Source organism: Nonomuraea soli (assembly GCF_013761175.1).
Classification (GTDB): Bacteria; Actinomycetota; Actinomycetes; order Streptosporangiales; family Streptosporangiaceae; genus Nonomuraea; species Nonomuraea soli.
The window spans coordinates 1-114479 of record NZ_JACDUR010000009.1; the positions used below are offsets into that span (position 1 = coordinate 1).

95 protein-coding genes (1 of these 95 running past the window's edge) are annotated in these 114479 nt (G+C 71.9%); 44 read left to right on the top strand and 51 right to left on the bottom strand.

Going from position 1 to position 114479, the window contains the following annotated elements:
• Window positions 1-116 precede the first annotated feature (116 nt).
• A complete protein-coding gene (locus tag HNR30_RS39145; protein WP_312894970.1) occupies window positions 117-605 on the top strand; it encodes a hypothetical protein in 489 nt (162 codons plus the stop codon).
• A gap of 2 nt (window positions 606-607) precedes the next feature.
• On the opposite strand, the gene HNR30_RS39150 is transcribed toward HNR30_RS39145, so the two are convergent.
• Window positions 608-1537 carry a terpene synthase family protein gene (locus HNR30_RS39150; RefSeq protein WP_181615245.1) on the bottom strand — a complete coding sequence of 310 codons (930 nt, stop codon included), beginning with the start codon at window positions 1535-1537 and terminating at the stop codon, window positions 608-610.
• 247 nt (window positions 1538-1784) lie between these two features.
• Here HNR30_RS39150 and HNR30_RS39155 point away from each other — a divergent pair, with 247 nt between their 5' ends.
• Entirely contained in the window at window positions 1785-2675 is an 891-nt protein-coding gene (locus tag HNR30_RS39155; RefSeq protein ID WP_181615246.1) for a proteasome assembly chaperone family protein, read from the top strand.
• Complete coding sequence (locus tag HNR30_RS39160; RefSeq protein ID WP_181615247.1) at window positions 2668-3687, top strand: Gfo/Idh/MocA family oxidoreductase; 1020 nt, start codon at window positions 2668-2670, stop codon at window positions 3685-3687. Before HNR30_RS39155 ends, HNR30_RS39160 begins: the two co-directional genes overlap by 8 nt.
• Here HNR30_RS39160 and HNR30_RS39165 read toward each other — a convergent pair.
• Together HNR30_RS39165 and HNR30_RS39170 are read right to left on the bottom strand one after the other, a co-directional pair.
• Window positions 3680-5089: an AMP-binding protein gene (locus tag HNR30_RS39165; RefSeq protein ID WP_181615248.1), complete on the bottom strand. Its 1410-nt coding sequence runs from the start codon at window positions 5087-5089 to the stop codon at window positions 3680-3682. The two genes, HNR30_RS39160 and HNR30_RS39165, sit on opposite strands and share 8 nt — an antisense overlap.
• A 70-nt stretch (window positions 5090-5159) precedes the next feature.
• The gene (locus tag HNR30_RS39170) at window positions 5160-6245 is read right to left on the bottom strand and encodes a GTP-binding protein (protein WP_246380119.1); all 1086 of its coding nucleotides are present in this window, start codon (window positions 6243-6245) and stop codon (window positions 5160-5162) included.
• 151 nt (window positions 6246-6396) lie between these two features.
• Here HNR30_RS39170 and rpmG point away from each other — a divergent pair, with 151 nt between their 5' ends.
• The 4 genes from rpmG to HNR30_RS39190 are packed head-to-tail and all read left to right on the top strand — an operon-like array spanning window position 6397 to window position 8028.
• Window positions 6397-6561, top strand: coding sequence for a 50S ribosomal protein L33 (gene rpmG, locus HNR30_RS39175; protein WP_181615250.1), 165 nt, complete (start codon window positions 6397-6399; stop codon window positions 6559-6561).
• On the top strand, window positions 6558-6806 hold the full coding sequence (locus HNR30_RS39180; protein ID WP_181615251.1) for a type B 50S ribosomal protein L31: 249 nt from the start codon (window positions 6558-6560) through the stop codon (window positions 6804-6806). The genes rpmG and HNR30_RS39180 overlap by 4 nt, the downstream gene beginning before the upstream one ends.
• Before the next feature lie 24 nt (window positions 6807-6830).
• Complete coding sequence (locus HNR30_RS39185; protein WP_181615252.1) at window positions 6831-7367, top strand: hypothetical protein; 537 nt, start codon at window positions 6831-6833, stop codon at window positions 7365-7367.
• A 10-nt stretch (window positions 7368-7377) separates the two neighbouring features.
• The gene (locus HNR30_RS39190; RefSeq protein ID WP_181615253.1) at window positions 7378-8028 is read left to right on the top strand and encodes a 4a-hydroxytetrahydrobiopterin dehydratase; all 651 of its coding nucleotides are present in this window, start codon (window positions 7378-7380) and stop codon (window positions 8026-8028) included.
• A gap of 20 nt (window positions 8029-8048) precedes the next feature.
• On the opposite strand, the gene HNR30_RS39195 is transcribed toward HNR30_RS39190, so the two are convergent.
• Window positions 8049-8834, bottom strand: coding sequence for a tyrosine-protein phosphatase (locus tag HNR30_RS39195; RefSeq protein WP_181615254.1), 786 nt, complete (start codon window positions 8832-8834; stop codon window positions 8049-8051).
• Window positions 8835-8898: 64 nt separating this feature from the next.
• Between HNR30_RS39195 and HNR30_RS39200 the strand changes: the two genes are divergently transcribed.
• Complete coding sequence (locus HNR30_RS39200) at window positions 8899-9771, top strand: hypothetical protein (protein WP_181615255.1); 873 nt, start codon at window positions 8899-8901, stop codon at window positions 9769-9771.
• Here HNR30_RS39200 and HNR30_RS39205 read toward each other — a convergent pair.
• The 3 genes from HNR30_RS39205 to HNR30_RS39215 form a co-directional block, all read right to left on the bottom strand.
• On the bottom strand, window positions 9749-12283 hold the full coding sequence (locus tag HNR30_RS39205; protein WP_181615256.1) for an ATP-binding protein: 2535 nt from the start codon (window positions 12281-12283) through the stop codon (window positions 9749-9751). The two genes, HNR30_RS39200 and HNR30_RS39205, sit on opposite strands and share 23 nt — an antisense overlap.
• Before the next feature lie 5 nt (window positions 12284-12288).
• Window positions 12289-14292: an ATP-binding protein gene (locus tag HNR30_RS39210; protein ID WP_181615257.1), complete on the bottom strand. Its 2004-nt coding sequence runs from the start codon at window positions 14290-14292 to the stop codon at window positions 12289-12291.
• Between the two features lie 61 nt (window positions 14293-14353).
• On the bottom strand, window positions 14354-16441 hold the full coding sequence (locus HNR30_RS39215; RefSeq protein WP_181615258.1) for a M6 family metalloprotease domain-containing protein: 2088 nt from the start codon (window positions 16439-16441) through the stop codon (window positions 14354-14356).
• A gap of 161 nt (window positions 16442-16602) precedes the next feature.
• Between HNR30_RS39215 and HNR30_RS39220 the strand changes: the two genes are divergently transcribed.
• The 6 genes from HNR30_RS39220 to HNR30_RS39245 all read left to right on the top strand — a co-directional run bounded on the left by HNR30_RS39220 (window position 16603) and on the right by HNR30_RS39245 (window position 22062).
• Window positions 16603-17406 carry a hypothetical protein gene (locus HNR30_RS39220; RefSeq protein ID WP_181615259.1) on the top strand — a complete coding sequence of 268 codons (804 nt, stop codon included), beginning with the start codon at window positions 16603-16605 and terminating at the stop codon, window positions 17404-17406.
• On the top strand, window positions 17403-17798 hold the full coding sequence (locus HNR30_RS39225; RefSeq protein ID WP_181615260.1) for a phage holin family protein: 396 nt from the start codon (window positions 17403-17405) through the stop codon (window positions 17796-17798). Before HNR30_RS39220 ends, HNR30_RS39225 begins: the two co-directional genes overlap by 4 nt.
• Window positions 17774-18361: a DUF3618 domain-containing protein gene (locus HNR30_RS39230; protein WP_181615261.1), complete on the top strand. Its 588-nt coding sequence runs from the start codon at window positions 17774-17776 to the stop codon at window positions 18359-18361. Before HNR30_RS39225 ends, HNR30_RS39230 begins: the two co-directional genes overlap by 25 nt.
• Before the next feature lie 261 nt (window positions 18362-18622).
• Entirely contained in the window at window positions 18623-19675 is a 1053-nt protein-coding gene (locus HNR30_RS39235; RefSeq protein ID WP_181615262.1) for an imidazolonepropionase-like domain-containing protein, read from the top strand.
• Window positions 19676-20210: 535 nt separating this feature from the next.
• Window positions 20211-21722 carry a gamma-glutamyltransferase gene (locus HNR30_RS39240; protein ID WP_246380144.1) on the top strand — a complete coding sequence of 504 codons (1512 nt, stop codon included), beginning with the start codon at window positions 20211-20213 and terminating at the stop codon, window positions 21720-21722.
• Between the two features lie 25 nt (window positions 21723-21747).
• Entirely contained in the window at window positions 21748-22062 is a 315-nt protein-coding gene (locus tag HNR30_RS39245) for a hypothetical protein (RefSeq protein ID WP_181615264.1), read from the top strand.
• Window positions 22063-22072: 10 nt separating this feature from the next.
• On the opposite strand, the gene HNR30_RS39250 is transcribed toward HNR30_RS39245, so the two are convergent.
• Together HNR30_RS39250 and hrpA are read right to left on the bottom strand one after the other, a co-directional pair.
• The gene (locus tag HNR30_RS39250) at window positions 22073-22720 is read right to left on the bottom strand and encodes an HAD family hydrolase (protein WP_312894972.1); all 648 of its coding nucleotides are present in this window, start codon (window positions 22718-22720) and stop codon (window positions 22073-22075) included.
• Window positions 22721-22725: 5 nt separating this feature from the next.
• Window positions 22726-26592 (bottom strand): ATP-dependent RNA helicase HrpA, encoded by a 3867-nt coding sequence (gene hrpA, locus HNR30_RS39255; protein ID WP_181615265.1) that lies wholly within the window; start codon window positions 26590-26592, stop codon window positions 22726-22728.
• A gap of 165 nt (window positions 26593-26757) precedes the next feature.
• Here hrpA and HNR30_RS39260 point away from each other — a divergent pair, with 165 nt between their 5' ends.
• The gene (locus HNR30_RS39260; protein ID WP_220134541.1) at window positions 26758-27318 is read left to right on the top strand and encodes a carboxymuconolactone decarboxylase family protein; all 561 of its coding nucleotides are present in this window, start codon (window positions 26758-26760) and stop codon (window positions 27316-27318) included.
• On the opposite strand, the gene HNR30_RS39265 is transcribed toward HNR30_RS39260, so the two are convergent.
• Both HNR30_RS39265 and ppgK read right to left on the bottom strand, forming a co-directional pair.
• Entirely contained in the window at window positions 27306-27776 is a 471-nt protein-coding gene (locus HNR30_RS39265) for a VOC family protein (RefSeq protein ID WP_181615266.1), read from the bottom strand. The two genes, HNR30_RS39260 and HNR30_RS39265, sit on opposite strands and share 13 nt — an antisense overlap.
• Before the next feature lie 62 nt (window positions 27777-27838).
• Window positions 27839-28561 (bottom strand): polyphosphate--glucose phosphotransferase, encoded by a 723-nt coding sequence (ppgK, locus tag HNR30_RS39270; protein ID WP_181615267.1) that lies wholly within the window; start codon window positions 28559-28561, stop codon window positions 27839-27841.
• Window positions 28562-28641: 80 nt separating this feature from the next.
• Here ppgK and HNR30_RS39275 point away from each other — a divergent pair, with 80 nt between their 5' ends.
• Together HNR30_RS39275 and HNR30_RS39280 are read left to right on the top strand one after the other, a co-directional pair.
• Window positions 28642-29748, top strand: coding sequence for a TIGR03118 family protein (locus HNR30_RS39275; protein WP_181615268.1), 1107 nt, complete (start codon window positions 28642-28644; stop codon window positions 29746-29748).
• 9 nt (window positions 29749-29757) lie between these two features.
• Window positions 29758-30366 (top strand): TenA family protein, encoded by a 609-nt coding sequence (locus tag HNR30_RS39280; protein WP_181615269.1) that lies wholly within the window; start codon window positions 29758-29760, stop codon window positions 30364-30366.
• Here the strand turns inward: HNR30_RS39280 and HNR30_RS39285 are convergent.
• Window positions 30307-30921 carry an HAD family hydrolase gene (locus HNR30_RS39285; RefSeq protein ID WP_220134542.1) on the bottom strand — a complete coding sequence of 205 codons (615 nt, stop codon included), beginning with the start codon at window positions 30919-30921 and terminating at the stop codon, window positions 30307-30309. The genes HNR30_RS39280 and HNR30_RS39285 overlap by 60 nt on opposite strands.
• 43 nt (window positions 30922-30964) lie before the next feature.
• On the opposite strand from HNR30_RS39285, the gene HNR30_RS39290 reads away from it, so the two are divergent.
• Together HNR30_RS39290 and HNR30_RS39295 are read left to right on the top strand one after the other, a co-directional pair.
• On the top strand, window positions 30965-31759 hold the full coding sequence (locus HNR30_RS39290) for a DUF4253 domain-containing protein (RefSeq protein ID WP_181615271.1): 795 nt from the start codon (window positions 30965-30967) through the stop codon (window positions 31757-31759).
• A 57-nt stretch (window positions 31760-31816) separates the two neighbouring features.
• The gene (locus HNR30_RS39295; RefSeq protein ID WP_246380120.1) at window positions 31817-32392 is read left to right on the top strand and encodes a dihydrofolate reductase family protein; all 576 of its coding nucleotides are present in this window, start codon (window positions 31817-31819) and stop codon (window positions 32390-32392) included.
• Here the strand turns inward: HNR30_RS39295 and HNR30_RS39300 are convergent.
• The 5 genes from HNR30_RS39300 to HNR30_RS39320 form a co-directional block, all read right to left on the bottom strand.
• Window positions 32389-32829 (bottom strand): PaaI family thioesterase, encoded by a 441-nt coding sequence (locus tag HNR30_RS39300; RefSeq protein ID WP_181615272.1) that lies wholly within the window; start codon window positions 32827-32829, stop codon window positions 32389-32391. The genes HNR30_RS39295 and HNR30_RS39300 overlap by 4 nt on opposite strands.
• A gap of 95 nt (window positions 32830-32924) precedes the next feature.
• Window positions 32925-34829 (bottom strand): CocE/NonD family hydrolase, encoded by a 1905-nt coding sequence (locus tag HNR30_RS39305; protein WP_312894973.1) that lies wholly within the window; start codon window positions 34827-34829, stop codon window positions 32925-32927.
• A gap of 63 nt (window positions 34830-34892) precedes the next feature.
• Complete coding sequence (locus HNR30_RS39310) at window positions 34893-35708, bottom strand: carbohydrate ABC transporter permease (protein WP_312894975.1); 816 nt, start codon at window positions 35706-35708, stop codon at window positions 34893-34895.
• Window positions 35705-36538 (bottom strand): carbohydrate ABC transporter permease, encoded by an 834-nt coding sequence (locus tag HNR30_RS39315; protein WP_181615273.1) that lies wholly within the window; start codon window positions 36536-36538, stop codon window positions 35705-35707. Before HNR30_RS39315 ends, HNR30_RS39310 begins: the two co-directional genes overlap by 4 nt.
• Window positions 36535-37728 carry an ABC transporter substrate-binding protein gene (locus HNR30_RS39320; RefSeq protein WP_181615274.1) on the bottom strand — a complete coding sequence of 398 codons (1194 nt, stop codon included), beginning with the start codon at window positions 37726-37728 and terminating at the stop codon, window positions 36535-36537. Before HNR30_RS39320 ends, HNR30_RS39315 begins: the two co-directional genes overlap by 4 nt.
• Window positions 37729-37770: 42 nt before the next feature.
• Here HNR30_RS39320 and HNR30_RS39325 point away from each other — a divergent pair, with 42 nt between their 5' ends.
• The gene (locus HNR30_RS39325; RefSeq protein WP_181615275.1) at window positions 37771-38790 is read left to right on the top strand and encodes an ADP-ribosylglycohydrolase family protein; all 1020 of its coding nucleotides are present in this window, start codon (window positions 37771-37773) and stop codon (window positions 38788-38790) included.
• Here HNR30_RS39325 and HNR30_RS39330 read toward each other — a convergent pair.
• Complete coding sequence (locus HNR30_RS39330; RefSeq protein ID WP_181615276.1) at window positions 38777-39451, bottom strand: class F sortase; 675 nt, start codon at window positions 39449-39451, stop codon at window positions 38777-38779. The genes HNR30_RS39325 and HNR30_RS39330 overlap by 14 nt on opposite strands.
• Complete coding sequence (locus HNR30_RS39335; RefSeq protein WP_181615277.1) at window positions 39444-40079, bottom strand: hypothetical protein; 636 nt, start codon at window positions 40077-40079, stop codon at window positions 39444-39446. The genes HNR30_RS39330 and HNR30_RS39335 overlap by 8 nt, the downstream gene beginning before the upstream one ends.
• Before the next feature lie 132 nt (window positions 40080-40211).
• Between HNR30_RS39335 and HNR30_RS39340 the strand changes: the two genes are divergently transcribed.
• Window positions 40212-40562, top strand: a complete 351-nt coding sequence (locus tag HNR30_RS39340; RefSeq protein WP_181615625.1) for a cupin domain-containing protein — start codon at window positions 40212-40214, stop codon at window positions 40560-40562.
• Here the strand turns inward: HNR30_RS39340 and HNR30_RS39345 are convergent.
• The 10 genes from HNR30_RS39345 to HNR30_RS39390 all read right to left on the bottom strand — a co-directional run bounded on the left by HNR30_RS39345 (window position 40559) and on the right by HNR30_RS39390 (window position 52009).
• A complete protein-coding gene (locus HNR30_RS39345) occupies window positions 40559-42004 on the bottom strand; it encodes an MFS transporter (protein ID WP_181615278.1) in 1446 nt (481 codons plus the stop codon). The genes HNR30_RS39340 and HNR30_RS39345 overlap by 4 nt on opposite strands.
• A 93-nt stretch (window positions 42005-42097) precedes the next feature.
• Window positions 42098-42553: a MarR family winged helix-turn-helix transcriptional regulator gene (locus HNR30_RS39350; protein WP_181615279.1), complete on the bottom strand. Its 456-nt coding sequence runs from the start codon at window positions 42551-42553 to the stop codon at window positions 42098-42100.
• A gap of 37 nt (window positions 42554-42590) precedes the next feature.
• Window positions 42591-44048: an L-arabinose isomerase gene (gene araA, locus HNR30_RS39355; protein WP_181615280.1), complete on the bottom strand. Its 1458-nt coding sequence runs from the start codon at window positions 44046-44048 to the stop codon at window positions 42591-42593.
• The gene (locus tag HNR30_RS39360; protein ID WP_181615281.1) at window positions 44045-44692 is read right to left on the bottom strand and encodes an L-ribulose-5-phosphate 4-epimerase; all 648 of its coding nucleotides are present in this window, start codon (window positions 44690-44692) and stop codon (window positions 44045-44047) included. Before HNR30_RS39360 ends, araA begins: the two co-directional genes overlap by 4 nt.
• Complete coding sequence (gene araB, locus HNR30_RS39365) at window positions 44689-46257, bottom strand: ribulokinase (protein WP_181615282.1); 1569 nt, start codon at window positions 46255-46257, stop codon at window positions 44689-44691. Before araB ends, HNR30_RS39360 begins: the two co-directional genes overlap by 4 nt.
• Window positions 46258-46262: 5 nt before the next feature.
• On the bottom strand, window positions 46263-47489 hold the full coding sequence (gene mmsB / locus HNR30_RS39370; RefSeq protein ID WP_181615283.1) for a multiple monosaccharide ABC transporter permease: 1227 nt from the start codon (window positions 47487-47489) through the stop codon (window positions 46263-46265).
• On the bottom strand, window positions 47486-49000 hold the full coding sequence (gene mmsA / locus HNR30_RS39375; RefSeq protein WP_181615284.1) for a multiple monosaccharide ABC transporter ATP-binding protein: 1515 nt from the start codon (window positions 48998-49000) through the stop codon (window positions 47486-47488). Before mmsA ends, mmsB begins: the two co-directional genes overlap by 4 nt.
• A 58-nt stretch (window positions 49001-49058) precedes the next feature.
• Window positions 49059-50180 (bottom strand): multiple monosaccharide ABC transporter substrate-binding protein, encoded by a 1122-nt coding sequence (chvE, locus tag HNR30_RS39380; protein WP_181615285.1) that lies wholly within the window; start codon window positions 50178-50180, stop codon window positions 49059-49061.
• 124 nt (window positions 50181-50304) lie between these two features.
• Window positions 50305-51297, bottom strand: a complete 993-nt coding sequence (locus HNR30_RS39385; protein ID WP_246380121.1) for a LacI family DNA-binding transcriptional regulator — start codon at window positions 51295-51297, stop codon at window positions 50305-50307.
• An 85-nt stretch (window positions 51298-51382) separates the two neighbouring features.
• Window positions 51383-52009: a TetR/AcrR family transcriptional regulator gene (locus HNR30_RS39390; RefSeq protein ID WP_312894977.1), complete on the bottom strand. Its 627-nt coding sequence runs from the start codon at window positions 52007-52009 to the stop codon at window positions 51383-51385.
• Window positions 52010-52113: 104 nt separating this feature from the next.
• Between HNR30_RS39390 and HNR30_RS39395 the strand changes: the two genes are divergently transcribed.
• From HNR30_RS39395 to pcaDC, 6 genes are all read left to right on the top strand, one after another.
• On the top strand, window positions 52114-52758 hold the full coding sequence (locus HNR30_RS39395; protein WP_181615286.1) for an FMN-dependent NADH-azoreductase: 645 nt from the start codon (window positions 52114-52116) through the stop codon (window positions 52756-52758).
• Between the two features lie 167 nt (window positions 52759-52925).
• A complete protein-coding gene (locus HNR30_RS39400) occupies window positions 52926-54074 on the top strand; it encodes a thiolase family protein (protein ID WP_181615287.1) in 1149 nt (382 codons plus the stop codon).
• Between the two features lie 11 nt (window positions 54075-54085).
• A complete protein-coding gene (gene pcaH, locus HNR30_RS39405; RefSeq protein ID WP_181615288.1) occupies window positions 54086-54838 on the top strand; it encodes a protocatechuate 3,4-dioxygenase subunit beta in 753 nt (250 codons plus the stop codon).
• Entirely contained in the window at window positions 54835-55347 is a 513-nt protein-coding gene (locus tag HNR30_RS39410) for a peptidase associated/transthyretin-like domain-containing protein (RefSeq protein WP_181615289.1), read from the top strand. Before pcaH ends, HNR30_RS39410 begins: the two co-directional genes overlap by 4 nt.
• On the top strand, window positions 55334-56581 hold the full coding sequence (locus HNR30_RS39415) for a lyase family protein (RefSeq protein WP_246380122.1): 1248 nt from the start codon (window positions 55334-55336) through the stop codon (window positions 56579-56581). The genes HNR30_RS39410 and HNR30_RS39415 overlap by 14 nt, the downstream gene beginning before the upstream one ends.
• Before the next feature lie 2 nt (window positions 56582-56583).
• The gene (gene pcaDC / locus HNR30_RS39420) at window positions 56584-57672 is read left to right on the top strand and encodes a bifunctional 3-oxoadipate enol-lactonase/4-carboxymuconolactone decarboxylase PcaDC (RefSeq protein ID WP_246380147.1); all 1089 of its coding nucleotides are present in this window, start codon (window positions 56584-56586) and stop codon (window positions 57670-57672) included.
• Here pcaDC and HNR30_RS39425 read toward each other — a convergent pair.
• Together HNR30_RS39425 and HNR30_RS39430 are read right to left on the bottom strand one after the other, a co-directional pair.
• Window positions 57669-57938, bottom strand: coding sequence for a metal-sensitive transcriptional regulator (locus HNR30_RS39425; RefSeq protein ID WP_181615290.1), 270 nt, complete (start codon window positions 57936-57938; stop codon window positions 57669-57671). The two genes, pcaDC and HNR30_RS39425, sit on opposite strands and share 4 nt — an antisense overlap.
• A gap of 23 nt (window positions 57939-57961) precedes the next feature.
• Entirely contained in the window at window positions 57962-59290 is a 1329-nt protein-coding gene (locus HNR30_RS39430; RefSeq protein WP_181615291.1) for an MFS transporter, read from the bottom strand.
• Between the two features lie 86 nt (window positions 59291-59376).
• On the opposite strand from HNR30_RS39430, the gene HNR30_RS39435 reads away from it, so the two are divergent.
• On the top strand, window positions 59377-60096 hold the full coding sequence (locus tag HNR30_RS39435) for an SDR family NAD(P)-dependent oxidoreductase (protein ID WP_181615292.1): 720 nt from the start codon (window positions 59377-59379) through the stop codon (window positions 60094-60096).
• A gap of 135 nt (window positions 60097-60231) precedes the next feature.
• On the opposite strand, the gene HNR30_RS39440 is transcribed toward HNR30_RS39435, so the two are convergent.
• Complete coding sequence (locus HNR30_RS39440; protein WP_181615293.1) at window positions 60232-60768, bottom strand: DUF1697 domain-containing protein; 537 nt, start codon at window positions 60766-60768, stop codon at window positions 60232-60234.
• Window positions 60769-61044: 276 nt separating this feature from the next.
• Between HNR30_RS39440 and HNR30_RS39445 the strand changes: the two genes are divergently transcribed.
• The 4 genes from HNR30_RS39445 to HNR30_RS39460 all read left to right on the top strand — a co-directional run bounded on the left by HNR30_RS39445 (window position 61045) and on the right by HNR30_RS39460 (window position 69684).
• Window positions 61045-61866, top strand: coding sequence for a hypothetical protein (locus tag HNR30_RS39445; protein ID WP_220134543.1), 822 nt, complete (start codon window positions 61045-61047; stop codon window positions 61864-61866).
• A 174-nt stretch (window positions 61867-62040) separates the two neighbouring features.
• Window positions 62041-65331: a S8 family peptidase gene (locus HNR30_RS39450; RefSeq protein ID WP_181615294.1), complete on the top strand. Its 3291-nt coding sequence runs from the start codon at window positions 62041-62043 to the stop codon at window positions 65329-65331.
• Between the two features lie 79 nt (window positions 65332-65410).
• Window positions 65411-66400, top strand: coding sequence for a helix-turn-helix transcriptional regulator (locus HNR30_RS39455; protein WP_220134544.1), 990 nt, complete (start codon window positions 65411-65413; stop codon window positions 66398-66400).
• A gap of 272 nt (window positions 66401-66672) precedes the next feature.
• Window positions 66673-69684 carry an AfsR/SARP family transcriptional regulator gene (locus HNR30_RS39460; protein ID WP_181615295.1) on the top strand — a complete coding sequence of 1004 codons (3012 nt, stop codon included), beginning with the start codon at window positions 66673-66675 and terminating at the stop codon, window positions 69682-69684.
• Here HNR30_RS39460 and HNR30_RS39465 read toward each other — a convergent pair.
• The 8 genes from HNR30_RS39465 to HNR30_RS39500 form a co-directional block, all read right to left on the bottom strand.
• On the bottom strand, window positions 69656-69802 hold the full coding sequence (locus HNR30_RS39465; protein WP_181615296.1) for a hypothetical protein: 147 nt from the start codon (window positions 69800-69802) through the stop codon (window positions 69656-69658). The genes HNR30_RS39460 and HNR30_RS39465 overlap by 29 nt on opposite strands.
• A 68-nt stretch (window positions 69803-69870) precedes the next feature.
• Window positions 69871-71142, bottom strand: a complete 1272-nt coding sequence (locus HNR30_RS39470) for a Zn-dependent hydrolase (protein ID WP_181615297.1) — start codon at window positions 71140-71142, stop codon at window positions 69871-69873.
• The gene (locus HNR30_RS39475) at window positions 71139-71315 is read right to left on the bottom strand and encodes an MbtH family protein (protein WP_181615298.1); all 177 of its coding nucleotides are present in this window, start codon (window positions 71313-71315) and stop codon (window positions 71139-71141) included. The genes HNR30_RS39470 and HNR30_RS39475 overlap by 4 nt, the downstream gene beginning before the upstream one ends.
• A gap of 1 nt (window position 71316) precedes the next feature.
• Window positions 71317-72066: a thioesterase II family protein gene (locus tag HNR30_RS39480; protein ID WP_181615299.1), complete on the bottom strand. Its 750-nt coding sequence runs from the start codon at window positions 72064-72066 to the stop codon at window positions 71317-71319.
• A 5-nt stretch (window positions 72067-72071) separates the two neighbouring features.
• Window positions 72072-75098: a condensation domain-containing protein gene (locus HNR30_RS39485; protein WP_181615300.1), complete on the bottom strand. Its 3027-nt coding sequence runs from the start codon at window positions 75096-75098 to the stop codon at window positions 72072-72074.
• On the bottom strand, window positions 75095-75706 hold the full coding sequence (locus HNR30_RS39490) for an LOG family protein (protein WP_181615301.1): 612 nt from the start codon (window positions 75704-75706) through the stop codon (window positions 75095-75097). Before HNR30_RS39490 ends, HNR30_RS39485 begins: the two co-directional genes overlap by 4 nt.
• The gene (gene ccrA / locus HNR30_RS39495) at window positions 75703-77040 is read right to left on the bottom strand and encodes a crotonyl-CoA carboxylase/reductase (protein WP_181615302.1); all 1338 of its coding nucleotides are present in this window, start codon (window positions 77038-77040) and stop codon (window positions 75703-75705) included. The genes HNR30_RS39490 and ccrA overlap by 4 nt, the downstream gene beginning before the upstream one ends.
• A complete protein-coding gene (locus HNR30_RS39500; protein WP_181615303.1) occupies window positions 77037-78524 on the bottom strand; it encodes an amino acid adenylation domain-containing protein in 1488 nt (495 codons plus the stop codon). The genes ccrA and HNR30_RS39500 overlap by 4 nt, the downstream gene beginning before the upstream one ends.
• A 143-nt stretch (window positions 78525-78667) precedes the next feature.
• Here HNR30_RS39500 and HNR30_RS39505 point away from each other — a divergent pair, with 143 nt between their 5' ends.
• The 8 genes from HNR30_RS39505 to HNR30_RS39540 are packed head-to-tail and all read left to right on the top strand — an operon-like array spanning window position 78668 to window position 96522.
• Entirely contained in the window at window positions 78668-83029 is a 4362-nt protein-coding gene (locus HNR30_RS39505) for an SDR family NAD(P)-dependent oxidoreductase (protein ID WP_181615304.1), read from the top strand.
• Window positions 83030-83052: 23 nt separating this feature from the next.
• Entirely contained in the window at window positions 83053-84747 is a 1695-nt protein-coding gene (locus HNR30_RS39510) for a fatty acyl-AMP ligase (protein WP_181615305.1), read from the top strand.
• A complete protein-coding gene (locus HNR30_RS39515) occupies window positions 84744-87485 on the top strand; it encodes a type I polyketide synthase (RefSeq protein WP_181615306.1) in 2742 nt (913 codons plus the stop codon). The genes HNR30_RS39510 and HNR30_RS39515 overlap by 4 nt, the downstream gene beginning before the upstream one ends.
• Window positions 87482-88891, top strand: coding sequence for an amino acid adenylation domain-containing protein (locus HNR30_RS39520; protein ID WP_181615307.1), 1410 nt, complete (start codon window positions 87482-87484; stop codon window positions 88889-88891). Before HNR30_RS39515 ends, HNR30_RS39520 begins: the two co-directional genes overlap by 4 nt.
• A complete protein-coding gene (locus HNR30_RS39525) occupies window positions 88888-92025 on the top strand; it encodes a non-ribosomal peptide synthetase (RefSeq protein ID WP_181615308.1) in 3138 nt (1045 codons plus the stop codon). The genes HNR30_RS39520 and HNR30_RS39525 overlap by 4 nt, the downstream gene beginning before the upstream one ends.
• A gap of 15 nt (window positions 92026-92040) precedes the next feature.
• Window positions 92041-92469 carry an aspartate 1-decarboxylase gene (gene panD / locus HNR30_RS39530; RefSeq protein ID WP_181615309.1) on the top strand — a complete coding sequence of 143 codons (429 nt, stop codon included), beginning with the start codon at window positions 92041-92043 and terminating at the stop codon, window positions 92467-92469.
• Window positions 92469-92723: a phosphopantetheine-binding protein gene (locus tag HNR30_RS39535; RefSeq protein ID WP_181615632.1), complete on the top strand. Its 255-nt coding sequence runs from the start codon at window positions 92469-92471 to the stop codon at window positions 92721-92723. The genes panD and HNR30_RS39535 overlap by 1 nt, the downstream gene beginning before the upstream one ends.
• The gene (locus tag HNR30_RS39540; RefSeq protein WP_181615310.1) at window positions 92704-96522 is read left to right on the top strand and encodes a non-ribosomal peptide synthetase; all 3819 of its coding nucleotides are present in this window, start codon (window positions 92704-92706) and stop codon (window positions 96520-96522) included. The genes HNR30_RS39535 and HNR30_RS39540 overlap by 20 nt, the downstream gene beginning before the upstream one ends.
• Window positions 96523-96580: 58 nt before the next feature.
• On the opposite strand, the gene HNR30_RS39545 is transcribed toward HNR30_RS39540, so the two are convergent.
• The 6 genes from HNR30_RS39545 to HNR30_RS39570 are packed head-to-tail and all read right to left on the bottom strand — an operon-like array spanning window position 96581 to window position 103583.
• On the bottom strand, window positions 96581-97792 hold the full coding sequence (locus HNR30_RS39545) for an MFS transporter (RefSeq protein WP_181615311.1): 1212 nt from the start codon (window positions 97790-97792) through the stop codon (window positions 96581-96583).
• Window positions 97793-97806: 14 nt separating this feature from the next.
• Window positions 97807-98910 carry a GntG family PLP-dependent aldolase gene (locus tag HNR30_RS39550; protein ID WP_181615312.1) on the bottom strand — a complete coding sequence of 368 codons (1104 nt, stop codon included), beginning with the start codon at window positions 98908-98910 and terminating at the stop codon, window positions 97807-97809.
• Window positions 98907-100157 carry an ATP-grasp domain-containing protein gene (locus HNR30_RS39555; protein WP_181615313.1) on the bottom strand — a complete coding sequence of 417 codons (1251 nt, stop codon included), beginning with the start codon at window positions 100155-100157 and terminating at the stop codon, window positions 98907-98909. The genes HNR30_RS39550 and HNR30_RS39555 overlap by 4 nt, the downstream gene beginning before the upstream one ends.
• Window positions 100154-101179 carry a PLP-dependent cysteine synthase family protein gene (locus HNR30_RS39560; RefSeq protein WP_181615314.1) on the bottom strand — a complete coding sequence of 342 codons (1026 nt, stop codon included), beginning with the start codon at window positions 101177-101179 and terminating at the stop codon, window positions 100154-100156. The genes HNR30_RS39555 and HNR30_RS39560 overlap by 4 nt, the downstream gene beginning before the upstream one ends.
• Complete coding sequence (locus HNR30_RS39565; RefSeq protein ID WP_181615315.1) at window positions 101176-102087, bottom strand: GHMP family kinase ATP-binding protein; 912 nt, start codon at window positions 102085-102087, stop codon at window positions 101176-101178. The genes HNR30_RS39560 and HNR30_RS39565 overlap by 4 nt, the downstream gene beginning before the upstream one ends.
• On the bottom strand, window positions 102084-103583 hold the full coding sequence (locus HNR30_RS39570; RefSeq protein WP_181615316.1) for an argininosuccinate lyase: 1500 nt from the start codon (window positions 103581-103583) through the stop codon (window positions 102084-102086). Before HNR30_RS39570 ends, HNR30_RS39565 begins: the two co-directional genes overlap by 4 nt.
• Before the next feature lie 133 nt (window positions 103584-103716).
• Between HNR30_RS39570 and HNR30_RS39575 the strand changes: the two genes are divergently transcribed.
• Window positions 103717-104442: a helix-turn-helix domain-containing protein gene (locus HNR30_RS39575; protein WP_181615317.1), complete on the top strand. Its 726-nt coding sequence runs from the start codon at window positions 103717-103719 to the stop codon at window positions 104440-104442.
• Complete coding sequence (locus HNR30_RS39580; RefSeq protein WP_181615318.1) at window positions 104439-105080, top strand: LuxR C-terminal-related transcriptional regulator; 642 nt, start codon at window positions 104439-104441, stop codon at window positions 105078-105080. Before HNR30_RS39575 ends, HNR30_RS39580 begins: the two co-directional genes overlap by 4 nt.
• A 29-nt stretch (window positions 105081-105109) precedes the next feature.
• Here HNR30_RS39580 and HNR30_RS39585 read toward each other — a convergent pair whose 3' ends face one another.
• The gene (locus HNR30_RS39585) at window positions 105110-107731 is read right to left on the bottom strand and encodes a TIM barrel protein (RefSeq protein ID WP_181615319.1); all 2622 of its coding nucleotides are present in this window, start codon (window positions 107729-107731) and stop codon (window positions 105110-105112) included.
• 45 nt (window positions 107732-107776) lie between these two features.
• The gene (locus HNR30_RS39590) at window positions 107777-108679 is read right to left on the bottom strand and encodes a ThuA domain-containing protein (RefSeq protein WP_181615320.1); all 903 of its coding nucleotides are present in this window, start codon (window positions 108677-108679) and stop codon (window positions 107777-107779) included.
• A 127-nt stretch (window positions 108680-108806) separates the two neighbouring features.
• Here HNR30_RS39590 and HNR30_RS39595 point away from each other — a divergent pair, with 127 nt between their 5' ends.
• Window positions 108807-110816, top strand: a complete 2010-nt coding sequence (locus tag HNR30_RS39595; RefSeq protein WP_181615321.1) for an outer membrane protein assembly factor BamB family protein — start codon at window positions 108807-108809, stop codon at window positions 110814-110816.
• On the opposite strand, the gene HNR30_RS39600 is transcribed toward HNR30_RS39595, so the two are convergent.
• From HNR30_RS39600 to HNR30_RS39610, 3 genes are read right to left on the bottom strand one after another with little or no spacing between them, the layout of a single operon-like run.
• On the bottom strand, window positions 110804-111541 hold the full coding sequence (locus tag HNR30_RS39600; RefSeq protein ID WP_181615322.1) for a citryl-CoA lyase: 738 nt from the start codon (window positions 111539-111541) through the stop codon (window positions 110804-110806). The two genes, HNR30_RS39595 and HNR30_RS39600, sit on opposite strands and share 13 nt — an antisense overlap.
• Window positions 111531-112661 carry a CaiB/BaiF CoA transferase family protein gene (locus tag HNR30_RS39605; protein ID WP_181615323.1) on the bottom strand — a complete coding sequence of 377 codons (1131 nt, stop codon included), beginning with the start codon at window positions 112659-112661 and terminating at the stop codon, window positions 111531-111533. Before HNR30_RS39605 ends, HNR30_RS39600 begins: the two co-directional genes overlap by 11 nt.
• A gap of 15 nt (window positions 112662-112676) precedes the next feature.
• Entirely contained in the window at window positions 112677-113426 is a 750-nt protein-coding gene (locus HNR30_RS39610) for an IclR family transcriptional regulator (protein ID WP_181615324.1), read from the bottom strand.
• A 123-nt stretch (window positions 113427-113549) separates the two neighbouring features.
• Here HNR30_RS39610 and HNR30_RS39615 point away from each other — a divergent pair, with 123 nt between their 5' ends.
• On the top strand, window positions 113550-114479 hold the 5' portion of the coding sequence (locus HNR30_RS39615; RefSeq protein ID WP_181615325.1) for an aldehyde dehydrogenase family protein. 510 nt of this gene lie beyond the right edge of the window; only the first 930 of its 1440 coding nucleotides appear in the window; it begins with the start codon at window positions 113550-113552; its stop codon lies beyond the right edge, outside the window.

A 114479-nucleotide genomic window follows, 5' to 3' on the forward strand; every position in this document is an offset into this window, starting at 1 on the left:
CGAGCACCGACACGCGCTCAAGAACATCCCAGAAGGCGACTATGCTGCCGCGTAGCCGCAAGCCCTGACGTGTCCATCAAACCGGGGCAACTCCAGCCATCGTCGAGCTGTCGATCGTGCTGACCGCTCAGGGGGAGTTCTACGAGGCCGAGTCCCTGCTCAGCGACTGCCTTCAGGTCTGCCAGGAACGCGGCGAGCTGTTCGTCAGCAGTTATGCGCATTGGGCGCTCTCCGTCCCCCGCCTGGTCAGCGGTCGCGCCCAGGAGGCGCTGTCGAACGCTCAGGAGAGCCTGCGGATCAAGCGCCACTTCCACGACACCCTCGGCACGCTGATCGCCCTGGAGACGATGGCGCGCATCTACACCGCGCTCGACGAGCCCGGGATCGCCGCCACCTTGCTGGGCGCGCTCCAGCAGAACTGGATGTCAGCGGGTCTGCCGCAGCTGGGAGCCCCGTTCCTGTCGGTGGATCACGAGAAGTGCGTCAAGGAGTGCCAGCGCGCGCTGGGCGACGACGGCTACCGGCGGGCCTTCGACTCGGGCAAGCGCTTCGACCTCGACGAGGCGTCCGCGCTCGCGCTGGGCGAGTTGGACGCCTCGTCCTGAGGTCAGTTCACCCTGGCCCATTCGGTTCCGGCCGGCCAGGCGCGGACGTATCTGGCGCTGCCGAGCGAGTATTCGATATGGCCTCGCACCCAGTGTTCGAGACCTTGGACGTAGGTGTGGACGGCGCGTGAGCCCCATTCCTGCACCGACTGGCGCAGGCGCACCATTTCGAGGACCGCCACGTCGTGCATCTGGGCCACCTCGTCGAGCGCCTCCTGTAAGGAGTAGCCGCGGTGGGTGGCCAGGACGTTGACGAGGTTGTGGCGGGCTTGGTCGTGCTTGCGCTCCTTGGCGTAGGAGAAAAGGTCGTTGTCCCAGACGACCAGGTCGTTGGCGTGTTCGGTGAGAGCTCTGATGTCGGGGTGGTGCCATTCGTCGGGGGTGAGGCGCTGGCGCGCCGCGATGTCGATGAGGGCGTAGACCGGATACATGGCGCCGGTGCGGCGGCGCATGAAGATGTAGTCCTCGGGGGTGGGCACGACGTCGGACTCCCGGTTGGCCGCCTCCCACACCTGGGCGAAGATGTACTCCTTGGTGGCCGTCGCCCACCGGTCGAGCTGGTCGCGCTCGGCGTGCTCGGCGATGCGGTGCCTGAGTCCCTGCAGCGAGCGGGCGAAGACGTTGTCGACCGGCTCTCCCGAGTCGATGTCGTGCAGCACCCTGAACATCTCGGGCAGGGCGCGGGCGATGAGCGCGGTGTGCCGGCTGAGGTTCTCCGACTCGCAGAAGCCGTCGTCGAAGGCGAACAGCCAGATGCACCAGTCCATGAGCAGCTTGAGCATGTCGCGGTCGACGAGCGGGTAGGCGCGTGCCGTCAGCCAGCCGAATCTGGCGCTCTTGTATCGTTCCAAGATGCCGGGGTCCGCGAGCATGCCCGACTCGAGCAACCAGGCGAAGCTGTCCTCGCTGGCCTCGACGACATGGGGATTCACCTCACTCTCGAAGGGGCACCGAAGCGCCGGGATTCGGAGGGGCGTGGCTTGCGCAGGAATGATAGCCATGACCAGATGATCGCAACCATGTCTCAGTGAGACCAGATAGCGGCGATAGCGAATTTTGTCCCCTCTAGGGCTACATGAACCAGTCTCCGATCCGAGGCGCGCTCCGGGGAAGGACCCGATGTGCGGAATGCCTGCTCCTCGTCATAGGTTCGACTAGGGAGGACGAGGAAAGGCTGAAATGGATCTCTACACGCTCGCCGAGGACGCACCCGAACTTGACGGCCCCGTGCTGCTCTACCACTTCGAGGGTTTCGTCGACGCGGGTGGAGCGGGCCGGCTGGCCATCGGCCACCTGCTTGCCGAGCTCGAGCACCGCACGGTGGCGACGTTCGACGTGGACCGGTTGCTCGACTACCGCTCCCGGCGGCCGATCATGACGTTCGACACCGACCGCTGGGTCGAGGTCGACACGCCCGAGCTTTCCGTGCACGTCGCCCACGACGCCACGGGCACCCCTTTCCTGGTGCTCAGCGGGCCCGAGCCCGACCGCGAGTGGGAGCGTTTCGTCACGGCCGTGGGCGACCTCGTCGACAAGCTGGGCGTGAGCAAGCTGATCACCGTGCACGGCATCCCGATGGCGGTGCCGCACACCCGCCCGCTCGGCATCACCGCGCATGCCAGCAGGCCCGAGTTGATCAACGCGCAGACCAGCAACTTCGGCCGGGTCCAGGTGCCGGGCAGCGCGGCCGCGCTGATCGAGCTGCGCCTCGGCGCCTCGGGCAAGGACGCGGTCGGCTACGCCGTCCACGTGCCCCACTACCTGTCGCAGGCCGAGTACCCCCAGGCGGCGGTGGCCGCGCTGGAGGCGGTCACCAAGTCCACCGGGCTCGTCTTCCCGATGGATTCGCTGCGCGAGGCGGCCGAGCGCACCACCGAGGAGATCGAGGAGCAGATCCGCGCCTCCAGCGAGCTGTCGAGCGCCATCAGCGGCCTGGAGCAGCAGTACGACGCGTTCGCCGAGGGCGCGGAGCGCGAGAGCCTGCTGGCCGAGTCCACGCCGATGCCCACGGGCGACGAGCTGGCCGCGCAGTTCGAGCGTTTCCTGGCCGAGCGGGACGACCGTGAGTGACGTGCGTGTCGGGCTGGTCGGCTACGGCACCGCCGGGCAGGTCTTCCACGCCCCGCTCATCGCCGCCACGCCGGGGCTGCGGCTGGCGTCCGTCGTCACCCGCTCTCCCGAGCGCGCCGCCGAGGTCGCCGAGCGGTACGGCGCCGCGACCGTGCCGTCGCTCGACGACGTCCTCGGCGCGTGCGATCTCGTCGTGATCGCCTCGCCCAACCGCACCCATGTGCCGTTCGCCACGGCGGCCCTGGAGGCCGGACTGCCGGTCGTGGTCGACAAGCCCCTGGCCGCCGACGCCGCCCAGGCGGAAGAGCTCGTACGGCTGGCACGCGAGCGCGGGCTGATGCTCACCGTCTTCCAGAACAGGCGCTGGGACGGCGACTTCCTCACCCTCCGGCGGATCGCGCCCGACCTGGGCGAGGTCCACCGCTTCGAGTCGCGCTTCGAGCGCTGGCGCCCGCGCCCGAAGGGCGGCTGGCGCGAGACCGGCGGCGCCGAGGATCTCGCCGGCCTGCTCTACGACCTCGGCAGCCACCTCGTCGACCAGGCGCTGCAGCTGTTCGGCCCGGTCGAGTCCGTCTACGCCGAGGTGCTCACGCGCCGCGCGGGCGTGAACGCCGACGACGACACCTTCGTCGCCCTCACCCACGCGAGCGGCACCCGCTCGCACCTGTGGGTCAGCTCGGTGGCCGCCGACCTCGGCCCGCGCTTCCGCGTGCTCGGTTCACGCGGCGCCTACGTCAAGCACGGCATGGACGTGCAGGAGGAGCAGCTCAGGGCGGGTCTCACGCCTGGCTCGCCGGGATTCGGCGACGACCCGGAGGAGCGCTGGGGCGTCGCCGGCGCGGGCGACGAGCTCAAGCCGGTGCCGACCGAGCGCGGCGACTACGCGGCCTTCTACCGCGCCGTCGCGGACGGCCGCACGCCGGTCGACCCGTCGGGCGTGGTCGAGGCGCTGGCCGTCCTGGAGGCGGCCCGCCGCTCGGCCGAAACGACGCAGACCGTACGGCTCAGCTGACACGTTCCTTGCGCAGCGCCGAGCGCCGTACCTTGCCCGCCTCGTCGCGCAGCGGCTCGGTGACGTACTCGAAGGTGCGCGGCAGCTTGTAGCCCGCCAGCCGTACGGACAGGTGGGCCCGCAGCTCGTCGTCGGTGACCGGCCCCGCGGCCTGGACGATGGCGTGCGGCACCGCGCCGAGGTCGTCGTCGGGCAGGCCGATCACGGCGACCGAGCGGACCATGGGGTGCTCCTCCAGCGCGCCCTCGATCTCGGCCGGGTAGACGTTCGAGCCGCCCACGAGGATCATGTCGGTCTGCCTGTCGCCCAGGTAGAGGTAGCCGTCGGCGTCGAGGTGGCCGAGGTCGCCGAGCGACTCCCACTCTCCCTCGCGCCGGGCGCTGGCGCCGATGTAGTGATAGGTGGGCGCGTCGGAGCGCACCCGCATCCACACCTCGCCGCTCTCCCCCGGCCCCACAACCGTGCCCGCCGGGTCGCGGATCTCGATGGCGCCCTCGGGGACCCGTCCGACCGAGCCGCGGTGGGCCAGCCACTCGTGGCCGCTGATGACGGTGGCGGTCTGCGCCTCGGTGCCCGCGTACAGCTCCCAGACGCGCTCGGGGCCGAACCAGTCGATCCACGCCTGCTTGAGCCAGGGCGCGATCGGCGCGGCCAGGTGCAGGATCGACTTCACCGAGGAGATGTCGGCGGCCGAGCGCACCTCCTCGGGCAGCCGCCAGATGCGGTGCATCATCGTGGGCACGAAGTAGATCCAGTCGACCCGGTGCTCGGAGATGAGCCGCAGCGCCTCGGCGGCGTCGAAGCGCTGCATGAGCACCACGTGCTTGCCGAAGGTCAGGGCGGCGGCCAGCGCCATGAACGGCCCGTTGTGGGACAGCGGGGCGGGTACCAGGGCGGCCCCGCCGACCTGCATGGCCCCGGCCAGGCCCAGCACGCCGACCTTCTCGGGCACGCCCTCGTGCGCGGTGGCGATGAGCTTGGGCCGTCCGGTGCTGCCTCCTGAGGCGAGGATCTTCCACGGGGTCGGCAGGACGGCGGGCGGCACGTCGCCGCTTTCCTCGTCGCCGGGCAGCAGCCCGCCTTCGCCGACGATGACGCGTGGCTCGGCCAGTTCCAGGATCGCGGCGCGCTCCGACTCCGGCAGCCGCGCCGCGACGGGCACCGGTGTCCCGCCCGCCTTCCAGACGGCCAGGAGGGCGACGACGAACTCGACGCTGTTGGGCAGCACCAGCGCGACCCGCTCGCCCTGCCCGACCCCGTGCTCCAGGAGCCGCCAGGCGAAGGCGTTGGCTCTGCGTTCGAGCCGTCGCCTGGTCAGGGTGACCCCGCCGCAGGTGAGTGCGGGCAGGTCGGGGCCTTCCCCCGCGATCCTGGCCAGTTCAGCGGCGATCGGAGTGCCCATGCGCCTGTCCCTCCACGAGAACCAAGAACCGAACATCGTTCTAAGATTCTGCGAGGTCGGGAAAGGCCGGTCAATCCCCTGGCGATCCTCGGTCCTGGCGCTCGCCGCGCCGGCCTGCTTCGAGGACGGAGGCGAACGGGTCGTCGAAGCGCTCCCAGGCCGCGGCTCCCGGCAGGGCGTCGCCCGCGTCGATCAGGCACGAGTCCAGCAGGGCGTGGACGCGGGCCGCGTCGAGGTCAGGCCCCGTGAACACCAGGTGCTGCACCCGGTCGCCGACGATCGGGTTCCAGTCGAGGGCCGCCGCGGCTCGGCGGGCGGGGGTGACCAGGTCCCAGGCGGCCTCCGGCAGCGCGGCCAGCCACGGGCCCGCGTCGCGCACCGCGGCCACCCCCGCCACCGCGTCCCAGGCGAGCATGCGCTCGTGGCGGTTGGCCAGCCAGAAGCGCCCCCGTGAGCGCACGGAGCCGGTGACGAGCTCGTCGACCACCTCGAACAGGCGCCCGGGGTGCAGGGGGCGCAGGCGGTGCCAGACCACCGTGGTGACCTCGCCGGTGCGCGCGTCGGCGGGCAACTGGGCGGTCGCCGGGTCGACGCGGGCGGCCAGGTCGTCGGCGCACAGGGTCGTGCCGGGCACCTCGGGGTCGGCCACGATGGGGGTGTGCGGCGCCAGGTGCGCCAGGACGGCGGCCGACAGGTCGGCGTCCTCCTCGTCGCCGCCGTGCAGGAACAGCGCGGTGCCGTACTCGATCTGCCGGGCCAGGGCCTCGGCCAGGTGGCGCGGGTCCCCCGGTGCGACGGCCTGGCCGGTCTCGGCGAGGCGGTCGCCGCGGCAGATGTCCACGGGGGCGAGCGCGGCGTCCAGGGCGGTCAGGACGCACGTCAGGCGGAACGGGAAGCGGATGAGCGCCTCGGCCACCGGGCGGGGCTCGACCGAGTCCCACAGGTCCGCGATGAGCAGGGTGGCCGTGGGCGCGTGCCGTACGAGCTGCGCGATCAGGTCCTCGCGCACCGCGCACGTCACGCAGCCGGGCACCGGGCCGATCTCCTCCCGGTCGATCACGCCGCGCGCGTCGCGCACGATGCGTGTCACCAGGCCGCGGGCGGTGTCGCCCAGGTCGTGGTGGACGGCTACGGCGCCCGGGTGGCGAAGGAACAATCGGTCGACCGCGGCGGTTCTAGCAGTTCCGTGCAGGCCCGTGACAAGGACGACGGGGACAACGGGGACGACGGGAGCGGACACAGGACCTCCCTGGGATTAAAATGAAAACCGTTGTCGTTATCATGACACAGCTTCGAGAGGAGAGGTCATGGCCAGGAACGAACTGCGACCGGTGGTCAAGCTGCGTTCGACCGCAGGCACCGGCTTCACCTACGTGACGACGAAGAACCGCCGCAACGACCCCGACCGGCTGGTGCTTCGCAAGTACGACCCGACCGTCCGCCAGCACGTCGAGTTCCGGGAGGAACGATGAAGAAGAGCACGCACCCCACCTACCAGCCGGTCGTCTTCCGCGACCCGGGCGCCGACTTCGCCATCCTGACGCGGTCGACCATGACCAGCGACAAGACGATCGAGTGGAGCGACGGCAACGTCTACCCCGTCGTGGACGTGGACGTCTCGTCGGCCAGCCACCCGTTCTACACCGGCCGCAACCGGCTGCTCGACACCGCGGGCCGCGTCGAGCGCTTCAACCAGCGGTACGGCAAGACGGCATGATCTGACCTGTGGTGAGATGTCCCGATGGACAGGGCACGGCAGTTACTCGGCGACATGCTGATCTACTGCTTCGCGGTGGTCCTGGCCACCGGGGCGTTTCTCGCCTTCTTCTACGTCCCCAGCGGGCGAGAGGTCGTCTACGACGGGCTCTACACCCCGCTGCACGGCGTGATGATGAGCGAGGCCTACGCCTCGACCTTGACGATCGGTTTCGAGGTGCGCGGCGGCCTGCTCATCCGGCAGCTGCACCACTCCTCCTCGCTCCTGCTGCTGGCCGGGACGGCGATCTGGGGGCTGCTGGGCCGTTTCGGCCGCGCCTTCGCCGCCCTGGGCGCGTGCCTGCTCGCCGTGCTGGGCGGCTACGGCACGGCCGACGACACGCTCTACGGGCTGCCCGTCGCGATCGTCGTCTGGTACGGCCTGCATCTGGCCGCGGCCCTCGCCGTGATCGTCATGCTGGTCCAGGCCGCTCGCCACGAGTCGGCGCTGCGGCCTCGCGGGCCCGGGTTCGTGCTGCTGGGCCTCGTGCTGTCCTTCCTGGCGCTCTGGCCGTTCTGGTAGGTTCCGGAAAATGCGGATCACGGCGCTGCAGTTCCATGAATCCGAGGGTGTCGACGACTGGCGGGTGCTGGCCTTCGGCGCCTGCGCGCACTTCGTCACCGGCTCCTTCTCGACGGGCGTCGCCCTGGTCGGCGCGATCGGCGCCCTGGCCGGGCAGGTGGGCAAGGACCCCGACGTCGACCTGCGTCCCGGTCACGTGACCGTGCGGCTGCTGACCCTGGAGCAGTCGGGCCTGACCGAGGCCGACCGCGAGCTGGCCGTCCTGATCTCGCGGGCCGCCCGCGAGCTGGGCGTGAGCGCCGACCCGTCGGCCGTCAGCGACGTGCAGTTCGCGATCGACGTGATGGACCTGGCCAAGGTGCGCCCCTTCTGGGCGGCGGTCCTGGGCTACGAGGAGTGGGGCGAGGAGGACGTGATCGACCCGCGCCTGCGCATGCCGTCGATCTGGTTCCAGGAGATGGACGAGCCGCGCACCCAGCGCAACCGCATCCACATCGACGTGTTCGTCCCGCACGACCAGGCCGAGGCGCGCGTCGCGGCGGCCGTCGCCGCGGGCGGGCGGGTGCTCTACGACGCGCAGGCCCCCACCTGGTGGACCCTGGCCGACCCCGAGGGCAACGAGGTCGACGTGGCCACGTGGCTGGGCCGCGACGGATTCTGACGCGGCCCGGGCCGATCCGCTCAGTCGCGCAGCCTGCCGCGCAGGGCGTCCGCGTCCTGCGCCGTCCACCCGTGTGCCTCCAGCCAGCCCAGCGGCCCGCCGAAGCGGGTGTCGAGGACGTCGAGGAAGTGGGTGAGGTACTCCGCGCGCGGCATGTGGTCGTCGGCCGTGCGCGTGTCGAGGTCGACGCGATAGGTCTCGCTGGAGCGCAGGCGGGCCAGGATGCCCTCGATGCGCTCCCCCGTGGCCACGTAGTCCTCGACGATCGCCTCGCGGGTGGCTCCCGCCACCGTCAGTGCCAGGGCGCACAGCACACCCGTACGGTCCTTGCCGGCGGCGCAGTGCACGATCGACGCGCCGTCGTCGCGGGCCATCGTGCGCAGCGCCCGCAGGACCGAGTCGGGCCGGTCGCGCAGGTACCCGTAGTAGAAACCCGTCACCCGGAGTTCGGCGGCGTCCTCCTCGGGCAGTCGTTTCTGCCAGGGCAGCACCTTGTCCATGGCGACGTCGGTGTGCTGCCCGCCCTCGGCGAACAGGGTGTGGTGGTGGATCGTCACCCCGGGCACCGCTGCCAGCGGTCCCGGGCCTTCGAGTGCCACCTCGGCTCCGGATCGGAGGTCGACGACATGCCTGACCTTGAGCGTGTCGACCAGCACGGAGACGTCGGAGGGGGTCAGTCCCTGAAGGTTGTCGGAACGGAACAAACGTCCGGAACGGATCTCGCCACCGTCGGTCGTGGGCAGTCCGCCCAGGTCGCGCACATTGACGGCGCCTTGGAGATCGATCCATCTCTTCAAGTTCTTCATCACTCCCACCCTAACCACGCGATTTATAACGCAGTATGAAGAAACAGCGGCGAAGGGAGGTCAGGTGGATCCGCGTAGGTTGCCGCCGCGATTGGTCATCGATCCGACGGTGCACCCTCAGGTCTCCGTCGTGCTCAGAGAGAGCCCCCACTACTTGCAACTCGCCCGCCAGGGGCGCCGCTCCGACACGAGCGGGAACCTGGGACTGCTGTTCGTGCTGCCGGGACTGCTCCTGCTGATCCTCCTCATGCTCGGCCCCGCGGGCATGGTCGTGGCGGGCGCGGGGATGACCGTCGCGATGCTGCTCAAATGGATGGCCACCGACCTCAACGGGCGCAGCGCGCGCAGCAGGCTGCGCCTGGCGCACGAGCACGCCGAGCACTACGTGCTCCCCTCCGATCTCGACTATCCCTGCCAGCAGTTGCTCAAGCGCGCCCAGAACGCCGCCGACCAGGTGCTGGCCTCCGAGGTGAACCGGGCCGGGTACATCGACACGATCGACAACCGGGTCACCCTGCCCGAGGAGGTCTGGCAGGTCGCCACCCGCCTGCAGCGGCTGTCGGCGATGCACGCCGAGCACGGCAAGATCGTGCCCAAGGAGCTGCCGCCCGGCATGGACGAGGCGTTCAAGCCCTACGCCAGCGCCCTCGACGCCGCCTGGACCTCCCTGTCGAAGCGGGTCAAGAACCTGGAGGCCTACGCCGTCCAGGTCAAGAAGGCCGACGAGGTCTTCCGCGTGCACCGCAGGCTGGAGGCCCTGGCCGCGCGCACCCACGACTACCAGGCGCTGGTGGCCGACACCGTGCAGGACGAGATCGCCCGCAACCACATCAGGGAGCTGTCGGAGCAGGCGGCCAACGCGCGCCGCATGTTCGAGGAGAGCATCGACCAGGCCAAGGCGGCCGCCGGTCACCTCATGAAGCCTCAGCTCTCCTGAGCAGTTCCAGGGTGCGCCGCATGCCGGCCTCGTTGCCCAGGCTGCGGTAGAGCTCGCGGGCCCGCCGCAGGTGCGGCACGCCCGTCGCGGGGTCGCCCGCCTCGACGTGCGCCTCGCCCAGGTACCTGAGGCTGCGGGCCCTCCACCACTGGTCGTCGAGCTCCTCGAAGGCGTCGACGGCTCGGCGCAGTTCGGCGTCGGCCTCCGCCGTACGGCCCAGCCGGGCCAGGGCCCTGCCGACAGACAGGAGCGTGCGCGCCACGCCCCACGAGTCGCCCAGCGCTGCCAGCATCTCCTCGGCCCTGCGCACGTAGCCCAGCTCGCGCAGGCCGTTGACCGGGTTGCCGACCTCGCCCGCGGCGCGCAGGCAGCGGGCCTCCTCCCACAACTCGCCGCGCTGGCGGAAGATCTCGGCGGCCCTGTCGAGGTTGAGCTCCGCCCTGAGGAAGCCGTCCTCGGCCGCCCGATGCTCGCCCTCGCGCCGCAGCGCCCGCGCCTGGGCCGCCAGGGCCTCGCCGTAGGCCCGCAGGGTCTGCGCCTCGGAGTAGCGGTTGCCCTCCTGCTTGAAGACGTCCAGCGCCTCCTCCAGCAGCTCTCTGGCCTCGTCGGCGCGCCGCTGGGCCAGCCGCAGCTCGGCCAGGTTGCGCCGCGAGCGCGCCGCCCACCAGCCGTCGTCCTCGGCCTCGAATCCGGCGATGGCCGCGACCAGGAAGTCCTGGGCCCGGTCGAGGTGGCCGTCGTTGAACAGCGCCATGCCGACCGTACGGCTGGCGCGGGCCGCCCACCACGACTCGCCCAGCTCGGTGAAGATCGCCAGCGCCTCCTCGGCGTTGGCGCCCGCCGCCTCGTGGCCGCCGAACCCGCCCAGAGCGGGCGCCCGGTCCAGCAGCGAGATGGCCAGCGCCCGCCGGTCGCCCATCCGCTCGGCCGCCTCGCAGGCGATCTCGGCCACCAGCAGCCAGTCGGACCAGTAGGCGCGCAGCGAGTGGCACAGCGAGCTGAAGGCGCGCCCGAGCCCCCAGCACAGGTCCCACAACTTCAGGTCGCGGGCGAGCTGCACCATGGCCACCACGGCGAGCCGCTCGGAGTTGAGCCAGCCGACCGCCAGGCCCTGACCCTCGAAGTCGCCGCGCCGTCCAGTGCGCCCCCAGTCCTGCGGCCAGCGGCGCTGGGCCGCCTCCTCCGCCCTGCGGCGGTATCCGGACAGGACCCGCTCGACGGCCGCGCGGCGGCGCTCGTCCTCCTCCGCCGGCAACTCCGCGGCGTAGACGCGGACCAGGTCGTGCAGGCGGTAGCGCATGGCGCCGGTCTGGTCGGTGCCTGAGCACTCGGCCAGCTGGGCGTCGATGAGCGCCTCCAGCTGGTCGCCGCCGTCGAGCTCGGAGACGTCGAGCAGCTCGCCCGCCACCCAGCCCGGCACGTCGGGCGCGGTCAGCCCCGACAGCAGCCGCAGCAGGCGGCGCTGGATGCCGGTGCAGTCGTCGTAGCTGAGCTGCACCGAGGCGCGCACGCTGCGGTCGACGGAGCCGGGCACCTGCAGCTGGTCGAGCAGCTGGCGCTCGTCGCGCAGCCGGTCGGCCAGCAGCCGCAGCGTCCAGGTGGAGCGGGTGGCCAGGCGCGCGCCGCAGATGCCGATGGCCAGCGGCAGGTGGTCGCACAGCCGGACGATCTCCTTGGCCGCGGTCAGGTCGTCGGCGACGCGTGCGCCGCCGGCCAGGCGGGCCAGGAGCTCCACACCCTGGGCCTCGCTGAAGACCGGCAACTGGGTGTCGAAGGCGTTCATGAGGAACAGCGGCTGGCGGGAGGTGACGATGACGGCGCAGCCGGGGTCGGCGGGGATGAGCTTGCGCACCTGGTCGCCGTCGTGGGCGTTGTCGAGGCCGATGAGGATGCGCCGCCCCTTGGTCCAGGTGAGCCAGAGCTTGCGCAGGTCGTCGAGGCCGCCGGGGTCGGTGGTCTGGCGCACGCCCAGGGCGCGCAGGAAGCCGACGAGCACCTCCTCGGGCGGGATCGGGGAGTCGACGACGCCGCGCAGGTCGGCGTAGAGGCGGCCGTCGGGGAACCACTCGGCCACCTCCTGGCCGAAGCGGGCCATGAGCGCCGACTTGCCGACGCCGCCTCTGCCGTAGACCGAGACCACCAGCGGCGAGACCTCCTCGGAGCGGCGGCGGTCGGCGAAGACCTTGCGCAGCTCGCCCAGCGCCTCGCGGCGGCCGGTGAAGTGCTCGGGGGCGGGCGGCCACTGCTCGGGCGCCATCGAGGAGGGCTCGGCCTGCTTGCGGCGGTCCTTCGGCGTGGCGGTCGTCGCCCACGTGGCCAGGCCGACCAGGAGCGCGGCGGCCAGCGTGACGCCGATCTTCGCGCCGACCGGTATGTCCCACTCCAGTGAGGCGGCCAGGATGCTGGCGGCTCCCGCCGCCGCCCCCGCGGCGACCGGCGCGGCGAGTGCCACGCGTCTGCGCCTGCGCGCGGGCGGCCGCTCGTCGGGCAGCGAAGGTAAGGGCCCCGTCATACTGATTATTTTGCCCCGAGGGCGTAGCGGATGGCCTCCTCGATGGTCATCGAGAAGCCGTCCATGTAGGCGGTGGCGAAGGAGCCGTGACCGATCAGCGCGGTGATGTCGCGCTCGGTGCGCTTGCGCAGGACCTGCAGCTGCGACACGTTCAGCCGCAGCCCGTAGGTGTGCTCGACCAGGGCCAGAATGCCCAGGAGGCGGGCGGCCCGCTCGCTGTCGCCGAGCTGGGCGGCGCTGGCGGCCAGGTTGGTCAGGCTGGTGCCCATGCCGAGCGCGTCGAACAGCCGCTGCTTGACCCACAGGGCGTCGCGGGCGTACTTGTCGGCCTCGGCGGCGTTGCCGTGGTCGAGCTCGATGAGGCTGCGGATCCAGTCGCCGTAGGAGTCGAGCCAGACCTCGCCGCGGGCGGCGCTGAGCCTGCGCTGGCGGGCCAGGATCTCCTGGGCCTCCTTGGACCTGCCCAGTTGCAGCAGGGTGAAGGCCTGGCCGAGGAGCGCGTAGCTCAGTCCCGCCTCCGGCTGGGTGTACTGCGCGTGCAGCTCCTCGGCCCTGCGGTACAACGCCAGCGACTCGTGGATGCGCCCCAGGTAGATGGCGGTGATCGCGCTGCACGAGACCCCCCACCCGGCCGCGACGTGGTCGCCGGCGGGCAGGGCGCGGGTGACGCACTCGGTGGCCAGCTCGTCGGCGTCGTCGAGGTCGCCCTGGAAGTTGGCCAGCCACGCGCCCACCCACAACGCGTGCCGGACGGACGCGGGCGGGTTGTCGGCCAGGGCCAGCGCCCTGGCCAGGTGGTGGCGGCCCTCGGCGTTGTAGCCGCCGGCCATCCACAGGTAGCCGAGGTTGGCCACCAGGTCCAGGCCGAGGTCCTGCTCGGCGGTGTCCGACAGGCACAGCTCGATGGCCGCGCGCAGGTTGGGCAGCTCCCGGCGCATGCGCCCGCACCAGGCCGGCTGGTCGGGGCCGAACCATTCGGCGTTGAACTGCCTGGCCAGGCCCAGGAAGTAGTCGCGGTGCGCCAGCCGCATCAGGCCCTCCTCGCCCAGGCGGCGCAGCCAGCTCGCGCCGTACTCCCGCAGCGTGTCGAGCTGGACGAAGCGCCCGGCTGGCAGCGCGGTGACGATGGACTTGGCGACCAGCTCCCGCAGCAGGCCCTCCACGCGGTCCTGACCGAGGCTGCGGTCGGCGCACACGGTCTGCGCGGCCTCCAGGTCGAACTCTCCGACGAAGACCGACAGGCGCGCCCACAGCAGCCGTTCCAGCGGCTCGCACAGCTCGTGGCTCCAGCCGATGGCGGTCAGCAGCGTCTGGTGGCGCTCCGGGCTGCCCTGGCCGCCCAGCAGCAGATGGAAGCGGTCGTCCAGGCGCTCCACGATCTGGGCGGCCGACAGGGTGCGCAGCCGTACCGCCGCGAGCTCGATCGCCAGCGGGATGCCTTCCAGCCGGCGGCACAGCAGCGGGGCGTCGGGCGTGTGAGCGTTCTCGGGAGCGCGCGCGGCGAGCAGGGCCAGGGCGTCGTCGCCCGGGAGCGGCTGGATCGGGTACTGCAGCTCCTGCGGCAGGCCCAGGGGGCGGCGGCTGGTGGCGATCACGACCAGGTCCGGTGCCGCGTCGTTCAGGTGCTTGACCAGTTCCGCGCACGCGTCGACCACATGCTCGCAGGTGTCGAGGACGAGCAGCAGCCGTTTGTGGCGCAGGTAGTCGGCCAGGATCTCCAGGGGCGGGCCCGTGGAGACCGTCGCCACGCCGAGCGCGGCGGTCACGGTGTGCGGGAGCAGGTGGGGGTCACGCAGGTGCGACAACTCCACGAGCCAGACGCCGTCGGCGAACAGGCCCCGGGTGAGCTTCGCCACGCGCAGCGCCAGCCGGGTCTTGCCCACGCCGCCGACGCCGGTCAGGGTCACCAGCGGGGCCTTGCGCACGACCCGTACCAGTTCGGCGCTCTCGCGTAACCGGCCGACGAAACTGGTCACCTCGGCCGGGAGGTTTCCGCTACGCGAACGCACGGTTCATAGTACGGCGGGCAAAAGGGGTACGGCTGCCCTTGCCGTACCCCTTTAGTCCGATTTACAGCCCGATGGTGTGGCAGACAGCGGACATCTTCTTGGTGGGGTCACTCTCCGAGGTGGCCGTCAGGGTCACCTTGGCGAGCCTGCTGCCGCCGTCGGCGCGAACCGCGTCGACGGTCACCAGTTCGTGCCGCCCGTTGTCCACCGCCGCCAGGGCGTTGGGGAGCCGGACCGTCCAGCCGCGGCCGTCGACCGTGGCCGTCAGCCGGTAGACGTCGCCGCCCAGGTAGGCGGTGACGTCCTCGGGGTGCTGCGCCTGGGTGGCCGCCGTGCGCCCGGTGTTGAACAGCGGGAACCTGCAGGAGGTGACGCCCTTGCCGGTAGGCACGCCCGCCGCGGGCAGCAGCCGCAGCCCGCGGGCGTGCGGCCCCGAGCCGTCGAGCGAGCGCACCGCGACGGTGTAGGACAGCACACCCTGGCGGTCGCGGTGCACGTCGGTGACGTAGAAGTGCAGCCGGTTGGCCGCGTCGACGTACTCGTACTCGCTGCCCGAGTCGGTGCCGGCGTGGAAGAGGGCGTCCGACAGCTGCCGGTAGTCGCCGATCGTGATCGGCACGGCGGTGCCGTCCGGCAGGACGTAGTCGGTCATCCCGATGTCCTGCGGGTTGGCGTCGATCACCCATTCGAACGGCGCGGAGTCGGCGTTCTTGGTCTTGGCCAGCAGCACGCCGGCGTCGGGGGTGAAGGAGTCGGTGCCCATGCGGTCGACGACCTCGACCGTGTAGTTGTTGTAGCCGCCGCCGTCGCACAGCGGGTCGGTGCGCCAGTCGCACGCGGGCGCGTTGTCGAGGCCGTCGAAGGCGACGTTGACACCCGACAGCCCGCTCGCTCCCGGCTGTACGGCACGCGCGGTCACCCGGGCGGTGACGACTCCGGACTCGTCGAGCGCCTCCCTACTGAGCCTGAGGACGTTCTGCTCGTCCACCATGCCCAGCTTGATCTTGTTGCGCAGCATGTGCTGCGCGCCCATGGAGGCGCCCGCCGTCGGCGGGATCAGCCAGCGGCTGTGCGGTCCGCCCGGCCCGTTGAAGGTGCCGCGGCTGAGCATCTCCCAGATGCCGCTGTAGGCCCTGCGCACGGGCACGCCGTACGGGTTGTTGTAGTTGTCGGCGATGCCCAGGATGTGGCTCAGCTCGTGGGCGTAGACGGACATGCCGGAACTCTCGGCCTGCACCGAGTCGACGCCGAAGCGGGCGTTGGGCCAGAAGTTGGAGCCCGCCTGCCAGGAGCTCCACTCCACGTAGCGGGTGGGCGACCAGTTGGGCAGGGCGGGATCGGGCGGGCCCCACTCGTCGGTCACGGCCTCCTTGGTGGGGAACTTCATCATGCCGAACTCCTGCCAGGTGCTGGATTCGTCCTGGCCGGCGCTGACGTAGAAGATGAAGTCGTACTTGGCCGCCTCCTCGGCACCCACCGCGTCGATCCAGGCGGCGTTGCCGTCGGTGCGCAGGTTGCGGGTGCACGTGTCGCCCGCCGGGCACGAGCTGCGCTGGTACTCCATCGCGTACTCGTGGTCCTTGCCCGGCATCGTGTACGGGCCGAACCCGGTGAGGTCGACGCCGATGCGGCCGCCCGAGTCCTCCATCCAGTACTCATGGATGGTGTGGCCCCGGTTGAGCGCGTTCGGGGTGTTGAGGAAGTCGCGGTAGAAGGTGGCGACCTGGTCGCGCGGGATGTCGTGCGCCTCGGCGCTGGGGTTGCCGTAGATCGTCGAGCCCTTGGGCTGGGTCACCACGAACGCCTGGTTGGGGTAGTCGAGCAGGACGAGGGCGCCCTTGAACTGCCTGGTCGAGCCCTTGACGGCGGGGTCGGCCCAGTTCGTGCCCGGGATGGCCTTGTAGTCCGCCCACGTCATGTGGTCGGGGTTCTTCCAGTTCTGCGGGTCGATGGGGGTCAGCTGCGGGGCCGGGCGGCCGCGCAATGCCTGGGATTCGTCCTGCTGCCAGGGCTGGGTCTGGGGCCAGTGGTCGCGGCGCCAGGGGTGCTCCGGGTCGGGGTCGCCCGGATTCGCGGAAGCGGGGGTGGTGGTCAGGCTCAGCGGAACCAGGATGAGGAGTGCCGCTAACGCCTTAACAGGCTTCTTCACGCCTTTCGACGCTATAGATCGAAATGGTGGAGATCAACCACCTTCCACTCCACCCCTGGTCGAACGCGCTTCCGAAAGCTGATGTTTCCCGATGCGACTACTCCCCGTCTCCCGGGGGTAGCCGCACCGAACTTCGACATCCGGCTTCAAAGGAGGCTCCGGTGAGCGAATACCCAACCCGGGATCAGCACGAGAGCGGCACCGTGGAGCGTGCCAAGGGCGCTGCCGCGCAGACCGCCGGCACCGCCCGAGAACAGGCGCGTCAGGTGGGCGGCGAGGTCCGCACGCAGACCACGAGGGTCGTGCGGCAGCTTCGCGATCGCGCACGCGAGCAGGGCGACGCCCAGAGCCGCAGGGCCGCGCGCAACATCCGCCAGTGGGCGGACGACCTGACCACCATGAGCGACAACGCCAAGCCCGACTCCCCCACCTACGACGCGGTCCACCAGGTCGCGTCGGGAGGGCGGCGGGCGGCCGACTACCTGGAGGAGCGGGGCGTCAGCGGGATACTCACGGACGTGCAGCGGTTCGCCCGCAGCCGTCCTGGGCTGTTCCTCGCGGGCGCGCTGGCCGCGGGGTTCCTGGCGGGACGGGCCGCCAAGGCCGCCGCGGAGGAACGGCGCGACGAGCGGGAGGAGCAGCGCGGTTACCAGGGCGCCGGCCAGGGATACGGCCAAGGATACGGCCAGGCCGACACGATCGACTACGGCCGCCAGGGCACGTCGACGCCCGGCGAGCCGTACGGCACCACCGGCCCCGCCGGGACCCCGAGCCCGACGGCGGCCACACGCCCCGCAGGACCGGCGGGCCCGGCAGGGGCCACGAGCCCGGCCACCCCGCGACCCGCTGGCGGCACGCCCGCCACGGGCCCCGCGCCGAGCACGACGTACCCGGCGGGCGGCCCCTCGACCGGCCGGCCAGGCGACGACGACCCCGGACTACGTCCCGGCGGTGAGCCGCGATGACTGCCCCCACACCCGAGCAGCCCACCATCGGGCAGCTCGTCTCGGACCTGGGGGCCGACCTGTCCAAGCTGTTCCGCCAGGAAGTGGAGCTGGCCAGGACCGAGCTGCGTGAGGAGGCGGTCAAGGCGGGCAAGGCCGCGAGCCTGCTCAGCGTCGCCGGGGTGGCCGGTCTGATGGCCGCCTTCCTGGTCAGCCTGGCCGTCGTCTTCGGCCTCGACAGCGTCATCGACGCCGGCTGGGCGGCGCTCATCGTCGCCGTCATCTGGGGCGCCGTCGGCGCGATCGCCTACACCAACGGACGCAAGCGTATGCGCGAGGTCTCCCCCGTGCCGGAGAAGACCGTAGAGACCCTCAAGGAGGACGCTCGATGGGCACGAGATCTGAAGAGCTGAGGCAGGAGATCGCCCAGACCAGGGCCGAGCTCGGCCAGGACGTCGACAGGATCGCCGACCGCACCAGCCCCAAGCGGATCGTCCGGCGCCGCACCTACCGGATCCGCTCGGCGGCCCGCCGCTTCACCAACCGGGTCATGGGCACGTCCGACACCCTGTCGAGCTCGGCCTACGACGCCGGACAGTCCGTACGGCACGGCGTGGGCGAGGCCGCGGACACCGTCAAGCACGGGGTCGGCCAGGCGGCCGACGCCGTTCGTTCCGCCCCCGACCAGGCCATGCGGCAGACGCAGGGCAATCCTCTCGCCGCGGGGCTCATCGCCTTCGGCGCGGGGCTGCTGGCGGCGGCGCTGATCCCCACGACGGAGGCGGAGAAGCGCGCCGCCGCGCAGGCGGGTGAGTATGTCGAGCCGATGGCGGAGTCTCTGAAGGAGGCTGCCCAGAATCTCGGCCAGGAGGCCAAGCAGACCGCCCAGGAGGCCGCCGGCCACGTCAAGGAGAGCGCCGCCCAGGCCGCCCAGGCCACGGGCGAGCAGGCGAGAAGGGCCAAGGACGAGTTCTAGTCCCGCCGAACGCCGACGCGGGCGGCCACCGAGCGGCCCGGGCAGGGATCATCCGTGGAGACGATCCCCGGCCCGGGCCGCTCGATGCCGCTCGGAGTCCACTCGTCCTCGGCTGCCTCGAGCGCGGCTCGTTGCGTCACGTGGGGGTACGCGGGTTAAATGCCGGAAAGCCCTTAGCCGAACGCCCGGGGAACCGCCGGTGACCGCCGGGAGAACTCCGCGGATCGCGGCCTGCTGACACCACCGAGGCGAGGAGTGCCGATGCCGTCTGCCGCGCGCACCGGAGAACTGCTCCGCCGCCGCGAGCCCGGGCCGGTCGTCCTCCACACCGCCCCCATGGTCCTGCCGATCGCCGACGAGCCGATCGGCGACGGCGCGGTCGCCGTCAGGGGCGACCGGGTCCTGCAGGTGGGCAAGAGGTCAGCGCTGCGGGCCGGCTATCCCGGCTCGCGGGAGATGCGCTGGCCGGGCACGATCGTCGCCGGTCTGGTCGACCCGTTCGCGACGGGCGACGCCCCGGGTGTGACCACCCGTGCGGGCCTGGGCGAGTCGTGCGACGTCATCTACGTGGAGGTGCGCTGCGCGGACGCGCAGGCGTGGGAGGAGCGCGAGCGCGACGCCCTGATCACCGCCATCCGCGAGGCGGATCGGCCGGTGGGCGTGGCCGCCCACTCCCCCGATCCCGAGGTGCTGGAGGACTTGGCGGTCCTGGCCAGGACCTTCGGTCTGCGGCTGGTCGCCGATCTGGCCGTGACGGCGCCCGGCCCGCTCGACGAGGCGGGCGTCCTGGGCCCGCTGTGCCATGTGGCCTGCTCGGGCCAGCTGGATCCCGGCGAGCGCAAGCTGCTGCTCCTGCGGCAGTCGGTGATCGCGTTCAGCCCGGGTGGCGACGCGCTGGCCCTGCTCGACGACGGCGAGCCGTTCGCCCTCGCCGGTGACCCTCTCGGCCACGCGGCGGCGCTGAGCCGCCGCCGTCCCACCCAGGCCGAGCGCCTGGTGCGGGCGGCGACGCTGGGCGGCGCCGCGGCTCTCGGCCGCGACCGTGGGCCGGGCCGTATCGGCTCACTCGGCCCTGGTAGCCGCGCCGACCTCGCCGTCTTCCAGGTCCGCGACACGCGCGGCCGCCATCCCTACTCCGCTCTGCTCGACCACGCGCCTTGCCTGGCCCGGGTGGTCGCCGGTCGGGTCGAGCGCCGGGCGGAGCGAGCGGTCGACGCGCTGGCGCGGGACCACGGGCACCGGACGCCTGACCGCCGCGGCGCCGACCGGGTGTACGGCGAAGCGGAAGCCGGCGGGATCGATCCTGGGCGGTAGCGGGTCGCCCAGGTGTTGCCCGAGCAGTTCGTACCCGCGTTCCCTGATCAGTTCCGCGAGCGCGGCCTGGGCAAGGTCCAGCAGCCGCTCGGCGATCGGGCTCGGTGCGCCGTCGAGCCATTCCTCCGGCGCGAAGTGTCTGCTCCCGCTGGTCAGCCTGAGTCCTTCCAGCACGCAGGCGCGCAGGTACGGTGTCGGCCCTCCGGCCGCCACCTCGCGCGCCGCCGTCACACACTCGTGCGGGCGGCAGGCCAGCAGGGCCAGCGTCTGCACGACCGCGGTGGACAGCGGCACGCCGAGAGCGAGATCGAACTGTTTTCTGGTGATCAGCCCTTCACTGGGAAAGGCACGCATCGCCTCACGTACCTCGGCCGGTGACGGCAGGTCCCCCACGGGCTTGGTGGCCCTCCTCCACATCCGCGACATAATGCACCCCCTACCCACGTCACACAGACCACACGCGCCGGGTAACAGCGGTGTCACTTCTCCCTTTACGCTCTTTTACGTGCACAACACCAGATATGCCCGCTACGGGATGGTTTGCAGTGTCGATCACCTCGCTTCCGCCGCCGGGGTGAACGCTCTCGAACGCGGCGGTTCGGCTGCCGACGCGGCCATCGCCACCAACGCCGTCCTGGCCGTCACCGCGCCCCACCTGTGCGGCATGGGCGGCGACCTGTTCGCGCTGGTGCACGCCGACGGCGAGGTGACGGCGCTGGACGCCTCGGGCAGAGCCGGTTCGGGAGCCGACGCGGCGCAACTGCGCTCCGAGGGCCACGCGCGCATGCCACACCTGAAGGACATCCGCTCGGTCACCGTGCCCGGCTGCGTCGACGGCTGGCTCGCCCTGCACGACAGGTACGGCAGGCTGCCGCTGGAGCAGTTGCTCGCACCCGCGATCCGGCTGGCCGAATCAGGCTTCCCCGCCTCGCCGCTGATGGCGCCGGGCGCTCCCCTCATGGCCGAGCAGCCGGGCGGCACCGACTACGCGCCGGTGCGCGCCGCGGGCGACCTGATGACCCGTCCCGGCGTCGCGCGTGCCCTGCTGGCCATCGTCGACGACGGCCGCGACGGCTTCTACCTGGGCGAGTTCGGCGGCGGCCTGCTGGAACTCGGCGCGGGCGAATACACCTCGGAAGACCTGGCCAAGCCCACCGGCGAGTGGGTGCGCCCGCTGTCGGTGGAGGCGTTCGGCCACCGGATCTGGTCGATGCCGCCCGTCTCCCAGGGATACCTGCTGCTGCTGTCGCTGGGCATCGTCGACGGACTCGACCTGCCCGACTCCCCCGACCATCCCGCCTTCGCCCACCTGCTGGCCGAGGCGTCGCGGGCGGCGGGGCACGACCGGCTCGCCCTCCTGCACGAGAACGCCGCCGGCCTGGTCTCACCCGAGGAGATCGCCAGGCGCCGCGCGCTCGTCGACCCGGCCGCCCGCTCCAGGCTCGCGGCGCCCACCGCCGACGGCGACACGACCTACCTGTGCGCCGTCGACGGCGAGGGCATGGGCGTCTCGCTGATCCAGTCCAACGCCTCGGGCTTCGGCAGCCTGCTCATCGAGCCGAACACCGGGATCAACCTGCACAACCGCGGCATCGGCTTCTCCCTGGAGCCCGGCCACCCGGCCGAGTACGCGCCGGGCAGGCGCCCGCCGCACACGCTGGCGCCCGCGCTCATCACCCGGGCCGACGGCTCGCTGCGCTCCGTCGTGGGCACCATGGGCGGCGACGCCCAGCCGCAGATCCTGCTGCAGGTGATCACCTCGCTCCTGAAGTACGGCAGGCAGCCCGGCCAGGCGCTCGCCGCGCCCCGGTGGCGGCTGGGCTCGACCACCGGCTTCGACACGTGGACCGACCCCGACGCGATCGTGCTCCAGCTGGAGGAGAGCGCGCCCTGGAGCGGCGGGCTGGAGTCGCTCGGCCATCCGGTGGCGGCCCTGCCGTACGGGTCGTCGTTCGGGCACGCGCACCTCATCGACGTGCAGGACAACGGGGTGCTGGCCGGCGCCGCCGACCCGCGCTCGCTCATCGGGGCCGCCCTCGGTATTTAGCCAGCTCGTGGGTACGAGTACCGGCATGACCGAATTGCCACCGGACCGCTACGGACTCAGCGACGAGCAGGAGATCGAGGTCGAGGAGTGGACCACCGATCTCGGGGAGCGGCACGAGATAGCGCCCGACGACCCGGCCGAGCACGAGAGCATGGACCAGCGGCTGCGCGAGGAGCTGCCCGACCGGCCCGAGCGCGGGTCCAGGGAGAGGTTCCAGCTGACCGACGACGGCCTCGTCGAGACCGACGAGGACCTCCCGGCGGAAGAGCGTGCCATGCGCGTGGACGACGAGGACCTGCCGGCCGAGGAACGCGGCATGCGGGTGGATGACGAGCCGTGAGGCCCGGCGATCACTTGCGCAGGTAGGGCAGCAGGTCGTGGAGGCTGTCGATGACCACGTCGGCCTCCGCGGCCTCGGGCTGCGCCGCGTGCAGATACCCCCAGGGGCCACGGCGAAGCAGGGCGACGTGCATGCCGGCCCGCTTGGCCGCCAGGACGTCGTTGTCGAGCCGGTCGCCCACGTAGAGGATCTCGCCGGGCTCGCGCCCGGCGACCTGCGCGACCTTGGCGAAGAACTCCGGCTGCGGCTTGGCCACGCCCCAGCCGTCGGAGGTGTGGATGGAGTCGGCGGGCAGGTCCATCGCCACCAGGGCGTCGTAGGCCCGCACCGGCTGGTTGCCGGCGATGATCACCTGGTATCCGGCCTCGCGCAGCCCCCCCAACGCCTCCCGCACGTCGGGGTAGAGGTCGTCGGCGTCGAAGTGGTTGCGCAGGCTGCCCGGCTCCTCCTCGGCCCACGCCTCGATCTCGGCCTCGACGTCGAGGCCCGGCCGCACGATCTGGAAGGCCTCGCGGTGCGAACGCCTGAGCGCCGCCACCCCGCCGATCACGCCCAGGAAGGTCAGGCGGGTGACACCCAGCCGGTCGGCCCAGCGCGACCAGATGCGGGTCTCGTCGATCAGGGTCTCGCCGACGTCGAAAACCAGTGCCTTGATCACGCGGGTCAGTTTAGGGCACCCGTCGCGGGCTCCCTGAGCCTGTCCATGGCCTTGGCGATGCGCTTCTCCGAGATCGGCGTGGGCGTGCCGAGGGTCTGGGCGAAGAAGCTGACCCGCAGCTCCTCGATCATCCAGCGGACCTCGCGCACGTCGGGGTCGCCCCGCCGTGCCGGGGGCAGCTTGTCGAGCAGGGCGGCGTAGTCGTCCTCGACCTTGTGCACCCGGTCCATCCACTCCACGTCGCGCCACGGCTCCTCGGGCAGCTTGACCAGGCGCCGCTCGATGGCCCGCAGGTAGCGGGAGACGTCGGACAGGCGGCGGGCCCCGGTGGAGGTGATGAATCCGGCGTAGACGAGCGTCGACAGCTGGTGCCTGATGTCGTCGACGGAGTCGCCCGGCCTGGCCGCGTCGAGCAGGGTGCCGATCGAGTGCCAGGCGGCCAGGATCTGCTCGGTCCTGGCCAGGACGTCCTTGGCGGTGTCGTACAGCTCGGCCCGCACGTGCTGGTAGAGCCGGTCGAAGGCGACCGGCTCCCAGGCCGGCCCGCCCAGGTCGTGCATGAGCTTGTCGACCGCCGCGGTGACCACGTCGTCGAACAGCGCCACCGCGCCGCCGTGCGGCGAGCGCGACAGGGCGAGCTTGGCCTGGTTCGACAGGCCGCCGAGCAGCTGCCTGGCCGGGTTGACCACGTTGAGGAGCAGCAGGCGGCGGGTGCCGGTCCACATCGAGCGCCGCTGCTGCGCCTCGGTGTCGAAGATCTTGATGGCCACGGAGTCGTGGTTGTCGACGAGCGCCGGGTAGCCCTTCATCCGGCCCTGCTCGAAGACCTTGGGCAGGGTGCCGAAACTCCAGGTGTGCAGCCCGGTGCGCTCCAGGTCGTCGGCCGCGGCCGACAGCCGCTGGCGCAGCTTGGGCGCCAGGCGTTTCTTGAGCGCGTCGAGGTCCTTGTCCTCGGCGATCTTCTTCTTGCGCTCGTCGACGACGCGGTAGGTGACGCGCAGATGGTCGGGCAGGTGGTCGAGCTGCCAGGCCTCGCGCGGCACCCGCACGCCGGTCAGCCGCAGCAGCTCGCGCTCCATCGCCTCCAGCAGCGGCTCCTTGCCGGGCTCGACCGCGGCCAGGACCTGCTTGGCGTAGTTGGGGGCGGGCACGAAGTTGCGGCGGATGTGCTTGGGCAGCGAGCGGATCAGCTCGGTGACCAGCTCTTCGCGCAGGCCCGGGATCTGCCAGTCGAAGCCGTCGGAGCTGAACTGGTTGAGCATCTGCAGCGGCACGTGCACCGTGACGCCGTCGGCGTCGGCGCCCGGCTCGAACTGGTAGGTCAGCCGCATGCGCTGGTTGAGGTGGCGCCAGGTGTCGGGATAGTCCTGCACGCTGACGTCGGCGTTCTGGTTGACCAGCATCTCCGGCGTGAAGGTGAGCAGGTCCTTGTCCGGCTCGCGCTTCCACCAGTTGTCGAAGTGACGCACCGACACGACGTCGGCCGGGACCCGCTGGTCGTAGAAGTCGAACAACGCCTCGTCGTCGACCATGATGTCGCGGCGCCGTGCGCGGTTCTCCAGCTCCTCGACCTCTTCGAGCAGCTTGCGGTTCTCCTTGAGGAACTTGTGGTGGCTGTCCCACTCGCCCTGCACCAGGGCGTGGCGGATGAACAGGTCACGGGAGATCTCGGGATCGATGCGGCCGTAGTTGACCTTGCGCCCGACCACGAGCGGCATGCCGTACAGCGTGACCTTCTCCAGGGCGATGACCGCGCCCTGGTCCTTCTCCCAGTGGGGCTCGGAGTAGGTGCGCTTGAGCAGGTGCGCGGCCAGCGGCTCGACCCAGTCGGGCTCGATCCTGGCGTTGACCCGCGCCCACAGCCGGGAGGTCTCGACCAGCTCGGCCGACATCACCCACGCGGGCTGCTTCCTGGCCAGCGCGGAGCCCGGCCAGATCGCGAAGCGGGCGTTACGCGCGCCGACGTACTCGGTGAGCGGGCGACGGCCCTTCTCCTGGACGTTCTTGTCGACGACGTCCTTGACGCCCAGGTGCGACAGCAGGCCCGCCAGGAGCGAGACGTGCACGGTGTACGGCTCGGCGTCGGTGCTGTTGGGCTGGGCGCCGAGCGACTGGCGGATCTGGCTGTAGATGTCTTGCCACTCGCGCACCCGCAGGTAGTTCAGGAACTCGGCCTTGCACAGCCGCCTGAACGCGCTCGACGACAGCTCCTTCTGCTTCTCCCTGACGTAGTTCCACAGGTTCAGGTAGGTCAGGAAGTCGGACTCGGGGTCGGCGAAGCGGCGGTGCTTCTCGTCGGCCTGCTGCTGCTTGTCGGCCGGGCGTTCGCGGGGGTCCTGGATCGACAGCGCGGCCACGATGACCATGACCTCGCGCAGGCAGCCGTTCTTGTCGGCCTCCAGCACCATGCGGGCGAGCCTGGGGTCGACCGGGAGCTGGGCGAGCTTGCGCCCGACGGCGGTGATCGACCCTTCCGCGTCGAAGGCGCCCAGTTCGTGCAGGAGGTTCACGCCGTCCTTGACCTGGCGCTTGTCGGGCGGCTCGACGAACGGGAAGGCCTCGATGTCGCCCAGGCCGATGGAGGTCATCTGGAGGATGACGCTGGCCAGGTTGGTGCGCAGGATCTCGGGGTCGGTGAACTCCGGCCTGCCCACGAAGTCTTCCTCTTCGTACAGCCGGATGCAGATGCCGTCGCTGGTGCGGCCGCAGCGGCCCTTGCGCTGGTTGGCGCTGGCCTGGGAGATCGCCTCGATGGGCAGGCGCTGGACCTTGGTGCGGTGGCTGTAGCGGGAGACGCGGGCGAAGCCGGGGTCGACCACGTACTTGATGCCGGGCACGGTCAGCGACGTCTCGGCGACGTTGGTGGCCAGCACGATGCGGCGGCCGGTGTGCGACTGGAACACCTTGTGCTGCTCGGCCGCGCTCAGCCGGGCGTACAGCGGCAGGATCTCGGTGTTGCGCAGCTGCGCCTTGCCGAGCGCGTCGGCGGTGTCGCGGATCTCGCGCTCGCCCGACAGGAACACCAGGATGTCGCCCTGGCCCTCCAGCGACAGCTCCTTGCAGGCGTCGATGATGCCCTGCGTCTGGTCGTCGTCCTCGTCGAGCGGCCGGTAGCGCACCTCGACCGGGTAGGTGCGGCCGGAGACCTCGATGATCGGCGCGTCGCCGAAGTGGCGGGAGAAGCGCTCGGGGTCGATCGTGGCGCTGGTGATGATGACCTTGAGGTCGGGCCGCCTGGGCAGGAGCTGCTTGAGGTAGCCCAGGATGAAGTCGATGTTGAGGCTGCGCTCGTGGGCCTCGTCGACGATGATCGTGTCGTACTGCTCCAGGAGCCGGTCGTGCTGCAGCTCGGCCAGCAGGATGCCGTCGGTCATCAGCTTGACCAGGGTGCGGTCGCTGCCCTGGTCGGTGAAGCGCACCTTGTAGCCGACGACCTCGCCCAGGGTGGTGCCGAGCTCCTCGGCGACGCGCTCGGCGACCGTGCGGGCGGCGATGCGGCGCGGCTGGGTGTGGCCGATGAGGCCGCGCACGCCGCGGCCGAGCTCCAGGCAGATCTTCGGGATCTGGGTGGTCTTGCCGGAGCCCGTCTCGCCGGCGATGATCACGACCTGGTTGTCGCGGATCGCCTCGAGGATGTCGTCGCGGCGCTGGGAGACCGGCAGGTTCTCCGGGTAGCTCACGACTGGCACGGCTTCGCGACGCCGTACCACCCGCTGCTCGGCCCGCTCGACGTCGGCGAGGATCTCCGCCGTGATCTTCTCGCGGGCCTCGCGGCTCTTGACCCTGCGTGTGCCGTCGAGCCTGCGCCGAATCCGCCGCTGGTCGCGCGGCATCAGATCGGACAGGCGTGCGTGAAGGTCGGATGTTCCCATGTTGCTTTCAAGGATATTCGGGACTGCGAAGCCAACCGCCAATGGTGCCTGACGGCAGGGCCGCCCGCATCCGAATATCGGGCGAGCCGCTGGACGGGATCGATCCAGCGGGCAATGATCGCTGCGGGTGGCGCCGCAGCCGATCCGACTCATGGAGGTCAAGCGATGAGTTTCCTCGTTCCCGCCGAGGACGCCGGGATGTTCGAAGAGGACCTGGCCGATCGCGGCTACGTCATGAACCTCACCCGGCTCTGGGCGCACATGCCCGACGCCCACGCCGGGCTCATGGGGCTGCTCGGCCTCGCTACCGACAAGCTCGGGCTGAGCGTGCGCGACCGGGGTGTGCTCGTCACCGCCTGCGCCTCAGCGCTTGGCGACTCCTACTGCTCGCTGGCCTGGGGCGCCAAGATCGAGGACGCCGCGGCGATCCGCGGCGACGACGAGGGTCTCGACGAGCGCGAGCGGGTGATGGCCGCCTGGGCGCGCAAGGTCGCCCGCGATCCGAACTCCACGACGGAGGCCGACGTGCGGGCGCTGCGCGAGGCCGGGTTCGGCGACGGCGAGATCTTCGCCCTCACCCTCTACCTCGCGCTGCGGGTCAGCTTCTCCACGGTCAACGACGCCCTCGGCGCACTGCCCGACGCGGCCCTGCGCGACAGCGCCCCGCCCGCGGTGCTGGACGCCGTGACCTTCGGCCGGCCCATCGCGCCCCCTCAGCCGTTGTAGGCGTCCTTCAGGGCCTGGACGTCGATCTTCGACATCTTCAGCATCGCCTGCACGGCCCGGCCCGCGGCCTCCTTGTTCGGGTCGGCGCCCAGGTCCGTCAGGAACCGCGGCACGATCTGCCACGACAGGCCGTACTTGTCCTTGAGCCAGCCGCACGGTCCCGGCTCGCCGCCTCCGGCGGTGAGCCCGGCCCACAGCTCGTCGACCTCCTCCTGGTCGGCGCAGTCGACGTACAGCGAGACGGCCTCGTTGAACTTGAACTCAGGGCCGCCGTCGAGCGCGTAGTACCGCTGGCCGTCGAGCTCGAAGACGACCTGGGTGACGTCGCTGCCGTCCGGCGAGGCGTTCTCGTACTTCTCGACCCGCACGATGCGCGAGTTCTTGAAGATCGAGCAGTAGAAGGCCGCGGCCTCCTCGGCCTGGTTGTCGAACCACAGGAACGGCGTGATCTTCTGCATGGCTGGGTCTCCCTCTTCGTGGTGATGCCTTCACCACTACAGACCGGCGGCGCGGCGAAAACTCATCGGCGGGCGGCGGCGGCCATCGCCGCCCCCACGATGCCCGCCTGGTTCTGCAGCGAGGCGGGCACCACCGGGGTCGAGAGCTTCACGTGCGGCAGGAACTTGTCGGCCTTCTTGGAGACGCCGCCGCCGATGATGATGAGCGACGGCGAGAAGAGCATCTCCACGTGACGGAGGTACTCCTCGACCCGCTCGGCCCACTTGTCCCAGCCCATGTCGTGCTCCTCGCGCACCCGGTCGGACGCGCGGTGCTCGGCGTCCTTGCCGTGCAGCTCCAGGTGGCCCAGCTCGGTGTTGGGAACCAGCGCGCCGTCGGCGAACAGGGCGCTGCCGATGCCGGTGCCGAAGGTCAGCATCAGCACGACGCCCTTGCGGTCCCTGCCCTCGCCGAAGGTCATCTCGGCCACCCCGGCGGCGTCGGCGTCGTTGAGCACGACCGCCCCGCCGAACAGCTCGCCCGCGTCGACGCCGACCCACGAATGATGCACGTTGGCGGCCGTGCGCACGACGCCGTCGACCACGACGCCGGGGAAGGTCACCCCGATCGGCGCGGTGGCGTCGAAGTGCTTGACGATCTCGCCGACCACCTCGGCCACGGCCTCAGGCTTGGCCGGCTGCGGAGTGGGGATGCGCAGCCGCTCGCCGGCCAGCTCGCCCTTCTCCAGGTCCACCGGCGCTCCCTTGATCCCGGATCCGCCGATGTCGATGCCCAGAACGTTCATGAGGTCCCCATACCCAAAAATGAACCCCCCTTCCGTCCCCCGCGTACCTCGCGTCACAAGCGCAAACCTAGGAGGCCCAGATGCAGCACCGCATCATGACACTCTGCGCTGCGACGCTCGTCGTGCTCACCGGAGCACCCGCCGAAGCCGCGACCACGACCCCGCGTCAGCGCTTCGACGTCGTCAACCTCGTCTCCGACGTCAAGGGCAGGGCCGCGGTCCACGATCCGAAGGTCGTCAACCCGTGGGGCCTGGCGATGGGCAAGACGTTGTGGGTGTCGAACACCGGCACCGGCTCGGCCACCGTCTACTCGGGCCAGGGCAAGAAGGAGCCGACCGAGGTCGCCATCCCCGGCGGCGCCCCGACCGGCCAGGTCGTCAACCCCACCGACGGATTCACCGTCAAGGGCAAGCCCGCCACGTTCATCTTCTCCAGCCCCAGCGGGGCGATCACCGGATGGAACGCCGAGGCCGACCCGGCCAACGCGATCATCGGCGCGTTCACGCGCGGCGCCGACTACAAGGGCCTGGCCCTCATGGAGACCGACGACGGCCCGTTCCTGCTGGCCGCCGACTTCGCCGGGGGCAGGATCCACGCCTTCGACGACGACTTCAGGAGGGTACGGCTGGCCCGCTGGCAGTTCCGCGACCCGGCCGTCCCGCGCACCTACCACCCGTTCAACGTCTCGGTCGCCGGTGACGGCGTCTGGGTCTCGTGGGCCCTGCGCGACCCGGCCACCGGCAAGTCCGTCGCCGGACGCGGCAAGGGCTTCGTCAGCCGGTTCAGCTCCGACGGACGCCTGACCGGCCGCATCAGCCGCGGCGCGCTCAACGCGCCCTGGGCGGTCACCGTGGCGCCTCGCGGCTTCGGCGCCTACGCGGGCGCGCTGCTGGTCGGCAACTTCGGCGACGGCACCGTCCACATCTTCAAGCGCGGCCGCCACCTGGGCGCGCTGCGCGACGCCAACGGGCGGACCGTCGTCCTGCCCGGCCTGTGGGACCTGGAGCCCGGCACGGCCGAGAACGGCGGCACCAACACGATCTGGTTCAGCGCGGGCATCGACGGCGCCCAGCACGGGCTCATCGGCCTGCTGCGCCCCGCCGGCTCCGGCGACCCCGCCCAGCAGTCGCAGCAGCAGCAGAACCCGGTCCCCTCGCCCACGAGCAGTTCCTCCGGCGGCTACTAGAGTGCCCGGGTGAGCTTCAGTGATTGGTTGCGCGAGCAGTGTCGCGAGGAGTGGGACGCGGTGGTCGGCCACCCGTTCGCGATGGCGATCAACTCCGGCGAGGCGGACATGCGCCGCTACCTCGTCCAGGACTTCCAGTTCGTCGACTCCTTCACCGCACTGCTCGGCGCGGCGGTGGCCGGTGCCGACTCCTTCGAGGCGCGCGTGCCGTACGGGCAGTTCCTCGGACACGTGGCCACCACCTCGGAGAAGACCTACTTCCACCGGGCCATCGAGGCCCTGGGGGCCGCGAGCGCGCCGCCGGAGCCGGTGACCGCCGACTTCCAGGCCCTCATGGACGAGGTACGGCACGGCCAGCGCTACGAGCTCGTCGTGGCGGTGCTGTGCGTGGCCGAGTGGAGCTACCTCGGCTGGGCCTCGCGCGCCGCGCGGCCGTACCCGGACAGCTGGATCCACCGCGAGTGGATCGAGCTGCACGAAGGGCCGGAGTTCCGCGCCTGGGTCGGCTTCCTGCGCGGTGAGCTGGACCGGGTCGGCCCGGCCCACCGCGAGGACGTGCTAGACGTCTTCCGCCGCGCGGTCACCCTGGAGCGTCGCTTCTTCGACATGGCGCTGTAGGTCCGCGGCCGAGGTGAAGTGGACGGCGGTCATGCCCAGCGCCATGGCCGCCTCCACGTTCTCGAGCCGGTCGTCGACGAACAGGCAGCGCTCGGCGGGCACGCCGGCCCGCTCGGCCGCGATCAGGAGGATGCGCGGATCCGGCTTGGCCACGCCGACGCGGGCGCTGCTGACCACGTCGTCGGCGAAGTAGGTCAGGCCCAGCTCGTCGAGGTGGCGTTCGAGCGAGGTCATCGCGTTGGTCACGAGGATCACCGGCACGTGCTGCTGGACCGAGGCGAGGATCGCCTTGACCTCCTCGTCGATCCATGACGGCACGCGCGAGAACTCCTCGGCGGCCCGCTCCCCGACCACGGCGGCCAGGCGCTCCACCCACTCCTCCGCGGTGATCCGCCCCAGGCAGGCGGGGGTCATGATGGCGGGGTCGAAGGCGGCCTTCAGCAGCTCCCCGGGCGCCAGGCCGTACCTGCTCTCGATCGCCGCCTGGGCCTGGCCGTCGAAGTGCCGCAGCACCCCGTCGAAGTCGCACAGCACCGCGCCATGGGCAAACGTCACTTCCAGCCTCCGTAAAGATCGGGCCACTACGATAGTGCCCGGCATGGAGGATCATCAGCTCACTCCCGAGCTGCGCCAGCTGTTCGCCGACGGCGGTAAGGGGCGCACGCTCCCTGCCGTGCTGCCCGAGGGCGAGGTGCTCTGCTCGGAGGACGAGCGCCCGGCGTTCTGGATCAGCTTCGACCCGTCGCCGCCGGGGTTGTGGTCGGCGATGCGGGCCGCGCACCGGCGCAGCGGGCTCTGGCCGCTGCTGCTGGAGGAGACCCACCAGCCGTGGTCGGCCGCCCGCGTGGAGCCCGACGACCCCGCCATGATCGACCACTTCACCGCCGAGGGCTTCATGGCCGAGGTGTGGCAGGAGTGGGTCGCCCAGGCGGCGCCCGAGGCCCTGGCGGAGCTGGAGCCGTTCGGCGCGCTCTGCCCCGGCCTAGCCGAACCCGGGGTGCCCGTCGCCGATCCCGACGTGGTCGCCGACTGGTTCGCCAAGTCGCTCGAGGACCGGGGCATGCCGCTGGGGCTGGCGGTGGCGGGACGAGGAGCCGACTCTCTGGTCGCCACCGGCTGGCAGGGCGCCATCCACCACAACGAGTGGCAGGTGCCGATGGCGGCCGTCGTGCGCTCGTGGGAGGAACGGTTCGGGGCACGCGTGGTCTGCCTGGGCTTCAACACCCTCGACCTGAGCGTGGCCGCCCCGCCCGCCGACCTGGAGCACGCCCTGCACGTCGCCGCCGAGCACTGGACCTTCTGCCCCGACAACGTGATCCAGGGGGCCGGAGACCTGCGCGGCTACGCCGAGCAGCTGGTCGGCGGCCACTCGTGGTCCTTCTGGTGGGACTGAAGGCCGTCGTAAGGATCCGGTAAGAGCCGGCCGCGATGCTGAAGCCACAACGAACCGATGAAGGGAACTCCGGCCATGCGCAAGCTCAAGCTCCAGACCCAGGTCAGCGTCGACGGATACATGGGCGGCCCCGAGGGCCAGATGGACTTCCTGACCTACCCGTGGGACGACGCCCTGAGCGCCTACACCGACGAGCTCGGCAAGTCGGTCGACACCATCGTCCTGGGCCGCAAGCTCGCCGAGGGCTTCATCCCCGTGTGGGAGTCGGGTCCCGAGGGCGAGACCCAGGAGTCGATCGACTGGATGAACAACACGCCCAAGGTCGTGATCACCGACTCGCTGACCGAGTCGCCGTGGAAGAACGCCGTCGTGGCCGGCGGCGATCTCGCCGAGACCATCAACGGCCTCAAGGCCCAGCCGGGCGGCGACCTCATCGCCTACGGCGGGAGCACGCTGGTCACCAGCCTGATCGCCGCGGGCCTGGTCGACGACCTGCACCTGTTCGTCAACCCGACAGCGATCGGGACGGGCATCCCGGTCTTCCCCGCGGGCGTCCACACCCCGCTGACGATGGTGGAGTCGCGGCTGTTCGAGTGCGGCATCACCGTCCAGCACCTGCGGCCCAGGCGCTAGGCGCTCTCCCTGACGGTCTGGATCCTCGCCGTCGCCGTCGCCACGGCCACCAGCCGCCCGTCGGGGCCCGCCAGCTCGCCCGCGAGGAAACACACCTCGCTCCCCCGCTGCACGACCCGCCCTCGGCCCACGAGCCGGCCAGGGCGGGCGGGGCGCAGGAACTGCACGTGCAGGTCGAGCGTCGGGGCGAACTGCCCCGCCCCCAGCCCCGCCACCAGCGCCGGGCCCAGCGTGTCGTCGAGCATCGCGGCCAGGAAGCCGCCCTGGACCACGCCGACGGGGTTGACGAACTGCTCGGTCGCCTTGAACGCCACCTCGATGGTGCCCTCGTCGGGGTCGACCGCGATCAGCTCCCAGCCGAGGAGTTCGGCGGCCGGGGGCGGGGGGACCTTGCCGGCCATGACATCCCAGAACGGGCCGCGCCGCTGCTCATCCATGATCATCTCTCTTCGTCCGGATGAGCTCACTATGGCGGGCCGGTGTGACAAGAACGGGGTGAGAGGCCGTGGCGTCCCCTCACCCCGTGGACGGGCTAGAAGAACTCGGTCGTGGGTTCCGGCAGGTCGACCAGCGTCGGGCCCTGCCAGAGCGTACGGCTCTGCGGAACCTCGTCGGTGGTGAGAGGCGCCGTGATGACCAGGGGCACCCGGATCGAGCTGCGGGTAAGGTCGAGCGTCACCAGCGAGCCGGTGGCGACGTCGGCGCGGTTGTAGGAGTTGTCGGTCCCCGCCACGATGAGCGCCATGCGGTTGCCCTTGCGGAAGACGTAGTCCTGGGGCAGGGTGCTCCACCGGATCCGGGTGGAGACGCCCGGCTCGATCGGCGTCGAGGTCGACAGCGACGAGCGGTTCTGGGTGTCGATCCAGCCGCGGGCGACGATCTCGTAGGGCCGGGTGGCGACGGCGGTGCCGAAGGTGCGGTAGCAGGCGTCGTCGTCGGGTGAGCTCTCGCCGTGGCACGACTCGGTCGGCTGCTGGACGATGCCCTGGCCGACGCGCCAGTCGACGCGCGGGGTCTCGCCGAAGTCGACGAGCAGGGCGGTGAGGTTGGCGGCGGGCTTGTCCAGGGTGAGGCGCAGGTCGACCTCCGGGGTGCCCGACAGGCGCAGGTCCAGCGGGAGCGGGGCGGTGGTGAAGGCGACCCTGCCCGGGTTGGGCACGCCGACGTCGGCGACCATCTGCGGCTCGGTCAGCTTGACGTCGGTGAACGACGCCGTGGAGCCGGGGCGGGCGGGCAGCAGGCCGAGCGCGCCGTCGGGCGAGGGGCGCAGGGCCACGGGGATGGTGTGCGGAGCGGGCCAGTCGCGCTGGGTGATCCACTTCGTGGGCGACAGCTGCACGTCAGCGCGGGGCTCGCGCATGATGTCGTTGCGCACGCCGTACAGCCAGAAGTCGAACCACCGGTGCAGGGTGTCGACCCAGATCTCGCGCCTGCCCTCGAAGTCGAACGGGTCGACGTGCTCGTACTGCCCGACCCAGACCTTGCGCGGGATGCCGCGCTTGGCCAGCGCGTCCCACCAGCGTGACCAGGTGTCGGGCTTGACGTTGAGGTCGTTGACGGTGTGCACGGCGAAGACGCTGGCACGCATCTTCGACAGGTCGGCGCGGTGGTCGCGCAGCTGCCAGAAGGGGGTGAGGTTGCCGCTCTCGTCGCCGTCCTCGGCGTTGAGGCGGTCGCGCACGGGGGCGCACTTGACGGCGCCGTCGGTGTCGACGGCTCCGGCCAGGAAGCCGGGGTAGTTGAGGCTGTTGTAGAGCACGCCGTACGAGCGCTGGTACTCGTACCAGGAGCTGATGGCGGAGATGGGGACGATCGTGGTCAGTCCCTCGACGCCGGTGGCGGCCACGGCGTTGGCGAGGGTGCCGTCGTAGGACTTGCCGATCATGGCGGCCTTGCCGCTGCTCCAGGAGGCGACGGCGGTGCTGCCGTCGGCGCGGTGGGCGGTGGCGCGGCCGTTGAGCCAGTCGATGACGGCCTTGCCGCCCAGGACGTCGGCGGGGCCGCCCACGTCGGGGCAGCCGTCGGACTTGGTGGTGCCGAGCATGTCGACGTTGAGGACGGCGTAGCCGCGCGGGACGAAGTAGTTGTCGTAGAAGAGCGGGAACTTGATCGGGTCGCCGTTGGCGTCGTACGCCTTGCGTTCCCGCTCGGGGCCGCGCCCGGAGTTGTCGTAGTACGGGCTCTCGTCGATGATGACGGGCACCCTGGCGTCGGTGCGCGGCCGGATGATGTCGACGCGGACGCGGTCGAGGCGGCCGTCGGCGTCGCTGTCGATGGTGGACTCGACGTAGACGTGCTCGCGGATGGCGTCGGTGTAGGAGTGGACCGGCTGGGTGCGGCCGCCCGAGATCGGCGACGGGGACGGCGTGACGGCCTGGGCTGGGGTGGCCAGGGTCATGACGAGGGCGAATGCGAGGGCAGGGCGTAAGGGTGGCACCGCGCGACCTCCGGGACAAGTGGTGAAATATCACCCGCAATCTCTCAGAGGGGCTGAAGGTCATCAACCCTTGACGGAGCCCCGCAACACACCTGAGATGACCCATCGTTGCGCGAAGACGTAAACCAGCAGCACCGGGGCCAGTGCCATCAGATAGGAGGCGAAGGCGACGGTGTGGTTGGTGTTGAACTGCGACTGGAAGACGTACTGCACCAGCGGCAGGGTCTGGGCGTCAGGGCTCGACAACACCACCAGCGGCAGCAGGAAGTCGTTCCACGCCCACAGGAAGGTCAGGATGCCGACCGTGGCGTTCATGGGGGCCAGGAGCGGGAAGATCACGCGCCAGAACACCGTCCAGGTGCCCGCGCCGTCGACCCTGGCCGCCTCCTCCAGCGAGCTCGGGATCGACCGGATGTAGCCGACGTAGAGGAAGATGTTGAAGGCCAGGCCGTACACGACGTAGAGCAGGATCAGCCCGGCCTGGTTGTCGAGCCCGAGCAGCGAGGTCTGCTTCACCACGGGGAGCATGATGATCGGGAAGGGCACGAAGAGCGCGGAGACGAAGTAGAAGTACAGGCCCTTGAAGAGCTTCCTGTGGAAGTTGCGGGCGATGGCGTAGGCGACCAGCGAGTTGGTCAGCAACGTCAGCGCCACCGCCCCGACCGTGATGAGCGCGCTGTTCAGCGCCGCCTGCGGGTAGTTCGTCAGCTCCCAGGCCTCGGCGAAGTTGCCCCACGCCGGGTTCCTCGGCAGGTCGAATCCGGCTCCTGCCAGTTCCTCCGGGGTCTTCAGCGCGGTCACCACGGTGAAGTAGAGCGGCACGAGCACCGTCAGCGACCCGGCCGCCATGAGCGCGGTGAGCCACCAGTTGCGCCTCACATCGTCACCTCCCGCCGCTGCAGGATGCGCAGCTGGAAGATCGAGACCAGCACGATGATCACGAAGTAGACGATCGCGTTGGCCGTCTGGTAGGCGTACTCCCCGCCCTGGAAGCCGCCGGTGTAGATGAGCAGCGACACCGAGGTGGTCGCGCTGCCGGGACCCCCGTTGGTCAGCGCCACGATGTGGTCGAAGACCTGCAGGAAGTTCTTGGCCGAGAGCACCATGTTCACCGTGAAGAACGGCGCGATCAGCGGGAAGACCACCGACCAGAACCGCCGCCACCTCCCCGCGCCGTCGATCATCGCCGCCTCGTGCAGGTCCTCGGGGATCGTCTGCAGGCCCGCCAGGTAGATGACGATGTTGAAGGCGACCGCCTGCCACACGGCCACGATCACGATGCCGATCCAGGCCAGGTCGGGATCGGCCAGAAGATTGGTCCCGCCGAAGATGGCCGGGACCGAGTTGGCGAACAGGTAGTTGAAGATGTAGCCGACGATCAGAATGGCCAGCACGTTCGGGATGAAGTAGATGCCGCGCAGCGCCGTCTGGAAGCGGATGCGCGCGTTGAGGCCCACCGCCACCGCCAGCGCGATCACGTTCGTCAGGATGGTGGCGACGATCGCGAACTGGAAGGTGAACAGGTAGGCCTCAAGGACGCGGTCGTCCTTGAACAGGTTGACGTAGTTGCGGATGCCGACGAAGGCGTGCTCGCCGTACCCGGGATAGTCGGTCAGGCTGTAGTAGAACCCCTGCAGCACCGGCACGGTGTGCAGCAGGAAGAACAGCACGAAGGCGGGCACGACCATCCAGTAGTAGGCCCTGCTCATGAGCGGCGCTCCATGACCTTGTCCCATTCGCTGTCGAGCTCGGCCAGCAGTTCCCGCTGGTCGCCGTCGATGAGGAACTGCTGCACGAGCCGCTCCAGGCCGACAGCCAGCGGGATGTGGTGGTCGGGGTAGCCGGTGACCTTCCCGGCGGCGTAGTACGGCATGAGCGGCTGGAGGGTCGGGTCGTCCGACTCCGCGTCCTTCAGCGACGGGATGGAGACCTGCTCGCGGGTGTAGGCGCGGATCACCTCGGGGCTCATCAGGTAGTCGACGAACAGCTGCGACTCGCGCGGGCGCCGCGGCTCGCGCGGCATCGTGATCACCACGTCGACGCCGGTGACGAGGCGTTCCATCGGGGTGAAGGCGCCGATCTCGAAGTCCGGTTCGGCCTCGCGGATCGCGGGGATGGCGAAGGTGCCCTGGAGGTACATGGCCGACTTGCCCTGGGCGAACTCCCTGTTGCCCTCGTCGTAGCCGCGCGAGAAGCGGTCGGGCTGGCCGTACTGGAAGAGCTCGGCGAGCCTGCGCGCCACGTCGGGGTAGGCCTGGGCGAAGGTCGTACGGTCCGCCGTACGGCCGGCGAAGAAGTCGGGCGGCGCCAGGTTGGCGGCCAGGGAGTTGAAGGTGGGCAGGGCCGTCCAGGCGTCCTTGAGCGTCAGGTAGAACGGGGTGACTCCGGCGGCCTGGAAACGTTTGGCCGCGGCGATCAGCTCGTCCCAGGTCTTGGGCGGCTGCACGCCGTGCTGGTCGAAGATGGCCTTGTTGTAGAGGATCGGGTTGGCGGCGGTGCACATCGGCAGGCCGTTGACCTCGCCCCGCCGGTAGGTGCCGAGGTCGTCGAGGACCTTCTGCACGGCAGGGTTGATCGCCTGGCGCCCGGCGTATCCGGAGAAGTCGCGGAAGACGCCGGCCTCGGCGAGCTCGCCGAACACGCTGTTGCCGCTCAGGGCGAGCACGTCGGGCACGTCGCCGCGCACCAGGCGGGCCCTGATGGCGGTCTCGGCGTTGGGGACGTGGTTCTGCACCACGCGGATGTTCGGGTGCTCTCGCTCGAAGGCGGCGATAAGCTTGTCGAAGGTCTCGGTCGCCTCGGGTTTGAACTGGAAGAAGTCGAGCGTCACCCTGCTGTCCCCGGCGCACCCCGCCATCACCAGGCAGAGGGTCAGGGGGGCGGCTAAGCGGCGCAGCATGAGTGGCCGCTTCCCCATTTGCCATGATTTATCGTGGCCAGCATGGATTTTCCGGACCGCGTACGCGGTTGCCTGCTCGGCGGAGCCATCGGCGACGCCCTGGGAGCGCCGATCGAGTTCGAGTCACTGCGCGAGATCCGGAAACATCACGGCAGGTCAGGAACGGACAGCTACGTCCCCGACTGGCGCGGCCGGCTCGGGCTCATCACCGACGACACCCAGATGACGCTCTTCACCGTCGAAGGGCTGCTGGCCGGAGGCGACCCGGTTCACGAGGTACGGCAGGCGTACCTGCGATGGCTCGACACCCAGGAACACCGCACTCCCCCGCCTCCCGTCGAACCGTGGCGCACGGGAACGCTGCGCGAGCAGGCATGGCTCTACTCCCGGCGCGCACCCGGCAACGCGTGCCTGTCAGGACTACGGCACACGCTCACCCACGACCCGTTCGAAACCCTGCGCGCGGGAGCGGCGGGCGAGGTGAACCCCGCGTCCAAGGGCTGCGGCACGGTGATGAGGTCGGCGCCGTTCGGGCTGGTCACGACCGACCCACGGGCCGCCTTCGAACTGTCGGCCGCGTGCGCCCAGATCACCCACGGGCATCCGACCGGCTACCTGGCCGCCGGAGCCTTCGCCGCGATCATCACCCTCGTGACGGGCGGCGAACCCCTGCTCTGGGCCGTGGAGAAAACGCTGGAGCTGACCCGCTCGTACCCGTCCCACGAGGAGACGACCCGCGTGCTGCAGCGCGCCGTCGACCTCGCCGCCGCCGAAGTCCGCTCACCGGAGGCGGTCGAATCCCTCGGGGGCGCGTGGGTGGCGGAGGAGGCCCTGGCCATCGCGGTCTACTGCGCCCTGGTCACCAGGGGCGCCGTGACGGCGGCGCTGCTGCTGTCGGTCAACCACTCCGGCGACAGCGACTCCACCGGCTCGCTCACCGGCAACCTCCTCGGCGCGGCCCTCGGCCAGGACGCGCTGCCAGCCCACTGGCTGTCACCGCTCGAAGGCAGGGACACGATCACCGCCCTCGCCGACAGGCTGGCCGAGATCAGGCGCGGGTGACGACCTTCCTGAGGTCGACGGCACGATAGGTGCCGGCGTGCTCGCCGTACACGATGAGGTTGTCGTCGTACGAGCCCCGGTCGTGGTCGTAACGGCCGCCGCACGTGACCAGGCGCAGAGCAGGTGCGCCCGACGACGTGAACACCTTGCGCACCGGGAAGTCGGCCTTGCCGACCTCCTGCGTGGCCGTGGCCCGATAGACGACCACCTGGTCGTCGGAGCGCACCACGGCCAGGGTGTCGCCCGGCCTCACCTCATGGAGGCGGGCGAACACGGCGGGGCCCGTCTTGGTGTCGAGGTGGCCCACCAGCACCGCCGCGCCGGGATTGCCGGGGACCGGCGACTGGCGGTCCCAGCCGACCAGGTTCGTCTCGCCCAGCGGCGGCGCCTCCAGGCGGCCCTTCTCGCCGCTGCCGACGCCGGTCACCGGGGCGTCGATCTTCAGGCGCGGCACCATGACGCGCACCGGCCTGGCCCAGCGGGAGGTCTCGCCGACCTGCTGCGGCCAGCGACCGGCCTTGACCGTGGCGGGCAGCGTCAGCGGGCCGACGGTGGCGCGGTCCTGCGCCTTGCAGGCGGTGGTCGCGACGAGCAACAACGCGATCCCTGCCAGGGCCAGCGCCGCCCGGGCCCGTGCGGCCCGGGCCTCGGCGTCAGCCACGCATCCGAGCGCGCCGACGGCCCGCGAGCACCGAGACGCCGACGACGGAGGCGGCGATCATCACCATCACGGCGCAGGCCATCACCAGCTGCACGCCATCGGTCCCCGGCTGAGCGGCGGCGACGTCACTCTTGCCGGCGACTTCGCTGTTGCCCCCGGCCTGGCTGTTGCCGGGGTTGGCGCCCTTGTCGGCCGTGTGGTTGTTGTCGGCGCCCTCGCCCTTGACCACAGCCTCGCCCTTGGCGGCCGTCTCGGCGCTCAGGGCCAGGCCGCCGCCGCCGGTGTCAGGCCCCCAACCGCCCACCACGATGAACGACCCGTCATCCACGAACGTCGCCCGGTCGCACTCCACCACCACGTCGTACCGCCCGGGATCGGCGTCCCACGCGACGTCGGCCACGCCGACCGCCAGATCGCCGCGCTGCTCCAGGACCACCTCCTCGTCGAAGGCGTCGGACTCGCCGACGAGATCGGCGTCACCGCAGTCGCCGCCGTCGTCGGTGGTGATCCGCACCGAGTCGCCCGGCTCCGCCTTGTACGGGGAGATGTCCACCTCGGCCACAGCCGGCCCCGCCATCCCGACGACCAGGACAGCAGCGGCGAGCACCGCACGTCGTAGAAAGACCATGGCGGCGTTCTACCCAGCAACACGCGGCACTCCAGCACCGGGAATGGCAAAGCTTTTCAGCGACAACACCCCCGTTCCCCCACATTTACTGCGAAGGTTGCTCGTGCGGATGCGCTAACGTCACGCCGCGTGATCTATACCGGGAACGCCACCGAGGACGCCCCTGCCGAGCGCGGCTGGTTGCTGGGCCACTTCCAGCCCGACGGCGACGTACGGCACAGCGCCGATGTGGAGATCAAGTGGGGGGTGCACACCAAGGGTGAGCGCCGGGCCGAATGGGTGGTCGGCGAGCGCAGGACCGCGCTGCTCCTGCTGGTGAGCGGGCGGTTCCGGCTGGAGTTCCGCGACCGCGACGTGGTGCTGGCCGAGCAGGGCGACTACGTGGTGTGGGGTGTGGGCGAGGATCATTCGTGGGAGGCGGAGGAGGAGTCGGTCGTGATGACCGTGCGCTGGCCGTCCGTCCCCGGTTACGCGGTGCGCTAGGCGGTCTCCGGCACCAGGTCGTCCGCCAGGACGGCGCGCGCCTCGCGGCGGGTGCGCGGCCCGGGCAGGGCGACGGCCACCAGGGCCGCCACGAGGGCGACGCCTCCGCCGATCATCAGGCTGACCTGGAAGCCGCTCTCCGAGGGCAGCGTGTGGCCGCCCAGGTCGATGGTCAGGTGGGAGAGCACCACGCCGATGACGGCGGCCGAGGTGGTGGTGCCGATGGAGCGCATCAGGGTGTTGAACCCGTTGGCGGAGGCGGTCTCCGACAGCGGGACGGCGCCCATGATGAGGGCGGGCATGGCCCCGTAGGCGAGGCCGACGCCGACGGTGCCGACGCAGGCCGCGATCATGACGCCCCAGGCGTGGTCCATCAGCACGAACGCCGTGCCGTACCCGAGGGCCAGCACCAGGGATCCGGCGGCCAGCGTGGTCTTGGGGCCGCGGCGGTCCGACAGTTTGGCGCCGAGGGGCGAGACGGCCATCATCATCAGGCCGGAGGGCGCCAGCCAGAGTCCGGCGGCGAGCATCGTCTGGCCCAGGCCGTAGCCAGTGGCCTCGGGCAGTTGCAGGATCTGCATGAAGACGAGCGTCTGGGCGTACATGGCCACGCCGACGAAGATCGACGACACGTTGGTCAGCAGCACCTGCCTGCGCGCGGTGGTGCGCAGGTCGACGAGGGGGTCGGCGGCGCGCAGCTCCCACCAGCCCCAGACGAGCAGGATGACGACGGAGGCGCCGAGCAGGCCGAGCGTGGTGGCGCTGCCCCAGCCCCAGTCGGCGCCCTTGGAGATGCCCAGGAGCAGGCAGACGAGAGCGACGGCGAGGCCGAGCGTGCCGGGGATGTCCAGGCGGCCGTGCGCCCTGCCGGGGACGGCGGGAACGACCAGCCAGATCAGCACGGCGACCGCGGCGGTGAGCGCGGCGACGACCCAGAAGAGCACCCGCCAGCTGGCGTACTGGGCGACGGCGGAGGCGATCGGGAGGCCGAGCGCGCCGCCGATGCCCAGGGAGGAGCTCATCAGGGCGATGGCGGCGCCGAGCCGCTGGGGCGGCACCACGTCGCGCATGGCGCTGATGCCGAGCGGGACCACACCCATGCCCAGCCCCTGCAGGCCGCGGCCGATGATCATCGGGGTGAGCGTGGTGGCCATGGCGCAGATGACCGATCCGGCGACCAGGGGGACCGTGGAGATCAGCATCATGCGGCGCTTGCCGTACAGGTCGCCGAGCTTGCCGTTGACGGGCGTGGCGATCGCGCCCACCAGGAGGGTGATGGTGATCACCCAGGAGGCGTCGGCGGCGTTGGTGTCGAGGATCTGCGGCAGGGTGCTGATGAGCGGCGTCACCAGGGTCTGGGAGAGCGCCGCGACGATGCCGGCGACCGCCAGCACGCCGATGATGCCTCCGGTGCTCCGGGAGCGTGGTGCGGCATGAACCATGGGGGACTCCTCGTGCATGCATCATGCACAGTGTGTGTTACATACAAATGGATGGGCGAAGAAAAGCCCCAGCTCGGTGGGAGCTGGGGTGGGTCAGCCGCGCGGCCAGGGCCTTCCGGCCAGGCGTTCGATGTCGGTGTTGAAGCGCCGCAGGTAGCCGGCGAAGGCGGCCACGTCGTCGGCCGACCAGCCGGCCAGGACCCTGTCGAGGCTGGCCACGCCGGCCGCGCGCTCCTCCTCCAGGCGGTCGCGCCCTTCGGTGGTGATGCGGAACTTGCGCGCGATGCCGCCGCCGGGGTCGGGGATGCGCTCGACCAGGTCCGACTTGAGCATGGCGGCCGTCTGGCGGTTGAGCGTGGAGACGTCGAGGCGGAAGGCGTCGCTGAGCTCGCCGATCGACATCGGCCCCTCCGCCTGGAGGCGGCTGAGCAGGAGGTAGGCGCTGCGGTCGAGGCCGCCCCGCCGCCTGGCCGACGGATTGGCCAGGTGGCGGAAACGTTCGTAGAGCATCGTCTCGAACTCGATCAGATGCGTGGGCTTGGCCTCCATGTTTGCATCATACACGTCATGTGTATGATGCAAATCCTCAGAGGCCTCCGGCCAGGCGGTAGTAGGCCTGGTTCCAGCGCAGCTCCTTGGCGAACTGGCGCGGCGTGGTGTCGCGGTCGATGACGACCAGCTCGACGCCCAGCATCTCCGCCAGGTCGTTCAGCTCCTCGACGCCCACCGACCTGGACAGGACCGTGTGGTGCGGGCCGCCGGCGGTCAGCCACGACTCGGTGGAGACGGGCAGCGACGGGCGCGGCTTCCACACGGCGCGGGCGACGGGCAGGTTCGGCAGCGGCCGCAACGGCGCCACCAGATCGACCTCGTTGGCCACCAGCCGGAACCGGTCGCCCAGATCGGCCAGCCCGACCACCACGCCAGGACCCTGGGCGGCGTCGAAGACCAGACGGACCGGGTCCTCACGGTTGCCGATGCCCAGCGGGTGGATCTCGCACGACGGGGTACCGGCCGCGATCGACGGGCAGACCTCCAGCATGTGCGCGCCCAGGATCAGCTGCTCGCCGGGCACCAGATGGTAGGTGTAGTCCTCCATGAAGCTGGTCGCGCCGCCCGGCACCATCGCCTTGAGGGTGCGCACCAGGACCGAGGTCTTCCAGTCGCCCTCGCCACCGAAGCCGTAGCCGTCGGCCATCAGCCGCTGCACGGCCAGGCCGGGCAACTGGCGCAGTCCGCCGAGGTCCTCGAAGTTGGTGGTGAACGCCTTGAACCCGCCCGATTCCAGGAATCCGCGCAGGCCGATCTCGATGCGGGCGGCGTAGCGCAGCGACTCGCGCCGGTCGCCGAGCAGCTCCGGCGCGACACGGTACTGGTCGGCGTACACCTTCACGAGGGTGTCGATCTCGCTGTCGAGGACACCGTCGACGGCTTCGACCAGGTCGTTGACGCCGTAGGTGTTGACCGAGACCCCGAACCGCAGCTGCGCCTCGACCTTGTCGCCCTCGGTCACGGCCACATCGCGCATGTTGTCGCCGAAGCGGGCGACCTTGAGCGAGCGCAGTTCGGCCAGGCCGGTCGCGGCGCGGGCCCAGGCGGCGATGCGGGTGTCGACCGCCGGGTCGCTGACGTGTCCGGCGACCGTCTTGCGCGCCACCCCCAACCGCGTCTGAATGAACCCGAACTCACGATCACCATGCGCGGCCTGGTTCAAATTCATGAAATCCATGTCGATCGACGCCCACGGCAACTCGACATTGGCCTGCGTATGCAGATGCAGCAACGGCTTACGCAACGCATCCAACCCCGCGATCCACATCTTCGCCGGGGAGAAGGTGTGCATCCACGCAATCACCCCCGTACACGCGTCATCGGCGTTGGCCTCCAGCATCACCCGCCGGATCGCCGCCGCATCCGTCAGCACCGGCCTCCACTCCACCGCCACCGGCAACGCAGAAGCGATCGCCTGCGACTGCTCAGCCACCTGCGCGAGAGTCTCCTCGCCATACAGATGCTGGCTGCCGGTCAGGAACCAGATGCTCATCGGGGGCTCCTTTGTCCATACACGTTCTGGTAACGGTCATACAGCCGGTCGACATCAGCCCGCGCGATCGGCAACGGCTCACCCAGCTGACGCGAGATGTGCACGGTACGGGCCACGTCCTCACACATCACCGCCGCCTTCACCGCCGCCCGCGGGGTGGCGCCGATGGTGAACACGCCGTGATTCCTCATCAACACCGCCGGCGAACGATGACCCTTCAGCGTGGCCACGATGCCCTGACCGATCGAATCGTCACCGATCAACGCGAACGGCCCCACCGGGATCTCCCCGCCGAACTCATCGGCCATCGCGGTCAGCACACACGGAATCGCCTCATCCCGGGCCGCCCACGCCGAAGCGTAGGTGGAATGGGTGTGCACCACCCCACCCACCTGCGGCATGTGCCGGTAAACGTAGGCGTGCGCGGCGGTGTCACTGGACGGGGCATGCTCACCCTCCACCAGGTTGCCGTCCAAGTCGCAGACGACCATCGCCTCGGGGGTGAGCTCGTCGTAGGACACCCCGGACGGCTTGATCACGAACAGGTCCTCGCCCGGGATCCGGCCCGACACATTCCCCGCCGTCCACGCCACCAGATGGTTACGCACCAGCTCGGCGTGCAAGTCACAGACGATCTTCCTCATGCGCGGTCCCTCAACGCCCGCAACCCGTGCAACACCCTGCCATCGGCGAAGGTGTCATGCAGATCGCGGTAGACGGCATACAACTGGTCATAGGCATCGGCGTTGCGTTCATCGGGCACGTAAGCCTTCTCGACCCGCTTGCCCATCGCCTTCGAGGCCTGCTGAATATCCGCATACGCGCCCGCCGCCACCGCGGCGTGGATCGCCGAACCCAGCGCCGGGCCCTGATCGGAACCGATCACCGACAACGGACGACGCAGCACATCGGCGTAGATCTGCATCAAGAACGCGTTCTTCAACAACCCGCCGGCCACGATGAACTCCTCCACCGCCACCCCGGCCGCCTCGAACGCCTCCACGATCACCCGAGCACCGAACGCGGTCGCCTCGACCAACGCCCGATACACCTCCTCCGGCCGGGTCGCCAGCGTCTGACCCACGACCACCCCGGACAGGTGATGGTCGACCAGCACCGAACGGTTACCGTTGTGCCAGTCCAGCGCCACCAGCCCGTGCTCACCCACCCGCTGCCCAGCCGCCAGTTCGGTCAGCTCCTCGTGGGTACGGCCGACCTGCTCGACCCACCAGCCGAAGATGTCACCCACCCCCGACTGGCCCGCCTCATAACCCCACAGGCCCGGCACGATCCCGTCGGCCACCACCCCGCACATGCCCGGCACCTCGGCCAGCCGATCCGACGGCATCACATGACAGGTCGACGTCCCCATGATCGCCACCATCTGCCCCGGCCGCACCGCATCGGCCGCCGCCGAGGTCACATGCGCATCCACGTTGCCGACCGCGACCGCGATCCCCTCCGCCAGCCCGGTCCACGCCGCCGCCCGAGCACTCAGCCGCCCGGCCAGCCCGCCCAGCGGCGCGAGCGGCGCGGTGGCCAGCTTGTCCACGAACCCCTCGAAGCCGGGGTTGAGCGCCGCCAGGAACTCCCGCGACGGGTAGCGGCCGTCCTGGAAGATCTCCTTGTAACCGGCGGTGCACACATTGCGTGACTCCACCCCCGTCAGCTGCCAGACGATCCAGTCGGCCGCCTCGATCCACCGCTCAGCCCTGCCATACAGCTGCGGGTCTTCTTCGAGCAGCTGCAGGCCCTTGGCGAACGCCCACTCCGCCGAGATCTTCCCGCCGTAGCGCGGCAACCACGCCTCACCCCGGGCAGCGGCCAGCGCGTTGATCCGGTCGGCGTGCGCCTGAGCGGCGTGATGCTTCCACAACTTCGGCCACGCGTGCGGCCGATCCGGCTCGGCGACACACAACGGCTCACCCTCGGCGGTGGTGGGCAGGATGGTGCACGCGGTGAAATCGGTGCCGATCCCGATCACGGAGGCCGGATCCACGCCCGCGGCGGCGATCGCCTCCGGCACGGCGGTCTTGAGCACCTCGATCCAGTCGTGGGGCGACTGCAACGCCCAGTCGGGAGGAAGACCCTCCTCGATCACTCCGCGGGAGTAGGCATGCACCGCGCTGCCCAGTTCCGCTCCGTCCGAGACGCGCACCACGACGGCGCGGCCGGACAGTGTCCCGTAGTCGACGCCTACGACGTGCATCGGGGTCACCGCCCCGCGCCGGAGCGACGCTTGGTCCAGACGTCGAAGGCGACGGCCGCGAGCAGCACGGCGCCCTTGACGAGCATCACGCGCTCGCTCGGCGAGCCGATGAGCGACATGCCGTTGTTGATGACCGCCATGATCAGGCCGCCGGTGATGGCGCCCACGACCTTGCCGACGCCGCCCTGGACGGCGGCGCCGCCGATGAAGGCCGCGGCGATGGCGTCGAGCTCGAAGCTGTTGCCCGCGGTCGGCCCGGCCTGGTTGAGGCGGCCGGCGAAGATGATGCCGGCGATGGCCGACAGCACGCCCATGTTGACGAACAGCCAGAAGACGACGCTCTTGACCTTGACGCCGGAGAGCACGGCGGCCTGCATGTTGCCGCCGATGGCGTAGATGCGGCGGCCGAAGACGGTACGGCCCGCCAGCACGGAGTAGCCGAGCACCAGGGCGGCCAGCAGCACCAGCACCCACGGCAGGTTCTTGAAGCGGGCCAGCTGCACGACGAGGAAGAGGATGAGCACCGCTCCGACGACCAGCTTGCCGGTGAACAGGGCGATCGGCTCGACCGCCTGGCCGTAGCCGAGGCGGCCCTTGCGCGCCTTCCACTGGGAGGCGGCCATGCCGGCGATCGCGAGCAGGCCGACGATGAGGCTGAACAGGTCGGCGCCGCCGAGCGGCCCGAGGCCGATGTTGCCCAGGTAGCCGTCGGTGAAGCCGTTGGCCAGGGTGCGGACCTCGTCGGGGAACGGGCCGATGCCCTGGTTGCCCAGGACGGTCATGGTGAGCGCGCGGAACAGCAGCATGCCGGCGAGCGTCACGATGAAGGCCGGGATGCCGAAGTAGGCGACCCAGAAGCCCTGCCAGGCGCCGATCAGGCCGCCGGCGACGAGGGTGATGCCCAGGGCGAGCGGCCAGGCGAGGCCCATGTTGACCATGAGGACCGCGGCCAGCGCGCCCGTCACGGCGACCACCGAGCCGACCGACAGGTCGATGTGCCCGGCGATGATGATCAGGATCATGCCGATCGCCAGGATCAGCACGTAGCTGTTCTGGACGATGATGTTGGAGATGTTCTGCGGCTGCAGCAGGGCGCCGTCGGTCAGCACCGAGAACAGCAGGACGATCAGCGCGAACGCGATGTAGATGCCGCTGGAGCGCAGGTTCAGCGAGAACCTGCGCCTGCCCGGTGCGGCGGCCTCCTGCTTGGCGGGGGCGGTCGTGGTGGTCATCGAGGGTTTCCCTTGGTCATGAGGTGCATGAGGCTCTCCTGGGTGGCCTCGCGGCCGGAGAGCTCACCTGTGATGCGCCCTTCGGCGAGGGTGTAGATGCGGTCGCACAGGCCCAGCAGCTCGGGGAGCTCCGAAGAGATCACCAGGACGGCTTTGCCCTGGTCGGCGAGCTGGTTGATGATCGTGTAGATCTCGTACTTGGCGCCGACGTCGATGCCGCGCGTGGGTTCGTCGAGGATGAGCACGTCAGGCTCGGTGAGGATCCACTTCGACAGCACCACCTTCTGCTGGTTGCCGCCGCTGAGCTTGCCCACCACGCTGGCGACTCCGGGGGCCTTGATGTTCATGCTCTTGCGGAAACCCTCGGCGACCCTGTACTCCTCCGCCTCGTCGACCCAGAGGCCCTTGAGCGAGGCGGCGGTGATGTTGGTCTTGATGTCCTCGATGAGGTTGAGCCCGTACCGTTTGCGGTCCTCGGTGGCGTAGGCCAGGCCGTGCTCGATGGCCTCGCCGACGCTCTTCGGCTCGATGCGGACGCCGTCCTTGTAGATCGAGCCGGAGATGTTCACGCCGTAGGCGCGGCCGAAGACGCTCATCGCGAGTTCCGTACGGCCGGCGCCCATGAGGCCGGCCAGGCCCACGATCTCTCCCCTGCGCAGGGTGAGCGAGGCTCCGTCGACGACCTTGCGTTCCGGCTGGGCGGGGCTGTGGACGGTCCAGTCCTCGATCCGCAGCACCTCTTCGCCGATCGTCGGCTCGTGCGGCGGGAATCGGTTGTCCAGGGCCCGGCCGACCATGCCCGCGATGATGCGGTCCTCGGTGAGGTCCTGCCGGTCCAGGGTCTCGATCGTCTGGCCGTCGCGGATGATCGTCACGTTGTCGGCGATCGAGATGACCTCGTTGAGCTTGTGCGAGATGATCACGCAGGTGATGCCCTCGTCACGCAGGCCGCGCAGCAGGTCGAGCAGGTGGGCGGAGTCGTCGTCGTTGAGCGCGGCGGTCGGCTCGTCGAGGATCAGCAGCTTGACGTTCTTCGACAGCGCCTTGGCGATCTCGACCAGCTGCTGCTTGCCCACGCCCAGGTCGCTGACCTGGCGGGTGGGATTGTCGCGCAGGCCCACGCGCTTCATCAGCTCGCCGGCCTCGTAGTTGGTCCGGTTCCAGTCGATGAGGCCGCGCCTGGCCCGCTCGTTGCCGAGGAAGATGTTCTCGGCCACCGACAGCTGGGGGCTCAGCGCCAGCTCCTGGTGGATGATGACGATGCCGGCGTGCTCGCTGTCGCGGATGCCGCGAAACTCCACGGGCTGCCCGTCGAACTCGATCGAGCCCTCGAAGTCGCCGTGCGGGTAGACGCCCGACAGCACCTTCATCAGCGTCGACTTGCCGGCGCCGTTCTCGCCGCAGATGGCGTGGATCTCGCCCCGCCGTACCGACAGGGTCACGTCACGCAGAGCCTTGACCCCGGGGAAGGTCTTGGTGATCCCGCTCATCCGCAGGATGTTGTCGCTCATGTTCTCGCCCTCGCCAGTGAAGGCCCCGGAGGCTCGTGCGCCTCCGGGGCCAAGACCCTTACTTGAGCTGGTCGGCGGTGTAGTAGCCGCCGCCGACGATGACGTCCTCGTAGTTGGTCTTGTCGACGACGACCGACTCCAGCAGGTAGGAGGGGACGACCTTGTTGCCGTTGTCGTAGTCGGTGGTGTTGTTCACCTCGGGCTTGCCGCCCTTGAGCACGGCGTCGGCCATCGTGACGGTGGCCTCGGCGAGCTTGCGGGTGTCCTTGAAGATCGTGGAGTACTGCTCACCGGCGACGATCGACTTGACCGAGGCGAGCTCGGCGTCCTGGCCGGTCACGACCGGGTACGGCTGGCCGCTGGTGCCGTAGCCGTTGGACTTCAGCGCGGACAGGATGCCGATGGACAGGCCGTCGTACGGCGAGAGCACGCCGTCGACCTTGGCGCCGCCGCTGTAGGTCTTGGTGAGGATGTCCTCCATGCGCTTCTGCGCGGTGGCCGGGTCCCAGCGGAGGGTCGCGGCGGTCTTGAAGTCGGTCTGGCCGGAGGCGACCTTCAGCGTGCCGTCGTCGATCTTCGGCTGGAGCACGGACATGGCGCCGTTCCAGAAGAAGGTGGCGTTGTTGTCGTCGGGGGAGCCGCCGAACAGCTCGACGTTGAACGGGCCCTTCTCGCCCTTGTCGACGCCCAGGCCCTGCAGCAGCGAGGTGGCCTGCTGCACACCGACCTTGAAGTTGTCGAAGGTGGCGTAGTAGTCGACGTTCGGGCTGTTGCGGATCAGGCGGTCGTAGGCGATGACCGGGATCTTCGCGTCGGCGGCCTGCTGCAGCTGCGAGGTGATCGCGGTGCCGTCGATCGAGGCGATGATCAGGAGCTTGGCGCCCTTGGTGATCTGGTTCTCGATCTGGTTGGCCTGGGTGGGGATGTCGTTCTCGGCGTACTGCAGGTCGACCTTGTAGCCGAGCTTCTCCAGGGCGGCCTTGACGTTGTCACCGTCGTGGATCCACCGCTCGGACGACTTGGTGGGCATGGTCACGCCGATGAGCGCGCCCGCCGCGGTGTCGCCGCCGGCGGCCTGCGAAGGCTGGGCGTCGACGGTCTTGGTGCTGGACCCGCAGGCCGCCAGGGTGGCGGCCAGCGTAAGGACGGACACGAGCCCGCCGATACGTCCTAGTCTCATGGGTTGATCCTCTCGGCGACACACAAAACGGAAGAAAACTCCGTTTTGGGATTGTTTGCGCTAACACAGACAAAAGTCAACATGTTTCGGAAACTTCACAGAAATCTCGGGTAGATCTTCCGAGCTACCGCCCCGAGGTGCTTCCGCGCACCACCAAGACCGGCGGCACGACCAGAGGCGGCAGCGTCTCGACGCCTTCGATCCTGCGCAGCAGCTGCTCGATGCTGCCCCGCCCCACCGCCGCGAAGTCCTGCCTGATGGTGGTGAGCGGCGGCGAGAAGTACTCCGACTCCGGGATGTCGTCGAAGCCGACGATGCTCACCCGGCCCGGCACGTCGACACCGAGCTCGGTGAAGGCTCTGAGCAGGCCCAGGGCCATCTGGTCGTTGGAGACGAACACGGCGCTCGCCCCCTCCTCGGCCAGGATCCGGCCGGCTCGGTAACCGGCGGCCGGGCTCCAGTCACCCTGCAGCGGTTCGGGGATCCGGCGGCCGGCCGCGGACAACGCCGCGCGCCAGCCCTCCTCGCGGGCCTCGGCCTCGATCCAGCCGGTCGGGCCGCGCACGTGCCAGACGGTCTGGTGCCCCAGCTCCAGTAGGTGACGGGTGGCGGCCAGGCCGCCCTCGAAGTGGTCGACGCGCACCAGCGGCACGCCGTCGGCGCCACCGCCCTGGACGGCCACGACGGGAACGCCACGGGGCAGGTCGGCCAGCACCCCGGCCGCCGCGCGCTGCGGCGCGACCACCACGATCCCGTCCACTCCCTGGTCGCCCAGGTAGGCCATGGCGTCGCGGACGTGCTGGCGGTCGATGGACTTCAGGCTGACGATGCTGACGAAGTAGCCCGCCTGTCTGGCGGCCTGGGAGATGCCGTAGACCGTGCTGGCCGGGCCGTACAGGGTGGTGTCGAAGCTGACCACGCCCAGCGTGCGCGAGCGGCGGGTGGCCAGCGCCCTCGCGGTGAGGTTGCGGCGGTACCCGAGCTTGTCGATCGCGGCCATCACCCGGGTGCGGGTCTCGCCGCGCACGTTGGGATGACCGTTGAGGACACGCGACACGGTCTGGTGGGAGACGCCCGCTTCCTTGGCCACGTCGGCCATCACCGGCGTTTTACCCATCCGAAACCTCCCCGAACTGGATGTCGAGGTATTGTTAGCGCTAACACATGGCGAAGTCAAATGTGATACCGCACGCAACCATGAATCACCCGCAGACGCGCTCGACGAGGTCCTGCCAGCCGTCGGCCATGCGCTTGATCAGCTCGGGCGTCTCGCGCTGCCGTGGAGCGGTGAGGAAGAGCAGCATGGGAGCTTCGAGGGCGGCCGTGAGCTGCACCGCGAGGGTGTCGAGATCGGCACCCCGCAGCCTCGCCTCCCCCGCGCCGTGGGCGGCACAACCGAGGAGCATGCGGATGTGCAGCTGCGTGGCGTTGCGGGCGCCGACCGGGATCGGCTCGTTGCCGTCGAGCGCGGCGCGTGCCAGCGCGTGATGTTCGTACAGGAAGCAGATCCTGGCGCGCCCGTAGGCGATCAGCCGCTCGACCGGCTCGGCGCCGGGCCCCAGCGGCGGGAGCCCTGACAGCACGCTCTGCTGGAAGGCCGTCTCGTCGTCGTCGAGCAGCGCGCGGAAGATGCCCGCGCGGGTGCCGAACCGGCGGAACACCGTGCCCTTGCCCAGGCATGCCCGCTCCGCCAGGCGGTCCATGGTGACCTTGTCGACGCCCAGCTCGGCCACCATCTCCCGGGCCGTGGCCAGCAGATGCCGGCGATTGCGAGCCGCGTCGGCCCGTTCGGGCTGGGGTTTGCCTAGGGGGATGACCGCTTGATCCACCCGTCCAGACTACCGCCAGGAACAGAAACGGGGTAAAGTCCGTTTCGGTCAAGCGGGGTAAAGTCCGTTTACCGTACAACCCATCGCCCAGAGGAGGCCCTTCGATGACCCTGTTCCGCGTGGACGCCAGCATCCTTCCCGGCAGCTCCGCCAGCTCCGAGCTCGCCGACCTCGTGGAGGCCCAATGGAGCGCGGCGCGTCCCGGCGACCCGGTCGTCCGCCGCCACCTCGGCACCGACCCGCTGCCCTCCGACGCGTGGGCGTCGGCCACGACTGCGGGATTCGTTCCCGAGCCCGACCGCACCCCCGCCCAGCGCCAGGCCCTCGACCTGGCCGCCGGGCTCGCCTCGGAACTGGCCGAGGCCGACGCGGTCCTGCTGGCCGTACCCCTGTACAACTACGGCGTCGCGCAGAACTTCAAGTCCTGGATCGACCTGGTCATCACCGGGGCGGGCGCCGGGGTCCCGGTGCTCAAGGGCAAGCCGACCGTCCTGGCCACCGTGCGCGGCGGAGGGTACGGCCCCGGCACGCCCAAGGAGGGCTGGGACCACTCCACGCCCTACCTGCGGCGCATCCTCGCAGACCTCTGGGAGGCCGACCTGACGGTGGTGGAGCGGGAGCTCACCCTCGTCGGCGTCAACCCGGCGCTCGACGGGCTGCGCGACCTGGCCGCCGACGTGCACGCCGAGGCCCGCCGCGCCGCCCACGAGGCCGGGCGTTCCCTGGCCGCCCTTCCCCTGGCGGCCTGAGCACGCTCTTCCACTGGCGGCCTGGGCACGCCCTCCGCTGGCCGCCTGAGCACGCTCCTCCGCTCGCGGCCTGAGCACGCTCCTCCGCTCGCGGCCTGAGCACGCTCTTCCGCCCAGCGGAAGCACTCGCGTGCTTCGTCCCGATCGGGGCCCCTAGCGTCGGGGACATGGCAGATGTCTACGTCGTCGACGCGGTACGCACGCCCATCGGCAAGTACGGCGGGGCCCTGGCCGCGGTCCGGCCCGACGACCTGGCCGCGCACGTCATCACCTCGCTCCTGGAGCGCTCCCCCGGCGCCGAGGTCGAGGACGTCGTCCTCGGCAACGCCAACGGCGCCGGCGAGGACAACCGCAACGTCGCCCGCATGGCCGCCCTGCTGGCCGGCCTGCCGGTGCCCGGCGCGACGGTGAACCGGCTGTGCGGCTCCGGCCTGGAAGCGGTCATCCAGGCCTACCGCGCGATCGCCGTGGGCGACGCCGACACGGTGATCGCGGGCGGGGTCGAATCGATGACGCGGGCCCCGTGGGTGCTGCCCAAACCGGACCGGGCCTTCCCCGCCGGACCCCAGGAGCTCGTCTCCACCACACTCGGCTGGCGGCTCGTCAACCCCAGGATGGCCCCCGAGTGGACGGTCCCGCTCGGCGAGGGCGCCGAGCTGATCGCCGACAGGCACGCCGTCTCCCGCGCCGACCAGGACGCCTACGCGCTGGCCAGCCACCACAAGGCCGCCAAGGCCGACTTCGGCGCGGAGATCGTGGCCATCGACGGCGTCACCAAGGACGAGTCGATCAGGCCCGACACCTCGCTCGAGGCGCTCGCCAAGCTCAAGCCCGCCTTCCGCAAGCAGGGCGGAACGGTCACCGCGGGCAACTCCTCCCCTCTCAACGACGGCGCCGCCGCGCTGCTGCTCGCCTCCGAGGAGGGCGTGCGCAGGCTCGGCCGCGAGCCGCTGGCGCGCATCAGCGCGAGCGCGGTCAGCCAGATCGAACCCCAGTACTTCGGCCTGGCCCCGGTCGAGGCCGTCAATCGCGTCCTGGCCAAGGCGTCGCGCACCTTCTCCGACCTGTCGGTCGTCGAGCTCAACGAGGCCTTCGCCGCCCAGGTGCTGGGCTGCCTGGCCGAGCTGCCCGACCTGGACCCCTCCATCGTCAACCCGCGCGGCGGCGCCATCGCGCTCGGCCACCCCCTGGGAGCCTCCGGCGCCCGCGTGACCGGAGCGGTCGCCCACCAGCTGGCCGCCGCGGGATCCGGCACCGGCCTGGCCACGCTGTGCATCGGTGTCGGCCAGGGCCTGGCCATCGTCCTGGAAAGGTAGGGAAGCCCCTCATGACGCAGGAACGCATCTCCGCGCAGATCGCGGAGCTGCACGAGGCCTACCTGCGGGAGGGCCTCACCCGGCACCACTCCGCCCGCGACTTCGCCCCCTACCGCAGCAGCGCCCTGCGCCACCCCAAGCAGCCCCTGGTGACGCTCGACGACCCCGAGGCGGCCGAGCTGACCGGGCCCGTCTTCGGCGTCAGCGACGTCACCGCCCTCGACAACGACCTGACCCGCCAGCACGTCGGCGAGCCCCTGGGCGAGCGGATCACCGTCACGGGCCGCGTGCTCGACCGCGCGGGGCGGCCGGTGCGCGGCCAGCTCGTCGAGGTCTGGCAGGCCAACGCCTCGGGCCGCTACGCGCACCAGCGCGACGACCACCCCGCCCCGCTCGACCCCAACTTCACCGGCGTGGGCCGCTGCCTGACCGACGACGAGGGCCGCTACGCCTTCACCACGATCAAGCCCGGCGCCTATCCATGGCGCAACCACCGCAACGCCTGGCGGCCGGCGCACATCCACTTCTCGCTGTTCGGTACGGCTTTCGCCCAGCGGCTGGTCACCCAGATGTACTTCCCGAACGACCCGCTCTTCCCGTTCGACCCGATCTACAACGCGGTGCTCGACCCGAAGGCCCGCGAGCGGCTCATCGCCTCCTACGACCACGACCTGTCGGTGCCGGAGTGGTCGCTCGGCTACCGCTGGGACATCGTGCTCGACGGACCGTCCGCCGGCCTGTTCGAGCAGGAGGAGCACGAGTGAACCCGACCCCCTCGCAGACCGTCGGCCCCTTCTACGGCTACGCGCTGCCGTTCCCGGGCGGCGGAGACGTGGCGCTGGGCGGGATCGTGCTGCACGGTTACGTCTACGACGGCGCGGGAGAACCCGTTCCCGACGCGCTGCTGGAGACCTGGCAGCCCACGCCCGGCGGGCCGCTGCCCGGTTCGATGCGGCGCGACCCCGTCACCGGGGCGATCGCCGGGCGGCACGGAGTCGACTTCACCGGCTGGGGACGCGTCTCGACCGACGCCTCCGGCCGGTGGGTGCTGCGCACCGCGGACACCGGGCTGCCGTACATCTCGATCTGTGTCTTCGCCCGCGGGCTGGGGCATCACCTCTACACCAGGGCCTACCTGCGAGACGAGGTCGACGCCAGGATTCCGCCCGGGCGGCGCTCGACGGTGCTGGCCGCCGAGGAACGGCCGGGGGTGTACCGGTTCGACATCCGGCTGCAGGGTGAAGGGGAGACGGTGTTCCTTGAGTTCGGGTGAGCTGCTGTCGCACGCGCGGCCCGTCGGTGACGCGGTGGTGCTGCGGGCGATGCTCGACGCCGAGGTCGCGCTGGTGCGGGCCTGGGCGGCGCTCGGGCTGGCGCCCGCCGAGGCGGTGCGGGCGGTGGAGGAGGCCGCGCGGGGGCTGTCGGTGCCAGGCCTGGCCGAGCGGGCCAGGGCGAGCGGCAACCCGGTCATCCCGCTGGCCGCCGCGCTCAAGGCGGCGGCGGGCCCGTGGGCGCACCGGGGGGCGACCAGCCAGGACATCCTGGACAGCGCGCTGATGCTGGTGGCGCACCGGGTCACCGGCTCGGTGCTGGACGACCTCGAGCGTACGGCGGGCGCGTTGCGGCGGCTGGCGGCGGCCCATCGCGACACCGTCATGGCGGGGCGCACGCTGACCCAGCACGCCGTGCCCACGACCTTCGGGCTGAAGGCGGCCGGGTGGCGTTCGCTCGTGCTGGACGCCCGTGACCGGCTGCGTGCCGTACGGCAGGCGTTGCCCGCCCAGCTCGGCGGAGCGGCCGGGACGATGGCGGCCTTCGGCGCCCACGCGCAGCAGGCCGAGCGCGAGAGCGGCGTCACGGGCGGTGGCGCAGGTGGCGGGGTCGAAGGGCGGCTCGTGGAGGCGTTCGCGCGTGAGCTGGGGCTGGCGACACCCGCGCTGCCGTGGCACGTGCTGCGCACGCCCGTCGCCGACCTGGCCTCGGCGCTGGCCTTCACGACGGGCGCGCTGGGCAAGCTGGCCGCCGACGTGCTGGTGCTCTCCCGCACCGAGATCGGCGAGCTCGCCGAGGGCACGACCGGCGGCTCCTCGGCGATGCCGCACAAGAACAACCCGGTCCTGGCCACCTGGATCGCCTCCGCCGCCAGGCAGGTGCCGAACCTGGCGGCGACCCTGCACGCCTCGATGGCCGCCGAGGACGAACGGCCGGCGGGGGCCTGGCACGCCGAGTGGCAGACCCTGGCCCAGGCGCTCGGCCTGGTCGAGGGCGCCGCCGCCGACGCCGCCGAGCTGGCGGGAGGGCTGCGGGTGCACCCCGGGCGCATGCGGGAGAACCTTGCGCTGACCGGCGGCCTGGTCGTCTCGGAGCGGGTGTCGGCGGTGCTGGGCCGTACGAGAGCCGAAGAACTGATCACGCGCGGCGAGCCCTTCCCCGAGGAGCTGGCCGATCCCGAGGACTATCTCGGCGTGGCACGAAGCCTGGCGGACCGGGCCCTGGAGAGATCGTGAACCTGCTCAACCACCGCCTCGACGGCCCGCCCGAGGCGGAACCGCTGATGCTGGGGCCGTCGATCGGCACCTCGCTGCGGGTGTGGGAGCCGCAGATCCGCGAGCTGGCCAGGCGGCACCGGGTGGCGCGCTTCGACCTGCCGGGACACGGCGGCTGCGCTCCCGGCGAGGCCGGGGGCATGGCCGGGCTGGCCGGGCGGGTGCTGGAGCTGGCCGACTCGCTGGGCTGGGAGAGCTTCCACTACGCGGGCATCTCCATCGGCGGCGCGATCGGCGCCCGGCTGGCGCTGGACCATCCCGGGCGGGTCAGGTCGCTGGCCATGATCTGCTCGTCGGCCCGTTTCGGGGAGCCCGCGGCCTGGCACGAGCGCGCGGCGCTGGTGCGCGAACGCGGCACGGCCGTGCTGCTGGAGGCCTCGCGCGCACGCTGGTTCGCCGGTGCGCCGGTGCGGGAGCTGCTCGACGACCTGGCGGGCGCCGATCCCGGCTCCTACGCCTCCTGCTGCGAGGCGCTGGCGGGCTACGACATCCGGCGGGAGCTGGGGAAGATCGCCGTGCCGACGCTGGTGGTGGCGGGGCGGGACGACCCGGCCACTCCCCCGCCGCACGGCAGGGAGCTGGCCGACGGCATCGCGGGCGCGACGCTGGTGGAGGTGCGCGAGGCCGCGCATCTGGCCAACGTCGACCGGCCGGACGTCGTGACCGGGGCGCTGCTGACGCATCTGGGGGCGCGGGCGGGGATGGCCGTGCGCCGTGCCGTCCTGGGCGAGGCGCACGTCGACCGGGCGGTCGCGGGCACCACGGCGTTCACCGCGGACTTCCAGGACCTGATCACCCGTTACGCGTGGGGCGAGATCTGGACGCGGCCCGGGCTCGACCGGCGCTCGCGGAGCATGATCACGCTGACCGCGCTGGTCGCCGGGGGCCGGCTGGAGGAGCTGGCGATGCACGTGAAGGCCGCGCGGCGGAACGGGCTGTCCCCTGAGGAGATCGGCGAGGTGCTGCTGCAGTGCGCGATCTACTGCGGGGTGCCCGCCGCCAACGCGGCCTTCGCGGTGGCCCAGCGGGTGCTGGGTGAGGAGGAGGATTAGGAGCGGACGAGCCGGGCGATGGCCGCGGTGGCCTCCTTGACCTTCGCGTCGGCCTCGGGCCCGCCTTTGGCCGTCGCCTCGGCGACGCAGTGGGCCAGGTGCTCCTCCAGCAGCGCCAGGGCGAAGGACTGGAGTGCGCTGTTGGCGGCCGAGACCTGGGTGAGGATGTCGATACAGTATTTGTCCTCTTCGACCATCCGCTGCAGGCCGCGCACCTGTCCTTCGATCCGGCGCAGCCTGCGGTGGTGGTCCTGCTTGGCTTTCATATCCCGTTCAACACCCTACCCCCCTAGAGTATTTCGGCGGCCTGCTTCTTTCCGGTGAGCGTGACGCCCGCCAGGACCGCGCCGCCCAGCGCCACCACGGCCGCCCCCACGAAGGGCGAGGTGCCGCCGGCGGCCAGGGCCGTCATGACGGCCAGGCCGAGCGCCGAGCCGACGTTGTAGGTGGTGTTGACGATGCCGGAGGCCAGGCCCGCCTCCTCGGGCCGCACCCCGCTCATCGCCGACATCATCGCCGGGATGTAGGCCAGCGACATGCCCACCGCCGCCACCAGGCTGGCGGGCAGCACGTCGGCGGCGAAGCTGCCACCGGGACCGGCCAGCGACAGCCAGGCCACACCCGCGGCGAGGACGAGCAGGCCGCCGGCGATCAGCGGCTTGGCGCCGAGGCGGGCGAGCAGCTTGGCGGTGATGCCGACCATGAAGATCATGATGGCCACGGTCATCGGCAGCAGGGCCGCGCCGCTGGCGAACTGGCCCAGGTGCAGGGTCTGCTGCAGGTAGAGGTTGAGGAAGTACCACATCGGGATCCAGGCCGCGCCCAGCAGCGCCATCGCCAGGTTGGCGGGGGCCAGGCCGGGGGTGCGCCAGATGCCCAGCGGCATGATCGGGGACTTGGCGGTGCGCTGGACCAGCAGGAAGAGCGCCAGCAGGGCCGCGCCGCCGAGCGCCGCGATCCAGCTCTCGGCCACGATGGCGTACACGACGAGGGTGATGCCGGCCGTCGCCGACAGGCCGCCGAGCAGGTCGACCGAGCCGCTGCCGCGCCGGGTGGCGGGCAGCAGGGCGGGTACGGCCAGCAGCGTGATGACGCCGATGGGGATGTACACGATGAACACCCACGGCCAGCTCAGGTATTCGGTGATGACGCCGCCCAGGAAGACGCCCGCGGTGCCGCCGGCGGGTGCCGCGGCGCCGTAGAGGGACATGGCCTTGCCGAGCTCACGCGGGTTGTGGCCGAAGAGCATCATGAGCAGGGTCATGGCCGCCGGGGCGATGAGGGCGCCGCCGACGCCCTGGATACCCCTGCCCAGCACCTCCACCCAGGCGGTGGTGGCCGCGGCGGCGACGACCGAGCCGGCGATGAGGATCAGCCAGCCGGTCGAGAAGATCTTGCGGGCGCCGAACAGGTCGGACAACCGCCCGCCCAGGAGCAGCAGGCCGCCGAAGGCGACGACGTAGGCGTTGAAGACCCACTGCAGGCCCTCGGGGGTGAAGCCGAGCTCGCGCTGCATGTCGGGCAGGGCCACGCCGATGATCGACGTGTCCATGATGACCATGAACTGAGCCATGGCGAGCACCACGAGTGCCCACCAGCGGCGGGGATTCGCTGACATTTCTATACCTCCAGGGGGTATGTCAGGGTGACGCGGAGGAACGTAACATACCCCCTAGGGGTTTGCAAAGTGGAAGAGTGTCGCGCATGGAGCTGAGCGGACAGACCTGCCTCATCACCGGCGCCGGCCGCGGCCTCGGGCTGGCGATGGCCACCGAGTTCGCCCGCGCAGGAGCGCGCGTGATCCTCGCCTGCCGTACACCGGCGGACGCCGTGGCGGCCGTGCGCTCGCGGGTCCCCGAGGCGAGCCTCGAAGAGGCGCGGGTGGACCTGGCCCGGCTCGGCTCCCTGCGCGAGCTGAAAGCCGACATCCTGGTCAACAACGCCGCGGTCGTGTCCGACTCGGCCGAACACACGGTGACCGTCAACCTGCTGGCACCGTTCCTGATGTCACGCCTGGTGCCCGCCCGCATGGTCGTCAACGTGGCCGCGGCCAACCACCGGCAGGTCCCCGACCTGGAGGCGCCCGTCCCCGAGGGCAGACAGGAGACCTACCGGCACACCAAGGCCGTGCTGATCAGCCTCACGATGGAGCTGGCCAGGCGCACACCGGTCCTGGCCAACGCCTTCTGCCCGGGGGTCATGGCCACCCGGCTGCTCGACGAGTTCCGCGGGGTGCCGGACGACGGATCGGCCGCGAGCCCGCGCGCGTCGGCGCTGGTCGCCGTGGACCTGGCGCGCTCCGGCGAGACCGGGCGCTACCTGGAGGGAGGGCAGGACGTCCCGCCCTCCCCCGCCGCGGCCGATCCCGAGGTCGCCGCCCGGCTGTGGGAGCACTGGTCGCGCCGGGCCGGGCTGAGCGCCTGACGGCGATGGAGGGTGACGGCGATGGAGGGTGACGGCGATGGAGGGTGACGGCGACGGCGGGTGACAGCGACGGCGGGTGACAGCGACGCCGATGGCGGGTGACGGCGTTCCAGGATGCGGGGTCGACGGCGCCGGTCAGGTGTTCACGTTGGCGCGGTCGGCGAGGGCCAGCGTGGTGTTCCAGTTCCGCTCGGTGATCACGAGCTCGGGCGAGGCCCTCAGGCAGGCGCGGGCGACGAGGCCGAGCTTGCTGCCACGGGGATGACCGCCGTACTTCAGGTAGAGCACCCTGTCGCCCAGGTGGAACTCCTCGGGGGCCACGGCCTCCCGGTCCAGGTCGATGCGCGGCTGGTGCGACAGGAACGCCACCCGCAGCAGGGCCGGATCGGCCACCGGGAACGGGTTGGACTCCACCACCGCGGCCAGTTCGGGACCGGTGCGTACGACGACGCCCACATCGAGGCCGAGTTGCTCCAGGAGTGCCGCGCGGACGGCGCCGGCAAGGCGGTCCGTGCGTGTCTCGGGGGCCTCGACGATCGCGTTGCCGCTGTTGAGGTAGGTGGTCACGGCCGTATGGCCAAGACCCTTCAGCAGCTCGCGGAACTCCGCCATGACCAGGCGGTTGTGCTGCTTGAGGTTGACCCCGCGCACCAGGACCGCGTACTTCGGCATCGGGCCAGGATAGTCGGGCGCCTCGGCCGCCGTCCGGTCCCGTGCCGGGCGGTGATCGGTTCGGGGAGCCGGATTTCTTTCCCGGTGTTTCTCCTCGCGCGTTCTGAACGACTCGGAATTCACCTCCGAAAGAAAAGGCTTCGACCAGCGGATTTACCGTCGGTCGGGTGCGGAGAAAACGTCTACAGCGGTCTACGGGAAATAACGGCGTTGCCGAGCCGCGGCCGCGCTGCGTAGCCTCGATGACATCGAACCGACGCGCCACGGAGCGTCCGCATGCCTTCGCCGCACCGCATGTCGCCACCGCCGCCGCCTTGGTCCCTGCCGGCGCCCCGCCTGTATGTGCTGCCCGCGGCCCAGGCGCCGGTGGCGTTGATCATGAGGCGGGGGCCGAGCGGGTGGTGGCACCTGCTGCGCTGGGATCTGGAGCGGCCGGCGGTCGAGCCGGGGGCGTGGTTTCACGGGTTGCTCTACCCGCGCCGGTGCGGGCTGTCCCCCGACGGGCGGCTGCTGGGGTACTTCGCGCTGAAGCACGGTGAGGATCCGTGGCACACCTACTTCGCCGTCTCCAGGGCGCCCTGGCTGACCGCGCTGGCCGCCTGGCACACCTTCGGCACGTGGACGACCGGTTGCCACTTCGGGCGTGACGGGAGGCTGACCATCACCGGCTCGGTCGACAGCCGTCCTTTCCACGGCGCCTATCCGCATCGAGTGGAGATCGAGCCGGTCGACACTCGATGGAGTGATGCCGACCTGTACAACGAGCACCGGAGGGGGTGGCGGGCGGTCCCCGGGGGCGGGCGGGCCGTCGAGCGGCGGGGGCCGGGCGGCCAGCGGCTCGTGCTGGAGCACCGGGGTGTCGACTTCGGCCGTCACAGCATCGAGGGGGTGCTGGTGCGCTACGAGCTCGACGGGGTGGATCTGGAGGACGTCGGGTGGGCGGACTGGGACGGGCGAGGCAGGCTCCTCGTCGCGACCCGGCAGGGGGAGGTGGCGATCCTGGAACACCGCGGCGTCTGGAAGCGGACGTGGTCGCACGACCTCAACGGCCTGGAGCCCGACCCCACCCCGTCCCCCGAGTGGGCACGCGCATGGTGACGAAGCCACCGGCCCCGGCACACCACGCCAGGTGACCCTACCCCTCCACTGCCTGTCGTGACCGTTGTCGAGATCCCGCCATGACGGGTTCTCGACACCGCGTGCCTGTCTGCGACACCGCCCCCTTCTGGGAGCGTATGGGCGTTCACTGATCTTCCCCCCAGGAGGCACCCCATGTCCCTGCGGACGCGCCTAGGCGTGTCAGCGCTGGCTCTCGCCGTCCTGTCCACGACGGCGGGCCCGGCCGGTGCGGCGGGATCCGTCGCGGGCAGCCGGCCTGCCGGCGCGGCGACCACGGCGACCACGGCGACCACGGCGACCACGGCGACCAGCGTCACCCTGGTCACCGGCGACCGCGCGCTGGTCAGCACCGGCGCCGGCGGCAAGACCTCGGTCACCCTCGCCACCGATGAGCCCTATGCCACCCGTCAGGTCGGCGACGACCTCTATGTGGTGCCCCAGAGCGCCGCCGCGATGATCGCGGCGGGACGGCTCGACGAGCGCCTGTTCAACGTCTCGGGCCTGATCCGCCAGGGTTACGACGACGCCCGCAGGGACACCCTGCCGCTGATCGTGGACGGGGCGGCGGCGCTGCCGCGTTCCGCGGATGTGACGACGCGGGCCCTGGGTGCTTCAGGCGCCACGGCGGTGCAGGTCAAGAAGACGGCGGCGGGCGCGTTGTTCGACGGTCTGACCGCCGCCAGGTCGATGGCCAAGATCTGGCTCGACGGCCGTGTCTCCGGCGTCGATCTGGACCCGGGCACGGGTGTCGGCCAGACCGGCGCCGAGCAGGTGTGGAAGGCGGGCTTCGACGGCACCGGCACCAGGATCGCCGTGCTGGACAGCGGCTACGACCCCGGCCATCCGGATCTGAAGGGCCAGGTCGCCGCCGCCGAGGACTTCACCGGCAGCGGCACCGCCGCCGACGGGGACGGCCACGGCACCCATGTGGCCTCGACGGCTCTGGGCTCCGGCGCGGCCGACGCCTCGCGCAAGGGCATGGCGCCCGGGGCGAAGCTGCTGGTCGGCCGGGTGCTCGACAGCTGGGGCGGCGGCCAGGAGTCGTGGATCATCGCGGGCATGGAGTGGGCCGTCGCCCAGGGCGCCGATGTGATCAACATGAGCCTGGGCAGCCAGGAGCCCACCGACTGCACCGACCCGATGAGCGCGGCGGCGCAGCGGCTGAGCGAGCAGAGCAGGAGCCTGTTCGTCATCGCGGCGGGCAACTCGGCCGCCCGTGAGACCGTCAGCTCTCCCGGCTGCGCGGCCGGGGTGCTGACCGTCGGCGCCGTCGACGCGAAGGGCGAGACCGCGGGCTTCTCCAGCCGCGGCCCCGTCCTGGGCGACCACCGGGTCAAGCCGGAGATCGCCGCACCCGGCGTGGAGACGGTCGGCGCGGCCAACGGCAGCGTCGGCGGCATCCACTATCTCAAGATGTCGGGCACCTCGATGGCGTCGCCGCACGTCGCGGGCGCCGCGGCGCTGGTGCGCCAGGCTCACCCCGGCTGGACGGCGCAGCAGGTGAAGGCCGCCCTGGTCTCCGGGGTCAAGGCGAACGCCAAGGACCACGTCTACGCGCAGGGCGCGGGCGAGTTGTCCGTGCCCGGCGCCATCGCGGCGAGCGTGCAGGGGCCGGGCACCGTCGACCTGGGCAGCTTCGCCTGGCCGCACGACGACGGCGAGCGCGCCACCAAGGAGCTCGTGTACACCAACCTCGGTGACCGCGAGGTCAGGCTGCAGCTGAGGATCGAGGACCTGGCCGGGAAGAACGGCGCCAGGATCCCGCGCGACTCGCTCAAGCTCGGCCGCCACTCGATCACCGTTCCGGCGGGCGGCACCGCCACGGTGCCGGTCACCGCCGACCCCGACGGCCGTTTCGCCGACGAGGCCTACGGCGAGATCGGCGCCCGCGTCGTCGCCACGGGCCGCGGGGGCGTGACCGTCACCACGGCGGTCGGCTTCTGGGTGGCCCCGAAGATCGTGAAGCTCACCGTCAAGACGATCGGCCGCGACGGCAACGCCCCCACGGGCATCAGTTTCGTCGACGTCGTCGGCATGGACGAGGAGCGCGCCACCCGCGCCTACGTGGACGGGAGCCCCGAGACCGTCTACGAGCTGCCGGTCGGCCGCTACGCGGTCAGCGCCCTGATCCACACCGCGCCCGCGCTGGCCTACCTCGGCGACCCCGAGCTCGAGCTGGAGCGTGACACCACCCTGGTCTACGACGCCCGCACGGCGCTGCCGATCCAGGTGAAGACCGACCGGCCTTCCACGCTCTCCTCCGGCGTCCTGCAGTACGGCCGCTGGTGGGACCGCTGGCAGACCGGCGGCGGCGTGACCGGCCCGATCACCGAGTTCTACGCCGCGCCCTCCTCGACCAGGGCCCGGCTGGGCGGCTTCGAGATGGGCGCGTACCTGCGCGCGACCTTCGACGGCGGCGTCTACAACCTGGCCTTCATCGACGAGGGCCGGGTCGGCCGCGACCAGTCGCACACCGTCCGCGACAGCCGGCTGGCCGCCGTCGAGGAGACCTGGTACGGCAAACAGGCCGACGAGCCGGCGGGCGACTACCTGGCGGTGCACCGTCCGTGGTCGGCCAACTCGTTCGGCGGCTGGGACGTGGACTTCACGGTGCCGGGCAAGCGCCTGTCGCTCTACAGCCCTGACGTCACCTTCGAGCAGATCGCCTATCGCGGCGGCCACCCGCTGTGGCGGGAGACCTGGTACGACATCCCGCGCACCTACGAGCCCGGCCAGAAGCGCGGCGCCACGTGGCTGCGCATGCCCTCCATGACGGGTCAGTTCCCCGGCTACCACATCGCCGAGCGGCAGGGTGACCTGATCGGCTACTCGACCTCCCGGTGGAAGGACTCCGACCCCGACCACTACGGGGCCGGCGCCTACTTCGGCGACGCGGGCAACCTGACCCTCAGCAAGGACGGCCAGGTCCTGGAGACCAGCGCCTGGCCCTTCGGCCAGTTCCTGATCACCGACGGCACCTACGAGCTGACCGGCCGCCAGCTGCGTTTCGGCTCCTACGACGGCGGCGACCAGGGCGCCATGACCACCACGACCTACCGCTTCACCACCACCCGCCCCCAGGGCGAGGAGGTCGTGGCGCTGCCGTTCCTGGTGGTCGGCTACGACGCCGAGGTGGACTCGCGCAACACCGCGGCGCCTGACGCGGTGTTCCCGGTGAGGATCTCGGTCACCGGTCAGCCCGACTACGACGCCGGTGCGATGGCCTCGGTCAAGGCGTGGGTGTCGACCGACGACCAGAAGGTCTGGGCCGAGGACGAGAGCGCCTGGAGCGAGGTGCCGGTCGCCTTCCGGGACGGCGCCTGGGTGGCGAGCGTCGACAACGCCGCCGCGTCCGGCAGGCACGTGTCCATCAAGGTGAGCGCGGTCGACTCGCACGGCAACGCGATCACCCAGGTGGTCAACCGTTTGTACGGCGTGCGATAGACAACCCCCAGCGCCCCGCGTCCGTTTCGTTACGGTCGCGGGGCGTTTCGCACATCTTTGGCCGACATACTCGGCCATCGTGATCGAAAGCGATGTTCCCGACGACGTGGATCTGAACATCCTGGGCCTGGAACCGGCGGAGGAGCGTGCCTACCGGGCCCTGGTCGATCTGGCCGCCGCCTCCCCCGCGGTCCTGGCCGACCGGTTACGGCTGCCCGCCTCCGACGCCCGCAGCCTGCTGCGCCGCCTGGAGAGCCTGGGCCTGGCCAGCCGCTCGGGCGGCGACCAGGAACGGCACGTGGCCGCCGCTCCCGACCTGGCGTTGCGGGCGATGCTGGTCGCCCGCCGCGACGAACTGCGCCGCAGCGAGCTGGCCATCAACGAGCTGACCGAGCTCTACCGGCGTACGGCGGGCAGCCGCGCGCCGGGCGACCTGATCGAGGTCGTGATCGGCTCCGACGCCACCCGCCAGCGGTTCGAGCAGTTGCAGCTGGGCGCCGAGCGCGAGGTGATGGCCTTCGTGACCGCGCCGACCGTGGTGCAGTCGGCCGAGGACAACCCCGCGGAGGACGCCGCCGTACGGCGGGGCGTGCGCTACCGGGTGATCCTCGAACGCGACGTGCTCGACGGTCCCGGCGGCCTGAGCCAGGCCGAGCAGGCCACCCGTCAGGGCGAGGAGGTCGCGGTCGTCGACACCCTGCCGATGAAGATGATCGTCGCCGACCGCTCGGTGGCGCTGGTGCCGCTGAGCTCTCCAGGAGAGGAGCCGGGGGCGCTGGTCGTGCACGCGCGCGGCCTGCTCGGCGGCCTCATCCGGTTGTTCGAGTGGACGTGGGACCGGGCGGCCAAGCTGCACCTGGGCGCGGAGGAGGGCGACGAGGACGTCACCGCGCTGGACCGCAAGATCCTCGCGCTGCTGTTCGCCGGGCTGACCGACGAGGCCGTGGCCAAACAGTTGCAGCTGTCGCCACGCACGGTGCAGCGCCGGGTACGCCACCTCATGGATCTGTCGGGAGCGACCACTCGGCTGCAGCTGGGTCGTTACGCTCCGGAGCGCGGCTGGGTCTAGGCTGAAATATCGAGTAACCGCTAAATCACCGAGCGCTTTCGTGAACGTGAACAAAGCCATTTCAGTGCGTCTCTAATTCGACGGCACTCGTTTACTCTTTTGAATTGAATATTGCTGGTCGCGATAACGCATGATCCACTTAGCCTGCAGGGTGATGGCTTCGCCGGGGATGGGGTATGGATCAAGACCAATCGTTTCGAGTGCTCGGTTCACTCGAAATCATCATTGGCGCGAACCGGGTCGCCGTCCGCGGAACCCGCCAGCAGATCATCATGGCGACGCTCATTCTGCGGACCGGCCAGGTGGTCTCCATCGACCGCCTGGCCGAGGCCATCTGGGGCGACCACCTGCCGCCGACGGCCAGGAACCAGGTCGTCATCTGCGTCTCCAGCCTGCGCAAGGCCCTGGCCGACGCGGGCGCCCCCGCCGACCTGCTGGGCACCAACGCGCCCGGCTACGTGCTCAACGCCTCCCCCGACCAGGTCGACTCCCTGCACGCCGACCGGCTGGCGGCCAGGGCGCGCGCCGCGGAGGCCGCCGGCGATCTGGCGGAGGCCGCCCAGCTGTTCGCGCGCGCGTGCGGGTTGTGGCGTGGACCGATCCTGGCGGGCATGGAGAGCTCCTTCGTGGAGGGCGAGGCCCGCAGGCTGGAGGACCGGCTGCTCACGCTGACCGAGGAGCGGCTGCGGGTGGAGCTGGCCCTGGGACGTCACCGCGAGCTCGCCGACGACCTGGCCGCGTTCGTGGAGGCCAATCCGCTGCGCGAGCTGCTGCGTGCCCAGCTCATGCTGGCGCAGTACCGCTCGGGCCGCAGGGCGGCGGCCCTCGACACCTACCGGGCGGGCCGCGAGCACCTGATCGCCGAGCTCGGCATCGAACCCGGCACCGAGCTGCGCGAACTGCACGAGGCGATCCTGAACGACAGCCCGGAGCTGACCCTCGCCGATCCCCCGCACAAGCCGCCGCCCGCGCCCTCCGCCGAGGAGGCGCACCCGCCGGCCGCCCAGGATCCGGCGCCCGCGCAGCTGCTGGCGGACGTGCCGCACTTCACCGGGCGCGCCGCCGAGGTCGAGCAGCTCGACACCCTGCTGGAGGAACGGTCCCGCCAGGGCCTGCTGACCATCGTGCTGATCACCGGCATCGGCGGCGTGGGCAAGTCGGGCCTCGCGGTCCACTGGGCGCACCGCGTGGCCCACCGCTTCCCCGACGGCCAGCTGTTCGCCGACATGCGCGGCTACGACCTCAACGCCGAACCGCTGAGCGCCGGGGCCGCGATGGACCGGTTCCTGCGCGCCTTCGGCGTGCGCGGCGAGCGCATCCCCGAAGACCTCGACGAGCGTGCCGCCCAGTTCCGCACCGTGATCGGCAAGCGCAGGGTGCTCGTCCTCCTCGACAACGTGCGCATGATCGAGCAGGTCAAGCCGCTGCTGCCCGGTTCCGGCCAGTGCTGCGTGATCGTGACCAGCCGCGACCCGCTCGGCGACCTGATCGCCCAGGAGGGCGCCACCGAGGTGCGCCTCGACGTGCTCGGCGCCGACGACTCGGCCGCCCTGCTCACCGGCATCGCCGACTCGGCGCTGGTCGGCGACGACCCGAACGCCACGGGCGCGCTCGGCGCGTTGTGCGACGGCCTGCCCCTGGCCCTGCGCATCGTGGGCGCCAAGCTCACGGGCCGCTCCTACTGGACCCCTGCGCGCCTGGTCAAACGCCTGACCGACGAGCGCCGCAGGCTCGACGAGCTCAGCTACGGGCAGATGACCGTGCGCGCCAGCTTCGCCCTCAGCTACCGCGACCTGAGCCCGGACGCCGCGCGCATGTTCCGCAGGCTCGGCCTGCTCAGCGCGCCCGACTTCGCCGCCTGGGCGGGCGCCGCTCTGCTCGACATCGGCGAGAGCGAGGCGGAGGACCTCATCGAGCAGCTCGTCGACGCCCAGATCCTCGAGGTCGTCGGCCGCGACTTCTCCGGGCAGATCCGCTACCGCTTCCACGACCTGGTCAGGCTCTACGCCAGGGAACGTGCCCAGGCGGAGGAGGACCCGCGGGAGTACCCCCTGGCGCTGAGCCGTACGTTGAGCGCGTGGCTGGCGCTGGCGGAGGAGGCCCACGAGCGGGAGTACGGCGGAGCCTTCACCCAGTTGCACAGCCCGGTCGAACGGTGGCGGCCCTGCGTGCCGGAGGCGCTGGTCGACCAGCCGCTCGACTGGCTCGACGCCGAGCGCAGCGCCCTGGTGGCGGCGGTCTCCCAGGCGGCGGCGCTCGGGCTGCACGAGTTGTGCTGGGACCTGGCGGTCACCTCGACGACCCTGTTCGAGGCGCGCAGCTACTTCGACGACTGGCGCCATACCCACGAGGTGGCGCTGTCGGCGTCCAGGGCGGCGGGCGACCGGCGCGGCGAGGCCGCCATCCTGTGCTCGATGGCCAGCATGTACCTGTTCCAGCAACTGCTGGACAAGGCGGGCGAGCCGCTCGACAAGGCGGTGGCGTTGTGCGAGGAGATCGGCGAGCCGTACGGTCTGGCGCTGGCGCTGCGCAACCTGTCGCTGCTCGACCGGCTGGCGGGGCGGTTCGGGGAGGCGCTCGACGGCTTCGGCCGGGCCAAGGAGATCTTCGCGCGGGTCGGCGACCGCTACGCCGAGGCCCACGTGCTCGGCGGCATCGCCCAGGTCCACGTGGACCAGGGGCGGCTGGAGCTGGCCGAGCCGATGCTCAGGCAGGCGCTGGAGGTCTTCCGCGAGTTGCGCAGCGAGCGCGGCCAGGCGCAGATCCTCAACCGGCTCGGCGAGATCCTGCTGCGCAAGGGCCGGCTCGTGGAGGCCGAGTCGGCCTGCGAGGCCGCCCTGGTGCTGGTGCGCGAGCGCCGCGACGTGATCGGCCAGGCCTACATCCTGTGCGGCCTGGGCGAGATCCGACTCATGCAGGAGCGGCCCGAGGCTGCCGCCGAGATCCTCAACGAGGCTCTGATCATCGCCCGCCAGGTGCGGGAGCGGTTCGTGGAGGCCAAGGTCTGCCTGGCCCTGGGGGCTCTGGAGTCGGGCTCAGGACGGCCGGGCGAGGCCGCGAGGTGGATCGACGCCGCCTGCGCGATCTTCGCCGAGCTGGAGATCCGGCTGTGGCGTTTCCGCTCGCTCGTGGCGCTGGGCGAGGTGCTGGCCCTGCAGGAAAAGGATCAGGAGGCTCTGGCCGCACTGGAAAGCTCCCTGACCCACTGCGCCGATCAGGAATCGGCCGCGCCGGTCAGGGAGCTCATCGAGGAGATCAGGTCCAGGTGCTGTCGTCCAGTGTGACGATGGGGCCGGGGGTGGGGGCTGCGGAGACGGCGGTGGCGGCGGTGCCCGCGACGGGGGCGGCGACCAGGCCGGCTACCAGGACGAACTTCGCGCTCCACGCCATCCGCTTCGACATCTGATTCCCTCTCTCGTCGTCTGAGAAGGACGGTATGGAGCGCCGGATACCCGTCGATATCGCGTCGGCTACCGGCCGGCTACCAGCCCTCCGTCGAGCTGGAGAACGGCGCTGAGCAGCACGTCAGCGCCCTGGGTGAGCTGGTCGGGCGGGGTGTGCTCATCGGGTGCGTGGCTGACGCCGCCCGTGCTCGGCACGAAGATCATGCCGATCGGGGCGATGCGGGCGACGATCTGGGCGTCGTGCCCGGCCCCGCTCGGCAGCCGGTGCGAGCTCAGCCCGAGCTCGGCGGCGCAGCGGGCGATCAGGTCACGCAGGCCCGGATGGCAGTCGACGGGCGTGGTGCGTGCCCCGAGGCCGATCTCGATCTGGGTGCCGGTGGCCTTGGCGATCTCCTGGGCCAGCTCGCCCAGGCGGGCGACCGCGTCGTCGAGTGCCGAGGCCGTCACGTCGCGGAACTCCACGCCGAGCCGTACCAGGCCGGGGATGACGTTCCACATGCCGGGCTCCACCGAGCACGTCCCTGTGGTGGCGCGCAGCACGATCCCCTCGTCGGCCGCGATGGAGCGGACGGCCAGCAGCACACGCGCGGCGGCGTCGAGCGCGTCGACCCGGTGCTCCATGGGCGTGGTCCCGGCGTGGCCGGCGACGCCCTCGACCGTCACGGTGAGGTTCAGCCGTCCCGTGATCGACTCCACCACGCCGATCGGCACGCCCAGCCGCTCCAGCACGCTGCCCTGCTCGATGTGCAGCTCCAGGTAGGCGGCGATCTCGTCGCGGGTCCAGGCCGCCTCGTCGAGCCGCAGGTGGTCGCCGCCGACGGCCGCCAGCAGGTCGGCGATGGTGATGCCCCGGTTGTCGCGTTCCTCGCCGAAGCCCGCGGGCAGCGCGCCGGTGAAGCCGTGCGCGCCGAGCATGCCCATCGTGCCGTGGGCGCCCTCCTCGTCGCAGAAGGCCACCACGACCAGCGGATGGCGCAGCCGTACACCCTCCTCGTGCAACACGCGGGCGACCTCGACGGCGGCGAGCACGCCGTAGGCCCCGTCGTAGGCGCCGCCGTTGACGACGGTGTCGATGTGGGAGCCGAGCACGAGCGCCGGGGCCGTGCCGTCGGCGCCCCGCCTCCTGCCGATGAGGTTGCCCGCCGCGTCGACCTCGACGGCCAGGCCCGCCTCCAGCATCAGCCCGGCCACGTAGGCGCGTCCCTGGACGTCCTCGGCGGTGAAGGCCAGCCGGGTCACGCCGCCGCCGGGGCCGCGGCCGATGTCCCCGAGGGCGGCGATGTGCCCGTTGAGCCGTCCGGCGTTGACGCGGGGCCGGGTCCCCTGGACGACCGTCATGGCGTGCGCAGCGACTTGGGGCGCATGTCGGTCCACACCTGGCCGATGTGCTCCAGGCAGGCCTCGCGCTCGCCGGCGAACCCGGTCGGGCTCCAGCCCGGCGGCGGATCCTGGCTCTGCGGCCACAGCGAGTACTGCTCCTCGTCGTTGATCACCACGGCGTAGGTGCTCACGTCAGGCCTCCAGGTCTCGGGCGATGTGGTGGAGCAGCTCGGTACGCCGCTCGTGCAGGAAGAAGTGGCCGCCGGTCAGCACGCGCAGCCGGAAGTCGCCCGTCGCCTGCGCCGCCCACATCCGGGCGTGCTCCACGGGGACGATCTCGTCGTCGGTGCCGGCGTAGACCCGCAGCGGCAGGTCGAGCGGCGGCTCGGGTCGCGGCAGGTAGGTGTCGGTGATCTCCAGGTCGGCCCTGACGCGCGGCAGCACGACCGCCAGCAGCCGCGGGTCGTCGAGCGGCATGCCCGCGCTGCCGTCCAGGCGCCGCATCCAGCCGACGAGCTCGGGCTCGGGCGCGTCGTACATGGCCGCGGAGCGCGGTCCGTGCGGCGGCGCGGCGGCGGCCGCCAGCAGGGCGCGCGGCGCGGGCGCGCCGCGCCTGCGCAGTTCCCTGGCCAGCTCGAACGCCACCCAGGCGCCCATGCTGTAACCGAACAGCGCGTACGGCGAGGCGGTCTCGCCCTCCAGGGCGTCGGCCAGTTCGGGGACCAGCTCGGTCATGCGGGTGCGGGCCCGCTCCCTGATCCTGCGCTCGCGCCCCGGCAGGTGCACGGGCCTCACTTCGACGGCCTCGGGCAGCAGGTCGGCCCACTGGTTGTACTCGACGGACCCTCCTCCCGCGTACGGCAGGCACAGCAGCCTGATCGCGGCGCCTGGGCGGGGCGCGGGCACGCTCACCCACGCCGCCACCCGGTCGAGCACGGTCATCCTCGTCACCTCCGCAACGGCAGGTCGGGGCCGGCCACCAGCTCGATGACCAGCCGCCGCAGCTCTTCGGCCATCGCGGCCACCGTCTGCGGCAGGAACAGGGCGGTGTCGTACTCCAGCACCGCGCGGGCGCTGTCGCCCAGGTCGGTGACCTCCAGGGCCAGGTCGAACTGGGCGGTGCCGAGGGGCACGGACATGCGGCGCATCGCCACACCGGGGAGCACGTCGTCGGCCGATTCGAGCAGCCGCCGGTCGTGCAGGGTGAACAGCAGGCCGAAGGGTTTGTCCCTGCCCAGGCCCAGCTCGGCCGAGAGCAGGGTCAGCGGGAGTTCCTGGTGCTCGTAGGCGTCGAGCAGGCCGCGCCTGACGACCGCGACGGCGTCGGAGAACGTGGCCGCGCCGGTCAGGTCGGTGCGCACCGGCAGGGCGTTGACGAAGTGGCCGATCAGGTCGGCCGTCTGCGGCCTGGTGCGTCCGGAGACGACCGAGCCGGTGACCAGGTCCCAGGCGCCCGTGCGCCGCGCCTGCCAGATCTGGAAGGCGGCGAGGTGGACCATGTGCGCGGTAGCCCCGGTCGCCTCGCACAACGCCCGTACGTCCACGGGCAGGTCGAACACGTGCTGGGCGCCCTGGAAGAGGGGCCTGCGCGGGCGCGGCAGGTCGGTGGGGAACCGCGTCCTGTCGGCGCCGTCGAGGCGCTCGCGCCAGTGCGCCGCCAGTGTGCTCAGCCGCTCGCCCGACAGGCGTTCGCGCTCCCAGACCACGTGGTCGGCGTACTGCACGGCCAGGGCGGCTGGAACCGGGCCGCCCGTGGTCCTGGAGCGGTAGAAGGCGCACAACTCCCGCCAGAACACCGCCGTGGACCAGCCGTCGAAGGCGATGTGGTGGACCAGGAAGAGCAGCACGTGATCGTCGGGGGCGACCCTGAACAGCACCGGCCGGATCGGGGGCCGCGACAGATCGAACGGCCTGCCGTACTCCTCCAGGACCGCGCGCACGGGGTCGGCGGTGTCGACGACGGGCAGCCGCAGCGGCGCGGGCTCGGCGATGCGCTGCACCGGCCCCCGCCGGGTGGCGGCGTAGGTGGTGCGCAACGGCTCGTGCCTGGCCACGACCTGGCCCAGCGCCCACTCCAGCGCCGGCACGTCGAGCTCGCCCTCCAGGTGGAAGGCGTGCGGTGCGCTGTAGGCGAGGCTGTGCGGAGCGAGCTGGTGCAGGATCCACAGGCTCTCCTGGGCGTAGGAGAGCGGGAGGTCCTGGCCGGGCGTCCTCGGCAGCGGCACCGGGCCCGCGTCGGCGGGGGTGGCGAGCATGCCGGCCAGCTCGGCGGGGGTCAGGTGGTGGAAGACGTCGGAGATCGACACCTCCACGCCCAGGGCCGCCTGGAGCTCCATCGCCACCTGGACGGCGGCCAGCGAGTGACCTCCGAGCGAGAAGAAGTCGTCGTCGGGCGCGATCTCGCCGGGCTCCAGGCCCAGGACGTTGCCCCAGATGCCGGTCACGGTGCCGACGAGCTCGGCCGGGGCCGTCACCGGCCCGGTCCCGGTGGCACCGGCCAGGGGTACGGCACGCGGGACGTTGTCGCGCGGGCGCCACGACAGCGTGCCGACGGGCCGGTCCGGCTCGGCCGTCACCTCCTCCAGGATGCCGCGATACCCCTGCGCCAGCCAGGCGATCGTCTCGGCGTCGAACAGGTCGGTCGAGTAGCGCAGCAGGCCCGACAGCTCGCCGTCGGAGGAGATGAGCTCCATCTCCACGTCGAACCTGACCGTCTGCTGCTCCAGCGGGTAGGTGGCCAGGACCAGCTCACCCAGGTGGAGCAGCATGCCGCGCTCCCCCTCAGAAGGGGCCCCCAGCGGCGAGGCGGTCTCGCCGGACTCCGAGCGGGTGATCTCACCGCGCTGCGAGGCGCGCAGCGTGAACGCCACGTCGAACAGGGGCGAGCGGCTCGGGTCCCGCCGCACGCCCAGGCGTTCGACCAGCAGCGGGAAGGGATAGTCCTGGTGCTCCAGCGCGTCGAGCACCACGCTCCTGGTGCGTGCGAGCAGCTGGGAGAAGCCGGGCTCGCCCGACAGGTCGGTCCTGACGACGACCGGGTTGACGAAGTAGCCGGCCACGCCCGCGAACTCCGGGCGGCTGCGGCCCGAGGTCCAGGTGCCCAGCAGGAACTCCCGCTGCCCCGCCGCCCTGCCCAGCAGGACCTGGAAGGCGGCCAGCAGGGTCGTGTACACCGTGGTGTCGTGCCGGGCGGCCAGCTCCTCGACCTTCGCGGTCAGCTCCGCGTCGAGACGGAAGGCGTGGCAGGCGCCGCGGAAACTCCGGTCGGCGGGCCTGGGCCGGTCCAGGGGCAGGGCGAGCGGGGGCGGCGGGTCGTGCAGCGCCTCCCTCCAGTGGTCGGCCAGCCGGTCGCCCCACGGGCCCGCCAGCATGGCCGCCTGCCAGGCGACGAAGTCGGCGTAGCCCGCCTCGGGCGCGGGCAGGTCGGGCTCGCGCCCGTGCAGGTAGGCCGTGTAGGCCCGGCCGAGCTCGTCGAGCATGAGGAAGAGCGACCAGCCGTCGATGGCGATGTGGTGGGTGACCCACAGCAGCACCGGCGGCGCGTCAGGGCGGCGGGCGAGCACGACACGGAAGACCGGTCCTGTGGCCAGGTCGAAGGGGCGGCCGGCCGCCTCCGCGAGCAGGTCGGCCAGCTCCTGCGGCGAGGCGGGGTCGGCGATCACGAGATCGGGCTCGGCCGCCCGGCTCACCCGCTGGACGGGGGTGCCGCGCACGTACGCGTAGGTGGTGCGCAGGATGGGATGGCGGGCCATCAGCCAGGCGAACGCGCGGCGCAGCGCGCCGGGGTCCACCGTGCCGCGGATCGTCCAGGCGAAGGGCATGTTGTAGGCGACGCTCGCCTCCCGCCGCACCCGGTCCATGAACCACAACGACTGCTGGCCCTGCGAGAGCGGGAAGGGCGCGGCGCCCGAGCTGATCAGCTCGGCCAGCAGGGCCCGTTTGTCCTCGCGCGACAACGACGCGGGCACGCTCATCGTGCCCCTCCGACGGGGACCAGCCGCTCGATGATCTCCAAGGCCTCCAGCGGCGACGACGCCGTGTGGAACATCGGCTGCTCGCCCGGAGAGATGAAGCCGAACCGGCCGAGCGTGGCGATCAGGTTGACCAGGTCGTCCCAGACTCCCTCCGTGTTGACGATGATCATCGGCTTGGCGGAGACGCCCAGATAGGTGGCGGAGATGACTTCGAGGATCTCGTCCAGGGTGCCGAAGCCGCCCGGCAGCGCCACGAAGGCGTCGGCGCTGCGCAGCATGTGCTCCTTGCGCTTGTAGAGCGTGTCGGTCAGCTGCGTCTCCTGGACGGGGGCGGCGATGGCGCGCTCGCGCTCGTACAGGAAGCGGGGGATGATGCCGCGGATCGGCGCGCCGTGCTCGGAGGCGGCCCAGGCCACCTCGCCCATCAGGCCGGAGCCACCGCCGCCGTACAGCAGCCGGTGCCCGCGCTCCCCGATGAGCCGGCCGGTCGCCCTGGCCATGTCGATCACGGCCTGCGAGGTGCACCGGCCGGCGCCGCAGAACACGCAGATCTCCAGGCGCCTCTCGCTGGGCGCCGACAGATCCGATTCGAGGATGGAGGTGGTCACGACGTCTCCTTGAAACGGGTGATGGAGGGCAGCAGCCGCTGCCGCAGCTCCTGGTCGCGCACGCCCAGCCCCTCCTCGGGCGCCAGGCACAGCACGCCGACCTTGCCCTGGTGCACGTTCCTGCGCACGTCGTGCACCGCGTCGGCGGCGCTGGTGAGCGGGTAGGCGCGCGACAGGGTGGGGTGGATCATGCCCTTGGCGATCAGCCGGTTGGCCTGCCAGGCCTCGTGGTAGTTGGCGAAGTGGGTGCCGACGACCCGCTTGAGGTTCATCCACAGGTAGCGGTTGTCGAAGGAGTGCTGGAACCCGGTCGTCGAGGCGCAGGTGACGATGGTGCCGCCGCGCCGTGCCACGTACACGCTGGCGCCGAAGGTGTCGCGTCCCGGGTGCTCGAAGACGATGTCGGGGTCCTCGCCGCCGGTCAGGTCGCGGATGCACTGGCCGAACCTGCGCCACTCGGCGACATCCGGGGTGTGCTCGTCGCTCCAGAACGAGAAGCCCTCGGCCGCGCGGTCGATGACCAGCTCGGCGCCCGCCCGCCTGGCCAGCTCCGCCTTCTCGGGCGAGGAGACCACGCAGACCGGGGTGGCTCCGCCGTTGAGCGCGAACTGGGTCGCGTAGGAGCCGAGACCGCCTGAGGCGCCCCAGATCAGGACGGTGTCGCCCTGCTTCATCTGGGCGCCGTTGCGCGAGACGAGCTGCCGGTAGGCGGTGGAGTTGACCAGGCCGGAGCAGGCCGCCTCCTCCCACGTGAGATGGGCGGGCATCGGCATGAGCTGGTTGGCCTTGACCAGCGCCAGCTCGGCCAGGCCGCCGAAGTTGGTCTCGAAGCCCCAGATGCGCTGCTCGGGATCGAGCATGCTGTCGTCGTGGCCCTCGGGGTCCTCCAGCTCGACCGACAGGCAGTGGGCGACGACCCGGTCGCCCGGCTTCCACTTGCTGACTCCCGGGCCGACGCGCAGCACGACGCCCGACAGGTCGGAGCCCAGCACGTGGTACGGCAGGTCGTGGCGGCGGGCCAGCTCGCTGCGCCTGCCGTACCTGCGCAGGAAGGCGAAGGTGGGCAGCGGCTCGAAGATCGCCGACCAGACGGTGTTGTAGTTGACCGAGCTGGCCATGACGGCGACCAGCGCCTCCCCCGGGCCGGGCTCGGGCGTGGGCACCTCCTCCACGTGCAGGGACTTGCGCGGGTCCTTGAACTCCGAGCTCACGCCCTCGAACATGCCGACCTCGTCGGCGTGGACGGTCAGGGCCGTGTAGAACTCGGGCACGGGCATCGCCCCGAGGTCGCTCTCTCCGGCCAGTACGGCGTCGCGGATGGCACCGGTGCTCATCGTGTTCCCTCCAGGGCGAGCCGGTCGAGCTTGCCGTTGGGGTTGAGTGGAAACTCCGCCACGGTGTGGAACCTGGCGGGGATCATGTGCGCGGGCAGCCGCTCGCCGCACCGCTCGCGCAGCTCCCGAGCCGGGGCGGGCTCGCCCACCAGGTAGGCGACGATCAGCGGCTCGCCGCCCGGCGGCGTCTTGACGAGCACCGCGGCGTCGTTCACACCGTCCAGGCCGCGCAGGACGGCCTCGATCTCGCCCAGCTCGATGCGGAAGCCGCGGATCTTGACCTGGGAGTCGATGCGGCCCAGGTACGCGAAGGAGCCGTCGTCGAGCCGCCTGACCAGGTCACCCGTGCGATACCAGCGGCGCTCGCCCTCTCCCAGGTCGACCACGGGGAACCGCTCGGCGTTGAGCTCGGGCCTGCCCACGTAGCCGGCGGCCAGGGCGGTGCCGCCGATCCACAGCTCGCCCTCGGCGCATGCCGTACCGTCCGTGCCGACGACGGCGGTCCGCACGTGGCGCAGGGGCCTGCCGATGTTGGTGGGGCCGGTCGGGTCGGTGACGGCGGCGCGGTCGACGACGGTGCAGGTGGCGAAGACGGTGGTCTCCGTCGGGCCGTAGATGTTGACGATCTCCTCGCGCCCGCCCGTCAGGTCCATCCAGGCGCGGATGGTGTCGCGGTCGATGGCCTCGCCGCCGAAGATCAGGTAGCGCAGGTCGAGCGGGCGCGGATCCTGCTCCATGGCCCAGGCCAGGTACTTGAACATGCTGGGCACCTGGCACAGCACGGTGACGCGCTCGTCGGTGAGGGTGCCCAGCAGCCGGCGCGGGTCGCGTCCGACGTCGGGCGGGATCACCACGAGGCGGCCGCCGTGCACCAGCGGACCCCAGATCTCCCAGACGGAGAAGTCGAAGCAGTGGCTGTGGAACCAGGTCCACACGTCACGCGAGTCGAAGGCGAACCGCTCGGCCGCCGAGGCGAACAGCTCGCTGACGGCGTGCTCGGGCGTGGCCACCCCCTTCGGCCTGCCGGTCGAGCCGGAGGTGTAGATGATGTGGGTGGGAATGTCGGGCGAGCGCCCGGCCGGGGCCAGGATCGGCGCCCCGTCGCCGGTGACCTCGATCCTCGGCACGCCCTGGAAGGGCCAGGGACCGCCGGGGTCGGCGCAGATCGCGCCGAGTCGGCTGTCGCCGGCCATGAAGCGCACCCGGTCGGCGGGGTAGTCGGGATCCAGCGGGACGTAGGTGCAGCCGTGGCCGACCACCGCGACGATGGCGGCCACGACCTTCCAGGATCGCCGCATGAAGATGCCGACACGGTCGCCGGGCGCCAGGCCCAGCGCGGTCAGCGAGCCCCGGATCCCGGCCGCGGCGGCGGCCAGCTCCGCGTAGGTGACGTGGGCGGGCCCGTCTGTGACGGCGACGGCGTCGGGCCGCCGTCGCACGTGCTCGTAGAACGACGAGCCGAGGAAGCCGGATTCTTGGTCCACACCCGAGGACGATCCCCAATTGCCCGAAATATCGGTATTCGTCCGCCGACTAGGCTTGCCGCCCCGGTCTGGACCTCCGGCTAGGTACGGCTCGCGTCCTGAGGCGGGCGACGCGGCGCGGCCCGCTGACCATGCTTCAGGGCATGAAGCGTGTCGTATTCGTCTTCCCCGGACAGGGCACCCAATGGCACGGCATGGGCGCCGCCCTGCTGGAGCGGGAACCCGCCTTCGCAGAAGCGGTCGCGGACTGTGACAAGGCCCTGGCGCCCCTGCTGGGCTGGTCGGTGACCGACGCGCTGTCGGGCGCCCGCGACATCGTCGACATCGACGCCATCCAGCCCGCCCTGTTCGCCCTCCAGGTGGGCCTGGCCAGGCTCTGGCGGTCCAAGGGCGTGCACCCCTCCGCCCTCGTGGGACACAGCCTCGGCGAGGTCGCCGCCGCCCACGTCGCCGGCGCGCTCACCCTGGAGCAGGCGGCCGGCGTGGTCGTCGCCCGCAGCCGCCTGTACCGGCGGCTCAGCGGCTCGGGCGCGATGGCGCTCGTGGGACTCGGCTGGGCGCAGGCCACCGCCGCGATCGACGAGCAGGACGGGCGCGTCTGCCTGGCCGCCACCAACGCCCCGGGCTCGACCGTGGTCGCCGGCGACCACGACGCCGTCCACGCCCTCGTCCAGCGGTTGCGCTGGGACGACGTGTTCTGCCGCCTCATCGGCGCCGACGTCGCCGGGCACAGCCACCACGTCGACCCGCTCCTGCCGGAACTGCGCCGCGAACTGGCCGGGCTGGAACCCTCCGACGCCACGATTCCGCTGTGGTCGACGGTCACCGCACGAACCGGTGCGCGCCTCGACGCCGCGTACTGGTGCAGGAACCTGCGCGAACCCGTGCTGTTCTGGCCGGTGATCAGGGAGCTGTCCGAGGCGGGACACGACACGTTCCTGGAGCTCAGCCCGCACCCGACCCTGCTGTCAGGGCTGCGGGAGACGCCCGCCAGGCTGCTGGCCTCGCTCCACCAGGAGGACCCGGGGACGCTCGGCGCCTCCCTCGCCGAGCTGCGGGCGGTGGAGCTGGAGCCGGACGGGGTGCTGGGCGATCACCGCGTCGAGGGCGAGGTGATCGTCCCTGGCGCGGCCTTCGTCGCCGCCGCCCTGGCCGAGGCACCGGTGCTGGACGACGTGGCCTTCCACGTCCCCCTCGTCCTCGGCTCGCCGCGACGCCTGCGCACCACACGCACCGGCGACGACCTCACGCTGACCTGCGACGGCGTCGTCCACGCCACCGCGCGCACCACCACCCCACCCACGGCCGCCTCGCACGCCGACAGCACGCACTCCGACACCGCCCGCACGGCCACCGCCCGCACGGCCACCGCCCGCACGGCCACCGCCCGCCGAGCCGTCGTCGACCTGCCCCTCGTGCGCACGCGGTGCGCCACCGCCCTCGACGCCGGGGAGTTCTACGCGCGTCTCGCCGGGCGCGGCATGGAGTACGGCCCCGCCTTCCGCCGCGTCGAGACGATCGCCACCGGGGCGGGCGAGACCCTCGTACGGCTCGCCGGGCCGTACACGCTCGACGCCCCCTCGATCGACGCCGCCCTCCAGTCCCTCGCACCCCTGCTCGACGAACTCGACGGCCTCATCCTCCCCCACCGCATCGGCCAGATCGCGGTCCTCGGCGAGGTGGCGGGCGCGCGATGGGCGCACGCCAGGCGCGTGCGCGACACCGAGTTCGACATCGACGTCTGCGACGACGGAGGCCGCGTGGTGCTGGCCCTGCGTCGCGTGACGGTGCGCCGCATCACCCGCGACCGCGGGTGGAGTCACGCGGCGCGGTGGACCCGAACGGCACCTGGCGAGGGGGTGCCGTTCGGGGGCCGCCTCCACCGGGTCCCGCCCGGCCTGCCCGCGGAACGCGCCGTCGCCGAGGTGCTGGAGCTGGCCCGCGAACTCGCCGAGCAGGCCGAACCGCCCCGGTTGTGGGTGGTCACCGAGCTGGCGCAGGCCGTCGAGACGGGCGACGCCGTCCGGCCCGGCGCCGCCGCCGTGTGGGGCCTGGTGCGGGCGATCCGCCACGAGCACCCGGAACTGGGATGCACGCTCATCGACCTGGACGGCGGGCCGCTGCCCGAGCTCTGGGAGCTGGGCGAGGAGAACGAGGTCGCCTACCGGGACGGGCAGCCCTTCGCGCTGCGGCTCGTCCCCCGGCCCGCGCCGCGCCGCGAGGCGGAGCCGTACCGGGTGGTCCTGTCCGAGCAGGGGGAGCTGGGCGGGCTGCGGCTGGAGTCCGCGCCGGAGCGCGAGCCCGGGGCCGGGGAGCTCAGGGTGCGGGTACGGGCGGCCGGGCTCAACTTCAACGACGTGCTGCGCGCCAACGGCATGCTGGCGGAGGCGGGGCCGCTGGCTTTCGGGCTGGAGTGCGCGGGCGAGGTCATCGCCGTCGGCCCGGACGCGACCAGCTCCCCAGGCGCCGGAGACACGGGGCTCGGTCACACGGGCCCGGACGCCACGCGGTTCGCCGTCGGAGATCGGGTCGTCTGCCTCGTCTCCGAGATCGGGGCGATGGCCACGCACCTCACCGTCGACGCCCGCCTGGCCGCCCGCATCCCCGACAACCTCGGATACGCGCAGGCCGCCACGCTGCCCGCCGCCTACCTCACCGCCGTCCACGGCATGGCCGGCCTGCGCGAGGGCGAGCGGGTGCTCGTGCACGCCGGAGCGGGCGGCGTCGGCCAGGCGGCGCTCCACCTGGCCCGCCGCTCGAACGCCGAGGTCATGGCCACCGCGGGCTCCGAACGCAAGCGTGCCTGGCTCAGGGAGCAGGGCGTGCGCCACGTGTTCGACTCCCGCTCCACCGCCTTCGCCGGGCAGGTCATGGAGGCGACGGGCGGCCGGGGCGTCGACATGGTCGTCAACTGCCTGAGCGGCGAGGCCATCGAGGCGGGACTGTCGGTCCTGGCGCCGTTCGGGCGTTTCGTGGAGCTCGGCAAGCGCGACATCGCCGAGAACCGGCCGCTGGCGCTGGGGCCGTTCGCCAGGAGCCTGACCTTCCACGCGGTCGAGGCGTTCTCGCTCACCCGGCTGCGGCCCGCGCTGGTCGGCGGGCTCCTGCGCGAGATCGTCGCGGCGGTGGCGGCCGGGGAGCTGCAGCCGCTGCCGGTGACCGTACTCCCGGCCGCCGAGGCGGGCGACGCGTTCCGCCACATGGCGGCGGCCAGGCACATCGGCAAGATCGTGCTGACCTTCGACGACGCGGTGCCGCGCGCCGACGGGACCTACCTGGTCACCGGTGGCCTCAGCGGGCTGGGCCTGGCCGCCGCCGAGCGGCTGGCCCGCGACGGCGCCCGGCACCTGGCGCTGCTGGGGCGCGGGGCGCCGCGCCCGGAGAACGCCGCCCGCATCGACGCGCTGCGCGAGGCGGGGGTCGAGGTGACGGTGCTGGCCGCCGACGTGGCCGACGCCGACGCCCTGGCAGCGGCCCTCGCCACCCTCCGCGGCACCGGCCCCGCGGCCGGAGCCGACAACGCGGCGGCCGGGGCCGGCAACGCGGCGGCCAGGGCCGACAGTGCAGCGGCCGGGGCCGACAGCGCGGCGGAGCGGCCGCCGATTCGTGGCGTCGTGCACGCCGCCGGTGTCCTGCGCGACCGCATCATGACCGCCATGGACGCCGCCTCGTTGCGCGAGGTCCTGCGCCCCAAGGTCGACGGCACCCTCAACCTCCACCGTCTCACCGCCCGCGACCCCCTCGACTTCTTCGTCCTGTTCTCCTCCGCCGCCGGCCTGCTCGGCTCGGCCGCCCAGACCGGCTACGCGGCGGGCAACGCCTTCCTGGACGGCTTCGCCCACTGGCGCCGCTCCCAGGGACTGACCGCCACGAGCATCGGCTGGGGCCCCTGGTCGCAGACCGGTCTGGCCGCCACCGAGGAGCGCGCCGGGCGGCTGGCCCTGCGCGGCATGGGCGGCATCGACGTCGCCCACGGCCTGGACCTGTTCGCCGCCGCCCTGGCCGAGCGGCCCGCGCACGTGGCGTTCGTCCCGCTGGACGCGCCGACGTGGTTCGCGCACAACCCCGGACAGGACCGCTGGTCGATCTTCGCCGGGATGCGCGGCGAGCCGGCGGCGTCCGGCCGGCTGGAGTTCTCGACGCCGCAGGAGCTGCAGGAGGCGATGACCGCCTGGGTCGCCGGCGTCCTGCGCACCTCGCCCGCCGCCATCGACCCGCATCTCTCCCTGACCAGGCTGGGTCTCGACTCGCTGATGGCCGTCGAGCTGCGCAACCTCGTGGAGTCCCGGCTCGGCGTGCGCCTGCCCACCCCCGCCTTCCTCGACGGGCCGTCGGTGGCCGAGCTGACCGGGCGAGTGCTGGCCCGCCTCGGCGAAGGGCCCGGCCACGACGACGGTCACGGCCAGGGCGACCCCATGGTGGCCCGGCTCGAAGCCCTGTCCGACGCCCAGGTGGACGCGCTCCTGGACGAGCTGCTCAACAACCCCATCGGAGGCGTCGCGTGACTGAGCGCGCCGAAGGAGGCATCATGACCTACCCATCCATCCTCGACAGGCTCCTCGACGACGCCGGGGCGCACGGGGACCGGCCGGCCCTGACCTTCCTCGGCCGCGAGGGCAAGCAGGTCCAGACCTTCGCCGGCCTGGCGGACGACGCCCTTCGGGTGGCCGCCCGGCTGGGCGAGCGCGGGGCACGCGGCGAGCGGGTGCTGATGATCTGCCCGACCTCGCCGGAGTACGCCTCGGTCTTCTACGGGTGCCTGCTGGCGGGGGCCGTACCCGTGCCCGTCTACCTGCCGTCGGTGGCGCACTTCCGGTCGGCGTGGTCGAAGATCTCGGCCATCGCCCGCGACTCGGGCGCCGCCTTCGCCATCGCGCCGGCGCCGCTGCCCGACGGCGAGATCCTCGCCGCGCTGCCCGGCTTCCGCGGCTGGCTGCACTTCGCCGACCTGCTCGCGGGTACGGCGGAGCGGACCATCGAGCTGCCCGGCCACGACGACCTGGCCTTCCTGCAATACACCTCGGGCTCGACCGGCCACCCCAAGGGCGTCATGGTCACCCACGACCGGCTGGCCCACAACGCCTCGGCCGTGGCCAGGGCCGTGGGCGCCGACCACACCACCACCACGATCTCCTGGCTGCCGCTCTACCACGACATGGGCATCATCGGCTCGCTCATCTCGCCCCTCTACTGGGGCGCGCACGTGGTCAAGATGACCCCGCAGAACTTCGCCTCCCGCCCGACCTCCTGGCTGAAGGCGATCAGCGAGCACCAGGGCGTGCTGTCGTACGCCCCCAACTTCGCCTACGAGCTGTGCAGCCGCAAGGTCACCGAGGCGGAGCTGGCCGAGCTGGACCTGTCGAGCTGGCGGGTGGCCGTCAACGGCGCGGAGCCGATCAGGGAGGCCACGATCAGGCGCTTCGCCGACCGGTTCGCCTCCACCGGGTTCACCCCCGGCGACATGCACTTCGCGTGGGGCATGGCCGAGACGACGCTGGTCGTCACCACCAGGCCGTGGGGCGGCGGCGACCCGGCCCTGCGGGTCGGCGACCGCTCCTACGTGCGCTGCGGCCCGGCCCTGGAGGGCATGACGGTGATCATCGCCGATCCGCGGACCGGCCGCGAGTGCGCGCAGGGCGAGGTCGGCGAGATCTGGGTGCACGGACCGTCGGTGACCGCAGGCTACTGGCAGCGCCCCGACCTCACCGAGGAGATCTTCCACGCCCGCGTGCCGGGCCGCGACGAGTCGTTCCTGCGCACCGGCGACCTCGGGGTGATCAGCCCCGACGGCGAGGTCGTGATCGTCGGCCGGCACAAGGACCTGATCGTCGTCAACGGCGTCAACCACTACCCGCAGGACGTGGAGTACACCGTCGAGCAGGTCCACCCCGGCCTGCGCGGCGGCTGCACGGCCGCCTTCTCCACCGAACCGACCGGCGACGTGCCGCAGGCCGAGGCCGCCATCGTGGTCGCCGAGGCTAGCGGCACCGCGCACGAGCTCGCCGAGCTGATCACCGAGATCCGCCTGGCCGTCGCCAAGGAGCACGACCTGGTGCTCGACGGCGTCTTCCTGGTCGAGCCGCGCTCGGTGCCCAAGACCACGAGCGGCAAGATTCAGCGCCGCGCCAGCCGCGACATGCTCCTGTCAGGGCGCTTCCCCGTGCTGGCCGGCTGGGTCTCGCCCGCGCTGCCCGACCTCGAACCCGCGGCGGCGGCCAGATGAACCGGCTGGAGCTGATCCTCGCCCTCGTCGCCGAGCGGACGGGGCTGTCGCCCGTCGATCCCGACCGGTTGTTCATCGACTACGGGATCGGGTCGGCGGACGCGGTGGCCCTGGCCGCCGACCTCGGCGGGCGCCTCGGGGTGGAGCTGCCCACCACGGTGTTCTACGACCACCCGACCGCCAGGGCACTCGACCGCCACCTGTCCGCCCTCGCCGTACGGCACGAGCCGGACCGTGATTTGTCCCGCCTGGCCGTACGGCAAGAGCCGGACCGTGATTTGTCCCGGCTGGCCGTACGGCAAGAGCAGGACCGCCATCCGTCCGGCCTGGCCGTACGGCAGGACGGGCCGGGTCGCCTGGAGCCGGTGGCGATCGTCGGCATCGGCTGCCGGGTTCCCGGCGCGGCCGGCCCCGAGGCGTTCTGGCGGCTGCTGTCCGAAGGGCTCGACGCGGTCGTGCCGGTGCCACGCGAGCGGGCCGGGCGCCACCACGGCTGGAGCGAGCCCGGCGTCGGCGTCGGCGGCTTCCTGCCCGACGTGCAGGCCTTCGACCGGGCGTTCTTCTCGATCAACGCCAGGGAGGCCGCGGCCATGGACCCGCAGCAGCGCATGCTGCTGGAGGTCGCCCACGAGTCGCTGCAGGACGCCGGCATCCGCGCGAACGACCTGGCAGGCAGCCAGACCGGCGTCTTCGTCGGCATCAGCAGCGGCGACTTCCTGGTGGAGAGCTTCTCGCCGGGCAGCGAGCGCGACGGCTACACGCCCACCGGAGCGGCGCACAGCGTGGCGGCCAACCGCATCTCCTACGTCTTCGACCTGCACGGCCCCTCGATGGCCGTCGACACGGCCTGCTCCTCGTCGCTGGTCGCCGTCCACCAGGCGGTCATCGCCCTGCAGACCGGCCAGTGCGACACCGCCCTCGCCGGAGGGGTCAACGCCATCCTGACGCCCGACTTCGGGCTGTGCTTCCGCACCGCCGGCGTGCTCGCGCCCGACGGACGCTGCAAGTCGTTCGGCGCCAAGGCCGACGGCATGGGCCGGTCAGAAGGCGCCGTCGTGCTGGCGCTCAGGCGCCTCTCCGACGCCGAGGCCGCGGGCGACCGGGTGTACGCGCTCATCCTGGGCGGAGCCGTCAACAGCGACGGGCGAACCAACGGGCTCATGTCGCCGAGCGCACCCGCCCAGGCCAGGCTCCTGCGCGCCGCGTGCAGCGCCGCCGGGGTGGAGCCGGGCGAGATCGGCTACGTGGAGGCGCACGGGTCCGGCACCAAGCTGGGCGATCTGATGGAGCTGCGCGCGCTGTCGGAGGTCCTGGGCGGTCGCGGCGGCGAGCCGGTGCGGGTGGGGTCGGTCAAGAGCAACATCGCCCATCTGGAGGCGGCGGCGGGGGCGGCGGGGCTGGCCAAGCTGGCGCTCGCGCTGCACCGCGGCGTGCTGCCCGCGAGCCTGCACGCCGACGAGCCGGCGGACGACTTCGACTGGGGGGCCGGCGGGCTGGCCGTCCAGACGAGGACGGAGCCGTGGGCGGGACGGGTGGCGGGGGTCAGCTCGTTCGGCTTCGGCGGGACCAACGCACACCTGATCCTCCAGGCACCACCGCGACCGGACCCCGGCATCGCCACCGGGAGCGGGAGCGGGGTGTTGCGGCTCCCCTTGTCCGCGCACACTCCGGCGGCCCTGCGCGCTCTCACCGAGCGATGGCTGGACGCCCTGGCCGACCCCGGCCTGAACCTGGCCGCCGCCTGCCATACCGCCGTCGAGCGGCGCGACCACCACGCCTACCGCCTGGCCGTGTCCGGCGCCGACGCCTCGCAGCTCACGGCCGAGCTGGAACGCGCCCTCACCGCGCTCGTCGTCAGCCCGCCTCCCCCTGCGGCAGGCGGCCCCGTGGCCCTGGTCTTCACCGGCGGCCACGCCTTCGACGCAGCTCAGGGCCGGGCCTACGACGCGGCCCACGAGCGGGCCCTGGGGCTCGTCGAGGCCGGGGCCGGGGTGGCGATGGTGATCGGTCACGGGTCCGGTGAGGTGGCCGCGGCCGCGTTCGCCGGGGTCCTGTCTCCCGGCGACGCCGCCCTCGTGACCGCGCAGCGTGCCCGGCTGCTGGCGCCGCTCGCGCCCGTGTCCACCCTGCGCGTACGGCTGGCGCCGCGTCTGGCCGCCGCGCTGTGCGAGCGGGTGGGCGCACGGGCGGCCGTCTCCCTGCACGAGGACGCCCAGACCTGCGTCCTGGCAGGACCGCCCGCCGAGCTGGCCAAGCTCACCGCCGCCCTGGCCGGGAGCCGCGTCCTGCACGACGACCTCGGCCCCGCGACGCCGGACCACAGCGGCCTGGCCGCCGAGATCGCCGGCGAGCTGCGCAGTGCCCTGGAGGATCTGCCCGCCAACGTCGGCCACCTCCCCCTGGTCTCTTCGCTCACCGGCGCGCCGCTCGACGGCCGGGCGATGGGCGCGAGGCACTGGGTCAGGCAACTGTGCGAGCCCAGCCGGCTCGGTGAGGCGCTCGACCACGCGATCGCGCAGGGTGTGCGCACGTTCGTGGAGCTCGGCCCCGGCCTGGCTGCTCCGCTGCTGCGGGCGCGGACGGCCGCCGTGGTGCGGTGCGCCACGGACGCCGACGTGCCGGCCGCCCTGATCCGCCTCTACGAGCTCGGCCACGACCCGACCCGGCCCACCCCTGCCGCTTCTTCGCCCCCGATGGTCTCGATCCCCCTGCTGCCCTGGTCACGGAGGCCGGCGTGAACACCGTCCTGCACGAGGTCGCCCGGCAGGTGGCGAGCACCCCGCACGCCCCCGCCGTCGTCGACGCCGCCGGCACGCGCACCTACGGCGAGCTGGCCGCCCAGGCCGCGGCCGTCGCCGAGGGGCTGCGGGCACGCGGGGTACGGCCAGGCGACACGATCGCCGTCGCCCTGCCGAGAACCGGCGACCATGTGGCCGCGCTCCTGGGCGTGTGGCAGGCCGGCGGGGTCGTCGTCCCGCTGGATCCGACCTCGCCGCCCGAGCGCACCAGGTTCCAGCGCGAGCAGGCGCAGGTGACGCATCTGCTCGACTCCGTCCCGCCGCCGCGTGGCTCCGCCGCCGTCCTGGCGACCGGCGACGTGGGTGCCGAGCAGTGCGCGTACATCATGTTCACCTCCGGCTCGACCGGCAGGCCCAAGGCCGTCCAGGTCACCCATGCCTCGCTGCTGCACTGCGTGCGCGCGGTCGCCGAGATTCTGCGCCCCGCTCCCGAGGACCGTTACGCCGCCAACCAGACCTTCGCCTTCGACATCTCCCTGCTGGAGATCCTGCTGCCGCTCACGCATGGCGGGGCCTCCCTGGTGACCTCCGAGCAGCTGCAAGCCGACCCGGGACGGCTGGTCGCCTGGCTGGAGGGGCACGACGTCAGCGTCGTCCACGCCACCCCGACCGCCTGGCGCTCGCTGCTGCCGTACCTGACGCCGGGACGCACCCGCCTGCAGGCGGTCTGCGGCGGCGAGGTGCTGACGGCCAGGCTGGCCGCCGAGCTGGCCGGCCGGGCGGGCCAGGTGTGGAACTTCTACGGCCCCACCGAGGTCACCGTCTGGTGCACGGCGGGCCTGGTCGAGCCTGGCGAGGGCGACCCGCTGCCGGTGGGGCGCCCGCTGCCCGGCTACCGCGTCGAGATCCTCGACGCGGGCGGCGACCCGGTCGCCGGCGGCGTGGAGGGCGAGATCCACGTCGGCGGGCCCGGCGTGGCCGTCGGCTACCGGGGCGCGCCTGATCTGACCGCCGAGCGGTTCGTGGAGCATCCGCGGCTGGGCCGGCTGTACCGCACGGGCGACGTCGGCCGCCTGCTGCCCGACGGCAGGCTGCACTTCGCGGGCCGCCGCGACCGCCAGGTCCAGCTGGGCGGCTACCGGATCGAGCTGGGCGAGATCGAGTGCGTCGCCCAGGAGCACCCGCTGGTGGAGCTGGCCGCGGCCCAGGTGGTGGGGGGCGAGCTGCTGCTGTTCGCGCAGGGTCCGGTCACCGCCCGCGCCCTGCGCAAGCACCTGGCCGCTCACCTGCCCATCTCCATGATCCCGCCGCGCATCGAGGTCCGCGCGGCCTTCCCCCTCACCGTCACCAAGAAGATCGACCGCGTCGCGCTGGTGGCGTCGGCGACCGGATGGGAAAAGACATGACCGAGCTTGCCGAGGTCACCACGACGACGTGCCTGCACGAACTGGTCGAGGCCCAGGTGCGGCGCACCCCCGAGGCGATCGCCGTGGTCGACGACGACGGTTTCTCCCTCACCTACCTGCAGCTCGACGAGCGCGCCAACCAGATCGCCCGCCATCTGCGGGAGCTGGGCGTGGTCGCCGACACGCCGGTGGCCCTGGCCGTGCACCGCGGGCTCGACCTGGTCATCGCCCTGCTCGGGATCCTCAAGGCCGGCGGCGCCTACCTGCCGATCGATCCGGACTCGCCCGCAGCGCGGGTCCGTCTCATGGTCGAGCAGGCGCGGGCGCCGGTCTGCGTGGGCGAGCAGGCCCTGGCCGACCGCCTGCCGGACGACATCGCGCGGGTGGTGCTGCTCGACCGCGACCGCCACCTGATCGACCGGCACGAGTCGAGCCCGGTCGGCTCCGGTGTGCGGCCGGGCCACCTGGTGTCGATCTACTTCACCTCCGGCTCGACGGGCACTCCCAAGGGCGTGGCCAGCACGCACGGGGGCTGGCTCAACCGGATGCGGTGGATGCAGGAGGAGCACCGGCTGATGCCGGGCGAGAGCGTGCTGCACAAGACCACGCTCAGCTTCGACGACTCGGCCGTGGAGATCTTCTGGCCGCTGTCGATGGGCGGCGTCGTCGCCGTGCTGCCTCCGGAGGAGCACAAGGACCCGGTGGCCCTGCTGGAGGCCGCGCGCCGCCACCAGGCGGCGGTGGTGCAGTTCGTGCCGAGCATGCTCAGCCTGTTCCTGGAGGCGCACCGCCGGGCCGGGCTGCCGCGCCTGGCCCACCTGCGCCACGTGATCTCCAGCGGCGAGGCGCTGACCGCCCCGCTGGCACTGGCCTTCCACGAGCAGCTCGGCGTGTACGGCTGCCGCCTGCACAACCAGTGGGGCGCCACCGAGGTCTCGATCGACTCCACGCTCTACACCTACGACCCCCACGACCCGTACGCGGGGCCTGTCGTCTCCATCGGCTCGGCCTTCACCGGCAACACCGTGCACGTGCTCGACCAGGACATGCGCCCGGTGCCCGACGGCGAGACCGGGGAGCTGTTCATCGGCGGCATCGGCCTGGCCCGCGGCTACCACCTGCGGCCCGCCCTGACCGCCTCCCGTTTCGTGCCCGACCCGTACGGCCCGCCGGGATCGCGCCTGTACCGCACGGGCGACCTGGGCCGCCGCCGCCCCGACGGCGCCCTGGACTTCCTGGGCCGCACCGACCACCAGGTCAAGATCCGCGGGGTGCGGATCGAGCTGGGCGAGATCGAGGCCGCCCTGGAGACGCATCCGAGCGTGCGCCAGGTCGTCGCCCTCGTCTCCGGCGAGCGGCTGGTCGCCTACGTCGCGGGCGCCGAGCCGGACCCGGCCGAGCTGCGCGCCCATCTGGTCGAGCGGCTGCCGTCGTACCTGATTCCGGCGCAGATCGTGCCGCTGGAGCACATCCCGCTCAACGCCAACGGCAAGGTGGACCGGGCCGCGCTCCCGGAGGTCACAGCACAGGCCGAACGGCCGGACGTGCGGGCTCCCGTCACCGCCACGCAGAAGGCCCTGGCCGCGATCTGGGCCGACGTGCTCGACGTCGACCAGGTCGGCCTGGAGGACAACTTCTTCGAGCTGGGCGGCAACTCGCTGCTGGCCACCCAGGTGATGTTCAGGATCCAGGACCACCTGCGCATCGACTTCCCGCTCTATCTGCTCTTCTCGGCCGAGACGCTGGAGGAGCTGGCCGAGGAGGTGGACGAGAGCCGGGTCGCGCAGATCCCGCCGCTGCCCGCGGCCGGCAGGGACGGCGTGCTGCCGCTGTCGTTCAGCCAGGAGCGGCTGTGGTTCCTGCACCGGCTGGCGCCCCATTCGACCGCCTACAACGTGCCGATCGCCTGCCGGTTGGTCGGCCGCCTGGACCAGGGCGCGTTCGTCCGCGCCTTCGACGGGCTGGTGTCGCGGCACGAGATCCTGCGCACCCGCTACGTGGAGAACGCCGGCGGCGTCCCCGAGGTGCGCATCGACGAGCGGGGCCCGCGCCTGGCGACCGGGATCGCGGCCGGGCGCGACCGGGTCTCGCGGGAGGCGGCCGCCTCCCGCGCCCTGCAGTCCGACTGGGACACCCCGTTCGACCTGGCCCGCGAGGCTCCGGTGCGGGCCAGGCTGACCAAGCTCGACGACTACGAGCACGTCTTCTCGATGGTCGTGCACCACATCGCCTACGACGCGGGCTCGGAGCCGGTCTTCTGGCAGGAGCTCGGCACCCTCTACGAGGCCGCGCTGTCGGGCCGTCCCGCCGTCCTGCCGGGGCTGGGCGTGCAGTACGCCGACCATGCGGCCTGGCAGCGCGGCCAGGGCGGCGACGGGGCGCAGATCGACTACTGGCGCGACCAGCTCGCGGGCCTGAGCCCGGTGCCGCTGCCGACCGACCGGCCGCGCCCGCCTGTGCAGACCTTCGACGGCGCCCGCACCTCCTTCATGCTCGACGAGCAGGTGACGGAGCGGCTGCGCAAGCTCAGCCGCGAGGCGGGCACGACGTTGTTCGTCACCATGCTCGCCGGCTTCCAGGCCGCCCTGGCCAGGGTGAGCGGCAGCGACGACGTGGCCGTCGGCTCCCCGGTGCCGGGCCGTACCCGGCCCGAGACCGAGCACATGATCGGATTCTTCGCCAACACGCTGGTGCTGCGTACCTCGCTGGCGGGCTCCCCCACCTTCGCCGAGCTGGTCGGCCGGGTGCGGGAGGTCGTGCACGCCGCCTACGCCCACCAGGACGTGCCGTTCGAGCGCCTGGTCCAGGCCCTGCGCCCGCGACGCGACCCGGGCCGCATGCCGTACTTCGACGTCATCTTCAACGGCGTCCCCCTCAGTGCCCTGACCAGCGCGGAAGCCGTACGGCTGCCGCAGCTGACCGTCACCCCCATCGACCTGGCGACCCGTACCACCGTCGCCGACCTCGTCTGCTCGGTCGCGGAGACCCCTGACTCGATCATCGGCGAGGTCACCTACAACACCGACCTGTTCGACGCCACGACCGTCGAAGGCCTGGTGGACGTCTGGTTGCACCTGGTGAGAGCGGCGGCGCGCGACCCGCACACGCCGCTCTCACCGGTCCCGCAGGCCTGAGAGAAGGGACAGCCCATGTTGCTCACCATGTTCAAATCCAAGATCCATCGCGCCACCGTGACCCACGCCGACCTGCACTACGTGGGATCGGTGACCATCGACGAGGAGCTGATGGAGGCGGCCGGCCTGCTGGAAGGCGAGCAGGTGACGATCGTCGACATCACCAACGGCGCCAGGCTCGAGACCTATGTGATCACCGGGGAGCGCGGCAGCCGCGTGGTCGGCATCAACGGCGCCGCCGCCCACCTGGTCAGCCCGGGTGACCTGGTCATCATGATCGCCTATGCGCAGTACGCGGAGGAGGAGCTGAACCGTTACCGGCCCCGCGTCGTGCACGTCGACCACGCCAACCGCATCGTGGACGTCGACGCCGACCCCGCGCGCCCGGTGCCGGGGGCGGCCGACCAGCTCGTGCCCGCGCACGCCGCGAGGAGGCCGTGGTGATGGCCGCCGCCGTGCGGGAGGCCCTGGCCGGCGACTGGGCGGTCCTGCTCGGGCTCGACGACGTGGGGCCCGACGACGACTTCTTCGAGCTGGGCGGCCACTCGCTGATCGCCGTCCAGCTCGTCGCCCGGATCCGGGCGCGCCACGGCATCGAGCTCCCCGTCGCGGACGTGTTCACCTACCCGACCGTGACCGAGCTGGCCACGGTGATCAGCCAGGTGTTGGAGGCCGAGAATGCGGCTGGAAGCGTCTGAGAGCGCCCTGAGCCACGCCCAGGAGCGCCTGTGGGTCAACCACCTGTTGGATCCCTCGGGCGCGGAGTACAACGTGTGCCTGGCCCTGCGCCTGCGGGGCCGGCTCGACCCGCGGGCGCTGGGCGCGGCGCTGACCGCGCTCGCCGCCCGCCACGAGCCGCTGCGCACGGTGTACACCAGCCGCGACGGCCGCCCCGTGGCCACCGTGCTCCCTCCCCGTCCCGTCGGCCTGGACCTGCACCGGGTCGACGGCGAGGAGGGCGCGCGGCGCCTGGCAGAGTCGCAAGCCCGCACGCCCTTCGACCTGGCCTCGGGCCCGGCTCTGCGGGCGTGCCTGGCCGTGCTCGGCACCGACGACCACGTGCTGATCCTGACCGTGCACCACATCGCCTTCGACGAGTGGTCCATGGGCATCCTGCTGGCCGAGCTCGACACCCTCTACCAGGGCGGGGAGCTGCCGCCGCTGCCCGCGGCGCACGCCGAGGTGGTGGCCGCCGAGCGCGGAGCCGACCTGGACGCCGCGCACCGCCACTGGCGGGCGGCGCTCGACGGGCTGGCCGGGCTCGACCTGCCCACCGACCACGCCCCGGCCGCCGAGCCGTCCTCCGGGGGCGCGGTGATCACCTTCACCGTGCCAGCGCCCGTGGCCGCCGCCCTCGGCGCCGTGGGCAGGCGGGCCAGGGCCACGCCGTACATGACGGGGCTGGCGGCCTTCACCGCCTTCCTGTCGCGTTACTGCGGGCAGGACGACATCGCGATCGGCACCACGGTCGCCAACCGGGCACTGCCGCACTCCGAGCACCTGATCGGCGCCTTCTTCAACACCGTGGTCATGCGCGGAGACGTCTCGGGCGACCCCGGCTTCACCGGCCTGCTCGGCCGTACGAGGAACGCGTGCCTGGGGGCGCTGACCCACCAGCACCTGCCGTACCCGATGCTGGCCGACGGGCGCGCCCCGCTGTTCCGCGTGCTGTACGAGATGCACGCGGGCGTCCCCGCCGGGCTGCGGCTCGGCGATCTGGAGGCCGAGGCGTTCGAGTTCCCCGACACCGCCGCCAAGTACGACCTGGCGTTGTCGCTGATGCCGTCGGACGGCACGCTGGTCGGCCGCCTGACCTACCGGACGGAACTGTTCGAGCCCGGCACCGCGCAGCGCATCGCCGACTCCTTCCTCCACGTGCTGGAGCAGCTCGCCGCCGCGCCGGACACCCGGATCGGCGCGCTGGAGCTGCTGCCGCCCGACCGGCGCGCCGAGGTGCTGGCCGCCTCCACGGGCGCGCCGCCCCTCGGCCCCCTCGACCAGCGCCTCCACGACCTGTTCGTACGGCAGGCGCGGCGCACCCCGCAGGCCACCGCCCTGTCGTACGGGAGCACCCGCCTCAGCTACCGCGACCTCGACGAGCGCGCCAACCGCATCGCGCACTGGCTGCGCGGCCAGGGCGTGGGCCGGGGCAGCGTCGTGGGGATCTGCATGGAGCGCTCCGACTGGCTCGTCGCGGCCTTCCTGGGCGTCTGGAAGGCCGGCGCCGCCTACCTGCCGCTCGATCCGGGCCTGCCCGCCGAGCGCATCGGCTACATGGTGGGCGACTCGGGCGCGAGCCTGGTGCTGCGCTCCGCGCCGGACCTGGAGGCGGCCGTCGCCTCGTGCCCCGCCACCGACCCCGTCGCGCCCTCGACGCCCGCCGACCTGGCCTACGTGATCTACACCTCGGGCTCCACCGGACGGCCCAAGGGTGTCATGGTGCCGCACCGGGGGCTGGTGAACTTCCTGCACTGGTGCGTGTCGGCCTACGCGGTCGGCGGCGTGGGCGGCGCGCCGCTGTTCTCCTCCGTCGCCTACGACATGGTCGTGCCCAACATCTACACGCCGCTCGTCACCGGGCAGTGCGTGCACCTGCTCGACGAGGACACGAGCCTCGACGAGCTGCGCGAAGGGCTGTCCGGCCGGCCGTACGGCTTCGTCAAGCTCACCCCGGGGCATCTGGAGGTCCTCGCCGGCCAGCTGCCGCCCGCCGAGGCGGCGCGGCTGGCCGGGGTGCTGGTGGTGGGGGCCGACGCCTTCCCCGGCAGGGCGCTGGCCTTCTGGCAGGCGCTGGACCCGCCGCCCGTGCTGCTCAACGAGTACGGGCCGACGGAGGCGTCGGTGGCCAACTGCGTGCACACCGTCACCGGCCCCGTGGGCGGCGAGCTGGTCCCCATCGGCCGGCCGATCCCCGGCACCACCATGTACGTGCTGGACGCGGGGATGCGGCCGCTGCCCTTCGGGGTGCCCGGCGAGCTGTACATCGGCGGCGAGTGCGTGGTGCGCGGCTACCACGGCAGGCCCGCGCTGACCGCGGAACGGTTCGTGCCCGACCCGTACGGCGAGCCGGGGGCGCGGCTGTATCGCACCGGCGACCTGGGCCGCCTGCGCGCCAACGGCGAGTTCGAGTTCCTCGGGCGGCTGGACGACCAGGTCAAGATCAGGGGGTACCGTGTCGAGCTCGGAGAGATCGAGGCAGCGCTGGACGAACTGCCGGGAGTCGAGCGCTCGGTCGTGGTGGCCGCACCCGACGGAGCAGGAGGACGACGGCTCGTCGCCTACGTCGTCGGCGCCACCCCGCCGGCGCGGCTGCGCGCGGGGCTCGCCGACGCCTTGCCCGAGTACATGGTGCCCGCGCTGTTCGTGCCGCTGCCCGCGATCCCGCTCAACCGCAACGGCAAGGTCGACAGATCAGCGCTGCCGGTGGTGGTGAACGGGCACGCCGAGCTCCCCGCCGGCACCCCCGCAGAGCCCCCCACCGGCGCCTCCGCGCTCGCCGAAACGTTTCTCGGGCCGCTCGCCTCGCTGGTGACCGAGGTCCTCGGAGCCGCCGACGTGCGCCCCGAGGAGGACCTGTTCACCCGCGGCCTCGACTCGCTCGGCGCGGTCAGGCTCCTGGCCGCCGTCAAGGACCGCCTCGGCGCCACGGTCAAACTGCGCGCCTTCCTCACCGACCCCACCCTGGGCGGCCTCGGCGAGCTGATCTTCTCGGTCCCCTCCTCCCGCGCCCCGGAGCGCACGCGCCCGATCCTCGTCCCGCTCGCACCCGCCCCGGCCTCGTCCGCTCCCCCGGTCTACTGCGTGCACCCCCTCGGCGGCTCCGCCCACTGCTACGCCGCCCTGGCCGCCAGGCTCGCCCCCGACCGGCCCGTCCACGGCCTGCAGGCGCTCGACTCCGCCCAGGACACCCGCTCCCTCACCACCCTGGCCGCCCGCTACGCCGACGAGCTGTCCCACAGCGCCCCCGGCACTCTCGTGGGCTGGTCGGCGGGCGGCGTGCTCGCCTTCGAGACCGCCCGGCAGCTGCGCGAACGCGGCCACAAGAGCGAGCGCGTGCTGCTCGTGGACTCGGTCCCCCCGCAGGAGATGCTCCCCGAGCTGCTGGAGGACCTGCTGGAGCTGGAGGAGCTGATCGAACGCCTGGAGCCCCTCGGCCCGCGTGCCGCCCGCGCGGCCCTGCTGGAGCGGGAGGTCGGCTTCTTCGCCGGTCTCGGCCTGACCTCCGAGCAGGTCGGCGCCTACTACGAGGCGTACGGCCCCGGCCTGCTGCGGCTGTGGCGCGACGGCCTCGAAGGCCTGGCCGGCTACCGGCCGGCACGCTACGACGGGCCCGTCACCCTGCTCGTGAGCGAGAGCAACCCCGCCTGGGTCCGCACCGCCCAGATCTCCGGATGGCGATCCGCCGCCACCGACCTGACCGTCCGCATCGTCGAGGGCGAGCACCACGACCTGCTCCGCCCCACCCACGTCGGCCGCCTCATCCCGTGGCTGACGTGAACACGCGCAAGGGGCGGGCCGAGATCCCCGGCCCGCCCCTCCGCCACCTCCCCGCGGCTCAGCCGCCGCGCGTCACGGCCGCCGCACCCGCCAGGCACAACGCGGCGGCCGTCCAGAACACGACCGGGACCCCGGCCACCGCGCCCACCACCCCGGCCAGGGCCGCGCCCACCGGCATCGCGCCCGAGCCGACCAGCCGGCACGCGGCGTTCACCCGGCCCAGCAGCTCCTCGGGGATCAGGCTCTGGCGGCGCGACACCGCGATCACGTTGGTGACCGCGTTGGCCAGCCCGAGCCCGGCGGCGGCCGCGAAGACCGCCCACGTCACGGGCGCCAGGAGCGGCACCAGCAGCAGGACCCCGTTGAGCAGGGTGATCAGCACCAGGGTCCTGATCTGGCCGAGCAGGCCGCCCAGGGCGGAGGCGAGCACCGAGCCCGCCACGGCGCCCACGGCGAGGGTCGCGGCCAGCAGGCCGTACGCCTGGGGGGTCAGGCCGACGGCGGAGCCGGGGCCCGCCACCCAGAGCACGAACACGGCGAAGTAGGCGCCGTTGGAGAGGTTGACCAGGCCGGTGAAGGCCGTCAGCGAGCGCAGCGCCCGATGCCGCCACAGGAAGCGCAGGCCCGCCCCGATGTCGCCGGTCAGCGTGGTCCTGGCCGCGCCGGGCTCGACGCGGAAACGGCCGCTCATCGCGATCAGCACCAGGGCGCCGAGCAGATAGAGCAGCGCGGCCGCGCCGAAGACGGCCGAGGCGGACAGGCCCACCAGCAGGCCCGCCAGCGGGGCGCCGGCGAAGTGGTTGCCGAGCGTCTGCGTGGCGGTCAGCCGGCCGTTGGCCGCCGGCAGCCGGTCGGACGCGACCGTCATGGGCAGCACCGACTGGGCGGCGGTGTCGGCGAAGACCTCGGCGATCCCGGCCAGCAGGACGGCGGCGATCAGCAGCGGGAGGGAGAGCCAGCCGAACCAGGCGGCGGTGGCGGCGCCGGCCAGCACCGCCGCCCGCGTCCACCCGGCGGCGGCGACGATCCGCCGCCGGTCGGCCCGGTCGGCGATCGCCCCCGCGTGCAGGGACAGCAGGAGCCACGGCAGCGTCGTGGCGACGCTGACCAGGGCGACGGGCAGCGGGTCGGCCGACAGGGAGACGGCCAGCAGCGGAACGCCGACGAGCAGGACCCCGTCGGCGAGATTGGTCAGGCTGGTCGAGGCCCACAGAACGTGGAAGGCCCGCCCCAGCCCCGCGCCCTTTTCGGCGGTCGGTTCCGCGGCCACCTCGCTCCCCTCCCTCACCGGGGACGGCCCGTCGGGGCGAGCAGGTCGGCGAAGACGCCGACGGCGCGGTCGATCGCGACGTCCGTGACGTTCGCGTGCGTCACCGCGCGGATGCGGCCGTGCCCCAGCTCCTCCACCCGCACCCCGCGCCGGTGCGCGGCCGTGATGAACGAGCGCGTCGTGTAGCGCTCGTCCCGCACCCGGAAGAACACCATGTTGGTGATCGGCGGCCCCGGATCCAGCCGGATGCCGGGGATCCGCGACAACCCGCGCGCCAGCCGCGCGGCCCGCTCGTGGTCCTCGGCCAGGCGTCCCGTCATCTCGCTGAGCGCCACGATGCCGCACGCGGCGATCATCCCCGCCTGCCGCATGCCGCCGCCGAGCATCTTGCGGATGCGCCGCGCCTGCGCGATCGTCGCCCGGTCGCCGGCGAGCACCGACCCGATCGGCGCGCACAGCCCCTTCGACAGGCAGACCTGCACCGTGTCGGCGTAGAAGGCGATCTCGGCGGGCATCACGCCCAGCGCCACGGAGGCGTTGAAGATGCGGGCGCCGTCGAGGTGGAGCGCCACCCCGTGGGCCCGGGTCAGCTGGGCGACCTCGGCCAGGTAGTCGAGCTGCAGCGGGATGCCGCCGCACCGGTTCTGCGGCGTCTCCAGGCTCACCACGGCGGGCGGCGCGATCTGCGGGTCGGTGCGGTCGACGACCAGCGACTCCTCCAGCGCCTCCAGGCTGATCGTGCCGTCGGGCAGGTTGGGCAGCGGGTCGTAGACGATGCCGCCGCACATCGAGGCCCCTCCCGCCTCGTAGACGTACAGGTCGGACTCGTGGCCGACGATGGCTTTGCTGCCACGACGGCAGTGGGCCAGGAGGGCGGCCAGGTTGCCCATGGTGCCGCTCGGCATGAGGCAGGCGGCCGCCTTGCCCAGCAGGTTGGCGGCCAGGCGCTCCAGCTTGATGACGGTCGGGTCCTCGCCGTACACATCGTCGCCGAGCGGCGCGTTGGCCGCCGCCTCCAGCATCTCGGGCGTGGGCAGCGTGAAGGTGTCGCTGCGTAACTCGACGCTGTCGTCGAGCTCGGCGGGCACCGGCTCGCGGGTGTCCAGCAGGGTGGTCATCGCACTCCCATCGGTTGGCGCAGTACGGGGCGGAGCAGGTCGAGCGCGGCGTCGAGGGTCCCGTGGAGCCGCGCGTGGTCGGGGGCGTGGGCGATCACGTGGCCCAGCCGGTCGTAGCTGCTGCGCGCGTGCCGTACGGCGCTGCCAGGAGCGGCGGTGACGGTCACCGCGTCGACGTGCTCCAGGGCCAGGGCGTGCTCCACCCCGCCGATCTCGGCCAGCACCGCGTCGGGCGGCGGGTCGTGGGCGAGCAGGAAGGCGATCCCGGCCGGCAGGAAGATCTCCGGCAGCGGCGGCACGGGCAGCCCCAGGGCGAGGCGCAGGTGGGCCTCGACGAGGTCGAAGCCGCAGGAGGTACGGATGACCTGCGGGATCATGCCCCCGGCCGGCCGCGCGTTGACCTCGACGACGTAGCCTCGCCGGTCGATGAGTTTCATCTCGACGTGGGTGACGCCGTCGGTGACGCCGAGGGCGGCCAGCGCGCGGCAGGCGGTCTGCGCCAGTGTCCTGGCCGCGTCGTCGTCGAGCGGCGCGGGGAAGACGTGGCGGCACTCGACGAAGGACGGCGGCGGGGTGACCTGCTTGGCGACGATGCCCACGCACCGGTGCGCGCCGCGGGCGCTCAGCATCTCGACGCTGAACTCGGGCCCGTTGAGGTAGCCCTCGACGAGGGCGGTGCCCGAGCTGCGCTGGCCGCGGACGTTGACGGTGCTGCCCAGCAGCTTGCGGCAATGGGCCAGGACCTCCTGCGAGGTCGTGCAGAGGACGACGTCGAGGGAGCCGGTGTCGTCGACGGGCTTGACCACGCACGGCATGGCGATCCTGGCCAGCGTGGCCTGGACCTGCCGTTCGAGGTCGTCGTCCGGCGTGATGACCTCGAAGGCGGGCGAGGGCAGCCGCTCGGCGGCCAGGATCCGCCGCATGCGGCCCTTGTCGCGGCAGGCGGCCACCGCCTCGGGCGGGTTGCCGGGCAGGCCCAGCTCGCCGGCGGTCCTGGCGACCGTGGTGACGTAGAACTCGCTCGTCGTGGTGACGCCCGCGATCTCGCCGAGCTCGTCGCGCAGCACCCTGGCCAGGTCGCCCTCGTTGGTGTCGCAGGCCAGCACGCGCACGCCGGTCTCGGCCAGGCCCGCGTACCGGGAGGGGTCGGCGGTGGCCAGGACGGGCGTGCTGCCCAGGGCGCGGGCCCCGGCGAAGGCGAGCATGCCGGAGCCGGTGGTGTTGGACTCGACGAAGACCAGGTTCATGCGTACTCCAGCGCGCGGCCGAGCCCGGCGTACGACCAGCTCGCCGCGGTGTCGGTGATCTCGATGCGGCGCGGCTCGCCCGGCACGCTCAGGTCGGTGAGCTGGTGGGCGGCGCGGTACTCGGCGCTGTAGATCGTGTTGACGTAGCGGTCGCCGCGGTCGGGGAAGATCGCCACCACCGTGGCGCCGGGCCCGAGGCGGGCGCCCAGCCAGCGCGCCACGAGGTAGGCCGAGCCCGAGCTGTTGCCGGCGAACAGCTTCTCGTACGAGGCCAGCTCCAGGGTCCCGGCGAAGGCCTCGCGGTCCGACAGCCAGTGCACCTCGTCGATCACGGAGAAGTCGACGTTGGCGGGGATCAGGCTGTTGCCCAGGCCGCTCTGCAGCCGCTGGGGATGGTCGGGCTGGCCGAAGATGGCGCTGCCCACGGCGTCGACGGCGACCACGCGCAGGCGCGGGTTGCTCCGGCGCAGCGCCCGCGCGGTGCCGCAGAGCGAGCCCCCGCTGCCGACCGGGCCGACCAGCACGTCCACCGAGTCCAGCTCCGCCAGCAGCTCATCGGCCAGCTGGGTGTAGGCGGCCGGGTTGGCCGGGTTGTCGTACTGCCGCGGCCAGAACGCCCCCGGGTTGGCGGCCATCACCGCCCGCAAACGTTCGAGCCTGGCGCTCTGCCAGCCGTTGCCGGTCATGGCGGGCACGATGTCGAGCGTGGCGCCGAGCGCACTGAGCTTGGCCATCGTGAGCGGGTCGATGCGGGGATCGGTGACGATGTGGACCGGATGCCCCAGGTAGCCGCCGACGAGGGCGACGCCCAGCGCCAGGGTGCCGGAGGAACTCTCGACGATCAGGCCGCCCTCGCGCAGCGTGCCGTCGGCCCTGGCGGTCAGGATCGCCTGCTTGGCGACGCGGTCCTTCATGCCGTAGGGGTTGGCCAGCTCGAGTTTGGCGTGGACGGAGCCGCCCGCGCGCAGGCGCAGCAGCGGGGTGCGGCCGATGGCGTCGATGGCGTCTGTTCTGAGTGTCATGTCCTGCTCGTGCTCCTGCAGACGATGAGCGGCCGCCCCAGGCGCTCCAGTTCCTTGAGCGCCCTGGCCAGCCGGGGACCGTGGTCGGGGTCGTGGCGCGACAGCAGGATGCCGAGGCAGGTGCCGCTGTGGCCGACGACGGTGCCCAGGCCGCCGACCTCGCGGCAGATCTCCTCGACCTGCGCCAGGTGGGGCTTGGGGTTGAAGGTCTGGAACAGCCGGGCGCTGGCCGTGGAGACGGCGCCCACGGCGGCCAGGTCGCGCGTGCGGACCGCGGTGGTGAGCTGGTCGAGCAGTTCTCCGTACCTGTCGGCCCAGTGGGGCGGGATCGGTTTCCTGGTCCTGTTGAAGGTGATCGTGTCGACGCTGTCGCCGTCGTCGATTCCGGCGATGGTCAGCTGGGGCAGCACGCCCAGCCGCCGGTGCAGGCGTACCTCCCGGTGGAAGAAGGCGGTGATGCCGGGATGCATCACGCCGTCGGACGGCTCGATCTCGGCCATCAACTGCTTGAGCCGCCTGTTCGGCAGTTTCAGCCGGAAGGCCGAGTCGACCGCTCGCGCGGTGGCGACCAGATCGGCGGTGGAGCTGGCCATGCCCTTGCCCTCGGGCAGCGAGCTGTTGAGCATCAGCCAGCCGCCGGTGTGCCTGCCGTGGGCGGCCAGGATGCGGGTGGCCAGGCGCTGGGACTTGCCCTTGTGCGGCGGGGAGACGATGACCTGGTCGAGCTGGGGGTCCGGCTCGAAGACGGCCTCGACGTAGAGGTCGACGGGGAAGGTCACCAGGAAGTCGGTGCCCGGCCGCAGGATGCCCTGCAGCAGTTCGCCGAAAGTGCCGGGCGCCCTGCCCCTGCCGACGCCTCCGGGGCCGGAGGATCCGGAGATCTCGCTGGTCAGCAAACTAATGGTCATGCCGCGTCGCCCGCTTTCTGTCCGGAGGTGCGCTGCCAGGCCGAGCTCAGCCGTACCGACTGCGCGCCGGCCCGCCGGGCGACGGCGGCCAGCCGGAGGTCGACGCCCTCCAGGAGGCGGTGGACCTCCTCGGGCCTGGTCGACCCGCTGGTGCGCCTGCGCGCGACGCTCGCCTCCGCGTCGAGCAGCGTGCGCAGCCACACCTCGGTGACCGAGAGCGGGTGTCCCTGGTCGGCGGCGGCCTTGGCCAGTCCGTCGGCGGTCAGCAGGCCGGGCGTCAGGTCGTCGCCGGGGCCGAGCTCCTGCGTGGCGGCCAGGATCCACGCGCCCACCACCACCTGGGCGGTGCGGGCCGGGATGCCGTGCTCCAGGGTCAGCCGGTTGGCCACGGTGGAGGCGGCCAGCAGGTCGCCGCGCACCGCGCGGGCGGCGCGTTCCCGCTGGAAGCGCAGCCGGCGCACGACCTGCTCGGTCAGGGCGAGCATGGTGCCGCACAGCGAGAACAGGTCCTCCAGGAAGCGGGTGCTCTCCTTGGAGACCTCGACGAGGTTGGTGTAGCCGGTGTTGCGCTGGCCCACCATGAGGTCGACCGACAGGCCCACCAGGTGCCCGCTCATGCCCCTGGCACGCTCCAGCACCGGGAAGTTGCGCTTGTGCGGCATGACGGAGGAGATGCCGGCCAGCTCGTCGGGCAGGTCGAGGAAGCGGCAGCTCGATCCGCTCCACCAGATGAGGTCGGTCAGGAAGCGGCTGAGCGTGGTGCCGAGCACCGACAGCTCGGCGGCGATCCGCGACGCCCAGGCGCGTGAGGCGACCGCGGTCAGCGCGTGCGGCTGCGGGCCGGAGAAGCCGAGCGCGTCGGCGAGCCTGGCCCGGTCCCAGGGCAGCTCCAGCCCGGCGAACGCGCCCGCGCCGAGCGGGGAGAGGTTGATGGAGTCGTACAGGGCGTGCAGCGACTCGGCCGAGGCGGTGGCCGACTCGGCGAGGGCGGCCAGGTAGAAGCCGAAGGTGATCGCCTGAGCGGTCTGGTGCTGGGTGTAGCCCGGCATGACCGAGCGGTCGTGGCGGGCGGCGACCTTGCGGGCCGCCCTGGCCAGGCCGGTCACGGCCGCGGCCACGCCCAGCAGCCGCTCTCGTCCCAGCATGAGCTGGGCGCAGGCCTGAACGTCGTTGCGGCTGCGGTCGACGTGCCAGGCGCCGGCCTTCTCGGTGAGCCCGTTGTGGACGCAGCGTTCCAGGGCGAACAGGGCGTCGGACATGGCGGAGGACCGTTCAGCGGTGACCCGGTCGGCCGTCAGATCAAGCAGCCTGCGCCGGATGGCCGCGGCGGTGTCGTGGTCGAGCAGCTCCATCCTGAGGTACTCGTCGAGGTGGGCCAGCTCGATCCACTGGTAGTGGCGCAGCAGGTGGCGCATCTCCCACTCGAAGCGGCGGCCCAGAACCTCCTGGTCCAGCAGCTCGGCGGGAGCCTGCTTGATCCGTCCTGTCGGAATCATGTTCTTCACGGTGACAGCGGCCCCTGGGCCTCACCAGGCGGAATCACCGGCGATATCGGCCGGGTAGCCGCCGCGATATCGACGGATAACACCCCCTTCCTACGGTGAGGCCATCCGATCGAGGAGGGTTTCTGTGCAGACCGCGTTGCTGCCTGACGGCCAGAGATTCGCCCAGCTGCTGCGCACGCATCGTGACAGGGCGCGGCTGACCCAGGAGGAACTCGCCGAACGTGCCCGCATGAGCGTGCGCGCCCTGCGCGACCTGGAGCGGGGCCGTACCCGTTATCCCCACCGCACCTCCGTGCACCGCCTGGCGGCGGCCCTTGAGCTGACCGGCGAGGAGCGGGTGGCCTTCGAGTCGACGCCGCCGCGCTCGGCCGGCGGTCCTGGGCGGGCCGCGTGGGAGCCGCCCCCGGCGAGCGCCAGCATCGCCCTGCGCTGGGTGCCGCTGCTGAGGGAGGTCGAGGACGCGGTCTGCACCGGGGCGGGCGGCGGCCATCCGGCGGTGGTGACGATCGCCGGACCCGGTCGCGGCACGTTCGCCGTGCAGTGTGCCCACGTGGTGAGGGTCAGGCTGGACCTGGAGGTGATCTACGTGGATCTCGGACGCGAGGTCCGCGACGTCGAGACCCTGTGCGCGCAGGCCCGCCAGGCCCAGCTGGAGCGGGCGCTGGACGGCAGGCGCTGCCTTCTCGTGGTGGACGGGGTGCGCGCGGGTGACGATGTCGGGCCGCTGCTCCGGCTGGGCTTCACCGGCGTGTTGATCGCCGCGGAAACGACCGGCGGGACGGACGGCGGGGCGAGCCGCGTGCCGTACGGCGGGCCGGACGGGGTCACGCGGCGGGTCACGCTGACATGAGCGAGATCCGGGTGCTGGTCTGCCATCCCGAGCAGCTGCTGCGCTCCGGGATCAAGGCGCTGCTGAACTCAGAGCCGGGAGTGCGTGTGGTGGGCGAGGCGGCCGACGGCTTCGACGCGCTGTCCAAGGCGCGCGGGCTGCGGCCGGACGTGGCGCTCATCGAGGAGCGGCTGGTGGGGCTGCCCGGGGTCGAGGTCACCGAGCGGCTGGCCGACGGCGTGCGCTGCATCATCCTCATCGAGCATCCGGACACCATGTTCGAGGCGGTCAAGGCCGGGGCCCGCGGTTTCCTGCTGCACTCCAGCGGCCAGGACGAGCTGCTGGGCGCGGTGCGGGCCACCGCCAGGGGCGAGGCGTTCTTCGCCCCGCAGGTGGCCAGCAGGTTCCTGCAGCGCTTCGAGAGCGGGCTGCGCCAGCCGGCGACCGCGGTGGCCGACACGCTCACCGAGCGGGAACGTGAGGTGCTGGGGCTGGTGGCGGAGGGCATGGACAACGCCGAGATCGCGGCCAAGCTGTACGTCAGCAGGGCGACGGTGAAGTTCCACGTGTCGAACCTGCTGGTCAAGCTGGGTCTGCGTGATCGGCTGCAGATCGCGGTGTACGCCCACCGGGTCGGGGTGGTGGGTGCGCTGAGCTGAGCGGCGGGCCGGGCGAGTGTGGATGGACCTCACGAGCAGGTACGGCCGGTGGCGAGGTGGCCGCGGGTGGCGCTGATCGCCAGGCGGGCGTGTTCCTTGGCGCCCACCTGGGCCACCAGCAGCGCGTGCGGGATCTCCAGCGCGTAGGGGATCCCGCCGGGCAGGGCGTCCAGGATGCCCCGCACGTCGATGCCGCCCTCGCCGGGGAACAGGCGCTCGAAGCGGGCGGTGTGGATCAGCCCCTCCTGGGTCGCGGGCACCGAGGCGGGCGCGTCGCAGACGTGGGCGAAGTGGAACCACTCGCGCGGCAGCGCGCGCAGCTCCTCCAGGCTGGAGCCCGAGCGGGCGAAGTGCAGCAGGTCGATGAGCATGCCGGCATTGGGCTGGCCGGCGGCGCGCAGCACCCGGGTGGCCTCGGCCAGGTCGGGCGTCTCGGTCCACGACGGGAACTCCAGGTCGACGGTGAGGCCGAGGGGTCTGGCCAGCTCGCACAGGCGCGCGTACCGCTCGGCCTTGCGCGCGAAATCGGGGTCGGGCAGCTGGGTGATGACGTGGCGGGCGCCGAGCTCGGCTCCGGCCTCCAGGAAGCGCAGGTAGTCGCGCGGGTTGCCGTCGGGGCCGATCCTGGCCAGCTCGATGTCGAGGACCTCGATGCCGGTGGCCGCGAGCCGTACCTTGGTCGTGCGCATGAGGGCCGGGTCGGTGGCGAGCGGATGGTGCGGTTCCTGCGGCGTGACCGGCGTCAGGCGCAGCCCGACGTAGCGGTATCCGGCTTCGGCGGCCGCCTCGACCAGTTCGGGCGGTGACAGGCTGAGCGCGGTCAGGTGGGCCAGGCTGTAGTCGTGGCGTGAGGGTCCCGGGGTGTGCCGCAGGGCGGCGAGCCTGCGGCGGCGGTGGGCGGCCATGCGGACGGCGGTGCTGTTGGAGGCGCCGTATCCGGTGTAGCCGCCGGTGCGCTGCACCACCTCGAAGAAGATCCGCGATCCCAGCAGCTCGCTGTAGACGTGGAGATACTCGCCGCCGGCGTCGCGGTCGTAGAGCACCGAGTGTTCCCGCATCGTGGCGAGCATGGGCGGGGCCAGGCGGGCGTCGAGGTCGTCGTAGTAGTTGCCGGGGATCTTCAGCAGGTGCGGTCCCATGGCCTTCGCGCACGCGAACACATCGGTGGTGGAGAAGGCGATGTGCTGCGGGCTGTGGACGGTCGGGGCCCAGTCGCCGCGCCGCAGGGGCGCGGTGTTGAGCGTGATCCGCACGGTGTGGTCAGGGTCGGTCGCGGCCCTGGTGTGGATCAGGCCGAAGGGCGCGGGCAGCTCGGTGGTCTGGTCGGGGCGCATGCCCAGCACGGCTCGGTAGAAGAGCACGGCGTGGTCGAAGTCGTCGACCGACTCGGTGAGCGCGACGTGGTCGGTGCCGGTTATCAGGCCCTCGTCGCGCGGCGGCTCGCCGGTGGGCAGGAAGTCGCCGAGCCAGTCGCGTCCGCAGAAGAAGACGGCGGTCCCGTCGGGGGCGGCGACCGAGCGCAGCTCCGCCTCCTCCGGGCGGCGGGCGCGGGGCAGCACGGGCGCCAGGAGCCGCTCGGCCCGCCGCGCCGAGCCCTCGGGGTCGGCGCTCTCCACGGCCAGCGCGCACAGCGAGGCGCCGCCGGCGTGCCCGCTGCGCTGCGCGGCGTGGTTGAGCAGGATCCGGGCGCCGCCCTGCTCCCACAGCTCGACCGGCTTGGAGCGGTGCCGTCCGGTGCGGGCGAATCCGAGGGCGCCGAGGATGGCGGCCACGGCGGGTCCCGAGACGTCGTCGACGGCCAGTTCGGTGAAGGCGTGCCCGGCCAGGCGCGGCGCGGGTGGCAGTCCGTGGGCGCTCTCCTGCAGCGCCAGCAGCGAGCGCATCGCGTCGACGGCGGCCTGGCGCGGGTCCGACTGCCGGTAGACGTCGTTGACGACCTCCAGCGAGAGCGGCCCTCGGTAGCCGGTCTCCAGCACCTGGCCGACGAAGCCGGTCAGGTCGAAGGCGCCCTGGCCGGGGAAGAGCCGGTGGTGGCGGCCGAGCTGGAGCGGGGCCATGGCCAGGCGCGGCGCGTCGGCCAGCTGCACGTGGAAGATCTTCTCGCCGGGTACGGCCCGCAGCCCGGACAGCGCTCCCCCGCCTCCTGCGAGCATGTGGAAGCTGTCGAGGCACAGCCCGAGCGCGGGGTGCGCGGCCCGCCGCACGATGTTCCACGCGTGCAGGTAGCCGGTGACGTGCCTGCCCCAGGCCTGCGCCTCGTAGGCGACGCGCAGGCCGCGCAGCTGGGCGCGCACGGCCAGCGAGTGCAGGTGTTCGGCGGCCAGGTCGTCGTCGTCCACGGCCAGGGCGGATTCGGTGGAGCAGACCAGCAGCGTGCCCGCGCCGAGCTGTTCCAGGACGTCGAACTTGCGCTCGGCGCGGCGCAGGTCGGGTTCCGGCATCGACTCGAAGTCGCGGAAGGGCTGGTAGGCCTCGATCGACAGGCCCAGGTCTTCGCATTCCTGGCGTACCCGGCGCGGGGACCAGGTGCTCATGACGAGGTCGTCCTCGAAGATCTCGATCCCGCCGAAGCCGGCGGCCGCGGCGGCTGCCAGCTTGTCCTCCAGTGTGCCGGACAGGCACGCCGTCGAGATGAGCAGGCGAGGGGCCATGCCGTCCACCCTCTTATTGAACGAACTAGATAATTACTTATAGGCCTAGCGGCAGAAGGGCGCCATGCCCATCGCCGACTTGATGCCCCCGACCAGGTGCTGGGTGAAGTACTGGTCGCCTTCGAGCGGCTCGTCGGTCCAGGCCTTGACGTCGTGTCCGAGCGTGGTCAGCCAGGCCCTGCCGCCGTCGTAGTACTGACACCAGCTCACCGGGTGCTCGCGGCCGTGTCCCGGATGCCCGAGGCTGCCGCGCACCCCGCGGGCGAGCGTGCTCTCGTCGACCTTGGCCAGCACCCGCACGCGCGTCGGATAGGGCACGAGGTTGTACCACTCGTCGCTGAAGTTCCAGCGGTGCGGCAGCTCCTGCACCGAGACGTCGCGCCGGCCGACGGTCTCCACGACGCCGGGCTGGTGGGCGCTGTGGTCGTAGAAGTTGGCATTGCCGAGCAGGCCTTCGTACCAGGGCCAGTTGTACTCCGTGCCGAAGGCGTTGTGCACGCCCACGAAGCCGCCTCCGGCCCTGACGTACTGCCGCAGTGCGGTCTGCGCGGGGTCGTCGAGGGTGTCGCGGGTGGTACTGAGGAACATCACCGCGTTGTAGCGCAGCAGCCGTCCCGCCGAGCCGAGCTGGGCGACGTCCTCGGTGTAGTCGACGGCGAAGCCGTTGTCCCGGCCGAGCCCGACGACCGCCTTCACCGCGACGTTGTCGTCGTTGAGCGGCGGGTTGAGCCCGGGGCCGAGCGGGGTGCCCAGGTGCGCGTGGCGCGGGCCCGCCGTGCGGGAGTAGACCAGCAGCCGGTAGCCGTCGGCCGGGTCGAAGTTGCCCCAGTCGTGGTAGCAGCGCGAATCGGTGCCACGGCAGACGCCGTAGTCGGGGTCGCCCAGCTCGGTGGCGCCCACCGGCGAGACGACCAGGCCTAAGAGCAGAGCGGCGAGGGTGATACGCATGGACCGCCTCCACTAGATGGACCGAATGATCCGAACAGTGGATTGAACGTAGCCGGGCGGCGCGATATACACAAGACCAGCCTCCGGATCTTTGAGTCCACCTAGCGGACCATTGGAAGGATCTCGCATGCTCCGTCGCAGGGAATTACTCATGGCCGCGGCAGCGGCTCCCGTCCTCGCCCACCTCGACACCTCACCCGGCCTGCCCGGCCGCGACTTCCCCAAGGTCGGCGGCGACCTGGCCAACCAGAACCACAGCACGCTGCGCGGCATCCACCGCGGCAACGTCAGCCGGCTCAAGGGCGCCTGGGTCAACCACATCGAGGGCGGCGCGATGGCGGGCAACAGCCAGAGCACCACCGTGGCCGTGGACGGCGTGCTCTACATCGAGTCGGCGCTGGGCAACGTCACCGCCGTCGACGGGCGCACGGGGCAGACGAGGTGGAAGTACCTCCAGACCCGCGGGCCGCTCACCCGCCGCGGAGTCGCCGTCGGCGCGGGCAAGGTCTTCACCTGCGGCAACGACAACTGGCTGATCGCCCTGGACCAGGCGACGGGCCGGGTCGTGTGGGAGCGCCAGCACCTCGGCCACGGCAACCTGGAGAAGGTCGCCGTCGTCTACCACGACGGCCGGCTGCACGTCGGCACCAACGACGGCCCGCGCGGCGCGGCGCTCTGCTTCGACGCCGAGACCGGCGACAAACTCTGGCACTTCTGGGGCGCCGCCGGGCCCGGCGAGTTCGGCGGCGACACCTGGGAGGGCCAGTCGGCCCTGCAGGGCGGCGCCACCCCGTGGATGCACTGCGCCATCGACCCGGGGCTCGGGCTCGTCTACTGGACCTTCGGCAACGCGCGCGGCGGCCGGTCGTCACAGGACGGCTCCGAGCGCGGCGGCATGAACCTGTTCGCCAACTCGATCGTGGCCCTCGACCTGGCGACCGGGGCCTATCGCTGGCACTTCCAGTCGGTCCACCACGACATCTGGGACATGGACAACGTCATGGCCCCGGTGCTGTGCGACATCGGCCGCCGCAAGCTCGTGATCTACGGCAGCAAGACCGGCATGTACTACATCCTGAACCGGGTCGACGGCACCGCCCCGCTGGGCATCGACGAGCGGCCCGTGCCCCAGGAGCCCCGGCAGAAGACCTGGCCCACCCAGCCCTTCCCGCGCCAGGGCGGCTGGACCGAGCAGATCCCGGTGCTGCAGCCGCTCGGCACGGCGATCCCCGGCGACCCCAACCGGGCCGTGCCGAACTTCACCATCGGCCCGCTCTACACCCCCCACTGGGACGAGCCGATCCTCACCATCCCCGGCCACGGCGGCGGCGCGGACTGGAACCACCAGTCCTTCAGCCGCCGCACCGGCCTGGTGTACACCGGCTTCGGTTACGTCGCCGCCGCGCACTCCCTGACCGAGTCGTCCAACGGGCTGCGCCCGCCCGGGGAGTACATGACGGGCGGCATCGTGGCCGTCGATCCGTCGACGAACCGGGTGCGGTGGAAGAAGCGCATGCCGTACTCCATGGCCCACGGCAACGGCATCCTCACCACCGGCTCCGACCTGCTGTTCGTCGGGCAGCCCGACGGCAACCTGCTCTGCCTGGACGCCCGCAACGGCCGCGAGCTCTGGCGATGGCAGACCGGCGCCTCGGTGAGCAGCAGCCCGATCGCCTACGAGGTCGACGGCGAGCAGTACCTCGCCGTCTACGCGGGCGGCACCGGCATCCCGTACGGCGACTCGGCTCCGCGCGGCGACCACCTGTGGGCCTTCAAGCTGGACGGCACGCAGCCGCCCGCCGCCACGCCGGCGCCGCCGGTCGTGCGGCGGCCCGTCTCGGGCCCGCCCGTGGAGGGCGACACGATCGTCATGGGGCGCGTCAACGGCGGCGCCGTCGAGTCGGACGCGGTGAACGCCTTCACCCCCACCCACCTGCGGGTGCCCGCGGGGACGACGGTGACGTTCGTCAACCCGGCCGGCAACGTCAAGACCAGGAAGGCCACGCAGTTCTTCGAGGGGCTCTTCGACTTCACGCTCAAGCCCGGCGAGAGTGCCACGTTCACCTTCACCGAGCCGGGCGAGTACTTCTACAACGGCGGCCGCCCGGCCGGGAAGGTCGAGGTCTATCCGAGGTAGGTGGGCTGGATCGACGGCGGCAGGGGACCCTTGTTGCGGCGCCCCTGCCCCGACTCCTCCCAGGCGTGGGCCAGGATGCCGACGCTGCGGCTGAGCACGAACAGGCCCCTGGCCAGGGGCGCGGGGAAGCCGAGCTCGGCGTAGACGACGGCGGTGGCGCCGTCGATGTTCATGGGGACCGGGTGGATGATCCGCTCGACCCGCAGCGCCGCTTCCAGGAAGTGCCCGGGGACGAGGCCGTCGGAGCGTGCCTCGGCCACCAGGTGCAGGAGGGGGTCGCGGCGGGGGTCGTAGGAGTGGAACCGGTGGCCGAAGCCGGGCAGGTAGCGGTCGCGGGCCCGCCATCGCGCGACCGCCTCGTCGCCCTCCTCCACGACCTCCTCCAGGAGCCGCACGCACTGCTCCCCCGCCCCGCCGTGCACGTCGCCCAGGAGGTTCACCCCGGTGGCCACGGCGTTGTTGAGCCCGACCCCGCAGGTGATCGCCATCCGGGCCACGGCGATCGACGGGGCGTGCGGCCCGTGGTCGACCCCGGCCACCAGGGCGGCCTCCAGCAGCGCGGCCCGCCGGGCCTCGGGCAGCTCGCCCCTGAGCATGAGCCAGATCATCTGGCCGAAGCCCACCTTCCCGATGAGCTCCTGCACCGGGTGGCCGCGCAGCTCGATCAGCCCCGGCGAGACGCGGGAGACGGCGGTGCCCCACCAGTCGGCGGCCTCAGTGCTCATTGTGCTGTCCCAGCAGGGGAGGCGGACCGCTCGGCCGCAGCGGCGCCGAGTCGACGAGCACGCCGTTGCCCATCACCCGCAGCGCCCGGTCCGAGCCGCCCGGGAACTTCAGGTCGGTCAGGAATCCCCGGTGCCGGAGCTGGTCGAGCTCGAGCGCCTGCGGCACGGTCAGGATGCGGGCCGCGGGCACCCCCGCCGCCGAGAGCACGCGTTCCCACTCGGCGGCGGGCCGCGCCCGCAGCGCCTCGGTGAGCTCGGTGTTCAGCTCCTGCCTGTGCCGTTTGCGCGCCTCCCCGGAGGAGAAGCGCGGGTCTGCGACGAGCGAGGGCCGCTCCACCAGCCTGCACAGGGTCTCGAACTGCTGCTGCTGGTTGGCGGCGATGTTGAGCGGCCCGTCGAGGGTGTCGAAGGTGCCCGAGGGCGCGGCGGTGGCGTTCTGGTCGCCCATCGGCTCCGGCGCGACGCCGCTGACCAGGTAGTTGGAGACGGCCCAGCCCATCGCGGAGATCGAGGCCTCCAGCATCGAGACGTCGAGGAAACATCCGCGTCCCGAGGAGGCCCGCCCGGCGAGCGCGGCGCAGACGGCCAGTGCGGACATGAGCCCGCCCACCGTGTCGCACACGGGGAACCCCACCCGCAGGGGCGCGGTCGAGGGGGTGCCGGTGATCGCCATCATCCCGGACAGGCCCTGGATGATCTGGTCGTAGGCGGGGGCCTGCGCCATCGGCCCGGTCTGCCCGAATCCCGAGATGGCGCAGTAGACCAGGCCGGGATTGAGCGCCCGCAGGGCCTCCCACGGGTAGCCGAGCCTGCCCAGCACTCCGGCACGGAAGTTCTCCAGCAGCACGTCGGCCGAGCCCGCGAGTTCCTCGAACCGCTCGCGTCCCGCCGCGGACTTCAGGTCGAGCTCCACCGATTTCTTGCCGGCGTTCTGGGCCAGGAACGAGGCGCCGATCCCGGCGGCGTTGAGCGTCGGTTCCGGGCCGAGCCTCCGGGCGAGGTCGCCCACGCCGGGCAGCTCGACCTTGGTGACCTCGGCTCCGAACAGGGAGAGCTGGTAACTGCAGTACGGGCCGGCCAGGACGTTCGTCAGGTCGAGGACCTTGATCCCCTTCAGCATGAAGTCTCCATCACGTCATCGCAGTGGATGATCGAACCCTCGCTCCGCCATCCGCTTGGCCGCGTCGCGTAGGTCGGCCACGAACGCCTCGATCTTGTCGCCGGTGAAGCGCACGCTGGGACCGCTCAGCGTCAGCGCGGCCACGATCGCCCCGCCGCCGCTGACCACGGGCACCGCGACCGCCGAGGTGCCGGGTTCGCGCTCGCCGTGGCTGACGGCGTATCCGTCGGCCGAGGCCCGGGCGATCCAGCCCCGCAGCGTCTCCAGGTGCTCCTTGCCGTGCGGCGAGCTGCGGGCCACGCGGGCCAGCAGCGGTTCGTCCACGTCGCGCAGCAGGATCTTGGCCGAGGCCCCGCCCCACAGCGGCAGTTCGTCGCCGACGCGCACCACGTGGCGCAGCGACTGCGGGCTCTCCTGCTGGGCGATGCAGACCCGGTGGATGCCCTTGGCCACGTAGAGGTTGACGGTCTCGCGCTGCCTCGTGCCCAGCTCGCGCATGAGCTGCATGGTCTCCGGCGGCAGTTCCCAGGCGCTCCTGGCCAGGTGCGCCCAGCGCCACAACGCGGGTCCGGCCGTGTAGCCCTTGGAGGTGGCCCACAGCAGGCCCATCTGCTCCAGGGTCTGGAGCAGGCGCAGAGCTGTCGTCTTGGCCAGGCCGGTCTCCTCGACCACCTCGCGGATGGTCAGCGTCCGGCGTTCCTCTGTGAGCAGGGAGAGAATCTCGAAAGCCCGCTGCACACTGCGGACACCGGTTTCGGCCGACATGGGGGTGAGACTAACACCCAGTCCACTCAGTGGTCCACACGATCCGTCACGCGGACTCTTGTCAGGAGTCGAAGCGGCTCATACGGTGAGCTAATCCATGGTGTGGACTCTAAGGACCATCTGATGGACATGATCTATGAAGCCGGATGCCTTGTCGCGGGCACGTGGCTGGACCAGGGCCACCGCGAGGAACGCGCCGGGCCGTACGTGCGGCGCACGGTCAGCACGGCCCGTACGGCGCGACCGGACGACATCGCGGCGGCCACCTCTTACGCCCGCGAGGGGCAACGGGCGGTGGCCCGGCTGGCACCCGCCACCAGGGCGGAGATCCTGGAGCGCGCCGCGCGGCTGGCGGGCGAGCGCACCGGCGAGCTGGCCCGCCTGCTCGCCCTGGAGCTGGGCAAACCGCTGAAGGACGGCGCCGGCGAGATGGTCAGGGTCGCCGACACCCTGGCCGTGGCCGCGGCCGAGGCACGGGCGATCGGCGGCGAGACCTTACCCGTGGCGGGCTGGGCACGCGGGGTCGGCAACACGGCCTTCACCCATCGGGCCCCCGCCGGTCCCGTGCTGGCCGTCACGCCCTTCAACGCCCCGGCCAACCTCCTGGCCCACAAGCTGTCCGCCTCGTTCGCGGCGGGCAACACCACGATCGTCAAGCCGCCGCCGCAGGCTCCCGCGGTCTCGACCGAGCTGGTCAGGCTCCTGCTCGACGCGGGCATGCCGGTGGAGGCCGTGCAGGTGCTGCACGGCGGCGCCGAGGTCGGCGCGGCCCTGTGCGCGGCGCCCGAGGTGGCCGTGGTGAGCTTCACCGGCAGCGCGGCGGCCGGTGCCGCGGTCGCCCACGCCGCCGGGCCCAAACGGGTGCTGCTGGAGCTGGGCGGCAACGCCGCAACGATCGTCTGCGAGGACGCCGACATCGAGCAGGCGGCGGCGGTCTGCGCGCGGACCGGCTACAGCAACTCCGGCCAGAGCTGCATCTCGGTGCAGCGTGTCTACGTGCAGCGCGAGCGTTTCGAGGAGTTCGTCGCCGCCTTCACCGACCAGGTCAAGGCG

What these genes read in the sequence shown, in the direction of transcription:
- HNR30_RS39155 (WP_181615246.1), top strand. Translation starts at nt 1,785, where the DNA reads ATGGATCTCTACACGCTCGCCGAGGACGCACCCGAACTTGACGGCCCC.
- HNR30_RS39165 (WP_181615248.1), bottom strand. Translation starts at nt 5,089, where the DNA reads ATGGGCACTCCGATCGCCGCTGAACTGGCCAGGATCGCGGGGGAAGGC.
- rpmG (WP_181615250.1), top strand. Translation starts at nt 6,397, where the DNA reads ATGGCCAGGAACGAACTGCGACCGGTGGTCAAGCTGCGTTCGACCGCA.
- HNR30_RS39180 (WP_181615251.1), top strand. Translation starts at nt 6,558, where the DNA reads ATGAAGAAGAGCACGCACCCCACCTACCAGCCGGTCGTCTTCCGCGAC.
- HNR30_RS39185 (WP_181615252.1), top strand. Translation starts at nt 6,831, where the DNA reads ATGGACAGGGCACGGCAGTTACTCGGCGACATGCTGATCTACTGCTTC.
- HNR30_RS39190 (WP_181615253.1), top strand. Translation starts at nt 7,378, where the DNA reads ATGCGGATCACGGCGCTGCAGTTCCATGAATCCGAGGGTGTCGACGAC.
- HNR30_RS39195 (WP_181615254.1), bottom strand. Translation starts at nt 8,834, where the DNA reads ATGAAGAACTTGAAGAGATGGATCGATCTCCAAGGCGCCGTCAATGTG.
- HNR30_RS39205 (WP_181615256.1), bottom strand. Translation starts at nt 12,283, where the DNA reads ATGACGGGGCCCTTACCTTCGCTGCCCGACGAGCGGCCGCCCGCGCGC.
- HNR30_RS39225 (WP_181615260.1), top strand. Translation starts at nt 17,403, where the DNA reads ATGACTGCCCCCACACCCGAGCAGCCCACCATCGGGCAGCTCGTCTCG.
- HNR30_RS39230 (WP_181615261.1), top strand. Translation starts at nt 17,774, where the DNA reads ATGGGCACGAGATCTGAAGAGCTGAGGCAGGAGATCGCCCAGACCAGG.
- HNR30_RS39235 (WP_181615262.1), top strand. Translation starts at nt 18,623, where the DNA reads ATGCCGTCTGCCGCGCGCACCGGAGAACTGCTCCGCCGCCGCGAGCCC.
- HNR30_RS39240 (WP_246380144.1), top strand. Translation starts at nt 20,211, where the DNA reads ATGGTTTGCAGTGTCGATCACCTCGCTTCCGCCGCCGGGGTGAACGCT.
- HNR30_RS39245 (WP_181615264.1), top strand. Translation starts at nt 21,748, where the DNA reads ATGACCGAATTGCCACCGGACCGCTACGGACTCAGCGACGAGCAGGAG.
- hrpA (WP_181615265.1), bottom strand. Translation starts at nt 26,592, where the DNA reads ATGGGAACATCCGACCTTCACGCACGCCTGTCCGATCTGATGCCGCGC.
- HNR30_RS39260 (WP_220134541.1), top strand. Translation starts at nt 26,758, where the DNA reads ATGAGTTTCCTCGTTCCCGCCGAGGACGCCGGGATGTTCGAAGAGGAC.
- HNR30_RS39265 (WP_181615266.1), bottom strand. Translation starts at nt 27,776, where the DNA reads ATGCAGAAGATCACGCCGTTCCTGTGGTTCGACAACCAGGCCGAGGAG.
- ppgK (WP_181615267.1), bottom strand. Translation starts at nt 28,561, where the DNA reads ATGAACGTTCTGGGCATCGACATCGGCGGATCCGGGATCAAGGGAGCG.
- HNR30_RS39275 (WP_181615268.1), top strand. Translation starts at nt 28,642, where the DNA reads ATGCAGCACCGCATCATGACACTCTGCGCTGCGACGCTCGTCGTGCTC.
- HNR30_RS39290 (WP_181615271.1), top strand. Translation starts at nt 30,965, where the DNA reads ATGGAGGATCATCAGCTCACTCCCGAGCTGCGCCAGCTGTTCGCCGAC.
- HNR30_RS39295 (WP_246380120.1), top strand. Translation starts at nt 31,817, where the DNA reads ATGAAGGGAACTCCGGCCATGCGCAAGCTCAAGCTCCAGACCCAGGTC.
- HNR30_RS39300 (WP_181615272.1), bottom strand. Translation starts at nt 32,829, where the DNA reads ATGGATGAGCAGCGGCGCGGCCCGTTCTGGGATGTCATGGCCGGCAAG.
- HNR30_RS39315 (WP_181615273.1), bottom strand. Translation starts at nt 36,538, where the DNA reads ATGAGCAGGGCCTACTACTGGATGGTCGTGCCCGCCTTCGTGCTGTTC.
- HNR30_RS39320 (WP_181615274.1), bottom strand. Translation starts at nt 37,728, where the DNA reads ATGCTGCGCCGCTTAGCCGCCCCCCTGACCCTCTGCCTGGTGATGGCG.
- HNR30_RS39325 (WP_181615275.1), top strand. Translation starts at nt 37,771, where the DNA reads ATGGATTTTCCGGACCGCGTACGCGGTTGCCTGCTCGGCGGAGCCATC.
- HNR30_RS39335 (WP_181615277.1), bottom strand. Translation starts at nt 40,079, where the DNA reads ATGGTCTTTCTACGACGTGCGGTGCTCGCCGCTGCTGTCCTGGTCGTC.
- HNR30_RS39345 (WP_181615278.1), bottom strand. Translation starts at nt 42,004, where the DNA reads ATGGTTCATGCCGCACCACGCTCCCGGAGCACCGGAGGCATCATCGGC.
- HNR30_RS39350 (WP_181615279.1), bottom strand. Translation starts at nt 42,553, where the DNA reads ATGGAGGCCAAGCCCACGCATCTGATCGAGTTCGAGACGATGCTCTAC.
- araA (WP_181615280.1), bottom strand. Translation starts at nt 44,048, where the DNA reads ATGAGCATCTGGTTCCTGACCGGCAGCCAGCATCTGTATGGCGAGGAG.
- HNR30_RS39360 (WP_181615281.1), bottom strand. Translation starts at nt 44,692, where the DNA reads ATGAGGAAGATCGTCTGTGACTTGCACGCCGAGCTGGTGCGTAACCAT.
- araB (WP_181615282.1), bottom strand. Translation starts at nt 46,257, where the DNA reads ATGCACGTCGTAGGCGTCGACTACGGGACACTGTCCGGCCGCGCCGTC.
- mmsB (WP_181615283.1), bottom strand. Translation starts at nt 47,489, where the DNA reads ATGACCACCACGACCGCCCCCGCCAAGCAGGAGGCCGCCGCACCGGGC.
- mmsA (WP_181615284.1), bottom strand. Translation starts at nt 49,000, where the DNA reads ATGAGCGACAACATCCTGCGGATGAGCGGGATCACCAAGACCTTCCCC.
- chvE (WP_181615285.1), bottom strand. Translation starts at nt 50,180, where the DNA reads ATGAGACTAGGACGTATCGGCGGGCTCGTGTCCGTCCTTACGCTGGCC.
- HNR30_RS39385 (WP_246380121.1), bottom strand. Translation starts at nt 51,297, where the DNA reads ATGGGTAAAACGCCGGTGATGGCCGACGTGGCCAAGGAAGCGGGCGTC.
- HNR30_RS39395 (WP_181615286.1), top strand. Translation starts at nt 52,114, where the DNA reads ATGACCCTGTTCCGCGTGGACGCCAGCATCCTTCCCGGCAGCTCCGCC.
- HNR30_RS39400 (WP_181615287.1), top strand. Translation starts at nt 52,926, where the DNA reads ATGGCAGATGTCTACGTCGTCGACGCGGTACGCACGCCCATCGGCAAG.
- pcaH (WP_181615288.1), top strand. Translation starts at nt 54,086, where the DNA reads ATGACGCAGGAACGCATCTCCGCGCAGATCGCGGAGCTGCACGAGGCC.
- HNR30_RS39425 (WP_181615290.1), bottom strand. Translation starts at nt 57,938, where the DNA reads ATGAAAGCCAAGCAGGACCACCACCGCAGGCTGCGCCGGATCGAAGGA.
- HNR30_RS39430 (WP_181615291.1), bottom strand. Translation starts at nt 59,290, where the DNA reads ATGTCAGCGAATCCCCGCCGCTGGTGGGCACTCGTGGTGCTCGCCATG.
- HNR30_RS39435 (WP_181615292.1), top strand. Translation starts at nt 59,377, where the DNA reads ATGGAGCTGAGCGGACAGACCTGCCTCATCACCGGCGCCGGCCGCGGC.
- HNR30_RS39440 (WP_181615293.1), bottom strand. Translation starts at nt 60,768, where the DNA reads ATGCCGAAGTACGCGGTCCTGGTGCGCGGGGTCAACCTCAAGCAGCAC.
- HNR30_RS39445 (WP_220134543.1), top strand. Translation starts at nt 61,045, where the DNA reads ATGCCTTCGCCGCACCGCATGTCGCCACCGCCGCCGCCTTGGTCCCTG.
- HNR30_RS39450 (WP_181615294.1), top strand. Translation starts at nt 62,041, where the DNA reads ATGTCCCTGCGGACGCGCCTAGGCGTGTCAGCGCTGGCTCTCGCCGTC.
- HNR30_RS39460 (WP_181615295.1), top strand. Translation starts at nt 66,673, where the DNA reads ATGGCGACGCTCATTCTGCGGACCGGCCAGGTGGTCTCCATCGACCGC.
- HNR30_RS39465 (WP_181615296.1), bottom strand. Translation starts at nt 69,802, where the DNA reads ATGTCGAAGCGGATGGCGTGGAGCGCGAAGTTCGTCCTGGTAGCCGGC.
- HNR30_RS39470 (WP_181615297.1), bottom strand. Translation starts at nt 71,142, where the DNA reads ATGACGGTCGTCCAGGGGACCCGGCCCCGCGTCAACGCCGGACGGCTC.
- HNR30_RS39480 (WP_181615299.1), bottom strand. Translation starts at nt 72,066, where the DNA reads ATGACCGTGCTCGACCGGGTGGCGGCGTGGGTGAGCGTGCCCGCGCCC.
- HNR30_RS39485 (WP_181615300.1), bottom strand. Translation starts at nt 75,098, where the DNA reads ATGAGCGTGCCCGCGTCGTTGTCGCGCGAGGACAAACGGGCCCTGCTG.
- ccrA (WP_181615302.1), bottom strand. Translation starts at nt 77,040, where the DNA reads ATGAGCACCGGTGCCATCCGCGACGCCGTACTGGCCGGAGAGAGCGAC.
- HNR30_RS39505 (WP_181615304.1), top strand. Translation starts at nt 78,668, where the DNA reads ATGAAGCGTGTCGTATTCGTCTTCCCCGGACAGGGCACCCAATGGCAC.
- HNR30_RS39510 (WP_181615305.1), top strand. Translation starts at nt 83,053, where the DNA reads ATGACCTACCCATCCATCCTCGACAGGCTCCTCGACGACGCCGGGGCG.
- HNR30_RS39515 (WP_181615306.1), top strand. Translation starts at nt 84,744, where the DNA reads ATGAACCGGCTGGAGCTGATCCTCGCCCTCGTCGCCGAGCGGACGGGG.
- HNR30_RS39525 (WP_181615308.1), top strand. Translation starts at nt 88,888, where the DNA reads ATGACCGAGCTTGCCGAGGTCACCACGACGACGTGCCTGCACGAACTG.
- panD (WP_181615309.1), top strand. Translation starts at nt 92,041, where the DNA reads ATGTTGCTCACCATGTTCAAATCCAAGATCCATCGCGCCACCGTGACC.
- HNR30_RS39535 (WP_181615632.1), top strand. Translation starts at nt 92,469, where the DNA reads ATGGCCGCCGCCGTGCGGGAGGCCCTGGCCGGCGACTGGGCGGTCCTG.
- HNR30_RS39540 (WP_181615310.1), top strand. Translation starts at nt 92,704, where the DNA reads ATGCGGCTGGAAGCGTCTGAGAGCGCCCTGAGCCACGCCCAGGAGCGC.
- HNR30_RS39550 (WP_181615312.1), bottom strand. Translation starts at nt 98,910, where the DNA reads ATGACCACCCTGCTGGACACCCGCGAGCCGGTGCCCGCCGAGCTCGAC.
- HNR30_RS39555 (WP_181615313.1), bottom strand. Translation starts at nt 100,157, where the DNA reads ATGAACCTGGTCTTCGTCGAGTCCAACACCACCGGCTCCGGCATGCTC.
- HNR30_RS39560 (WP_181615314.1), bottom strand. Translation starts at nt 101,179, where the DNA reads ATGACACTCAGAACAGACGCCATCGACGCCATCGGCCGCACCCCGCTG.
- HNR30_RS39565 (WP_181615315.1), bottom strand. Translation starts at nt 102,087, where the DNA reads ATGACCATTAGTTTGCTGACCAGCGAGATCTCCGGATCCTCCGGCCCC.
- HNR30_RS39570 (WP_181615316.1), bottom strand. Translation starts at nt 103,583, where the DNA reads ATGATTCCGACAGGACGGATCAAGCAGGCTCCCGCCGAGCTGCTGGAC.
- HNR30_RS39580 (WP_181615318.1), top strand. Translation starts at nt 104,439, where the DNA reads ATGAGCGAGATCCGGGTGCTGGTCTGCCATCCCGAGCAGCTGCTGCGC.
- HNR30_RS39585 (WP_181615319.1), bottom strand. Translation starts at nt 107,731, where the DNA reads ATGGCCCCTCGCCTGCTCATCTCGACGGCGTGCCTGTCCGGCACACTG.
- HNR30_RS39590 (WP_181615320.1), bottom strand. Translation starts at nt 108,679, where the DNA reads ATGCGTATCACCCTCGCCGCTCTGCTCTTAGGCCTGGTCGTCTCGCCG.
- HNR30_RS39595 (WP_181615321.1), top strand. Translation starts at nt 108,807, where the DNA reads ATGCTCCGTCGCAGGGAATTACTCATGGCCGCGGCAGCGGCTCCCGTC.
- HNR30_RS39600 (WP_181615322.1), bottom strand. Translation starts at nt 111,541, where the DNA reads ATGAGCACTGAGGCCGCCGACTGGTGGGGCACCGCCGTCTCCCGCGTC.
- HNR30_RS39605 (WP_181615323.1), bottom strand. Translation starts at nt 112,661, where the DNA reads ATGCTGAAGGGGATCAAGGTCCTCGACCTGACGAACGTCCTGGCCGGC.
- HNR30_RS39610 (WP_181615324.1), bottom strand. Translation starts at nt 113,426, where the DNA reads ATGTCGGCCGAAACCGGTGTCCGCAGTGTGCAGCGGGCTTTCGAGATT.